The 115,343-nt window shown below is 37.1% G+C and carries 95 protein-coding genes and 6 pseudogenes (2 of these 101 running past the window's edge); 60 read left to right on the top strand and 41 right to left on the bottom strand.

Going from position 1 to position 115,343, the window contains the following annotated elements; genetic code table 11:
• The 3 genes in view from ACJ5H0_RS13645 to ACJ5H0_RS13635 are tightly spaced (at most 41 nt apart) and all read left to right on the top strand, a layout consistent with a single transcriptional unit that may run on beyond the window.
• On the top strand, positions 1-255 hold the 3' end of the coding sequence (locus ACJ5H0_RS13645) for a S9 family peptidase (RefSeq protein WP_411249930.1). It extends 1,788 nt beyond the left edge of the window; only the last 255 of its 2,043 coding nucleotides appear in the window; its start codon lies beyond the left edge, outside the window; the stop codon is at positions 253-255.
• Positions 256-272: 17 nt separating this feature from the next.
• The gene (locus ACJ5H0_RS13640; protein ID WP_345990969.1) at positions 273-632 is read left to right on the top strand and encodes a four helix bundle protein; all 360 of its coding nucleotides are present in this window, start codon (positions 273-275) and stop codon (positions 630-632) included.
• A 41-nt stretch (positions 633-673) separates the two neighbouring features.
• Complete coding sequence (locus ACJ5H0_RS13635; protein WP_172282177.1) at positions 674-1,015, top strand: hypothetical protein; 342 nt, start codon at positions 674-676, stop codon at positions 1,013-1,015.
• Between the two features lie 88 nt (positions 1,016-1,103).
• Here the strand turns inward: ACJ5H0_RS13635 and ACJ5H0_RS13630 are convergent, their stop codons facing one another.
• A complete protein-coding gene (locus tag ACJ5H0_RS13630; protein ID WP_411249929.1) occupies positions 1,104-1,595 on the bottom strand; it encodes an SRPBCC family protein in 492 nt (163 codons plus the stop codon).
• A 201-nt stretch (positions 1,596-1,796) separates the two neighbouring features.
• On the opposite strand from ACJ5H0_RS13630, the pseudogene ACJ5H0_RS13625 reads away from it, so the two are divergent.
• From ACJ5H0_RS13625 to ACJ5H0_RS13575, 11 genes and pseudogenes are all read left to right on the top strand, one after another.
• Positions 1,797-3,345, top strand: a pseudogene (locus ACJ5H0_RS13625) (sensor histidine kinase).
• A gap of 102 nt (positions 3,346-3,447) precedes the next feature.
• Positions 3,448-4,134: a response regulator transcription factor gene (locus tag ACJ5H0_RS13620; protein WP_007842513.1), complete on the top strand. Its 687-nt coding sequence runs from the start codon at positions 3,448-3,450 to the stop codon at positions 4,132-4,134.
• Between the two features lie 78 nt (positions 4,135-4,212).
• Positions 4,213-4,857, top strand: coding sequence for a hypothetical protein (locus tag ACJ5H0_RS13615; RefSeq protein ID WP_411249928.1), 645 nt, complete (start codon positions 4,213-4,215; stop codon positions 4,855-4,857).
• A gap of 450 nt (positions 4,858-5,307) precedes the next feature.
• Positions 5,308-7,997 (top strand): annotated as a pseudogene (locus tag ACJ5H0_RS13610) (TonB-dependent receptor domain-containing protein).
• 257 nt (positions 7,998-8,254) lie between these two features.
• On the top strand, positions 8,255-8,668 hold the full coding sequence (locus ACJ5H0_RS13605; protein WP_411249927.1) for a GntR family transcriptional regulator: 414 nt from the start codon (positions 8,255-8,257) through the stop codon (positions 8,666-8,668).
• Positions 8,616-9,011, top strand: a complete 396-nt coding sequence (locus tag ACJ5H0_RS13600; protein ID WP_411249926.1) for a GntR family transcriptional regulator — start codon at positions 8,616-8,618, stop codon at positions 9,009-9,011. Before ACJ5H0_RS13605 ends, ACJ5H0_RS13600 begins: the two co-directional genes overlap by 53 nt.
• 114 nt (positions 9,012-9,125) lie before the next feature.
• The gene (locus ACJ5H0_RS13595; RefSeq protein WP_411249925.1) at positions 9,126-12,404 is read left to right on the top strand and encodes a glycoside hydrolase family 38 N-terminal domain-containing protein; all 3,279 of its coding nucleotides are present in this window, start codon (positions 9,126-9,128) and stop codon (positions 12,402-12,404) included.
• Positions 12,405-12,412: 8 nt separating this feature from the next.
• Positions 12,413-13,336 (top strand): ROK family protein, encoded by a 924-nt coding sequence (locus ACJ5H0_RS13590; RefSeq protein ID WP_411249924.1) that lies wholly within the window; start codon positions 12,413-12,415, stop codon positions 13,334-13,336.
• A 29-nt stretch (positions 13,337-13,365) separates the two neighbouring features.
• A complete protein-coding gene (locus tag ACJ5H0_RS13585; RefSeq protein WP_411249923.1) occupies positions 13,366-15,120 on the top strand; it encodes a class I mannose-6-phosphate isomerase in 1,755 nt (584 codons plus the stop codon).
• Positions 15,121-15,126: 6 nt separating this feature from the next.
• Positions 15,127-16,356, top strand: coding sequence for a sugar porter family MFS transporter (locus ACJ5H0_RS13580; RefSeq protein WP_411249922.1), 1,230 nt, complete (start codon positions 15,127-15,129; stop codon positions 16,354-16,356).
• Positions 16,346-16,471, top strand: a complete 126-nt coding sequence (locus ACJ5H0_RS13575; protein WP_411250350.1) for an MFS transporter — start codon at positions 16,346-16,348, stop codon at positions 16,469-16,471. Before ACJ5H0_RS13580 ends, ACJ5H0_RS13575 begins: the two co-directional genes overlap by 11 nt.
• A gap of 51 nt (positions 16,472-16,522) precedes the next feature.
• Here the strand turns inward: ACJ5H0_RS13575 and ACJ5H0_RS13570 are convergent, their stop codons facing one another.
• The 14 genes and pseudogenes from ACJ5H0_RS13570 to ACJ5H0_RS13505 form a co-directional block, all read right to left on the bottom strand.
• Positions 16,523-18,607: a glycoside hydrolase family 97 protein gene (locus ACJ5H0_RS13570; RefSeq protein WP_411249921.1), complete on the bottom strand. Its 2,085-nt coding sequence runs from the start codon at positions 18,605-18,607 to the stop codon at positions 16,523-16,525.
• A 102-nt stretch (positions 18,608-18,709) separates the two neighbouring features.
• Positions 18,710-19,207, bottom strand: coding sequence for a cupin domain-containing protein (locus ACJ5H0_RS13565; protein ID WP_273650420.1), 498 nt, complete (start codon positions 19,205-19,207; stop codon positions 18,710-18,712).
• Between the two features lie 34 nt (positions 19,208-19,241).
• On the bottom strand, positions 19,242-21,512 hold the full coding sequence (locus ACJ5H0_RS13560; RefSeq protein ID WP_411249920.1) for a GH92 family glycosyl hydrolase: 2,271 nt from the start codon (positions 21,510-21,512) through the stop codon (positions 19,242-19,244).
• Between the two features lie 12 nt (positions 21,513-21,524).
• Entirely contained in the window at positions 21,525-22,391 is an 867-nt protein-coding gene (locus tag ACJ5H0_RS13555; RefSeq protein WP_345990979.1) for an ROK family protein, read from the bottom strand.
• A gap of 185 nt (positions 22,392-22,576) precedes the next feature.
• Positions 22,577-24,964, bottom strand: coding sequence for an endo-beta-N-acetylglucosaminidase H (locus tag ACJ5H0_RS13550; protein WP_411249919.1), 2,388 nt, complete (start codon positions 24,962-24,964; stop codon positions 22,577-22,579).
• Between the two features lie 55 nt (positions 24,965-25,019).
• Positions 25,020-27,344, bottom strand: coding sequence for a glucosamine-6-phosphate isomerase (locus ACJ5H0_RS13545; protein ID WP_411249918.1), 2,325 nt, complete (start codon positions 27,342-27,344; stop codon positions 25,020-25,022).
• 48 nt (positions 27,345-27,392) lie between these two features.
• On the bottom strand, positions 27,393-28,820 hold the full coding sequence (locus ACJ5H0_RS13540) for a glycoside hydrolase family 125 protein (RefSeq protein ID WP_411249917.1): 1,428 nt from the start codon (positions 28,818-28,820) through the stop codon (positions 27,393-27,395).
• 32 nt (positions 28,821-28,852) lie between these two features.
• On the bottom strand, positions 28,853-31,084 hold the full coding sequence (locus ACJ5H0_RS13535; protein WP_411249916.1) for a GH92 family glycosyl hydrolase: 2,232 nt from the start codon (positions 31,082-31,084) through the stop codon (positions 28,853-28,855).
• A gap of 104 nt (positions 31,085-31,188) precedes the next feature.
• Positions 31,189-32,160 carry a glycoside hydrolase family 130 protein gene (locus ACJ5H0_RS13530; protein WP_273650412.1) on the bottom strand — a complete coding sequence of 324 codons (972 nt, stop codon included), beginning with the start codon at positions 32,158-32,160 and terminating at the stop codon, positions 31,189-31,191.
• Between the two features lie 42 nt (positions 32,161-32,202).
• Positions 32,203-33,496: pseudogene (locus ACJ5H0_RS13525) on the bottom strand (MFS transporter).
• A gap of 169 nt (positions 33,497-33,665) precedes the next feature.
• Entirely contained in the window at positions 33,666-35,300 is a 1,635-nt protein-coding gene (locus tag ACJ5H0_RS13520; RefSeq protein WP_411249915.1) for a SusD/RagB family nutrient-binding outer membrane lipoprotein, read from the bottom strand.
• Between the two features lie 15 nt (positions 35,301-35,315).
• Positions 35,316-38,276 carry a SusC/RagA family TonB-linked outer membrane protein gene (locus tag ACJ5H0_RS13515; protein ID WP_306613385.1) on the bottom strand — a complete coding sequence of 987 codons (2,961 nt, stop codon included), beginning with the start codon at positions 38,274-38,276 and terminating at the stop codon, positions 35,316-35,318.
• 426 nt (positions 38,277-38,702) lie between these two features.
• Positions 38,703-39,581 (bottom strand): AraC family transcriptional regulator, encoded by an 879-nt coding sequence (locus ACJ5H0_RS13510; protein ID WP_172282133.1) that lies wholly within the window; start codon positions 39,579-39,581, stop codon positions 38,703-38,705.
• A gap of 243 nt (positions 39,582-39,824) precedes the next feature.
• The gene (locus ACJ5H0_RS13505) at positions 39,825-40,817 is read right to left on the bottom strand and encodes an EndoS/ChiA family endoglycosidase (RefSeq protein ID WP_411249914.1); all 993 of its coding nucleotides are present in this window, start codon (positions 40,815-40,817) and stop codon (positions 39,825-39,827) included.
• Between the two features lie 346 nt (positions 40,818-41,163).
• Between ACJ5H0_RS13505 and ACJ5H0_RS13500 the strand changes: the two genes are divergently transcribed.
• The 8 genes from ACJ5H0_RS13500 to fabF all read left to right on the top strand — a co-directional run bounded on the left by ACJ5H0_RS13500 (position 41,164) and on the right by fabF (position 47,235).
• Entirely contained in the window at positions 41,164-41,397 is a 234-nt protein-coding gene (locus ACJ5H0_RS13500) for a hypothetical protein (RefSeq protein WP_411249913.1), read from the top strand.
• Positions 41,372-42,037, top strand: coding sequence for a helix-turn-helix domain-containing protein (locus ACJ5H0_RS13495; RefSeq protein WP_411249912.1), 666 nt, complete (start codon positions 41,372-41,374; stop codon positions 42,035-42,037). Before ACJ5H0_RS13500 ends, ACJ5H0_RS13495 begins: the two co-directional genes overlap by 26 nt.
• Before the next feature lie 88 nt (positions 42,038-42,125).
• Entirely contained in the window at positions 42,126-42,542 is a 417-nt protein-coding gene (locus tag ACJ5H0_RS13490; protein ID WP_172282127.1) for an OsmC family protein, read from the top strand.
• A 46-nt stretch (positions 42,543-42,588) separates the two neighbouring features.
• Positions 42,589-43,569 (top strand): alpha/beta hydrolase, encoded by a 981-nt coding sequence (locus ACJ5H0_RS13485; RefSeq protein WP_411249911.1) that lies wholly within the window; start codon positions 42,589-42,591, stop codon positions 43,567-43,569.
• A gap of 100 nt (positions 43,570-43,669) precedes the next feature.
• Positions 43,670-44,275 carry a TetR/AcrR family transcriptional regulator gene (locus tag ACJ5H0_RS13480; RefSeq protein ID WP_411249910.1) on the top strand — a complete coding sequence of 202 codons (606 nt, stop codon included), beginning with the start codon at positions 43,670-43,672 and terminating at the stop codon, positions 44,273-44,275.
• Positions 44,276-44,341: 66 nt separating this feature from the next.
• Positions 44,342-45,556 carry an acetyl-CoA C-acetyltransferase gene (locus ACJ5H0_RS13475; protein WP_411250348.1) on the top strand — a complete coding sequence of 405 codons (1,215 nt, stop codon included), beginning with the start codon at positions 44,342-44,344 and terminating at the stop codon, positions 45,554-45,556.
• A 9-nt stretch (positions 45,557-45,565) separates the two neighbouring features.
• A complete protein-coding gene (locus ACJ5H0_RS13470) occupies positions 45,566-45,991 on the top strand; it encodes a PaaI family thioesterase (RefSeq protein ID WP_345990990.1) in 426 nt (141 codons plus the stop codon).
• A 2-nt stretch (positions 45,992-45,993) separates the two neighbouring features.
• Positions 45,994-47,235, top strand: a complete 1,242-nt coding sequence (gene fabF, locus ACJ5H0_RS13465; RefSeq protein WP_411249909.1) for a beta-ketoacyl-ACP synthase II — start codon at positions 45,994-45,996, stop codon at positions 47,233-47,235.
• Positions 47,236-47,287: 52 nt separating this feature from the next.
• Here the strand turns inward: fabF and ACJ5H0_RS13460 are convergent, their stop codons facing one another.
• From ACJ5H0_RS13460 to msrB, 3 genes are all read right to left on the bottom strand, one after another.
• Positions 47,288-47,668 carry a cupin domain-containing protein gene (locus tag ACJ5H0_RS13460; protein ID WP_172282115.1) on the bottom strand — a complete coding sequence of 127 codons (381 nt, stop codon included), beginning with the start codon at positions 47,666-47,668 and terminating at the stop codon, positions 47,288-47,290.
• 55 nt (positions 47,669-47,723) lie between these two features.
• The gene (locus ACJ5H0_RS13455) at positions 47,724-48,482 is read right to left on the bottom strand and encodes a murein L,D-transpeptidase catalytic domain family protein (protein ID WP_411249908.1); all 759 of its coding nucleotides are present in this window, start codon (positions 48,480-48,482) and stop codon (positions 47,724-47,726) included.
• A gap of 353 nt (positions 48,483-48,835) precedes the next feature.
• Positions 48,836-49,279 carry a peptide-methionine (R)-S-oxide reductase MsrB gene (gene msrB / locus ACJ5H0_RS13450; RefSeq protein ID WP_411249907.1) on the bottom strand — a complete coding sequence of 148 codons (444 nt, stop codon included), beginning with the start codon at positions 49,277-49,279 and terminating at the stop codon, positions 48,836-48,838.
• A 105-nt stretch (positions 49,280-49,384) separates the two neighbouring features.
• On the opposite strand from msrB, the gene ACJ5H0_RS13445 reads away from it, so the two are divergent.
• The 3 genes from ACJ5H0_RS13445 to ACJ5H0_RS13435 are packed head-to-tail and all read left to right on the top strand — an operon-like array spanning position 49,385 to position 51,544.
• The gene (locus ACJ5H0_RS13445; protein WP_411249906.1) at positions 49,385-50,629 is read left to right on the top strand and encodes a DUF445 domain-containing protein; all 1,245 of its coding nucleotides are present in this window, start codon (positions 49,385-49,387) and stop codon (positions 50,627-50,629) included.
• Positions 50,630-50,658: 29 nt separating this feature from the next.
• On the top strand, positions 50,659-50,925 hold the full coding sequence (locus ACJ5H0_RS13440) for a hypothetical protein (protein ID WP_411249905.1): 267 nt from the start codon (positions 50,659-50,661) through the stop codon (positions 50,923-50,925).
• Between the two features lie 34 nt (positions 50,926-50,959).
• The gene (locus ACJ5H0_RS13435; protein ID WP_411249904.1) at positions 50,960-51,544 is read left to right on the top strand and encodes a hypothetical protein; all 585 of its coding nucleotides are present in this window, start codon (positions 50,960-50,962) and stop codon (positions 51,542-51,544) included.
• Between the two features lie 43 nt (positions 51,545-51,587).
• On the opposite strand, the gene ACJ5H0_RS13430 is transcribed toward ACJ5H0_RS13435, so the two are convergent.
• The 3 genes from ACJ5H0_RS13430 to ACJ5H0_RS13420 all read right to left on the bottom strand — a co-directional run bounded on the left by ACJ5H0_RS13430 (position 51,588) and on the right by ACJ5H0_RS13420 (position 54,539).
• Complete coding sequence (locus ACJ5H0_RS13430) at positions 51,588-52,610, bottom strand: quinone-dependent dihydroorotate dehydrogenase (protein WP_345990994.1); 1,023 nt, start codon at positions 52,608-52,610, stop codon at positions 51,588-51,590.
• A 101-nt stretch (positions 52,611-52,711) separates the two neighbouring features.
• Entirely contained in the window at positions 52,712-53,407 is a 696-nt protein-coding gene (locus ACJ5H0_RS13425; RefSeq protein ID WP_411249903.1) for a pseudouridine synthase, read from the bottom strand.
• Positions 53,408-53,483: 76 nt separating this feature from the next.
• A complete protein-coding gene (locus ACJ5H0_RS13420) occupies positions 53,484-54,539 on the bottom strand; it encodes an alpha/beta hydrolase (protein WP_411249902.1) in 1,056 nt (351 codons plus the stop codon).
• Positions 54,540-54,754: 215 nt separating this feature from the next.
• Here ACJ5H0_RS13420 and ACJ5H0_RS13415 point away from each other — a divergent pair, with 215 nt between their 5' ends.
• The 13 genes and pseudogenes from ACJ5H0_RS13415 (at position 54,755) to ACJ5H0_RS13355 (ending at position 65,527) form a co-directional block, all read left to right on the top strand.
• Positions 54,755-56,296: a glycine--tRNA ligase gene (locus ACJ5H0_RS13415; protein WP_411249901.1), complete on the top strand. Its 1,542-nt coding sequence runs from the start codon at positions 54,755-54,757 to the stop codon at positions 56,294-56,296.
• 84 nt (positions 56,297-56,380) lie between these two features.
• The gene (locus ACJ5H0_RS13410) at positions 56,381-57,508 is read left to right on the top strand and encodes a serine hydrolase domain-containing protein (RefSeq protein WP_411249900.1); all 1,128 of its coding nucleotides are present in this window, start codon (positions 56,381-56,383) and stop codon (positions 57,506-57,508) included.
• A gap of 7 nt (positions 57,509-57,515) precedes the next feature.
• On the top strand, positions 57,516-58,130 hold the full coding sequence (locus ACJ5H0_RS13405; RefSeq protein ID WP_172282097.1) for a YdeI/OmpD-associated family protein: 615 nt from the start codon (positions 57,516-57,518) through the stop codon (positions 58,128-58,130).
• 191 nt (positions 58,131-58,321) lie between these two features.
• Positions 58,322-58,823: pseudogene (locus ACJ5H0_RS13400) on the top strand (M15 family metallopeptidase).
• Positions 58,824-59,013: 190 nt separating this feature from the next.
• The gene (locus ACJ5H0_RS13395; RefSeq protein WP_273650390.1) at positions 59,014-60,051 is read left to right on the top strand and encodes a patatin-like phospholipase family protein; all 1,038 of its coding nucleotides are present in this window, start codon (positions 59,014-59,016) and stop codon (positions 60,049-60,051) included.
• A 307-nt stretch (positions 60,052-60,358) separates the two neighbouring features.
• Complete coding sequence (locus tag ACJ5H0_RS13390) at positions 60,359-60,931, top strand: DUF2589 domain-containing protein (protein ID WP_172282092.1); 573 nt, start codon at positions 60,359-60,361, stop codon at positions 60,929-60,931.
• A 67-nt stretch (positions 60,932-60,998) separates the two neighbouring features.
• Positions 60,999-61,682 carry a hypothetical protein gene (locus ACJ5H0_RS13385; RefSeq protein WP_411249899.1) on the top strand — a complete coding sequence of 228 codons (684 nt, stop codon included), beginning with the start codon at positions 60,999-61,001 and terminating at the stop codon, positions 61,680-61,682.
• A 435-nt stretch (positions 61,683-62,117) separates the two neighbouring features.
• Entirely contained in the window at positions 62,118-62,243 is a 126-nt protein-coding gene (locus ACJ5H0_RS13380) for a hypothetical protein (protein ID WP_411249898.1), read from the top strand.
• 189 nt (positions 62,244-62,432) lie between these two features.
• On the top strand, positions 62,433-62,606 hold the full coding sequence (locus ACJ5H0_RS13375; protein ID WP_411249897.1) for a hypothetical protein: 174 nt from the start codon (positions 62,433-62,435) through the stop codon (positions 62,604-62,606).
• A gap of 272 nt (positions 62,607-62,878) precedes the next feature.
• Positions 62,879-63,799, top strand: coding sequence for a helix-turn-helix transcriptional regulator (locus tag ACJ5H0_RS13370; protein ID WP_172282084.1), 921 nt, complete (start codon positions 62,879-62,881; stop codon positions 63,797-63,799).
• A 56-nt stretch (positions 63,800-63,855) separates the two neighbouring features.
• On the top strand, positions 63,856-64,485 hold the full coding sequence (locus tag ACJ5H0_RS13365) for an energy transducer TonB (RefSeq protein WP_411249896.1): 630 nt from the start codon (positions 63,856-63,858) through the stop codon (positions 64,483-64,485).
• A gap of 1 nt (position 64,486) precedes the next feature.
• Positions 64,487-65,089 (top strand): energy transducer TonB, encoded by a 603-nt coding sequence (locus tag ACJ5H0_RS13360; RefSeq protein ID WP_411249895.1) that lies wholly within the window; start codon positions 64,487-64,489, stop codon positions 65,087-65,089.
• 6 nt (positions 65,090-65,095) lie between these two features.
• Positions 65,096-65,527, top strand: a complete 432-nt coding sequence (locus ACJ5H0_RS13355) for a nucleoside deaminase (protein ID WP_411249894.1) — start codon at positions 65,096-65,098, stop codon at positions 65,525-65,527.
• Between the two features lie 2 nt (positions 65,528-65,529).
• On the opposite strand, the gene ACJ5H0_RS13350 is transcribed toward ACJ5H0_RS13355, so the two are convergent.
• The 3 genes from ACJ5H0_RS13350 to ACJ5H0_RS13340 are packed head-to-tail and all read right to left on the bottom strand — an operon-like array spanning position 65,530 to position 67,821.
• The gene (locus ACJ5H0_RS13350; protein WP_411249893.1) at positions 65,530-66,486 is read right to left on the bottom strand and encodes a hypothetical protein; all 957 of its coding nucleotides are present in this window, start codon (positions 66,484-66,486) and stop codon (positions 65,530-65,532) included.
• A gap of 46 nt (positions 66,487-66,532) precedes the next feature.
• The gene (locus tag ACJ5H0_RS13345; protein ID WP_411249892.1) at positions 66,533-67,063 is read right to left on the bottom strand and encodes a GNAT family N-acetyltransferase; all 531 of its coding nucleotides are present in this window, start codon (positions 67,061-67,063) and stop codon (positions 66,533-66,535) included.
• Complete coding sequence (locus tag ACJ5H0_RS13340; protein WP_172282076.1) at positions 67,060-67,821, bottom strand: type III pantothenate kinase; 762 nt, start codon at positions 67,819-67,821, stop codon at positions 67,060-67,062. Before ACJ5H0_RS13340 ends, ACJ5H0_RS13345 begins: the two co-directional genes overlap by 4 nt.
• Before the next feature lie 224 nt (positions 67,822-68,045).
• On the opposite strand from ACJ5H0_RS13340, the gene ACJ5H0_RS13335 reads away from it, so the two are divergent.
• Positions 68,046-68,219: a bacteriocin-like protein gene (locus tag ACJ5H0_RS13335; protein ID WP_172282075.1), complete on the top strand. Its 174-nt coding sequence runs from the start codon at positions 68,046-68,048 to the stop codon at positions 68,217-68,219.
• A gap of 40 nt (positions 68,220-68,259) precedes the next feature.
• Here ACJ5H0_RS13335 and ACJ5H0_RS13330 read toward each other — a convergent pair whose 3' ends face one another.
• The 3 genes from ACJ5H0_RS13330 to ACJ5H0_RS13320 form a co-directional block, all read right to left on the bottom strand.
• Positions 68,260-70,104, bottom strand: a complete 1,845-nt coding sequence (locus ACJ5H0_RS13330) for a M1 family metallopeptidase (RefSeq protein WP_411249891.1) — start codon at positions 70,102-70,104, stop codon at positions 68,260-68,262.
• Positions 70,105-70,221: 117 nt separating this feature from the next.
• On the bottom strand, positions 70,222-70,692 hold the full coding sequence (locus ACJ5H0_RS13325) for a DinB family protein (RefSeq protein WP_411249890.1): 471 nt from the start codon (positions 70,690-70,692) through the stop codon (positions 70,222-70,224).
• Between the two features lie 188 nt (positions 70,693-70,880).
• Positions 70,881-72,572, bottom strand: a complete 1,692-nt coding sequence (locus ACJ5H0_RS13320; RefSeq protein ID WP_172282071.1) for a DUF6909 family protein — start codon at positions 72,570-72,572, stop codon at positions 70,881-70,883.
• Between the two features lie 291 nt (positions 72,573-72,863).
• Here ACJ5H0_RS13320 and ACJ5H0_RS13315 point away from each other — a divergent pair, with 291 nt between their 5' ends.
• The 8 genes from ACJ5H0_RS13315 (at position 72,864) to ACJ5H0_RS13280 (ending at position 84,211) form a co-directional block, all read left to right on the top strand.
• Complete coding sequence (locus ACJ5H0_RS13315; RefSeq protein WP_411249889.1) at positions 72,864-75,059, top strand: glutamine synthetase III family protein; 2,196 nt, start codon at positions 72,864-72,866, stop codon at positions 75,057-75,059.
• 165 nt (positions 75,060-75,224) lie between these two features.
• The gene (locus ACJ5H0_RS13310; protein WP_172282069.1) at positions 75,225-75,917 is read left to right on the top strand and encodes a response regulator transcription factor; all 693 of its coding nucleotides are present in this window, start codon (positions 75,225-75,227) and stop codon (positions 75,915-75,917) included.
• Positions 75,914-77,266, top strand: a complete 1,353-nt coding sequence (locus tag ACJ5H0_RS13305) for a sensor histidine kinase (RefSeq protein ID WP_411249888.1) — start codon at positions 75,914-75,916, stop codon at positions 77,264-77,266. The genes ACJ5H0_RS13310 and ACJ5H0_RS13305 overlap by 4 nt, the downstream gene beginning before the upstream one ends.
• Positions 77,267-77,365: 99 nt before the next feature.
• A complete protein-coding gene (locus ACJ5H0_RS13300; protein ID WP_411249887.1) occupies positions 77,366-78,178 on the top strand; it encodes a TolC family protein in 813 nt (270 codons plus the stop codon).
• Positions 78,141-78,758 (top strand): TolC family protein, encoded by a 618-nt coding sequence (locus ACJ5H0_RS13295; RefSeq protein ID WP_411249886.1) that lies wholly within the window; start codon positions 78,141-78,143, stop codon positions 78,756-78,758. Before ACJ5H0_RS13300 ends, ACJ5H0_RS13295 begins: the two co-directional genes overlap by 38 nt.
• A gap of 32 nt (positions 78,759-78,790) precedes the next feature.
• Positions 78,791-82,060 carry an efflux RND transporter permease subunit gene (locus tag ACJ5H0_RS13290; RefSeq protein ID WP_273650378.1) on the top strand — a complete coding sequence of 1,090 codons (3,270 nt, stop codon included), beginning with the start codon at positions 78,791-78,793 and terminating at the stop codon, positions 82,058-82,060.
• Positions 82,061-82,090: 30 nt separating this feature from the next.
• Positions 82,091-83,197, top strand: coding sequence for an efflux RND transporter periplasmic adaptor subunit (locus ACJ5H0_RS13285; RefSeq protein ID WP_411249885.1), 1,107 nt, complete (start codon positions 82,091-82,093; stop codon positions 83,195-83,197).
• Between the two features lie 303 nt (positions 83,198-83,500).
• Positions 83,501-84,211 carry a C40 family peptidase gene (locus ACJ5H0_RS13280; RefSeq protein ID WP_172282063.1) on the top strand — a complete coding sequence of 237 codons (711 nt, stop codon included), beginning with the start codon at positions 83,501-83,503 and terminating at the stop codon, positions 84,209-84,211.
• A 136-nt stretch (positions 84,212-84,347) separates the two neighbouring features.
• Here ACJ5H0_RS13280 and ACJ5H0_RS13275 read toward each other — a convergent pair whose 3' ends face one another.
• From ACJ5H0_RS13275 to ACJ5H0_RS13250, 6 genes and pseudogenes are all read right to left on the bottom strand, one after another.
• Complete coding sequence (locus tag ACJ5H0_RS13275; protein WP_411249884.1) at positions 84,348-84,899, bottom strand: pentapeptide repeat-containing protein; 552 nt, start codon at positions 84,897-84,899, stop codon at positions 84,348-84,350.
• 93 nt (positions 84,900-84,992) lie between these two features.
• Positions 84,993-86,222 carry a rod shape-determining protein RodA gene (gene rodA, locus ACJ5H0_RS13270; RefSeq protein WP_172282061.1) on the bottom strand — a complete coding sequence of 410 codons (1,230 nt, stop codon included), beginning with the start codon at positions 86,220-86,222 and terminating at the stop codon, positions 84,993-84,995.
• Positions 86,219-88,250: pseudogene (locus ACJ5H0_RS13265) on the bottom strand (peptidoglycan D,D-transpeptidase FtsI family protein). Before ACJ5H0_RS13265 ends, rodA begins: the two are co-directional and overlap by 4 nt.
• Positions 88,247-88,753: a rod shape-determining protein MreD gene (locus ACJ5H0_RS13260; RefSeq protein ID WP_172282059.1), complete on the bottom strand. Its 507-nt coding sequence runs from the start codon at positions 88,751-88,753 to the stop codon at positions 88,247-88,249. The pseudogene ACJ5H0_RS13265 and the gene ACJ5H0_RS13260 overlap by 4 nt, the downstream one beginning before the upstream one ends.
• The gene (gene mreC / locus ACJ5H0_RS13255) at positions 88,746-89,600 is read right to left on the bottom strand and encodes a rod shape-determining protein MreC (protein WP_345991011.1); all 855 of its coding nucleotides are present in this window, start codon (positions 89,598-89,600) and stop codon (positions 88,746-88,748) included. The genes ACJ5H0_RS13260 and mreC overlap by 8 nt, the downstream gene beginning before the upstream one ends.
• A 26-nt stretch (positions 89,601-89,626) precedes the next feature.
• A complete protein-coding gene (locus ACJ5H0_RS13250) occupies positions 89,627-90,652 on the bottom strand; it encodes a rod shape-determining protein (protein ID WP_034680746.1) in 1,026 nt (341 codons plus the stop codon).
• 240 nt (positions 90,653-90,892) lie between these two features.
• On the opposite strand from ACJ5H0_RS13250, the pseudogene hemA reads away from it, so the two are divergent.
• From hemA to hemE, 4 genes and pseudogenes are all read left to right on the top strand, one after another.
• Positions 90,893-92,168: pseudogene (gene hemA / locus ACJ5H0_RS13245) on the top strand (glutamyl-tRNA reductase).
• Complete coding sequence (hemC, locus tag ACJ5H0_RS13240) at positions 92,155-93,063, top strand: hydroxymethylbilane synthase (RefSeq protein WP_273650372.1); 909 nt, start codon at positions 92,155-92,157, stop codon at positions 93,061-93,063. The pseudogene hemA and the gene hemC overlap by 14 nt, the downstream one beginning before the upstream one ends.
• Before the next feature lie 35 nt (positions 93,064-93,098).
• Positions 93,099-93,782: a uroporphyrinogen-III synthase gene (locus tag ACJ5H0_RS13235; RefSeq protein WP_411249883.1), complete on the top strand. Its 684-nt coding sequence runs from the start codon at positions 93,099-93,101 to the stop codon at positions 93,780-93,782.
• Positions 93,783-93,823: 41 nt separating this feature from the next.
• The gene (hemE, locus tag ACJ5H0_RS13230) at positions 93,824-94,849 is read left to right on the top strand and encodes a uroporphyrinogen decarboxylase (protein ID WP_172282052.1); all 1,026 of its coding nucleotides are present in this window, start codon (positions 93,824-93,826) and stop codon (positions 94,847-94,849) included.
• A 98-nt stretch (positions 94,850-94,947) separates the two neighbouring features.
• Here hemE and ACJ5H0_RS13225 read toward each other — a convergent pair whose 3' ends face one another.
• Together ACJ5H0_RS13225 and ACJ5H0_RS13220 are read right to left on the bottom strand one after the other, a co-directional pair.
• Complete coding sequence (locus ACJ5H0_RS13225) at positions 94,948-95,619, bottom strand: T9SS type A sorting domain-containing protein (protein WP_411249882.1); 672 nt, start codon at positions 95,617-95,619, stop codon at positions 94,948-94,950.
• Complete coding sequence (locus ACJ5H0_RS13220) at positions 95,579-95,767, bottom strand: hypothetical protein (RefSeq protein ID WP_411249881.1); 189 nt, start codon at positions 95,765-95,767, stop codon at positions 95,579-95,581. Before ACJ5H0_RS13220 ends, ACJ5H0_RS13225 begins: the two co-directional genes overlap by 41 nt.
• A gap of 162 nt (positions 95,768-95,929) precedes the next feature.
• Here ACJ5H0_RS13220 and ACJ5H0_RS13215 point away from each other — a divergent pair, with 162 nt between their 5' ends.
• Entirely contained in the window at positions 95,930-96,055 is a 126-nt protein-coding gene (locus tag ACJ5H0_RS13215; protein ID WP_411249880.1) for a GNAT family acetyltransferase, read from the top strand.
• Positions 96,056-96,109: 54 nt separating this feature from the next.
• Here the strand turns inward: ACJ5H0_RS13215 and ACJ5H0_RS13210 are convergent, their stop codons facing one another.
• The 5 genes from ACJ5H0_RS13210 to ACJ5H0_RS13190 all read right to left on the bottom strand — a co-directional run bounded on the left by ACJ5H0_RS13210 (position 96,110) and on the right by ACJ5H0_RS13190 (position 102,013).
• Complete coding sequence (locus tag ACJ5H0_RS13210) at positions 96,110-97,330, bottom strand: aminotransferase class V-fold PLP-dependent enzyme (protein ID WP_411249879.1); 1,221 nt, start codon at positions 97,328-97,330, stop codon at positions 96,110-96,112.
• A 164-nt stretch (positions 97,331-97,494) separates the two neighbouring features.
• Positions 97,495-98,136 carry a 50S ribosomal protein L25/general stress protein Ctc gene (locus ACJ5H0_RS13205; RefSeq protein WP_172282044.1) on the bottom strand — a complete coding sequence of 214 codons (642 nt, stop codon included), beginning with the start codon at positions 98,134-98,136 and terminating at the stop codon, positions 97,495-97,497.
• Between the two features lie 56 nt (positions 98,137-98,192).
• Positions 98,193-99,131, bottom strand: a complete 939-nt coding sequence (locus ACJ5H0_RS13200; protein WP_172282042.1) for a ribose-phosphate pyrophosphokinase — start codon at positions 99,129-99,131, stop codon at positions 98,193-98,195.
• A gap of 85 nt (positions 99,132-99,216) precedes the next feature.
• Positions 99,217-100,767, bottom strand: coding sequence for an SGNH/GDSL hydrolase family protein (locus ACJ5H0_RS13195; protein WP_273650367.1), 1,551 nt, complete (start codon positions 100,765-100,767; stop codon positions 99,217-99,219).
• Positions 100,768-100,777: 10 nt separating this feature from the next.
• Complete coding sequence (locus tag ACJ5H0_RS13190) at positions 100,778-102,013, bottom strand: OmpP1/FadL family transporter (protein WP_172282038.1); 1,236 nt, start codon at positions 102,011-102,013, stop codon at positions 100,778-100,780.
• Between the two features lie 276 nt (positions 102,014-102,289).
• Here ACJ5H0_RS13190 and ACJ5H0_RS13185 point away from each other — a divergent pair, with 276 nt between their 5' ends.
• The 6 genes from ACJ5H0_RS13185 to ACJ5H0_RS13160 all read left to right on the top strand — a co-directional run bounded on the left by ACJ5H0_RS13185 (position 102,290) and on the right by ACJ5H0_RS13160 (position 110,496).
• The gene (locus ACJ5H0_RS13185) at positions 102,290-103,654 is read left to right on the top strand and encodes a PSP1 domain-containing protein (protein WP_411249878.1); all 1,365 of its coding nucleotides are present in this window, start codon (positions 102,290-102,292) and stop codon (positions 103,652-103,654) included.
• Positions 103,647-104,108 carry a gliding motility lipoprotein GldH gene (locus ACJ5H0_RS13180; protein ID WP_273650365.1) on the top strand — a complete coding sequence of 154 codons (462 nt, stop codon included), beginning with the start codon at positions 103,647-103,649 and terminating at the stop codon, positions 104,106-104,108. The genes ACJ5H0_RS13185 and ACJ5H0_RS13180 overlap by 8 nt, the downstream gene beginning before the upstream one ends.
• A gap of 6 nt (positions 104,109-104,114) precedes the next feature.
• The gene (locus ACJ5H0_RS13175; protein ID WP_345991016.1) at positions 104,115-106,496 is read left to right on the top strand and encodes a transglycosylase domain-containing protein; all 2,382 of its coding nucleotides are present in this window, start codon (positions 104,115-104,117) and stop codon (positions 106,494-106,496) included.
• A gap of 73 nt (positions 106,497-106,569) precedes the next feature.
• A complete protein-coding gene (locus ACJ5H0_RS13170) occupies positions 106,570-108,042 on the top strand; it encodes a protein adenylyltransferase SelO (RefSeq protein ID WP_411249877.1) in 1,473 nt (490 codons plus the stop codon).
• 148 nt (positions 108,043-108,190) lie between these two features.
• On the top strand, positions 108,191-109,144 hold the full coding sequence (locus ACJ5H0_RS13165) for a T9SS type A sorting domain-containing protein (RefSeq protein ID WP_411249876.1): 954 nt from the start codon (positions 108,191-108,193) through the stop codon (positions 109,142-109,144).
• A gap of 77 nt (positions 109,145-109,221) precedes the next feature.
• Positions 109,222-110,496 (top strand): DUF6080 domain-containing protein, encoded by a 1,275-nt coding sequence (locus tag ACJ5H0_RS13160; protein ID WP_411249875.1) that lies wholly within the window; start codon positions 109,222-109,224, stop codon positions 110,494-110,496.
• Positions 110,497-110,549: 53 nt separating this feature from the next.
• Here the strand turns inward: ACJ5H0_RS13160 and ACJ5H0_RS13155 are convergent, their stop codons facing one another.
• A complete protein-coding gene (locus ACJ5H0_RS13155) occupies positions 110,550-111,086 on the bottom strand; it encodes an SPOR domain-containing protein (RefSeq protein ID WP_172282024.1) in 537 nt (178 codons plus the stop codon).
• A 185-nt stretch (positions 111,087-111,271) separates the two neighbouring features.
• Here ACJ5H0_RS13155 and ACJ5H0_RS13150 point away from each other — a divergent pair, with 185 nt between their 5' ends.
• The gene (locus ACJ5H0_RS13150; protein WP_172282022.1) at positions 111,272-112,636 is read left to right on the top strand and encodes a c-type cytochrome; all 1,365 of its coding nucleotides are present in this window, start codon (positions 111,272-111,274) and stop codon (positions 112,634-112,636) included.
• A gap of 22 nt (positions 112,637-112,658) precedes the next feature.
• A protein-coding gene (locus ACJ5H0_RS13145) for a TAT-variant-translocated molybdopterin oxidoreductase (protein ID WP_411249874.1) crosses the window boundary here: on the top strand, positions 112,659-115,343 show its 5' portion. 363 nt of this gene lie beyond the right edge of the window; the window shows 2,685 of its 3,048 coding nt (coding positions 1-2,685); its start codon is at positions 112,659-112,661; the stop codon falls past the right edge of the window.

Raw genomic sequence — 115,343 nt, 5'->3', positions numbered from 1 at the left:
TATTCCCCGTATGATAACGTAGAAGCGAAAGATTACCCGAATATGCTCATCACCACAGGACTGCATGATTCCCAGGTACAGTATTGGGAACCTGCAAAATGGACTGCCAAGCTGAGAGAACTGAAAACAGACCAGAATCTTTTACTTTTCAAAACCGACATGAGTGCAGGACATGGAGGAGCAAGTGGAAGATTTGAATCATTAAAAGAAGATGCATTAGAATATGCGTTCCTGTTGATGATTGATAAAAGATAATGTATAAACGATAAATAATGGATAATCCGGATTACAATCAAATTTTCGCATTGAAAACAAAACAATTAGCCATTAGTATTATCAATGAATTATCAAATCTACCTTATCAGGAAGCTTTTGCTGTGATCAGAAAGCAAATATATCGCTCTTCTACTTCAATGGCGGCTAATTATAGAGCAATGTGCAGGGCCAGATCACAAGCCGAAAGATATTCAAAAATATCAATCGTGATCGAAGAAACAGATGAAACTCTCTTCTGGCTTGAAATGCTTGAAGAGCTAAACTATGTCAAAAGTGAGACTTTAATAGATTTAAAAATTAGAGCTGAAGAAATTTTAAAAGCAACTTCTTCATATAGAAAGATGTTAAAGACATAGTCTTTCATCATTTATAAACTATCATTTATCATTTATAAATTATGATTAACGAATCCGAATACTGGAAAAAAATAGAACAATTTTTTGAAGATAACTTTCAGACTGAAAAAAATCCTCCCATTGAAACTTTATTGTTTCTTATTGGACTTCAGGAACTTGGAAGTGGTCATCAAAAATATTCAAAAGATGACAAACTCAATATTCTTCATATTGCAGTTTGCAGATTACTGGAGCCCTTTGGCTACTATAAGTTTACGCATTATGAAGATGGATGGCCCCAATTTGATAAATTAGAGGACCTTCCTGAACTCAGAGCTAATGAGCAAACCTTATTAATGAAAAAGGCCATCATCCAATATTTTCAGGATGAGGAGCTTCTTTAAAATTGAAATGTGGCAGTTAATCATTTTAAACTGCCACATTTTCGTTTTTAATATAATTTCTTAATTGTTGAATATATGTCATTCAATATTAATGAACGGCCAAAACTTCGTGAAGTTGACTCAAGCCCATTTTAAATCCTTCTTCAAAGCCCATTTCAAGATGTTTCTTTAAAGCCTCCTGGGATTCGAAATGGATATTGATTGTTACTTTCGTTCCCTCTTCAATTCCAGTGAATCCGATCAGCCATTGGGCTTGCGGAAAATCATTATTAATATTTCCGTTTTCATCACAAAAAGCATCTATCCCATCGAAGCTTCTGTGTTCCATAATTTCCCCATATTTAAGCTGTCCATACATTTTTTCCCCTTCGGGACCTATCATTGCATAATGCCAGATTCCATTCTCTTTAAAATCCATTTTTACCGTTTCACATTTCCAGGGTTTTGGAGCCCACCATTGGTCTAATAATTCGGATTTGGTAAAATAATCCCACACTCTTGAAACATCAGCTTTGTAAATAATCATTACATAAATGCTGTTTGCGTCAAAATCTTTGTTAAAAATGATATTTGATTCCATACGTAATTATTTTTAACAAACTTACTTCTTTATTTGTAGGTGAGGCTTTTCATAAGACAAGTTATTTTTGATTTATAAAAAAATTGTTAAAAAACATGGTTTTAAGAAAAAAAATACAATTTTTTGGCTCGTTTTTTGTTTATCAAGTCTGAAAACAATTAATTTTAACATTCATCATTCCGAACAACCTAAAACAAGCTAATGAATAATAAATTCATCCCAATAATTTCAGTGTTTATGACAATATCATTGATTGTCTTTGTTACACTCCAATTTTATTGGTTGAAAGGATATTATAATGCTTTAGAACAAGATTTTTCGAATAAAGTCTATGCGGCTTTAGAAAATACAGCAAAAAATATCTCTGAAATTGAAGTGGAAAAGTACCTGAATGAAGATTTTAAAAATTTCAGAAAAAATGTCATTTCCAATAATAATCAACCTTCTTTAACTACGATCCAGCAGGTAGAGGATTCTGGGGCTCAGAGGCAGATTATTTATTCTAAAAATATCATTGAAAAAACACAGCTTCCCATTTCTCAGAAAGGAGATTCATTAAAGCTGACAACCTTATATACGGACGAAGCCGCTTACAAACTGAAAAGAGATACCACCAACCGGGAACTGCTTACGGCTGACATTAATCAAGATATAGAAAGTGGAGATTACTCTATGAAGGAGTTTGCCAAAGTATATGGAAATAACCTTCCGATTACTAAAAGAGTGGATGATGCTATTCTGGATTCTGTTCTCGCTAAAGAACTGAAAATGAAAGGCATTACCGCAAAGTTTGGTTTCGGGGTTACTGATAAAAACAATAAACTCACAAGTGTTTTTAACAAAGTATATAAGGAGAAAAAGGATAATAATACATATAGCTATCCTCTTTTTACAGACAAAAAGGACCGTACTTTATACAGCCTGGCATTGGTTTTCCCTAAAAAAGAATATTCCTTAGCCATGAATAACTGGCCGATGCTTTTGGGAACCTTCCTTTCTTTGCTTACGATATTGGGAATCTATATCATCTCCATCAACTATATGATGAGACAAAAGAAACTGGCAGAAATAAAAACGGACTTCATCAATAATATGTCGCATGAGTTCAAAACTCCTTTAGCGACTATTTCCGTTGCTACGGATTCTCTGGCGAATGACAAAATTGCCACTAACCCGGAAAAGGTAAGATATTATTCCAACCTGATCAAGCAGGAAAATCTTCGGATGAAAAAACAGGTGGAGAATGTCCTTAATATGTCGAAGCTTGAAAGAAATGAAGTTAATCTGTTCCTTAAAGAAACCAATGTAAGAGAACTGATCAAAAAAACGACAGAATCATTTAATCTTATTGTAGCACAGAGAAACGGTTCACTGACGGAAGAGTTTACTGCTGACAGATATACTTTTAAGATCGATGAGTTCCATATTTCCAATATGCTGGTGAATTTACTGGATAACGCCAACAAATATTCTCCTGATACACCGGATATCAAAATCAAAACAAAAAATGAAGGCAACTTCTATGTGATTGAAATTTCCGATAAAGGAATGGGTATGGAAACACAGAATAAAACTAAAATCTTTGAAAAATTCTTTAGAGAAGAAACGGGAAATATCCATAATGTAAAAGGTCAGGGATTAGGGCTTTCGTACGTTAAAAAAAATTGTAGAACTTCATAAGGGCCAGATTATCGTGGAATCACATAAGGGAGAAGGAAGTGTATTTACGATAAAACTTCCCATGACATAGAAAAATAGACAGGAAGCAATAAAAGATAAACCAAATAACAAATATAAAAGAAGAGAGAGTGAGGAAGTTCATTCTTATTATTAATTTTTAATTTTTAAAATTATGAGCAACAGAATATTATTAGTAGAAGACGATCAGAGTTTCGGAGCTGTTTTGAAAGATTATTTAACCATCAATAATTTTGAAGTAACTCTTGCAACAGATGGAGAGCAGGGGCTCAAAGAATTCACAGAAAATGAATTTGACATTTGTATTTTCGACGTGATGATGCCTAAGAAAGACGGGTTTTCATTGGCAGAAGATGTAAAAAAAATAGATAAAAATACTCCTATCATTTTCCTTACTGCAAGAAATATGAGGGAAGACATCCTGAAAGGATATCAGTTGGGGGCAGATGATTATATTACAAAACCATTTGATACGGAATTACTTTTATACAAGATTAAGGCAATTCTTCAGAGAAGCTCAACCCTGGAAAATGAAGAACAGGAACAGTTTAAGATCAGCAATATTTTCTTTGATTCTATGCTGAGACAATTAAGAGTAGGTGACAAAGAATACAAACTTTCTCCGAAGGAAAATGAATTGCTTAAGCTTCTTTGTATCCACAGAAATGATTTTATGCCAAGAGACCTTGCATTGAGAAAGATCTGGAAAAAGGAAAACTATTTTACTGCAAGAAGTATGGATGTTTATATCGCAAAACTTCGTAAGCTCTTAAAAGATGATGAAGGACTGGAAATCATCAATGTTCACGGAGAAGGATTCAGACTTTTAGTTAAGAATTAATTCCAAAAGAAGATTATAAATATAAAATTAGCAAAACAATTGAAAATGTTTTGCTAATTTTGTTTTATACGATAGGATATGAAAAATATATTTTTAGGTCTTGCTGCTTTTTCTCTGCTTACTGTTTCCTGTAAAAAAGATGAAAGAGCAACTTACATTAAAGAAGAGGCATCCATTCAGCAGCCTGCATTAGCTGTTAATAATACTCCAAAAGCTTCTATTTTAGATCAGGCAGGCATAAAGAGCAATGTGCAACCTGTAAATTCAGCTCCACCTGTTACCGCTCCGGGAATGAATCCACCCCACGGACAACCGGGACACCGTTGTGATATCCCTGTAGGACAGCCATTAAACAGCAAACCGTCTCAAGCCCAGACCACTCAAAATGTTGTGGTAAATAATAATGGATCTCAAACGATACAAATCGATCCCAATTCACTAAAACCAGGAAAATTTACGGTGGATAATAAAACAGGAAAGGCGGTAAAAACTGCTCCGGGCATGAATCCACCTCACGGACAACCGGGACATCGCTGTGATATTCCTGTAGGACAACCTCTCAATAGTAAACCGGCTCCGCAGCCTGTTCAAAATGCTGTACAAAACACTCCCGTTTCAGCTCCTGAACAAAGTCTGGCAACTGGTGAGAAACCGAAATTAAACCCCGCTCACGGACAGCCTTTTCACAATTGTTCTGTAAAAGTAGGTGATCCATTACCATAATTTTTGTAATTTTGCCATCGTGAAGTTATTTCAGATCATAACCCTTATCTTCTGCTTAGGAATTTTCTTGATTCCTAAAGATAACTTCTATATGATGTCAACCCAGCAGACCTGCTGTAAGGCGGACGCTAAAAAAGACGACTGCTGTAAGAACCATCAATCAAAATCATCTAAAGAACACGAAAAATCAAAATCATCTTGCAACGATGATTGCTGTTCAACATGTGTGGCTTGTTTTTCATATATAGAAACTCCTTTTTCCAAAGGTTTTCTATTGGAATTATCATACTATAAAGCCAATAAAAAATTACTTTTCCAATATTGTGATCCTCATCTTTCGGATCGTTTAAAAGAGATTTGGGAACCGCCAAAGCTAGCTTAATTAAAAATACAGCAGGTTCATTAGAGCGCTAATGGACTATTTTTTAATTAATCTAAATTTTAAACAAAATGAAATTATTTATTTCCAGGATAATTCTTGGATTATGCTTATTATCTGCACCCTTTATATTTGCCCAAAATCTTAAAAGCCAGTTTCAGGTAAAGGGAAACTGCGAAATGTGTAAAGAAAGAATAGAAACCTCAGCAAAAAAAAGCAGGGGCAAAAGCGGCAAGATATTCTATAGACTCTCAAACTTTAACATTAGAAACAGAAGGAAATGTTTCTCCGGATGACATCCTTAAAAAGGTAGCTGAAGCGGGACATGACAATGAGAAATTCAAAGCTACTGATGAAGTGTATCAAAGTCTTCCTGACTGCTGTCATTACGAGAGAACTCTTCAACCGTCCAATGCAAGTACAAGCGCGGTAGTACAAAAATCTAAAGCCGACAATGAATTTTATGTCAAAGGAAATTGTGCATCATGTAAAGCAAGAATTGAAAAAGCAGCAAAAGATGCCGGTGCTACTTCTGCAAATTGGAGCGCTGAGAAACAAACTGTTGTTTTAAACTTTGACAGCAACAAAACTTCTGCAGATAAAATTTTAAAAAAGATTGCTGATGTTGGGCATGACAACGAAAAGTATACTTCAACAGACAACGTTTATAACAATCTTCCCTCATGTTGCCTTTACGACAGAACTGTAGCGTTGGGAGAAAAAGGACCTAACGTTCATTTTGAAGAAGATGAAAAAACAATGTCCGGTAACAATAATGTATCTGCGGAAAACGAGAACCACGATCATCATGAAAAAAAAGATTGAGGAAGTAAAATTATCCGCGTCGAAAGCTTCAACTTCATTAAGCAAAAACGAAGCAGGTTTAGTTTTTAATATTGACAAAAAGGAATTGTTGAAAGCAGCCTGTTGTAATCTCTCGGAAAGTTTTGAAACAAATGCTACTGTAGATGTTTCCTTCAGTAATGCTGTAACAGGCACGAAACAGCTTAAAATGCTGGGTCTTGATCAGAAATACACCAGCCTAACCAAGGAACTTTTACCGGAGATCAGAGGTTTGGCTTCCGCTTATGGGCTGAATTTTATTCCCGGCAGATGGATCGAAAGCATCCAACTTACAAAAGGAGGAAGTACGGTAACCAATGGGTATGAAAGTATTACCGGGCAAATCAATACCGAACTTCTGAAAAATGCCAAAACTCCCGAAACATCACTCAATCTTTTTTCTGATTTCAACGGGAGAGCAGAGGCAAATATAACGAGTGTATCTCCTATTAATGAGAAATGGTCTCAGACTTTCTTGTTGCATGGAAACGGAACTTTCGGAAATACGGATATGAATAATGACGGATTTCTTGACCGTCCGAAAGGGACACAAATCAATGCAGCATATTTGCTTAATTATAATGACCTGGAAAAATCCGGTTTCGGATCTCACTTCGGAATTAATTTCGTGAAGGATAACAGAACAGCAGGACAGACCGATTTTGATAAAAGGCTGTCTCAGGATAAGCAAAACCCGTACGGGGTTGGAATTGATATTTCGAGATTTCAGGTATGGAACAAGACCGGATATGTTTTTAAAGGTAAACCTTATCAAAGTATAGGCTGGATGAATCAGTATGTATACCATCAGCAGGACAGCTTTTTCGGGTTGAGAAATTATTCAGGTAAACAGAATACTTTTTATTCCAATTTAATTTTTGAGAGTATTATCGGGAATACGAATCACAAATATAAAGCCGGAGCCAGTTTTATGTATGACGGTTATGATGAAACCTATCTTACAACTCCATACAAAAGAAATGAAATCGTACCTGGAGCTTTTGCCGAATATACCTTAACAGGATTAAAATATACTTTGGTAGCCGGAGCAAGAGTAGACTTCCACAACCTGGCTGGAACACAGTTTACACCAAGGATGAACTTTAAATATGATTTCACTCCCCAAACCATTTTAAGGTTGTCAGCAGGAAGAGGTTTTAGAACGGCTTCGGTTTTTGCGGAAAATCAACAGTACTTTGCATCGAACAGAACGATTCAAATTATACAAAATGGCGGAGATATTTACGGATTAAAACCTGAAATTGCATGGAATTACGGAGCAAGTTTACAGCAGGAGTTTAAAATTTTCGGAAGAAAATCTTCCATCGTTGCCGACTTTTTCAGAACAGATTTTCAGAATCAGGTGATGGTTGACCTTGACCGATCTCCACAGCAGCTTGTATTTTATAATTTGGAAGGAAAATCTTTTGCCAATAGTTTACAGATACAGTGGGATTTTATTCCTATTAAAAACTTTGAAGTAAAAGCTGCCTACAAATATTATGACGTTCAGGCAGATTATCTTGACGGAAGAAGGGAAATTCCTTTTATGGCTAAAAATCGCGGATTCGTAAATCTTGCTTATTCTACGAACAAAAGTGATAAGGGTGGCTTCTGGAGTTTTGATACGACTCTGAATTGGGTTGGAAAGCAAAGACTACCGAACACATCGGGCAATCCAACCGAGTTTCAATTACCCGGTTATTCCGAATCTTATGCTATTTTGAATGCACAGATTTCTAGAAATTTTAATAAAAAACTGAGAGCCTATGTTGGAGGCGAAAACTTAACCTCTTACTATCAGAAGAATGCGATCATCGATTTTAAAAATCCTTTCGGGAATTATTTTGATGGTGGAATGCTCTACGCTCCTATTATGAAAGCTAATTTTTATGTAGGTCTGGATGTGACATTCTAAAAATACCGATAAGTTTTTAAATATAATAGGCAGCATTAATCTAAATGCTGCCTTTATTTTGGAATAAAATTTTATCGGTACGGACATTTTTTCAAGATTAAAATGTGGTTCCTTCTCCGTTGACAAAGGTGAGCTAAAGGCATTAAATGACAATTTTGCAAATCTCCGATTTTGCCATTTTACAAACAAAGAACAAAAAAATACTTAAAAAATCTATTTACATTAAAAATTTTATATATTTACACTTTCTAATATGTATGAACATACCAACCAAAGATTTCACGATAGATCATCATAGTAAACTCCCTCTGCATGTACAGGTAGAAGAACTTTTCCGTAAACTTATCAAGATGGAAGTTTATAAAAAAGGAGCTCTGTTACCTAAGGAAGTTGATCTGGCTAATCTTTGGGGAGTTTCCCGGAACACCATCCGACAGGCAACCAATAAACTGGAACATGAAGGTCTTATTGTACGGAAAAAAGGGGTCGGAACACGTGTGGCTGAAAATAAAAGCCTTACAACAGGATTGGACCATTGGTATAGTTTTACAAGAGAAATGCAGGAGAAAGGTATTCATGTAATTAACCAATTGTTAAAAACAGAAACAGTACAGCCTAATGAAGAAATCTGCCATTTTTTTAACAGTTCACCAGATAAAAAAAATATTTAAGCTTTCTAAATTAAAAGGAGAAAATTCCGGTGATCCGATTGTCTATTTTGAAAGCTATTTTCATCCAAGAATAGGCCTGGATAAAAATGATGATTTTGATATGCCATTGTATAGCATGTTGCAGGAGGATCATGGAGTCATAGTACACCGGTCCCGTGAAAATATAAGCGCCTGCCAGGCTGGAGCCGTAATAGGAAAGAAACTAAAAGTACCGGCTGCTTTTCCGGTTCTGAAACGTGAGCGTTTCGTGTATGATATCAATGGAAAGCCGGTAGAATATAATGTGGGATACTACCGTTCTGATAAGTTTACCTATACGATAGATATTAATAAATCTTCTTAGCAGGTTTTATTTTTTTAGACATTAATATGTTCAAACATTCTAACATATAACCAAAAATGAAGTCCATGTACAAGTATTTTCTTTTGCTAATGTCCTTCCTGATGACAGGCAATTTTGTTTATAGTCAAAAAAAAAGTTCCTTATTTTGGTAACATACAGTCTACCAACGGTTATGAAAAGGAAATAAGTGGTGAGAATATTGATTATTTCTCTGCATTTCCGGATCATGCAACGAGAGCTTTGCTTACGCGCACAACGGATGGCGCAAAAGCAATTGAGTGGGAAACTGCTCCTGTGCCAAAAAAAGGCAATAAGCAATATGTATATTTTAACTGGCTGGTCTCCCATTCTTCGGGAAGCAGTGGGGGTATTCGCCATTTTGACTTGTACATCAACGATCAAAAAGCACTTACTCTCACTACTTATCCCGGAAATAAGTATCCGGACTGGATTTCCAAAGCAGCAGACAGTACTGCATTTGTATTCAACCAGACTAAAATGGACGGCTTAAAAGATTCTTATGGTATTGCGTATCTCCGAGTTCCTGCCAATAAAGTAACTCCGGGAAAACCTTTACGTCTGAAACTTGTAGGACAAGCTCAGGATAGCAGGGACTGGTTCATGACATACAAATTTACCTTCCAGGAGAAAATGGATGCTTCCTCCACTCCGTTCATTTTAAAAGATGGAAAACGTCTTATTACCCTTACTACATTACACTTTGGTCCTGAACAAAAAATTACGGCTAAAATAAACAATAAGAATTCCTTCACCTTTACTATGCCGGATGGTATTAAAACATTTGACCTTCCTGTAGATCTTGCACCTGAAGGAGGCAGTGTTCAGTTATCAGTTATCTCCGGTAATAAGGAACTTCTCCGTAAAACCATTGAGGCTGGAGCTATCGTTCCCCGCACCTTATATTTCATACATCATTCTCATACGGATGTAGGATATTCCCATTTACAATCTGAAGTGGAAAGGATTCATACTCAAAATATATATGATGCCCTGAAAATGATTGAGAAAACACGGAACTTACCTGAAGAAGCTCGTTTTAAATATAATGTCGAAGCACTATGGGATGTAGAAAACTTTATGCGAAAAGCCACTCCTCAGGATAAACAATTATTTGTAAAAGCAGTAAAAGAAGGAGATATAGGTCTTTCAGCAATGTATGGTAATATTTTAACGGGACTTAGTCAGCCCGAAGAATTATACCATTATACGGAATATGCGAAAAAGCTGGAAAAAGAATATGGATTAAAGATCAACAGTGCCATGATGTCTGATGTTCCCGGCTTTGCCTGGTCATTGGTTCCTGCACTTACTGCATCGGGAGTAAAATATTTTTCCAGTGGCCCCAATTATCTTGGAAAAACCAACCCATATCTTGGAGACCGGGTTGGAAATTTTGTAAAAAACTGGGGAGATAAACCAGTATGGTGGCAATCGCCTTCGGGTAAAGAAAAAATATTATTCTGGACAGCCGGAAGAGGTTATTCTTCATGGCACGGCATCCATCCGGGTGGTGTATTTGAAAACGGGCAAAGAAAGATTGCCGAATATCTTGATGACCTTACCAAAACCAATTATCCTTATGATATGGTACAGTGGCGTTATAATATTGTTTCTGATAATGGTCCTATAGATCCTTCAATATCAAAGTTTGTAGATGAGTGGAATAAAGAATATATCTCGCCTAAAATCGTTCTCAGTACGAATGAAAAGATGTTTGAAGTTTTTGAAAAGAAATATGGAGATCAGCTTCCAATAGTAAAAGGAGATATCAGTCCGCATTGGGAAGACGGAGCAATGTCTACCGCCAGGGAAGAAGGGATTAACCGAAACAGCAGCCTTAAGCTCCAACAGCTGACCACCCTGTACTCAATGCTCAATCCTACTCAATATAACAGCCAAAGTTTTTATGAAGCATGGAGAAATGTCATTTTATTTCATGAGCATACCTGGGGAGCCTTTAACAGTATTACTGCTCCTGACCTTCCGTTCGTTAAAGATCAATGGCAGGTAAAAAAGCAGTTTTCTACTGACGGAAGTTCTTTGGCTAACAAACTGGAAGCTGATTTACTAAAGCCTATAACCAATCCTGTATCCAAAACCATTGCAGTTTTCAACACCTCATCATGGTTACGAAGTGGTGCGGTAATTATTCCTGGAACATCATTGGGGAATGCCGTCCAGGATGCATCAGGTCATACAGCTCCTTTACAAAAGCTGCAGGACGGAACTATGGTATTCATCGCAAAAGATGTTCCACCACTAGGGTCAGCAAACTACATTATCATTAAAGCAAAAGTATCTTCCGCAAAGCCTTTTTCTGTTACTAACAATAGTATTTCTAATGGAAAGGTAGCTGTGACCTGGGATCATAAGACTGGAAGCATTACCCAGTTTACCGATAACAACAATATTAATTACGCAGGAATTTTTAACAACCAAGGGTTAAACAGTTATTGGTATGTTCCTGGTTCTGATCCAAAGGAAGCTCAATCCAACATGAATGTGCAGATAAAAGTATTAGAGAATGGACCTGTTATGAGCAAAATCTCTCTGATATCAGAAGCACCAGGTGCTAATAAACTGGAAAGAATTCTTACTTTGTTTGCGGATAGTGATGAAGTAGGATTGGAAAATATTGTGGATAAAAAACCTATACGTACCAAAGAATCGGTTCACTTTGGTTTTCCCTTCAATGCTGAGTTCAAGAATATAACAGTAGATGCAGGTTATGGTATCATGAGGTATCTTACTGATCAGCTTCCCGGTTCCAACATGGATTATTGGTATAGCCGCCGATGGGTAGATGCTTCTTTTGGACAAAAGGGAATGCAATGGATGGTTTTAGAAGCACCCCTTATTGAAGCTACTGAGATGATCGACGAAAGAATGGTTATTGATAACAGCCACAAAAAATGGAAAGACAAAGGAGCTCCCGGCACTACCAATTGGTTCAGCTATGCGATGAACAACTATTGGCACACCAACTATAAAGCAGATCAGGAAGGTCCTGTGCATTACCGCTATGCTCTACGTCCACATGGATCATTTGATTCAGTAGACAATGAGAAGTATGCGTCTGCTTTTACGCAACCTCTTATTGCCGTTTCTGTCGATGAGAAATTCAAAGTTGGCGGAAGTCTTTTCAAAGTTGGCAATGACAAAATTGTTGTGACAAGTGTAACACCACAAGAAGATCACAGCTTTATTATAAGACTATACAATCCAGACGAGCGGGAACAGACAACAACATTTGCCTGGGAAAAGCTAAAACCATCTCAGCTTATTGATGTAAAAACAGGTAAAACAATAACACCTGACGAAAAACTTAGTTTATCAGGAATGGATGTTATTGAAATTAAACTTATTCCTTAATTAAAGTCATGTCGAAACCGGTTATTGCCATAGATATGGGAGGTACAAGGATTAAAATCGGCATTGTGCAAGATGGCATTTTACTGGATTCCACCTCTATTGATGCCTATTCCACAAATGGTCTCAGATCCAGGCTTCCTTATATCCGGGAAGCTGTAGAAAATTTATTAAAACCCCAACAACTTTCTTTATCGGATCTGGGTGGATTAGGTATTGCTTCTCCCGGGATCGTAGACAGCCACCGGAAAAAAGTACTTTCTATCGATAAGAAATTTGGAGATGCTCCTGAAATCGATTTAGAGGAATGGAGCCAGAAGATGTTTAATCTTCCTTTTTTCATAGAGAATGATGCCAGGAGTGCGTTGGTAGGAGAATGGATATATGGTAATGCACAAAATCATGACAATGCAGTTCTCATGACACTGGGAACTGGAATAGGCAGCGCGGCTATCATAGAAGGAAAATTATTGAAGGGGAAACATTTTACAGCGGGTATTCTTGGAGGACATTCGGTGATCAACTATAAAGGAAATGTATGTAATTGTGGCAATAAAGGTTGTGTAGAAACGGAAGCTTCAACATGGAATCTCGCAAACATGCGTAAATCAGAAGATCTGCCAGCTTCTTCGGTAGTTGATTATGAAATGATCTTTACTCTGGCTGAAGAAGGAAATACAAAAGCATTAGAAATCAGGAATCAGAGCCTTCAGGCATGGTCTGCATGTGCTGTTAATCTGATTCATGCTTATGACCCGGAAATACTGGTGCTTACCGGTGGAATTATGGCCAGCAGTTCTTCTATCATACCCTATTTACGGAATTATATTGAAACTTACTCATGGACACCCTGGGGAAAAGTTCATCTTACTGAAGGAAAATTCTCCGGCACAGCTGCGCTATTGGGCATAGCCCATCTCATCAACAACCAATAAAATAATATGACTGATAAACATTGCACAAGATGAAATCAAACTTTAATAAACATCCCGTCATTGAAATCAAAGGCCACTCTTGTTTTTCAGGTTGGCAGAATATTACTGAACAAATAAAAGAAAGTAATCCTAGAGTTATCGCGATTGAGTGCTATCCAGGGGTTTATCTGGAAGAGGTCATCAGCTCATTGAATGAGATCCTAAATCCGGAATTGGTGATCAATACCGTTCAAGCCATGAAACCGGAAAAAGAAATTGCAGCACTGGTACAGCCTTATGTAACGGATGATCCTGTATTTGGTTATATATCCTCCCTAAAACTGGAAGATTATTTTGATTTTAAAAAGATTAAAGATCTCAAAAGCCTTCTATCAGAAATCGGTGATTGTGCTGTGATCATAGGCCCTGGTGCCACTATAATTGCAGACGAGGCAGACCTTTTCATGTATGCAGATATGCCTCGATGGGAAATACAAATGCGTTTCCGAAAAGATACAGCCTGCAATCTGGGCAGAACCAACTATACTGATTCTTTTGCATATCAATACAAACATGCTTATTTTGTAGACTGGCGCGTTAGTGACCATTATAAGAAACAAATATTGAATAAGTGTCAGTTTCTTCTGGATACGACCATACCCCATCAACCTAAAATGATAAGTACTGTTGCTTTATTTGATGCATTTCAGCAAACGGTAAGCGCTCCTTTCAGGGTTGTCCCGTTTTTTGATCCCGGCCCATGGGGAGGCCAATGGCTAAAAGAGGTATGTGATCTGGATAGAAGTCTTCCGAATTACGCCTGGGGATTTGATTGTGTCCCTGAAGAGAATAGTCTCTTATTGGGTTTCGGAAACCAGGTTGTAGAAATACCTTCTTCCAATCTTGTTTTTTTCCAGCCAGAAGCTTTGCTGGGAAAAGAAGTATATGAGGGATTCGGGGATGAATTTCCTATCCGTTTTGACTTTCTGGACACTATAGAAGGTGGTAATCTGAGTCTACAGGTACACCCACTTAAGGAATACATCAAAGAAAAGTTCGGGATGTCCTATACACAGGATGAAAGTTACTATATGCTGGATGCTAAAGAAGATGCTTTTGTCTATTTGGGGTTAAAAGAAAATATTGACCCTCAGCTTATAATGAAGGAGCTGGAAGCTGCGCAACGTGATCAGGTTCCTTTTGACGCAGAGAAGTATGTACAAAAATGGCCGGTCCGCAAACATGATCATGTATCTATTCCTTCGGGCACTGTACATTGTTCAGGAGCGAATTCTGTGGTATTGGAAATCAGTGCAACTCCTTATATTTTTACTTTTAAATTATGGGATTGGGGGCGTACGGGACTGGATGGCAAACCGCGTCCCATATCATTGGCACATGGTAAAAATGTTATACAATGGGATCGAACCACTTCATGGACAAAAGAAAATATACTAAACCTTACAGAACCTATTGCTGAAGGAGATGGCTGGCGGGAAGAACGTACAGGTCTCGATGCATTATCATTTATTGAAACAAGAAGACATTGGTTTACTAAAAAAGTAGTTCATCATACCGGAGGTGTGGTAAATGTACTCAATCTTGTTGATGGAAGGGAAATTATTGTGGAAAGCCCAGAACATCTTTTTGAGCCTTATGTTATTCATTATGCTGAAACATTTATCGTTCCGGCTCATGTAGGACTGTATACCATAAGTCCATATGGAGAGAGTGAAGGAAAAGAATGTGTGACTATTAAAGCGAGCATACGTACTCAGATGATTTCTCAAAAAGTTATAAAATAAACATCTATGCAGCAAACGTTTCATTCTACAATCCTTAAGGCAACTCTTGTAGCATCAGTAGGCGGATTGTTATTCGGTTATGATACCGCTGTAATCTCCGGAGCCATTGGCTTTATGCGAACTTATTATCATTTATCCGATCTGATGACAGGCTGGGTAGCTTCATGTGCTCTGCTGGGCTGCATCATAGGTGCTGTGTATTCAGGAACATTAAGTGATCGTATCGGTCGTAAAAAAGTATTAATGCTTTCGGGTTTATTGTTTACTATTTCATCCATAGGAACATCACTGGCTCCTAATCTGTGGATATTTGTAGTATTCCGGATGATAGGGGGAATGGGTATCGGAATTGCTTCCATGCTCTCGCCGATGTATATTTCAGAAATGGCTCCTGCAGCCATAAGAGGACGTCTGATATCCATATTCCAACTGGGAATCGTGAGTGGTATTCTGGTTATCTATTTTGTGAATGCCTATATTGCCGGCATTCATAACGAAAGCTGGAATATTTCTACAGGATGGCGATGGATGTTTGGTTCGGGAATTATTCCTGCCATTATCTTTATTCTGTTGCTCTTCACTGTTCCTGAGAGCCCGCGTTGGCTGGCCGGACAAAAAAGAGAAACTGAGGCATTAGCAATTCTGGAAATCATTAATGATTCTACAACTGCACGGCAGGAGCTGGATTCCATCAAGGGGGCTTTAAAAGATGAAAAATCTCTTTCTTTCAGCGCGCTTAAGGAGCCCAAACTAAAACGGGCATTGGCTATAGGTATCTTCCTTGCTATATTCTCACAAATTACCGGCATCAATACAATTATGTATTATGCTCCGGAGATTTTCAAGGCAACGGGAGTCGGCTCAGACTCTGCATTCATGCAAACCATTCTCGTGGGGATCATCAATGTTCTTTTTACTTTTGTAGCCATAAAATATGTAGACACATGGGGACGAAAAAAGTTACTGCTTCTTGGTATTTCCGGCATGGCTATTTGTTTATTTATTATTGGTTTTGCCTTTTTTAATGAACAAAAGGGGTATCTGATACTTATCGCGATCCTTGGATACATTGCTTGTTTTGCCATGTCCCTTGGTCCTCTTGCATTTGTGGTTATTGCAGAAATCTTTCCAACAAAGGCTCGAGCTACCGCTATGTCCGTGGCTACTTTCTTTCTGTGGTCAGCCGTTTTTTTTAGTTTCCCAAACTTTTCCGGTTCTTGTCGGAATTATTGGTAATGCTTTTACATTTTGGTTATACATGGCCATCGCTATCACAGCACTCTTGTTTGTATGGAAAAAAGTACCTGAGACCAAAGGAAAAACCTTAGAGGAAATACATAATTCTCTATAAATGAAAAAGAGTGATTGAAATTCTTAATTTTGGGATTTCAATCACTCTTTATTATTTTACCGGCTTTATACTCATCGCAAATCCCCCACCGGCAGCCGCTTTGATTTTCAGCTTAGTATTGGTTCTCACTATTTGTCTGGAGATCTCATAACTTTTAGGATTGTTTTTCCAGCTGGCATTTTTACCGTCTTTATAAATTATCGCTTCAAATTTTTGGTTTTTAGGTAGAAATGACAAATCTACCGTTGCTTCTCTTGGATTTTCATCAGTAATACTTCCTACAAACCATTCATCTTTATTTTTAGCTTTCCTTGCAATGGTAATATAATCACCCGGCTCGGCCTCAAGAATATATGAAGAATCCCAATCTACTGCCACGTCTTTGATAAACTGAAAAGCATCAGGGTATTTTTTGTAATTATCAATCAGATCTGCAGCCATCTGAAGCGGGCTGTACATTGTAACATAAAGTGCTAATTGCTTGGTAAGCGTTGTACTCAACTTCGCTTTATTAGTTCCATAAACCGAAAGATCTCCTTCGAATATCCCCGGTGTATAGTCCATCGGGCCTCCTATTAGCCTTGTAAATGGCAATATGGTGGTATGATCCGGACGGTTGCCATTGAAAGATTCAAATTCTGTTCCGCGTGCCGATTCCTGAGCAATCCAATTGGGGTAAGTCCTGTAAAGACCTGTTGGCCGCACTGCTTCATGTGAATCTACCATAATATGATATTTTGCAGCCATTTCAGCAACGTAGTTGTAATGGTTAACCATCCATTGGCTGTCGTGATATTCACTCCGCGGGATAATCGGCCCTACATATCCCGTTTTTACAGCATCGTATCCATTGTCTTTCATAAACTGAAATGCGTCCATCAATTGTCTTTCATAATCTACCGCAGATGATGTTGTTTCGTGATGCATGATAATCTTTAAATTTTTGCTTTTAGCATAAGCCTGCAGTTCTTTTACATCAAAATCGGGATAAGCTTTGGTAAAGCTATAAATATGTTCTTTTCTATAAGCCTGATTATCTTCCCATCCTTCATTCCATCCTTCAACTAAAACAGCATCAAAGCCGTTTTCTGAAGCAAAATCAATGTATTCTTTAACATGCTTGGTATTCGCGCCATGCCTGCCATTCGGCTTGAGGGTTTTATAATCCGTTTGCCCGATCCGGATATCCTGATCGTCTGAATAAGCCCAGGTAGATCCACCTCCTGTAAAATATTCCCACCATACTCCAATGTATTTGGTCGGCTTGATCCATGAAGTATCCTCAATTTTGCTTGGCTCATTAAGATTAACAATCAGGTTGGAAGCCAAAATATCTCTTGCGTCACTGCTGATAATCAAAGTTCGCCATGGGCTTACAGAACCTGTTTGAACAAAACCCCTGTCTCCGTTTTTATCAGGTGTCAGATTGGAAGAAAGAATAAAATTCTTCTCATCAAGATTGAGTGTCATTGCAGCAAAATTGGTAAGAGCTGCTTCATGAATATTAATATAAATTCCGTCTTTTGATTTCAGCATCAAAGGTGTTTGTACAGCAAGACTGGCACTGGGTGCTTTTGCTGCCAGAGGTTCTTTGCGTACCTCATCGATCAGATTTGAAATTTCGGACAGATTTGATGTAGTAACCGGAAACTCATTCGTATCATAATCGGCAGGGATCCAAAATGCCTTATAATCTTTTCCTAAATTAAAGCTTGTTTTCTCACTGCTTATGGTAAAATGCCTTAAATCCTTTTGGACAGGAAACTCATACCGGAAACCTAAACCATCGTCAAATAGCCTGAATCTGATATCCAGCTTCCACCCGGTTTTATCTTGTACTAAATGGACAAGCATTTCATTGTAATGATCAGCTACTTCCTTATTAGGTCCCCAAACCGGCTTCCAGGTTTTATTGGAAGATGAGTAATCAATCCCCCCTACTTTAAAATCTGAGAAATAGGAATAAGAGGGTTTTAAAACAAATCCTAACTGGCTTTCTTTTAAAACCGTTTTATCTTTATAATTTAATGAATAATATGGAGTTCCCTCCCCTTCTATTTTAAAATTCAGTTTAAACTGATTATTGGGTGACGAGAGTATTTGTCCGTTCGTAACGATCGTGAACAACATACTCATACAAAAGTATATAGTCTTTATTTTCATTATAATAATCTTAAAAAACACTGTCCGCCATTCTCTGGGAAAATGGCGGACAGAGATCAATTATACTTACCGGAATTATCTTCCGAAATCATCCTGTACTCTTACAATATCATCTTCATCCGATGGATTTGATGCGTCCGTATGCTGCCAGATCTCGGCTACAACACCCCAGCCATCCAGACCGATCAATCGGTGTCTTTCTCCTTGTTGAAGTTTTACCTGATCCTTTGGCTTGTATTCCTGCAGTTCACCTTCTTCATCGGTATTACTTCTTTTTATACCTACTGTTCCTTCAACTACCTGCCAGATTTCTGCTCTCCTGTGGTGATACTGCCAGCTCAATCTTGCCTGTGGCGCCACCAGAAGAATTTTCGGACTTAATTTTCCTCCGATCTTCAGGCTTTCCACATCTATTCCGTCAAAATATTGATTCGCAAAATCCTGTGCCTGCGCTTCATCAATCACAAAAAATCCACCCCACGGTCTTGTATCATCTTTTGCAACAAGATTAAAGCCCTGAGCTCCTAGCATCTTTTCTACTTTATCAAATATTTCTTTCTTTTCCGCACTCATAATTATCGCTATTAAAGTTTATTGTTAAAATGATTTATTCTTTTGACATCGAATAAGGAAAGTCCTTTTCCTGTGATCCTCTTTCTTTATTCGGCTGATTGCTCATCTTGAAATCCAGAACTGCACCTTGCAGAAGGTCTTTGTGACTCAACCAGTTTCTGGAGTAAGGCTGATTGTTTACATTCAGAGATTTTACGTAAAGATTCTCACTGCTATTCTCCGGAGCCTTTATTTCTATACTTTTACCGTTCTCCAGATGTACGGTCACTTCTTTAAACAACGGCGCCCCTAAAACATATTGATCCGTAGCGGGTGTTACCGGATAAAATCCTAATGCAGAAAAAACATACCATGCAGAAGTTTGCCCGTTATCCTCATCCCCACAATATCCGTCCGGTGTCGCCTGATAAAGTTTATCCATTACCTGCCTTGCCCAATATTGGGTTTTATATGGTGCTCCGGCATAATTATACAGGTAGATCATATGCTGTATAGGCTGGTTACCGTGGGCATACTGCCCCATATTCATGATCTGCATTTCCCTTATTTCATGGATCACACTTCCATAGTAGCTATCATCAAAAACTGGAGGAAGAGAAAACACCTCATCCAGTTTGGCTTCGAATTTCTTTTTACCACCCATCAGCTTTGCAAGGCCATCTATATCCTGGAAGACCGACCATGTGTAATGCCAGCTGTTTCCTTCGGTAAAGGCATCTCCCCATTTAAAAGGATTAAAAGGTGACTGAAATTTTCCGTCTTTATTTTTACCTCGCATAAGACCTGTTTCAGGATCGAACATATTCTTATAGTTGTAGGCTCTTTTTTTGTAGATATCAATTTCTGACGCTGGTTTCCCTAAAGCTTTTCCTAACTGATAAATCGAAAAGTCATCGTAAGCATATTCTAAAGTACGGGCTGCATTCTCATTAATTTTCACATCATATGGAACATATCCCAGGGTATTATAATATTCCACCCCTTTACGGCCGACAGCCTCAATAGGACCTTCATTATTCGCCCCGTGTTTTACGGCCTGCCATAAGGTTTCAATATCATATCCACGCAATCCTTTAATGTAAGCATCAGCAACAACGGAAGCAGAATTGTTCCCGATCATAATATCAGAATAGCCGGGGCTGCTCCACTCTGGCAGAAAACCTCCTTCTTTGTAAGCATTGGCAAGGCCTTCCTGCATCTCTACGTTGATACTTGGATATACGAGATTCAGAAATGGGTATAATGCACGGAATGTATCCCAAAAACCGGTTCCGGCAAACATTTTCCCATCCAATATTTTACTGTTGTATGGACTCCAGTGCTTCACTTTATTCTGAGCATCGATCTCATATAATTTTTGTGGGAAAAATAAGGTTCTGTATAAAGAGGAATAAAAGGTTCTCATTTGCTGATCTGTTCCGCCCTTTACTTCAATCTTTCCAAGTGTCTTGTTCCATATCTCTTTCGCGTTATCTTTTACCTGCTCAAAACTGCGGCCGGCAATTTCCCTTTTAAGGTTAATTTCTGCCTGTTCGAAACTGATAAATGATGAAGCTACCTTTGCATAAACCGATTCTTTATTTTTTAACTTAAATCCAACTATGGCTCCTGTGTGATCGCTGGTAATTTCCAATTGATCATTTACCAACCGATCATCTTTCCATGTTGTCGTTACATCAAAGTCTTTATCAAACTGAACAATAAAATAGTTTTTAAAATTCTCATATTTTCCTCTGGCATACTTAGTCGTGTATCCTATGATTTTCCTTTGTTTCGGAAGAATTTTGATATAAGAACCTTTATTCAGCGCGTCAATTACAACATAAGCACTATCCGTTTTAGGGAAATCAAATTTGAAAAATGCGGCTCTTTCTGTGGGTGTAAACTCCGTAGTAACATTAATATCAGCAAGATAAACACTATAAAAATATGGTTTTGCAATTTCTGCTTTATGGCTGAACCAGCTGGCACGATCTTCTTCTTTAAACCTGAGTTTTCCGACACCCGGCATAATTGCAAATGCTCCATAATCATTCATCCATGGAGAGGGCTGATGTGTTTGTTTAAATCCTCTGATCTTATCCGCATCATATGTGTAAGCCCATCCATCACCCATTTTACCTGTTTGGGGAGTCCAGATATTCATTCCCCATGGAAGCCCTATCGCAGGATAAGTATTACCGTTAGACAGTGATGGCTTAGATTGGGTTCCCATTAATGGATTAACATAATCTGCAGGAGACGGATTCTGACCAAAAACCAGCGCATTAAGCAGAAGAAAAAGAGTTGAAAATAAAAACTTCATTATATCATTTTATTAGTTGATTAAGGTCTTCTTCAAAGCATAGCTTGCAGCACCTAAGATGGCAGCGTCTTCAAAAATAGCCGAAATTTTAACAGGCAAGTTAATATTATTTTTTACTAAATTTTCATTAAATCTTTCTTCAAAATAGGGGTATGCTTTCGCAATGTTTCCTCCTATTACAAGGACCTCCGGCTTGTAATCCCATACATATCTGACAATAAATTCCGAGAAAGAATCTGCATATTCCTGAAATATTCGGGATTGGATGTCTTTAGGCTTATCAAGTAATTCTTTGGTTCCTGAGATTTCGCCTCCTGTTAATTCTGCATATCGTTTAACAAACCACCGTGTGGCAAGATAATCTTCAGCTAAGGAATCTTTAAAAGGAGAATTCCACAAATCCTCATCTGTTGAAGTCTCACCATTGTAGAATGTTGTTCCTAATCCTGTTCCCAGCGTTATCCCAAATACACGGTTATATTCAGTGACGCAACCTCCGAAAACTTCGCCTTCCAGAAATGCGGCAGCGTCATTTACAAAGTGGATCTGTTCATTTAATATAGAAAGCCTGCTGGCCAGTTCTTCTTTGATATTTATTTGGTAGATATCGATAAATTTTCCCTGCTGCATGAGAGAAATTCCGTTTTTATAATCAAAAGGTCCCGGCATTGCAATGCCTATAAGGAGTTCTTCCCTGTTCAGATTTACTACAGCTTTTCCGATTGCAGAAACCCAGGCGGAAAAAATATCTTCCCGTCCGCCAAATGAGTCAACATGCTCCCTGATATAAGTGGAACCTATAATTTCATGCTTTTCAGGATCTACCTGAGCCATTGTAATATGCGATCCGCCAATGTCTATACCTAATGCATTTTGCATAATTCTCTTATTTTTTAATTCCAGTAGATATATCTGATCATCTAAAAACAGACAAACAAGAAAGCAAAATCATTATTATTCAATAATTCCTAAATTCATTTTTTAAATGTTCCTGCCACTTGTCTGCCTATCTTAGATTCCAAATTTAAATTCTAACTGTATAATTTTATTAATTTTTTAAAGACTTACTCCACTATTATTTTTCCTGAAAATATAATGCGGTCATTTTTTGATTCCACTTTATAAATATATGTTCCGGACGATAAAGCTTGAGTATTGATCGTTATTTTATCTTTATCTACACTCTGTTTTTTGATCAACTTCCCTGAAAGATCATATAGGGATACTTCACTAGCAGAACGATCATTAATTACAAAATGAATATCATTTCCCTTTTTAACAGGGTTTGGATAGACATTATTTCCTTTTTCAAGAACATTGTCTTTTGTTGATAATGAAATATTGCAAGGTACATCTGTTGTCCAGTTGGCATTTGACATATTAATAAGAGTCGCAAAATGTGTATTCGAAGTCGCGTCTAAAGCTCCGTTACCACTTCCCTCATCCATTTTCCAATTAGCCTCAAGCCCTGCACTATTAGAAGCTATATTACATTTGTCATTCATAATTTCCTGAGCCGTCAATGCTTTTTTCCACACCCGGAATTCATCAAGGAAACCGTTCAATGTTCTTGAATTATCATAATTTCTTGCCAGATAAAGAATTCCATTGGCTGTAAAGTTTCCGCTGGCTGCAGCACTTGCATCAAGAGTTCCGTTAATATAAATTTTCATCGCCGTTCCGTCATAAGTGGCAGCGATATGATACCACGTGTTGGTATTCAATCCAGTATTGCTGTTCAGCTTAATCTGAGATGAGCCGAAACTTAATATAAATTGTAATTTATTGTTTGTAAGACCGGCATCCCCAAATCTCAGAATGGCAGAATTATTATCTCCTACTTCAATACCAATTACTGAAGAAATATTAGGGAAAGCAGTTTTAAACGCATTTACTTTCACCCATCCTTCAAAAGTGAGTGCATTCCCACTTAGATTAAACTGGCCGGCATTGAGATAATGACTACTCCCGTTAAAAGAAAGAGATCTTGGTCCAGGACTTTGAACCGGTGCAAAACCACTGTTAAATGAAGCTTCTGCAGAATATGCACTTACAGTAGATGCACTGCATACTCCCTGTACTTTCCAAACGTAATTTGTATTTTCAGTTAAATTTTGCAGATTATATGTATTGGTTGTAATATTCTGAATCGTTGTCCATGTTGTAGCGGCAGCTGTTTTATACTGTAAGGTATAAGAAGTTGCACTTCCGGCATTCCATGACAGCTTTGTTGTCGTTCCCAGGAAGTTTTCCGACTTAAGGCCTGCCGGAATTTCACATCCGCTTCCGGAATTAAATCTCGGAGCAAAAAGATATGTACTCTTCAGCGTAGAAGAACAATTGGACTGAATTCTCCAATCATAATCTGTACTTAAAGCCAGGTTGTTTACATTGATATTATTTCCGGAGTAATTGGTTGCCAAATTAATCCACGTTGTTGAATTGGCTGCCTTATAATCTATATTGTAGGTTTGAGAACCGTTTGAAGTCCAGTTTAATTTAGCTGAAGTTCCTGCAACATTGGTCACCTCAAGCCCTAATGGTGGATCACATGATGCTCCCTGTGTCCAGGTATACAGCTGGCCACTAAGTTGTGTGTTCTCATTATAGAGAATGTTAGATCCCGTACTCAGATAGCTGGCAGCATTGGTTCCTTTAAGATCATACCACATAAAAACTCCATAGCCGTCATTCTTTGTGCTCGTTGCTAAAGTAGAAAGTGTAGAAGCAGAAGTATTCTGGATCCAGGTTGCTGCCGCAGAAATTTTAGAATTGGCAAGAGGAGGTATTGAAGGAGCATTATAAGTGCCATAATAAGCGTTCCATCCGTAATTGATATAGTTTCCGGCATTATCTCCATTATAAGCTTGCCTTGTTGTTGCAGGGCCAATGTAATACCACGTAATTAATTTATCGGGCATGGCAGCTTTCAACTCCTGTAATAACATAACAAAAGAACTGTTATTCGGCTGTCCGGTAGCGTTATTTCCATAATCTGCATATTCGTCGTCAAGATCAACTCCATCCAGGCCATAGGTATATACGGTGTGGGCTATCTGCAAAGCAAAATCACGTGCCGCTTCCCGGGTCGGAAAGTTACAGATACCCGCCCCCTGATGATTCCCCAGGATATCTAATAATACTTTGATTCCTTTTTGCTGTAGAGGCCTTACATAAGTGTCGACATCGTTTAATACTTTTGTCACATTATTATTGTTGGAAATATAAGCCCGGCTTTTGGAAACATCATAATTGATGTTGGCCGCGAAGATAATAGCAACGTCAAAAAGTTGTTTGTTACTGTTTTGCAAAGTATATGACCCTGCGTTCAGAATATTGCTGTTATTAACCTCCACATAGCATATCCCCAAAGGATTAAGCTGTGCCCGTAATAAAGATGTTGCCTGCCCTATTAATAAGACCAATGCAATAAGAATAGATTTTCCTTTCATAGTATAATTATTTCGTTTTTGACCTGGTTTATAAATCCGGAGGTATAACAATGGGTCAGAAGGCTCCTTCCGTTGACTTCTCCAGCTCCCTCGCAGATTGAAGGAATTCTTCTACATTCATTTCTTTAAAGAATAATAATCCGTGGGTTGCCCTCAGCCTCGGACTCTCGTTATCATAAAAATATGGTTTCCCTAATACCAGCTGAACCGCTTTGAGCTGTTCTACCCAGGTTTGTATTGACAGATGGCTGAACTTCCCATTGTAACGGTAACTTGGAAAGGATGCATCTACCTGGCTCAGATAGCTGTTGGTAAAGCTCTCATCCATTGTGCTCATGGCATTAAGTGATACGGGGAATATATGGCTGACGTCTGCAGCATTAAACTGATACCATACATTTCTGTAACCCCAGATTTTAAGACCGGAAAGATCTTTTTCTTTGCCCCATTCTCTTACCGCTTCAGCGATAGCCTGCAAAACTTTGTAATGAGTATCAGGGCCGCTTCCTTCAGGGTCAAAAGCTAAACTTATAACTGTAGGGTTAATTTCCTTTAACTGTTGTAAAATAGGAAGAACATCCCGTTCTCTTTTTGGTTTTTCCGTAAAAATGGCTCCCGTATAAAAGCCGAGCCTCAGATGGCTTACGTTTTTTGTTCTCACCCCAAAATGTGCCCATACAAGCTCTTCCTCATATTCACGGATCATCCCTTTTAAAATCTGAATTTTCGGTTCAGGGTTTTGTCCGTCATAGCTGGAGTTAACCGTGTCTATGATCTCCCTGATCTTTTCGCGTAATCCAGACTTGCTTTTCAGATTCCAGAGTTCAACAATATTCCTCACCATTCTATGGGAAACAGCTCTCGCCCGCTCTTCTTCATTTCCGGAGGCAATATTGATCAGATAATGATATACATCTTTGTCTTTTTTATTTTTATATCCGTTTTTAAAAAAATCGGGATAATTGAGCATTTCAACTTCTTCTCTTCCGATAAAAGAAAGCGTATCGCGAAGGATTTTTATTAAAAACTTATTGGTAACAGCAGTAAATCCGGAGGTAAGAACTGAATAGTGAGAAGAATTGGTCTCATTACGGGACTGATAATGAATATATGGTAATAATCCTAAAGAAATATCATCATGATGGGGTCCGGTATGATAAAAGACTTCATTGCTGAGCGGTTTTGTTCCTGTTTTTATTTTATTTTCAATGGACGCAATAACTTGCTGTACCGTAGTATTGCTTACATCCGGAATTAGTTTTGTATAATCATCCCCTTTCAGATCATCCAACGAAAGATGTTCTGCATATTTGTTTAGCTTTTGGGTCAGAGACATTACAGCTCTATCGGTCTTTTCCTGGGACCAGCTTCCAGAATGATAATAGTTATCAATATAGTCTTTCAGCATACTTGCCGCACCTTGTGTAAGATAAAACCGTCCGTTAGAAAGTTGGGAAAGGACAGAAGCCGGATATAAATTGGAAGGAGGAAGTTCCATTGCATCTTTGATCATAGGAGCCTTCGCTTCACCTGCTGCAAAAATAATAGCAACAGCATCTTTGTTATAAATAATGGTTTCAAGACCTATGGTGATCACAAGACGCTCTTTTGAAATTTCAATTCCTCCCAGATCTCCCGCAGCAACTGCCTGCGTCTCAAAATTAGTCGAAGTCAGCCTTGTCGTAGAATAAGGATCCGAACCTTTGATATTAAAAGCAATGTGTCCGTCTGGACCAATACCCCCTAGGAAAAAACCAATCCCTCCCAATTGGCGGATTTTTTGTTCATATCCTGAACACCAGTTATCAATGAGGAAAATAGATTCTTTTTGTAATTTTTCAAGAGGGTTCAGGGCTTCACGATATCTTAGTTCAAGATTTACTTTGCTGTCCGGGAAAACTTCTTCAAAACTTTTACCTTCCGCCAAAGGGATTTCATCACAATTAATAAGTAAAGCATTTTCTTTTTTAAGCCCAAACCCTTCAATGTAATATTTGTTTACATAATGATAAAAACTATTAGCTTGTGAAGATTTTATGGGATAAAACTCATCAATTTGGACAAAATGAAGATCAGCCAGCGATGGTTTATCAGCAAATAACAACTGATGCTTTTCCCTTAGCCTTACTACATTTTCTTCCTCCCAATGATCGAGAATATACTTTGTCCAGTAAATAAAATATTCCGGAGTCTTTCCTGTTGGCAGACTGATAACTCCTTTTGGATTCTTGTGAACCCACTCCAGAAACCGAAATGCCGAAAGCATCCCAAGCTTCGGAAAGTTATCTACGACGATGTAGGGAACGTTTACCTTATTGCTTCTTGGAACATCATTCAAAAAGGTAAGTTCTACGGGGGTAAAAATTTTAGTATTTTCCATCTTTTAATTTTTTTTATTTGTGTTGAATTTGATTATTAAATTTTGAATTTATCCCAGCAGTTCCGGATTTTCATTATAGGTTTTCCATAACAATTCTCCGAATAATGTATTGGACCAGGCAAACCATTCTCTGGTAAATTTCTTATCATTATCTTTATGGAAGGACTCATGCATAAAACCTGTTCCTCCATGGGTTTTCTGTAAAGTTTCTATACACCAGCGGATCTCGCTTTTATCTTGGGTCGTAAGCGCTTTCATAATGATACTCATCGGCCAGATCATATCTAAACCAATGTGAGGCCCCCCGATTCCTTCTGCCAGCTTACCTTTGAAAAAGAAAGGATTATCTTGTGACCATACATATTTCCGGGTATTAAGATAAACAGGATCATCAGCTTTTACAGCATCCAGATAAGGCAATCCCAACAAGCTTGGACAATTGGCATCATCCATTAGGTTATAGCTACCAAAACCATTCGTTTCAAAAGCATATATTTTTCCATACTGCGGATGGTCATAGATTCCATATTTCTTTATGGCAGCATCTACCTCATCAGCAAGACTCGTTAATTGTTTAGCCAGTTCCTTTTCATTTTTGATCTGGGAAACCATTTCTGCTGCCTGGCGTAAACTTACCACAGCAAATAAATTGGAAGGTATAAGGAATGCATAAATGGTAGCATCATCACTTGGTCGGAACATGGAGCTTATAAGACCAACAGGTTTTGTAGGATATCCATACCCTCCCATTGGGATTCCATCGGTAGCCCAGGCTGTTGTCCTTTCAAACTGATAAGGTCCTAAACCTGTTTTTCTCTGCTGTTCAATAAAAGTTTTCAGAGTCAGCTTAATTCCTTGCAGCCAGTTATTATCAAAAGGTTTTGTATCTCCGGTCGTTTTCCAGAAATGATACGCAAGGCGGATTGGATAGCAGAGTGAATCTATTTCCCATTTTCTTTCGTGTATACCGGGTTTCATATCCGTATGATCGTACTCTTTCCACTTACTTATCTTTTGATCATCATTATAAAATGCATTCGCATAAGGATCCTTCAGAATAAACTGGGTCTGTTTATGGATTACTCCTGATATCAATTTGTGCAGCTTTTCATCTTTTTTTGAAAACTGCAAGTAAGGAAAAACCTGTGCAGAACTGTCACGCAGCCACATGGCATCTATATCTCCAGTGATAACATAAGTATCCGGTGTTCCGTTGTTTTCTGTATAGAAAACCGTTGTATCTAATGTATTGGGAAAGCAGTTTTCAAAAAGCCAGGTCAATTCTTTATTTTTCACTTTCTTTTTAAAGGCTGAGATAGCATTTTCTACCGCTTCACTGGTAAAATGCCTTTTATCTTTAGGAACACGGACAACAGGGAATTCTTCTACGCTTAACCCTTTTGCAAAAGCATTCTGCGCAAATAATAATCCGGCTCCTGCCAGTGCACTTGTTTTAATAAATTTTCTCCTTTCCATTGATACTTATATTTCGTTATTGTTTATTAATTCTATTTTACGGGCTTACTTCCCATCACAAATTTCAGTTCGCCCCCATTCATAATATCACTGTGATTCAATTCCCAGCTTTTAAATTCTTTACCATTCAAAAACATTTTCTGAACGTAAATATTTTTATCCGATATTTTCTCTGCAATCACAGTAAATGTTTTTCCGTTCTCCAGCTTTAAGGAAGCTTTTGGGAATTGTGGTGCTCCGATCGCATACACAGGTTTTCCCGGAGTAACGGGATAAAAACCTAAAGAAGAGAAAATATACCATGCAGACATCTGTCCGCAATCTTCATTATTTACAATCCCGTCCGGCTTTGCTGCGTACATATTGTCACGGATAAATTTGATCATTTTCTGGGTTTTGTAGGGAGCTCCTGCATAATTGTAAAGATAAGGAACATGGTGTCCCGGTTCATCTCCAAATCCAAGAGATCCGATAAATCCTGAAATATCAACATGTTGTTCCCCTTCCATTTTAAGGGTTTCTGTAAATGTTCTATCTAATTTTTCTTCAAATCCTTTTTTTCCACCATAAAGATTCATCATTTCATCGATCTGGTGAGGAGCAAAGAAATCATATGCCCAGATGTTTCCTGATACCCAGTGCGGCTGAAGCTTTTTCCAGTCGTTTAAAGGGAAATCAGCCAGAAATTGTCCATTTTTTTGCTTAGGCCAGAAGTGATTATTTTCTTTATTGAAAGTATTAAGAAAATTCATTGAGCGTTTTTTATATACTTCTGCATCTTCTTTTTTTCCTAATTTTTCAGCCAATTGTTGGATGCACCAATCATCATAGGCATATTCTAGGGTGGCGGATACAGAAGCTCCGTTTTCTGAAGGAGTATACCCTAATTTAATGTAATCGTTAAGACCTCCACCACCATCGCTGCTGCTCATTTTATCCGTTAAAGAAGCATCTTTCATCGCAGCGAACGCCTTCTCATGATCAATTCCCGGTACACCTTTAGAAATAGCATCCCAGATAACCGAAACACTATGGTAGCCCAACATACAGAAATTGTCATATCCACAAAGTTCCCAGATTGGCATGTGATCCTTGCGATCTGTATACCTGCTGATCAATGAGTTTGCAAATTCTTTGGTGTGTTTCTGATCCATAATGGTAAGCAGCGGATGTGTTGCTCTGAAGCCATCCCAATAAGAATATGTGCTATAATTGGTGAACCATTTGGTATTCATATTTTCCTGGGCAGCCACATAATCTCCATTGGTATCCATATAAAGATTCGGAGCAATAAAAGTATGGTAAACACCAGTATAAAATATTTTTCTCTGGTCATTGGTTCCTCCTGTGATCTGGAATCTGTTGATCAGGTCTCTCCATGTTTTTTGGGCAGTTTCTTTAGCTTGAGCAAAATCAACATTCTTTGCTTCTACATCAAAATTCTCCTGTGCTCCTTCCGTACTTACCGGGGATAAAGAGACTTTTACTTCAATGCTTTCATTTTCCTGTGTAGAAAATCTTACAAAAGCCTTTGCATCTTTAGCCAGCGCAAACCTTTCATTTTCTGTTATTTTACCTTCAGAATAGGTTCCGTATGATTTAAACGGTTTTGAAAACTCCATTACAAAATAAGCAAATCTTTTACCACCCCAGCCATTACTATAGCAATAACCGGAAATCTTATTGTTTCCCTGGATTCTTACCAGTGTATGATAAATATTTCCGAAGATTTTGTTGGTAGGATCTATGATTACATTAGCCTCTTCGCTTTTTGGAAATGTATATTTATGAAACCCTACCCGTGGAGAAGCCGTCAGTTCAGCTTTTATTCCATAGCTGTCAAGCATTACAGAATAATACCCCGGAGCAGCAGTTTCTCTTTCATGACTGAATTTGGATCGGTATCCGCTATCAGGATTTTCTTCTGATCCCGGAACCATTTTAACTTTTCCGGTAGTTGGCATCACTAAAATATCTCCGAGATCGGCCCAGCCTGTTCCACTAAGGTGATTATGGCTGAACCCCATAATCGTTTTACTGCTGTAATGATACCCTGAACACCAGTCCCAGTCACCACTTTTGGTATTCTGATCCGGACTCAGCTGTATCATCCCGAAAGGTGTTGTAGCTCCCGGAAACGTATGCCCGTGCCCTCCGGTTCCGATAAACGGATCTACCCATGAAAGCACATCGTCTCTACGTTGGGCGTTAACAGATTGAACAAACAGGATAACAAAAAAATAAATAAACAGTTCCTTTTTCATAACGGAGAGATCTTGAACATTTTTAAGACTACACAAAAAAATGAAAATTTTATTTTAAAAGCGAGAAAATGACGCTTTTCCTTATGGTTTTAATCTTATCTAATTTAAAGAGAATTTTTTTTCATGAAATCAATGATTTCTGAAATATATCCGAATGCAATGGAAACCACCGTATCAGCAGCTCCATAATATACCGTAACTTTGTCTCCTTCTGATAATGCCGCACAAGGAAAAATCACATTCGGAACATCTCCCGTAAGCTCATATAGCTCTGCGGGAGCCAATAGATAAGGTTTTGTTCTGTACAATACTTTTGAAGGATTTTCAAGGTCAAGCAATGCTGATCCCATGGAATAGCGAAAACCATTACATGTATTGATCACCCCGTGATAAAATAGCAACCATCCTTCTTCCGTTCTTATCGGAACCGGGCCGCCTCCGATCTTGGTACATTGCCAAGCACTCTCTTCAAATGGAGCTACTTTCATTACGCAACGATGCTCTCCCCAATATTTCATATCAGGACTATAGCTGATATAGATATCCCCGAAAGGCGTATGTCCGTTATCACTGGGACGGCTCAACATCGCATATTTTCCATCAATCTTTTCAGGGAAAAGAACTCCATTTCTGTTAAAAGGCAAAAAGGCATTTTCACACTGGAAAAATTCTTTAAAATCAAAGGTATACCCAATTCCGATCGTAGGTCCGTTATATCCGTTACACCATGTGATCCAGTAACGATCTTCTATAAAAGTGACACGCGGATCATATTTATAATCAGATTCGATCATTTCTGTATTTCCTGCTTTCATTTCAATTGGATCGTGGTTGATATCCCAATTGATGCCATCCTTACTGAAACCAGCAAAAATATTCATTTGTACAGATTTGTTATCACATCTGAAAACACCGGCAAATCCATCTTCAAAAGGGACTACCGCGCTATTGAATATACTGTTCGATGTTGGTATTGCATATCTGTTGATAATTGGATTTTCAGAGAAACGCCACATTATATCGTGACGATCTGCCGGACGATCCTGCCAAGGGATCATTGCTGATTGAGATGTCATAAAGTATTTTTTACTTTTATTTAAAATTATTTAATAATAGAATTATTGTTCTTTTTGTTTTTCCGGATAAGGAAACGGTGCAACTAAAGTGACCAAAAATGCCGGAATCGTAGCGATCAAAACCCATACGAAAAACATTTTGTATCCTATCCAGTCACTGATCATTCCACTGAACATGCCGGGAATCATAACTCCGAGATTCATGATCCCTGTTGCAAATGCATAATGGGCTGTTTTATGTTTACCCGGTGCAATCTGCTGCATCATATACAACATAAGTCCCACGAAACCGAACCCGTAACCAAAGTATTCCACAACAACTGCAATACTTACAGGAAGCAATGTATTCGGCTGATAGTGAGCCAATAAAGCATACACAACAAATGGAATATTAAATGCGCAGCATAACCATATCAGTGATCTTTTAAGGCCCCGGGCTGAAATAAAGTATCCAGCCAGCACCGACCCTAAAATAAATGCTGCAGAACCATAGGTTCCGTAAATAAGCCCTATATCAGAAGTAGATAACCCCAAGCCTCCGGAGGTTCTTGGTGCTTTGAAAAATAAGGGCGCAATTTTGATGGCAAATCCCTCTGCAAAACGATATAAAATAATAAATAATACCGACCAGAGTATATTTCGTTTTTTGAAAAAAGATGTAATGACTTCCAGAAGTTCCTGTCGGACATTGCCGGCCGTTTTTCCGTTCTTTTGCTTTTCAAGCTTGTTTTCGTTGGGTAAAACAGAATAATGATAGACGGCAAGAATAAAAAATAGCAGGGCGTATACTCCCATAATGATCATCCAGGCATGCGTAACGCCTTTGGTTTTTTCCAAAACGCCTGCAAAATAAACGAGGACTCCACTGCTGATAATTTTGGCCAGATTATAAAATGCACCTTGCCATCCTATATATTTTGCCTGTTCTTTATTGGTAAGAAAATTAATATAAGTTCCGTCCGCTGCGATATCATGTGTTGCTCCGCAAAAGGCGACTACAGCAAAGAGGGCAATGCTGTACTTAAAAAAAATCTGGCATAGGCAGACTTAACGCAATTAGCGCAAAAAGAATTCCTATGGCAAACTGGGTAAAAACTACAAAGAACTTTTTTGTCTTATAAATTTCAAGGAAAGGGCTCCACAATGGTTTTAATGTCCATGAAAATAAAATGAGAGCTGTCCAGAAAGCAATCTTTGAGTCCGAAACACCCATATCCTTATACATAATTCCGGAAACAGCATTAATGGTTACAAAAGGTACTCCCATTGCAAAATATAATGACGAGATCCAGAATATCGGTTGTATAGAACGGGTTCCGGAAGTGTTTTTTACCATATTAAATTATAGATGTAAAAAAGAGGACATCTCAAAAGTTTCACGCCGGCATAAACGAAACATTGTGAGAAATAAAAAATACTGTACATTTTTACACCGGAATGAAAAGCATGAATCCATGCTTTTCATTTGAGACGGCCTCTGTGCTATTTTAATTATTGAGTTACAATTATGGCTTCTTATCCCACCAAAGTTTTGTTCCTCCAGTGTCTGCTCCTCCTAAATATTGTAATGCCTGAGGATAGTTGAATAAAGAATTCTTGGTATCTACCGTGAAAGGAATTCTGCGAATCATCGCATCTGTACTGATTAACCCTCCACTATCATTTTGTCTTACTTTGAAAAGGATCGGATAACCGGTTCTTCTTTGTTCTGCCCAGGCCTCAGGTCCGTTCGGATAAAGGGCAAGCCATTTTTGAGTAATGATTCTTTCCAATTTCCTTTCATTAGAATCTGCATTGTTCCATGCAATGGTAATGGTACTCAGCTCAGGATGTCCTACCCCAATATTATTCGCCGCATTTTTCGGATCAACATAGGGAGCTTCTGTAGCTGTTGTATTGGCAAGATAGGTAGCAACACTTGCACTTTTTCCCCACTCTCCAAATGATTGTTGAACACCTGTCTCGTAATCTGCCTGGATTGCACCAGCTCCAGCATAGCCTCTCAATGCAGCTTCCGCTTTAAGGAACCATGTTTCAGCTGCGGTAAACAGTTTCATTTTACCATCTGTTGCAGAAAAATAATCTCCGGCTGCTGATTTTGCCTGTGGTTGAGAAAAACCACCATACGTAGATTTTCCGTTCAATAAATCGATACCTTGTCGTATTCCTATGTATTTACCATTGATCTGTGGATTGCTGTCTGTTGCCGGAATAGCATAGGCAGGAAGCCTTGGATCGTTATATCCGTTCATATAAGCCATTAATGGCGCTCCTATAAGACAGTCTCCCCACGAATAAATGATAAAACTCAATTCTGATTGACCCACACTGATCAAAGCATTATCTTCATTTTCAGTGATCAATCCTGCCGGTGACGCAAGTGCTTCTTCAGCATATTGTTTTGATTTTGCAGGATCTGCATAACTCATACGCATTGCTAACCTCAACTTCAATGAGTTGGCCAGCTTTGCCCATTTACCCATATTCCCCTGGTATACTAAGTCTGCCTTTTTTAACGCTGATTTATCCTCTACATTTTTTGTTGCCGGACTATTCTGTATGGCTTGGAGGTCATTTATTGCAGAAGTAAGATCAATAATAAATTGATTATATGCACTTTGCTGAGAATCAAAATCTGTAGTTCCATTAGCATTTGGTGTGTCGTATTTACTATACACAACCGGGCCATGGTTATCGGAAACCCTTGCAGCTGTAACAACTCTTAGTATTTTTTTCACAGCAAGTGTTCCCGTAAAATCTATTCCTGCATATATATTTTTAGCAGCATTATCCATGTTGATAGCATAGTTAAAAATGTCCTGCTGTCTGGCAATAATCCTATTGTTCCATCCATCCATCATATAATAGGTCATATTATTCTTACCTCCATTAAACTGTGATGCTGTACTGAACATACCGCTAAACATATCTGCACTTAGATTGGGATAGAGCTGATAATCTGACTGCAATCCTCTCTGCATAGATACCAATGGGTCTACCACCAGTTTAAAATCGGCATAAAAATTTTCAGGGCCTCCTAACTTTTCCTGATTATATTGATCAAGTTCACTGGTACATCCGGAAGCAGAAGCTAATACTATTGCACCTAGTACCCATGTTTTTATATTAATGATTTTCATTTTAGTATTGTAAAATTAGAAGTTAGCTTTTAATGATAATCCTATAGATCTGGTGATTGGCAAACCAAATGAATCTACTCCTACTCCACCTGGTGTATTTCCTGATACCTGTTCAGGATCAAACGGCGCTTTTTTATAGAAGAAAAACAGGTTAGTTCCTACCAGACTTAATGTTGCGCTTTTCATATATTTTGAATTCACGTCAAAGGTATATGAGATCGATGCCTGACGTAAACGCACCGTGGTAGCACTATACATATAGGCTTCGTCAATCCCTGTATTATTTTCAATTCCTCCCACAGCTTTATAATAAGCTTTTGCATCAGTTTTGCCATTATAAGCCTGTCCTGCATTAGGCGTTCCCGGTGCATACACAGAATTTGGGATAGATACCCCACCAGCATCACGAGCATCCGCAGAAGCTTTGCTTACACCATATACATCATTTGCTTTCTCAGTAAGTGATAGTACCTGTCCTCCGAATTTTCCATCAACAAGGAAGGAAATACCTAACTTACCAATATTAAAGCTGTTATTGAAACCTAAAATAAATTTAGGATTCGGATTTCCTAAGTATCCAAGGCTCCCTGTAGTCGCCAATGGAATACCATCTTTATCTACCAAAATACGTCCCTGCGCATCTCTTTGGTATTTAATTCCATAAATATCACCAAACGATCCACCTAATTTCATTTTTGTATAATTTCCACCACCTGTTAATGAAAACAGTTGATCTTGCGGAATATTCAGGCTTGAAGGAAACAATTCAACGATCTTGTTTCTGTTCACGGACCCATTCAATGTTGTGGTCCAGTCAAATTTTCCTGTATTGAAAACCTTATAAGACAATGAAGATTCAAAACCTGTATTTTGTATTTTTCCAGCATTAATGTAATATGAACCGGTAGGAATACCCCCTAAATTGGAAGAAATCAGTGTTTCTAGTAATTGATTCGTCGCATTAGAGTCGTAATACGTGAAATCAAAATTAAGTCTGTTTCTTAGTAATCTTAATTCAGTACCCGCCTCAAATGTTTTATTCAATTCAGGTTTTGGAAACAAATCCTTATAACGTGGATCTGTAACAAAAGAACTCTTAGGATATACAATTGTTCCCGCATCTACCCCAAAAGAATAACCTTTGTTATATTCTAACATTGCATTCGATATATTTGGCGGTAACCCAAGCCCAACTGTCGCATAAGAAGCTCTTATTTTCCAGAAATTAATAACCTCAGGAAGCTTAAAGACTGAGGATAATATGGCATTGGCTCCTATGGACTCGTAATCAAATCCTTTTCTGCCCGTTAAGGCCAGAGTAGAATCCCAGTCATTTCTAAATGTCATATCAACATATAACATATTTTTGTACCCAACGGAAGCGCTGGCAAAAACAGATTGCACTTGTTTTTTGAGATTGTAATAAATATAATGATATCCATCACCAGGTGCTCTGTTTCCTGGCCACAAAAGGTTATTTAATGAAAATAAGTTGGGGGTTACCAAATAGGAATTATCGATTTGAGTAACTTTATTTCTCGAGGTATTAATACTTCCTCCTACTGTAAAGTCTAAAGAAAAATCCTCACTCAACTTAGGACTACCCACCAACAAAACATCTCCATAAGTAGAAGAATTTTCATATGTATTTCTAAGAAGCCTTCCATTAGTACCATTGGCTAACAAAGCAGGATCTGAATACGCTGAAATTCCTCTTTGGCTATCTGAAATACTCCAACTATAGTTCCCTCGAACTCTTGCTGTTAACCATGGGTTGATCTGGTAAGATAAAGCAACGGCACTGTAGGTATTTTTGTTATTTACTGTAACCTTATCCCTGTTCAATATCCAATATGGATTCTGTGTAGCCGGATTTCCTTTAAAGGATCCGTCAGGTTTTACCTCCCACCAGTTTTGTGCCGGCAGTAATCTGTTTTTATCAATATAAGAATAGTTATCTGGGCCATATTGATCAAAATCTACTCCTCTTGGTAGCCAATACAAACTCGTTAAAGGAGAGAAAGATACCCCTGGAGATTGTCTGTTTATACTATTCTGTAAAGAGCCTATAAAGTTAGCATCTAATGTTAGTTTATCATCGAGAAATTTACTCGAGTTTCTGAAAGAAACATTATATTGATCAAAATAGGAAAGGGGAACGACTCCTTTATTAGTTGTATTTCCTATCGAAAAATAATTGGTTGATTTCTCATTTCCAGATTGAAAAGAAAGGCTATTCACCCATGTTGTTCCATTTTGTAGAAAATCTTTTAAATAATCCTTTGAAGACCCTTTTGCTCCCCAACTCTGCACAGAAGCCCCCGGAGCATCACCTGATACAGACGGATCATAAGACAAATAACTGTGCTGTAACTTAGGAAGACTATATGCTCTTTCTACACTGAAACTAGAGCTATAACTGATCGAGCTTCTACCTACTTTCCCTTTTTTTGTCGTAATAAGTATTGCTCCATTACCTCCCGCAGAACCATATAGAGCTGAAGCTGAAGCTCCTTTAAGGAAGTTGATGCTTTCAATATCATCCGGATTGATGGAGCTTAATACATCTCCTGCATCCGGCATGCTCGAGTACTGGCTGATTTCAGGAGCTTTCCCTGCATCATTGATAATAGGAATTCCATCAATTACATACAATGGCTGACTATTAGAAACAGATTTGTTTCCCCTCATTACTACTCTTACGGAACTCCCTACACCATTGGTTCTATTGATCTGCACATTGGAAACTTTCCCATTGATTGAGTTTAAAAGGTTGGGAGTCTTTACCGCCGTCAGTTCATCTCCTCCAATCTGTTGGCTGGAGTAAGTTAAAGAACGGGCTTGTTTTTTGATCCCCAAAGACGTCACAACAACCTCTTCGATGTCGGCTGTTTTAGTTGAATCGGCAGGCTTTTTTACTTGTGCATATCCAAACACAGAAAAAGCTAATAAAACCGGTACGGCAGTTTTTCTCATAGGTAGATTAAATAGTGTTTAATTTAGAATCAATACTTTACAGCTTGTTTTTATTTATAAAGCAAGCCCACTTTATTTTGCTTAACATTTATGTATCATAAATAGTAAACAATTAAAGTTTCGTTAAAATTTAATTCATATTGACAAATCTAATTTTTGTGCACAATCAGATATAATACTATTTTGTCATAAAACGATATTATTTTTTCTACACTTTTCTTCTTAGCCTTTTTTTGACCTGAAATACAATACATTACAACATTTTAGAGAATTTATAAAATCATGTTTTTTTCCTATTTTTTATAGCCAAAATGTGATATATGCATAATTTTTTTTCGTGATTTCTGTCATTTTATGACCATAAAAAGAAAATCCAAACCCCAAAATCCGGGCCCGGGAATATAAAATGCTCTTAAAATAAAAATATCATTCTATTTTCTTTACTCCCTTGAACTGTTCTCTGAATTCTGTAGGTGTTGTTTTTTTGAGCGATTTAAAGACCTTATTAAAATTGGCAATATTATTGAAACCTGCTTCAAATGCAATTTCAGATATGGTAAGATTCTTTTCCATCAGCCACCGTGCGGCATAACTGATCCTGATCTCATTAAGGTAATTCACAAAAGTTTTGCCCGTCCTTTTTTTAATGAACCTGTTGAACGTAACATTGCTCATATTGACCAGAGAAGCAGCGCCTTCAAGAGTAAGTTTATTTTCAAAATTCTTATGCACAAAATCATGGATGATCTTCATTTTATCACTATCCACAAATGTTTCCAGCTCAATACTGTAAGAGGATAATAATGTTTTGTTTTCAGCTGTTGCCAGTTCATTCAGGATTTTCATGATCTCAATAAAAGATTCAAAACTATTCATCTTCGAAAGATTAAGAAAAGACTCTTTCAGCTTTTCAGCCGTCTCCTTCGAAAACAGGATGCCTCTTATAGACTCTTTGATAAGATTGCTGATCGGTTTGAGAATATTCTTCTGCATCAGGGATTGGTTGAAAAAATCCTGATTAAATTGTACTACAATTTCATATGTTTTTTTGTTCTTACATCGGTAATTTGCCCAACAGTGAGGAAGATTAGGGCCAACCAGCACCAATTCAATATCTCCGATCTCTCCGGTATGGTCCCCTACCATCCGACGGTATCCCTTCCCTTTGTAGATAAAGTTGATTTCAATTTCCGGGTGGTAATGATACGGGAAATCAAATGAGGTTTTTATCCGGTCAAATACAAGAAAACTGTCCTCGGGAGATAACGGAGTTATTTCTCTCAAAATATTTTCTAATCCGCTCATGTGTTTACAATAGTTAAATTACTGAATTATGGGCATTTATAATAGAAATGTAAGATAAGGAACCTTACATCCGGTTGTTTTTATAATTTGATTGACTAAAGTACACTTATTTTAGTAAAAGATAATGACTGACACTTCTTAACTTGTTTTGATCCATCTCTAATAAGAAAAATAAAGCCGGATCCAATAATTAGAAGCGGCCATATCACTAGGTAAACTAATTATTACCTCATCTTTCCACGTTTACTGGTTTAGCTGATTGATGCTGGTAATCATTTCACTATAAATTTTATAGTCCTGTTTTTTATCAAAATTGAATCCATAAGCACCATATCCTCCCGCCTTAGCTTGGTATTTCGTAGAAGTGTAATACTTTTTTAGCCTCAAAGGTCCCTGGCTATCATTACTATAAGAATAAGAAGATTCAAAGTCAGCAGAAATCAACAGGATATTCTTCTTTGGAAAACCGGATTGTATGTAACCATCGATTTTATTATCACCGGATGCTTCACTTCCCCAATAATCCTGGATATAAATAAGATCGATCTTTGAAAGGGTTGCACTAGACACCCCTAATTCTGATAATCCTACATTCGTATCAATGATGAGTAGCTTTCCTGAGTTTGATCCCGGTCCAAAATATTTAGCAAAGGCCTTAATATAAAGTTCCCAATCTCCGGCATTAAAACCGGCATCCGTATAGCCTGGCTCCAGATCCAGATCAACCCCATCAATCCCCCATTTCGTCAAAGAATCTGAGACCTTTTTTGCGTAAGCATCATAATCTTCAGGCGTGTTTTTAAATTTTACGGTTTTCCGTTCATCCTTATAATTTTCGAAGATTTCATTTGCGAACTGGGTCTGAATAACAACAGTTCCTCTTTTCTTAAGGAATTGTACGTCACTGATGATCTCTGTTAATGTTTTTGCATCCTCTCCTGTAGCTCCGGGAATCCTATCTCCTCTCTTTAAATTACTTAAGCCCAAAAAACGATGAAAAAGGTTGACAATATCCACACCATCCGGAATATCCCTCAAGTTGTAGTAATCAGGTATCACTCCTCCTCTCGTCAATCCATTAAAATATCCTGTTACCTTAAATTTTTTACTGTTGATAATTTCAATCGGAGTTTTTTCCTTTGGAATTGTTCCTTCATCATCCTGGCAGGATATGAAACCGAAGCACATAAAAATTAAAATCATATGTACGTAAGCAAGCCCCTTTTGTTTTCTCATCTTAATATTTTTTGCGGTTTTTTCTATATAAACAGGTCAGATCTCTTTTTCTTAAATATCATTCATTATAAACAAGAGATAATTAAAATTTATTTAAGATTTAATTCATATTAACAAATCTAAATTTTGAAGAGTGATCGGGATAATACTATTTTATCATTAAGCAATACTATTTTACAACCATAAAAACCTCTATAAAACAACAGGTTACAAATCCCGATCATATCACAGTTTTTTTACTGACAAAGAGAGGCAAAAGTGATTTTTATTGTAATCAAAGATCTGTTTCAGGGATTTAATACATCTGCACCCAGCTTTTTTGTATCTTTATTCTTAAAGTATACTAATGCTGCGACAAAGTTTTATTTTTGAAGACTCCTATAAAAAATTTGGATTCGATGTTTTTTCTGAAGAAAATCTTGGCATTTTAAAGGAAAGTAAATTGACTTCCGAGATCAAAATCTTCTTTATTCCTCCGGGATATGAATTGAGTGTGGATTTTAACCATTACAAAACTACAGTTCCTACCCTGTTTTTTTTTAACCAATCAATATTTGGATATAAAGAAGGGAAATGCTGATGAATCCATATTATTACATTACAACAGAGATTTCTATTGTATTCAGATTCATGATAAGGAAGTGGCCTGTGACGGGATCCTTTTCCATAATATATTTGAAATTCCAAAGGTAGAGCTGAATCCAGAGGAGGCTGTAATTATCAGAAATTTGTTAAAAAATATAAAGGATGAACTTGAATGGAAGCAATCCTCTAACGAAGAAATGATAAGGACCTATTTGAAACAGATTATCATTCATTCTACCAGAAAGTGGAAAAAACAAAACCTGGAAACGGAAAGGGTAAGCATCCCGAATAATGATCTCGATGTATTCAGGGATTTCAGCAGAAACCTTGAAATTCATTTCAGACAAAAACACAATGTGGCCGACTATGCCGAGTTATTGCATATTGCGCCGAAAACATTGACCCACAAGTTTAAAAACCTAAACCTGGAATCTCCCAATCAACTCATTATCAACAGAATTTTGCTGGAGGCAAAAAGACTATTGTTCTATACGGATAAACCGGTAAAAGAAATAGCTTATGATCTTGGCTATGAGGACCCCGCGTACTTTAACAGATTATTCACCAATAAGGTAGGCAGCACACCGGCTCATTTTAAGAAAAATTACTCTTCGGGAAAAAAGTACAATACTTAAGCCTTTTTATCTATTGAAACCAACCTTGATGTGACATACCTTTGTCATATCAAAAAACAATTAAATATTAACTAAAAAACAAAACATTATGAAACGTAACGCAACAGCCGTTTGGAATGGCAACATCAAAGAAGGAAACGGACACCTAACAACGCAAAGCACCACATTAAATGAAACTCAGTATTCTTTCAACAGCAGATTTGCCGATGGTGTAGGAACAAATCCTGAGGAATTATTGGCGGCTGCTCATGCAGGATGCTTTACCATGAAATTAAGCGCTGAATTATCACAGGCCGGATTTACCCCTGAGGAACTTAAAACAACCTCTGTTATTACTCTTGATCCAAGTATTGGAAAAATTACTAAATCTGAATTGACTTTAACCGCAAAAGTTCCAGGACTTTCAGAAGAAGACTTTCAAAAATATGCTAAAATTGCTGAAGAAGGATGCCCGGTAAGTGCCGCTTTCAATTTTGAAATTACACTCAACGCAACTTTAGCATAATCAACCTACTATTATAACCAATTACCAACCTTAAAAACCCAAAATTATGTCACACAATGTTCAACCCGCAGAAAATGATCCCCATATTTTAAAAGATATCCGCGTTTTTCTTAAGGATCTTAACAGTGGAGGCGGAAAACCAATTGAAGAAATGTCTCCTGAAGATGCAAGACAGGTTCTTGTAGGAGCACAAGCCTCTGTAAACTTTGATTATTCAGATATTGAAGAATTTGAAAAAAAGATTACCCAGGACGGAATTTCATTAAATATTCATATTGTAAAACCCAAAGGAGCAAACGATAACCTTCCTGTATTTATGTTTTTCCATGGAGGGGGATGGGTATTAGGAGATTTCCCTACTCATAAAAGATTAGTACGAGATTTGGTTGTAAAAAGTGGAGCCGTCGCTGTATTCCCTGATTACACTCCATCTCCGGAAGCTCAGTATCCAACTGCTATTAATCAGGCCTATGCAGCTACAAAATGGGTTTCCGAAAATGGCAAAGAAATCGGAGTGGATGGCTCTAAGCTGGCTGTTGCAGGAAACAGCGTAGGTGGAAATATGGCTGCTGTAGTTGCTCTGATGGCAAAGGATAAAAATGGTCCGGAACTTCACTACCAGGTTTTATTGTGGCCGGTTACTGACTCAGATTTTACAAGAGAATCTTATGAAAAGTATGCGCAGGAAAGATTCTTAACAACTCCGTTAATGAAATGGATGTGGGACAATTATACTACAGATCTTGAAAAAAGAAAAGAAAAATATGCTTCTCCAAATAAGGCATCTCTTGAAGAGTTAAAAGGATTACCTCCTGCATTGATCCAGATAGCTGAGAATGATATTCTTCATGACGAAGGGGTAGCGTATGGAAGAAAGCTTGATGAAGCCGGTGTTCCTACTACACTTGCAGTGTATAAAGGTTTTATCCATGATTATGGATTATTAAATCCTATAGCTCATATTCCGGCAATTCAGGAATCTCTTGCCCAGGCAGCTTCCACAATAAAAGAAGCTCTCTTTAAATAAAATATCTTAAGTCTGGACTAATATTCAAGTTCAGACTTAGTTTTTATTCTAAATATACCATTTGGTATATTTTCGTATATTTGCATATAATTTCATGATTATGTCAAAAGCAGAAAAGACCAAACAGTTCATTATTGAGACTACTGCTCCCTTATTTAATAAGAAAGGCTATCTCTCAACGACGCTTTCGGACATTACGGAAGCAACAGGACTAACAAAGGGCAGTATTTACGGAAATTTTGAAAACAAAGATGAAGTAGCTCTTGAAGCTTACAAGTATAACTCAACTTTTCTGAGTAGAAGCATGTCCAGATCACTAGGAGAAGACTTTCCTCTGGCTGTGGATAAATTAAAAGCTATTGTCAATTTTTACCGTAAAAGCTGGAAGGATGTTTTCGTTAATGGAGGATGCCCGCTGATGAATGCCGCTACAGAGTCTGATGACGCTTTTCCTATCCTGAAAAATCAGGTTACTCTATCTTTTCAGGCCTGGATCAAAAAAATTTCAGCAGCTATTCAGGAAGGTCAGCAAAGCGGAGAATTAAATGAAAAAGTAAATGCAGATGAAATGGCCTCATTATTCATTATGCTTATTGAAGGCGGTATACTTCTTTCCAAAACAACAGGTCATGAAACCTATCTGAACCTTGCTTTAGACAGGATCCTTTTAATCATAGACCAGGAACTTAATATTATTCCATCATAAATTTTTATCATATGGAAACAAAAAAAAGTGGCCATCGTAGGATACAACAGAATTCCTTTTGCCAGAATGAACACTGCTTATGCAGATAAAGGGAATCAGGATTTGCTGCTTTCTGCTTTAAATGGACTGATTGACCGTTATCAGCTCACAGGAAAACTACTTGGTGAAGTTGCAGGCGGAGCAGTTATTAAGCACATATCGGAAAGTAACCTCATCAGAGAAACAGTAATGAATACATCTCTGGATCCGGCAACTCCGGCATGTGATCTTCAGCAAGCATGTGATACAGGAATCGAAGCAGCTATATATATTGGGAATAAAATCGCCCTTGGACAAATAGAAAGCGGTATCGCCTGCGGAGTAGAAGCTATGAGCAATATCCCCTTCGAATCGTCCCCCAAATTGAGAAAGGCTCTTTTAAAAGCAAATAAAGAAAAATCAGCTTTTGGAAAGCTGAAACATCTCTTAAGCCCGTCATTGAAAGACTGGATGCCTATTCCATACAAGGGACAGGAACCTAAAACAGGATTGGTAATGGGTGAACATACTGAAATTACCGCAAAATATTATCAGATATCACGTGAAGATCAGGATCAGCTGGCTTTCAAAAGTCACCAAAATATGGCTAAGGCTTACGAGGAAGGATTTTTCAATGATATGATCACACCCGCATTTGGTTTAGAGAAGGATAATAATTTACGCCTTGATACCAGCCTTGAAAAACTGGCTCAGTTAAAACCCGCATTTGATAAACAAAACGGAACACTCACTGCAGGAAATTCTACTCCATTTACAGATGGGGCCTCTGCTGTCTTATTGGCCAGTGAGGAATGGGCTAAGGCCAACAATCTTCCCATCCTGGCCTATATTACCTTTTCCGAAATAGCAGGAATAGAATATGTGGAAAACAGACAAAATTTACTTCTTGCACCGGTTTTTGCCGCAGACAGAATGTTGAAAAAAGCAGGAATGAACCTTGAAGATTTTGATTATTACGAAATCCACGAAGCTTTTGCAGCACAAGTTTTGGCAACAATTAAGATCTGGGAGAATGATGACCTCGCCAAAAAGTTCAGATTAGAAAAAGCTTTGGGAAAAATAGACAGAAATAAGCTGAATGTAAAAGGCGGAAGCCTGGCAGCTGCCCACCCGTTTGCCGCAACCGGAGGCAGAATTATCGCTACACTGGCTAAGCTTTTAAACCAAAAAGGAAGCGGGAAAGGTTTTATTTCTATTTGTGCAGCAAGAGGGCAAGGTGTCACCATGATTATAGAAAAGTAAAAGTATTATATGGATCGATTAGAACAATTAAGACAATTTATTGGAAAAGAATTTGATCAGTCCCCTTCTCCATTTATGAAATGGCTGAATCCTATTGTAATTTCTGTAGAGGAAGGAAATCTGGAGTTTCAATATACCATTCGCCCGGAATGGCTGAATCCAATCGGTAATCTTCATGGCGGAGTAACCGCGGCTATTGTGGATGACATCATCGGTGCTACGATGTTTTCCTTAAATGAAAATTCTTTCATTACAACCATAAATAATGTCATCGATTATTTTTCAACTGCGAAAGAAAATGATAATATTGTAGCCGAAACTAAAATCATTAAAAGGGGGAAGCAATTTGTAAATGCCCAATGCGAGATATGGAACGCAGATAAAACAAGACTCATTGCTAGAGGAACCTCCAATTTATTTAAAATCAGTAACTAAGTATGAAAAGAGTTGTCATTACAGGACTGGGTGCAGTTACACCCTTGGGAAACAATGTCGCAGATTTCTGGCAAAACAGTATTAATGGAGTAAGCGGAACGGCTTTAATCAAGCATTTTAATGCTGAAAAATTTAAAGTTCATTTTGCATGTGAGGTAAAAGATTTCGACCCTAAAAAATATTTGAACCATAATGAAATAAAAAGAAGTGATCTCTTCACTCAGTATGCAATGTACGCCTCTGCTGAAGCAATTGAAGATTCAGGATTGGATTTCGAAGCGATGGATCCATTCGATACAGGTGTTATCTGGGGAACAGGACAGGGAGGCATGCTAACCTTCGAAAATGAAGTCGCAGAATATTATGGTGGTGAGGGCATACCGCGTTTCAATCCGTTCTTCGTTCCAAAATTCATTGCCAACATGGCTTCAGGAATGATTTCTATGAAATACGGACTGCAGGGAATCAACTATACGACAGTTTCCGCGTGTGCCACCGGAAATACAGCTTTAATGGATGCTTTTAATTATATCCGTTTGGGTAAAGCAAAAGTAATCATCAGCGGAGGTTCAGAGGCTGGTATTACTCCAGCTTCCGTGGGCGGATTCTCCGGCATGAAAGCAATGTCTACGCGAAACGACGATTTTGCTACAGCAAGCCGTCCTTATGATGTAGACAGAGATGGTTTTGTAATCGGTGAAGGAGCAGGATCATTGGTCCTTGAAGAATATGAACATGCCAAAAGCAGAGGAGCAAAAATCTATGCCGAACTGGTAGGTGCTGCCATGACAGCAGATGCTTATCACATGACCGCTCCGCATCCTGAAGGAGCAGGTGCTATAAAAGCTATGCAGCTGTCTCTTAACGAAGCCGGAATTAATGCAGAAGATATCGATTATATCAATCCCCACGCCACCTCAACGCCTTTAGGAGATCTTATTGAATTAAAAGCGATCAACAGCCTTTTCAAAGGAAGTAAAAAACTTGATATAAGTGGTACAAAATCAATGACAGGACACTTATTAGGGGCAGCGGGTGCTGCGGAAGCCATACTTTCAATTAAAGCAATTGAGAACGGAATCATTCCTCCAACCATTAATCTTCACGAGATAGATCCTGCCATCCCTAAAGATGTCAATATCGTATTTAATGAGGCTAAAGAAAAAGATATTACGTATGCTTTAAGCAATGCTTTCGGATTCGGTGGACACAATGCGACCTTGATTTTCAAGAAATTTAGCTAAGGAATTAGTTTAATAAAAATAAAAAAGCAGTCAAAATTGACTGCTTTCTATTTTATTCTGATTCAGGAATAAAAAAATCATCTCCCCCCTCTTCAATTGGAATATAAAGTCTTTCCCATTTTTCTCCTTCCACTATTTCCCAACTATGTCCAACTCCATCAGTATCCTCTGCTATAAGAATTATTCCCGGTTCAATTAGAAATGTAGAACCATCGCTAACTTTAAATAAAATATTTCCTTTTAATGTGATCACATACTGTCTCCGTGGAGCCGGATGCGTATGTTTTTCCCATTCTTCTGTTATCGTACTAATCCAAAAAGTCCTGGTATTCATGGGCTTCAAAGTGGGTATTTTACCTTTCTCAAACCTGCTTGTCTGATCCGGATTACTCGATAACCTGAAAGCAGGAATATACTCACCTGTAGATTTCATACGACCTTTTAGTTTATGTTCAAATCGTCTTTATGCTTATTGATAACAATTCTTATTAGGACTTTAACCATTCTGAAGAAGAAAGATAATTTTGATCCGGATAATAAATAAACAGACAATTTCTTCCTTTTATGGTATTAATAATTGGAGCCGTAAGGTCTTTCGGAATGGCAGGACATCCCCAGCTTCTCCCGATTCTTTTATGCATTGCTGCAAATTCCTCACTTACATAATTTGCTCCGTGCATTACAATCGCTCTTCTGTAAGCCGCATCATTAAATCCTTTATCCATCCCAAGCAACCTTAGAGAATATCCGTTATCTCCGTTATAGGTAGCATCGGTAATATAGAATCCCATACTGCTTTGAAGCGAGCTTTCATTATTTGAAAAATTGGTTGCAAACTCCTCTCCTGTATTTTTACCATGGGCAACCAAAGAATTAAACAAAACTTTCTTTTCCTGTGTATCAATTACCCATAGCCTGTTGGTATTGGAGGACATCGAAAAATCGCAGACTGTCAGTAAGTGTGAATCCTGGCTCAGTAATCCTGCTTTTTTTAAATTTTCAAATCCTGTTAAGGCTTTAAAGAACACCTCTTCATTAAGTTCATGTCCTGGTGCGAATGCAATTGATTTATATAATTCTTCTGACGAAGATACCGCATTGGTTATCTTCTCAGATTTCGTGTCAGCTACTCTTTCAATTTTTTCTGTGCCAATGGTTTCACTTCTTAAATTCGTTTTCTCCGGAGAAATGTAAAATGAAGTTGTAACCATGTACGCAAAGCCCAAGAGGCTATATAATCCTTTCATTCAATAACTATGTAAAATATAAATTAGTGGGGCAAAATTATAAAAACATAATTACGCGACAGGAAAAACAAACCGAAGTTTAACGCTATTTAAGAAACTTTAACTTCCTGATTCTGTGAATTAAAGCCGTTATTTCAACGCATTTCGGGTCAATTCCTGTCGCATTGATTTTATGCGATACTGCGATTTTACGGGTTTTGCTATAACATGAAAAAATACTTCGCAAGGAATTCCTTCATATAAATCTTCAATAATTTAATATTCTGCAATAGGCATCTTTATATTAAGAAAATTCTTACTTATTGTAGATTCATTGAAAATAGTAAGATCAGATAGAACTATTCATCGAAAATCTAGTTTTTAGAATCCGGGACAAATTCCAGACTTACAGAATTCATACAATAACGTAGTCCTGTTGGTTTGGGACCATCATCAAAAACATGCCCCAAATGCGAATCACAACGTTTACAAAGCACCTCTACTCTTTCCATTCCATAAGTTGTATCTCTTTTATAATAAACTCCTTCTTTATCTGCTTCAAAAAAGCTGGGCCATCCGCAACTGCTTGCAAACTTTGAGGTAGAGCGAAATAAACGGTTTCCGCAAACGGCACAATAATATTCACCTGTTTCATCGAACTCATTATATTTTCCCGTGAAAGCTCTTTCAGTAGCAGCTTCTCTTGATACGGCGTACAAATCGGGAGCCAGGATTTTCTTCCATTCTTCATTGGGAACTTCCAGTTTTGTGGTATCTGTTCTTGAATAGTATGGATTGTTTTTTGCTTCGTTTTCCATAGATGTAATTTTGATGGGTTATGATTCTGCGAATATGATTGCAGAAAAACAATTAGTATTAATGAAATTAAAAATTTCATAACCAAATTTACTAAATTTGATCATATGAATGATGAAGCCAAAAGAAAACAACTAAGAAAATACAAAGCATTTGCGACAGGATTATTTGTACTGATGGCAATTATTTTTGTCATTACAACAGTCCTTCAAAAGACAAATCCTTCACATTGGATAGGATACGTCCGCGCATTCTCCGAGGCTGCAATGGTGGGAGCCCTAGCCGATTGGTTTGCCGTAACCGCTTTATTCCGACATCCACTGGGGCTTCCTATCCCACATACCAACCTGATTGAAAACAGCAAAGAAAGACTAGGAGATAATCTCGGAAGTTTTGTAGTGACCAATTTTCTTTCACCACAGAACATACGCCCTTACATTCAGAAACTTAAAATATCCAATTTCGTAGGCGAATGGCTTACCAAAGAAAAAAACCAGGAAATTTTAATTAAAAATCTATCAGATATTGTTCTGGATATCCTCAATAAGCTTGACGATTCAGTGGTCAGTGATTTTATTACCAAAAAAGTCTCCGAAATGTCCAATGGGATAAAACTTAATGTGATTATTGGAAACGGAATTAACTATTTGCTGGATAAAAATGACCATCAGCGGATTATAACCAATCTATCAAAGCAAATCAAAGAATACATCATAGAAAATGATGAGATGATCGAGGAGCGTGTAAAAAAAGGAAGTTATTCTTTTATCCCGTCATTTGTTGACAATAAAATTGCAGAAAAAATTGCCAATGGATTATCCGATTTCTTTAAAGAAGTGGAGGAAGATCCTCAACATGAAATCAGATCATTAATCTCAAAGAAGATCTATGAATTTTCATCGGATCTGAAAGAAGACCCTAAATGGGAAGGTGAGTTTAAGAACATTAAAAATGAGATCCTTAAAAACGATAAACTCAGCCAGTATTCGAATGACATCTGGTCTTCCATTAAAAACACTTTAACAAAAGAACTTCAGGAAGATCACTCCTCTTTAAAAAATTATATCTCTAAAAATTTAAATGAGTTTTCAGAGAACTTAAAAACTGACGAAAAACTTCAAAATAAAATAGATCACTGGCTACGCGTTACTGCCTATAAATATATTCTGAGAAACACTCACCAATTTGGAAACCTCATCAGCTCCACTGTCGGAAACTGGAAAGGCAAAGAACTAAGTGAGAAAATGGAGCTTGAGGTGGGTAAAGACCTACAGTTTATCCGTGTAAATGGTACATTAGTCGGTGGATTGGTTGGATTGATCATTTATACAATTGCTCATTTCTTTATTTAATACAACTAAAAACTAACCATAAAACTCGCATGAAAAAACTATTTTTATTACTCCTGTGTTCCATAGGCTTCTACTCCCTCGCTCAAAAAATAGAACTCAAAGTAGTTACTGATTCTTCCCAGATCTTCAAAGGGGAAGTTGCAGGAATTCCTGTTACCATGCAATTGCATTATAGGGGTATCGTGGATTGCAGCCAATATCAGCACTTTGTAGACGGCTGGTATTTCTACGATAAATATCAGAAAAAAAATTCAGCTCACCGGCATCTACGATTATGGAAACCTCTACCTCTATAATTTTGGAAATAAACAAAAACAGAGTTCAAAAATATTGGGAGAAAAGATTACATCACCTCAATGGATTGAAAAAACTGACAGTATTGCTAAGACGCTGAATCCCAAAGAAAGCTTCATTTTTAAAAATGATGGGTCCAATAAAGAAGTCCAAGGTAAATTCATTTTAGGAAATAAAGCACAATCTGCAAGTTTGTTTACCAAAAACAACATGATCTACAGATTTAATAATTATCTGATCCTGCCCAATAATAAAAAAATAAACACCTATGATTTTATAGATTCTTACGGAGGTAATGAACTGGTATCATACGTTTCAGATCAATCGGGAAACAGGATTCTCTTATATTTTGAGCACACGTCCAATTTCAATGCCTGCGGAATGTGTGGTGCCAGTGAAGGAGAAAAGGGCTATAGGGTATTATACTTTACCAGCGACTGGAACTATAAAAAACACGAAGATTTTCTTACAGAAAGTTGTATCAATAATATTTACGATACTGTAGTAACCAAAACTAAAGATTCTAAAGTTTTAAAGTTCGCTATTAAAAAGACAACAACAAGCCCTGCTTATACCTTGGTTGTAGATCGTAACAATGCTTCAGTTACAAAATCAAAATAGATGCAAGGCCTGCCATTACTGATCAGATTTGGAATATGCTTCCTTATCTAGGTAATCTTGAAGCCCTTTTTAAAAGTTCTTTGTTGATCTCATTGATCAATTCCGGACCCTCATAAATAAATCCTGTATAAAGCTGGATAAGGCTTGCTCCTGCATCAAGCTTTTCAATTGCATCTTTTGCAGAATGGATTCCTCCCACTCCGATAATCGGAAATGCTCTACCGCTCTTTTCAGAAAGAAAACGGATCACTTCTGTAGATCTTTTAGTTAGTGGTTTTCCTGATAATCCTCCGGTTTCAGATTTATTCTCGGAACTAAGATTCTCGCGGGAAAGTGTAGTATTGGTTGCTATAACTCCCGCTATTTTAGTATCTTTTACAATATCGATAATGTCCAACAACTGATCATCGGATAGGTCAGGTGCTATTTTTAGAAGGATAGGTTTTGGATTGGCTTTTCCGTTATTCATTTGTTGCAAAGTTCCCAAAAGCTGAGTTAAAGGTTCTTTATCCTGAAGTTCGCGGAGGTTGGGTGTATTAGGCGAGCTTACATTAACAACAAAATAGTCTACATACGGAAAAAGTTTCTCAAAACAAATTTTGTAATCATTTACCGCTTCTTCATTAGGAGTTACTTTATTTTTGCCGATGTTTCCACCGATCAGTACATTTTTATTTTTCTTAAGCCTTTCAACAGCAGCATCTACTCCTTCATTGTTGAAGCCCATCCTATTGATAATGGCTGAATCTTCTTTTAAGCGAAAAAGTCTTTTCTTGTCATTTCCCGGTTGGCCTTTGGGTGTAAGTGTTCCGATTTCCACAAAACCAAAACCAAGATCAGCGAGTTCTTCAAAAAGCACTGCATTCTTATCAAAACCGGCTGCCAAGCCTACCGGATTTTTAAATTTCAAGCCAAAAACTTCTCTTTCAAGACGTTTATCTTCGATTGGTTTAGGAAAAAATAGTTTGGTGAGAAATCCAAAATTCTTAAGCATTGAAAATGTTAAATGATGAACTTCCTCGGGATCAAATTTGAACAGAATGGGTCTGATGATACTTTTGTACATTGAAAAAAAAGTTTGACAAAAATACTCAAATTAAAATTAATGGTCGTATTAACTTTTGATATTTTATCAAAAATGAAATTGAAACGGCAAAATATGAGAGGTTAAGAATACGGGCTCAAATCGAAATTAAGAATGCCTCCTACTCTTTTAAACTCATCGTCTATTGTTGCATTTACCGTAATTCTTTCATTAGAAACTGGGTGATTAAAAACCAATTGATGGGCATGAAGCGTCATTTTGTTGATGCCAAATGTCTGAAGCCACAACTTGTTTTGTTTATTGCATCCATGCTTACGACAGCCTAAAATAGGATGCAGAATATGCTTAAAATGTTTTCTCAGCTGATGAAACCGCCCCGTTTCTGGAATGGCTTCAACTAAACAATATCTTGACGTCTGATGTTTTAAAAAAGGCAATTCTATTTCTGAAGTCTGTAAACGATGATAATACGTAACCGCTTTTTGCTTTACCTCATCCTCATTAACTAAATCATAATCAATGGTTTCTTCTTCCTTTGCCCAACCACGAAGAATTGCGATGTATTTCTTTTCCACCTCCCGTGATGCAAACCGGTCACTCATTGTTCGCAAAGTTTCTTTATCTAAAGTAAACAGCAAAACTCCTGAAGTTTTTCTATCGAGACGATGCACCGGATAAACTTTTTGACCAATCTGCTTTCTCAGTTCCTGAATAGCATAAGTATCCGCTTCCCCGGAGTAAAAGGACTTATGCACCAGTAAACCGCTCGGTTTGTTGATGGCAATAAGATGTTCGTCGCGATAAAGAATTTCTAACATGGAGCAAAAATAGAGGATTCTTATCTATTTACTCTTAACTACTACGGAAATACTATGGAAAATTTTATAGTATACATTATTCCTCAAATTTCAAATGCGTATTGAAAAAGGGTAACATTTGATTTTCAATTCGTCCATTTTCTTTACTAACCTCACTTCCATGTGTTCCGATATATTCTTCGGCTTCATGCTTTATTTTTAATATTTCAAGATTTTTGCTTAAACTCAGACAGCTTGGTGGAATATGCTTCAGCTCATCATTTCGGCCCCAATCAAATTTTATCGCCTTCAGTTTTTTGATGTTTTCATATTGCGTGAAAACCAGCTCTGAAGTAGAATTCATCTTAAGTTCGTCCAGGACAGGAGCGTCTATTTTCAGATCATCTCCCTGAAAAGAAAATGGGAGATCAGCAAAAAAAGGAGGCTTATTCACGTTTCCGTTATAAGCTCTGGCAATGGCAAAAATAATATTGGTTCTTGAGTTTTCAGGTTTTGAAAGATCCTTGACTTCTTTAATATTCTGTACGTTTTTATAAGATTCAATTTCTGTCAAAGCAAAATACCTGGCATCAAGAATTCCCGGAGATAAAGCGTATACAGATGAAAAAACATCCGGATGAAGAAATGCATTTCGAAGCGCTCCGTTTCCGCCCATAGAATGTCCTGAAATTCCGCGACTGTCTTTACTGGAAATCGTTCTATAATTTTTATCAATAAACTCCACCAGTTCAAGAGAAGTGAAATCGGACCAGTTTCCGGACGATTTCGAATTGGCATAGAAGCTTCCCTTAAAAACTGTACTTTCATCAGGCATAACAATAATTACAGGTTTTATCTTTTTTGCTTCGATTGCGCGGTCGATAATATGATTGATTCTATCACTGCCTACCAACAGACTGTCATTCCAAAAAAAACCGTGTAAATAATATATAACAGGATACCTTTTTAAAGATTTTTCATAATCCGGAGGAAGATAAACTGAAATTCTCCGCTTAGGGTTTTCACCGGCTTTGTTATGAAGTGTTTTTGCAGTAATGAAAGTTGTTACCACTTTTCCTTCAGGTATTTTCTGGGCAGAAAACAGATGAACAGACAAAATAAAAGCCAAAAATATAAAACTGATTTTTCTCATTGTAAAATCTTTAATCAAAACAAATTTCGACAAATTGTCTCAAGATAAGACAATAAAAACAATCATATTCATTATTTCTTTCCAAAAAGATAGATTTTTAGTTCGCTAAAAATCAAAAGAGAAAGAAAATTTCTTTTTTACCCGCTTTTTTTGTTGAATTTCATGATTTTGGAATCCAAATTCATATTTTTGCAAATCAGACGTAAAAAAAAATTATGGCAAAGCAAGAAGATGTTTTCAAGAAAGTGATTTCTCACGCTAAAGAATATGGTTTTATTTTCCCTTCCAGTGAGATCTATGACGGTTTATCCGCTGTTTATGATTATGGGCAGAACGGAGCTGAATTGAAAAATAATATCAAACAATATTGGTGGAAAGCGATGGTACAGCTTAACGAAAATATTGTAGGTATTGATTCAGCTATCCTGATGCACCCTACTACTTGGAAAGCTTCGGGCCACGTGGATGCATTTAATGATCCGTTGATTGACAACAAGGATTCTAAGAAACGTTTCAGAGCAGACGTTTTGGTTGAAGATTATTGTGCTAAAATTGAAGATAAAGAGAACAAAGAAATAGAAAAGGCAGCGAAAAGATTCGGTGATGCTTTTGATAAAGATCAATTTGTTGCTACAAATCCAAAAATTCTGGAGTACAAGGCAAAAAGAGAGGCGATTCTTTCCAGGTTGGCAAAGTCCCTTGAAAATGAAGATCTTGCTGATGTAAAAGCTTTAATTGAAGAGCTTGAAATTGCAGATCCTGATACAGGTTCCAAAAACTGGACGGAAGTAAGACAATTCAACCTGATGTTCGGAACAAAACTTGGAGCTTCTGCAGATTCTGCAATGGATCTTTATCTTAGACCAGAAACAGCTCAGGGTATTTTCGTTAACTTCTTAAACGTACAAAAAACATCACGTCATAAACTTCCTTTTGGTATTGCCCAGATCGGAAAAGCCTTCAGAAATGAAATTGTGGCAAGACAGTTTATTTTCAGAATGCGTGAATTCGAACAAATGGAGATGCAATTTTTTGTGGCACCCGGAACTGAACTCGAATTCTATGAACAATGGAAGCAAAAACGTCTGAATTGGCACCGTGCCCTAGGTTTAGGTGATGAAAATTACAGATTCCATGATCATGAAAAATTAGCGCATTACGCGAACGCTGCAGCAGATATCGAATTTAATTTCCCTTTTGGTTTCAAAGAACTGGAAGGTATTCACTCAAGAACCGATTTCGACCTCAAAGCCCACGAAGAGTATTCAGGAAGAAAGCTTCAGTTCTTCGATCCTGAAAGAAATGAAAACTATGTTCCTTATGTTGTGGAAACTTCAGTTGGTTTAGACAGATTGTTCCTTTCAATCTTCTCTCACTGCCTGAGAGACGAAGTACTGGAAGACGGTTCGGAAAGAACGGTATTATCTTTACCTCCTGCGTTGGCGCCTATCAAAGCTGCTATCTTGCCATTAATGAAGAAAGATGGATTGGCTGAATATGCAGAAAATATATTCAATGATCTGAAATACGATTTCAATCTATTCTACGAAGAGAAAGATGCGATCGGAAAACGATACAGAAGACAGGACGCTATTGGTACTCCTTATTGTATAACAATAGATCACGATTCTCTTACGGATCATACGGTAACCATCAGAGACAGGGATACAATGAAACAGGAAAGAGTTCCTGTAGCAGACCTGAGAAGGATCATTGATGAAAAAACCAACTTCAGAAATTTACTTTCTAAAATATAAATACAGAGCCCTGATTTTTCAGGGCTTTTTTTTATTGCTATCCCCTAATTTATTTTAAATTTGTTTAAGACAGATCTTAAACAAATGCTAAAATATATTATCGGCGGAGCTGCTGCAGGTGTAGCTTTTGCTTACCTTTTCGGATATGATTATTTATTCAGTGGAATTGCCAAAACTTATCTGAAAGGTAAATCAAGTGCTAACATTGACGACGGAAAACTGTTTCCCAGCAATATTATTTCCACAGAGTCTCCAAAGCTTTGGGAAGAAGATCCTGCTTATAACAAAAGTACTTTACCTAAAACAATCGTTGAAAACCTCATCCAATCCAATACAGCCTCTTTTTTAGTGATTAAAAATGGAAAATTGCTTCATGAGCAGTACTGGAATGGCTATAACCAGCTTTCTAAAACGAATTCTTTTTCTATGGCAAAAGCAGTGACTGTAATGCTCCTGGGAAAGGCTCTTGAAGAAGGTAAAATAAAAAGTATTGACGAAAAATTCTCCAACTTTTTCGAAGATTTTAAAAACAAAGAATTAGGTAATCAGCTAACTCTTAAAAACCTGGCCCAAATGGAATCTGGCCTGGATTGGGACGAAGATTATAAAAATCCTTTTCGCCCTAATGCAAAAGCCTATTACGGAAGGAGTCTCTTAAAAGCTACTTTTTCAAAAAGATTTAAAGCAGAACCCGGGATGCGGTTTGAGTATCAAAGTGGTTCTACTCAGCTATTGGGATTTGCCATAAAGAAATCAATAAACCAAACACTCGCAAGCTACTTATCTGAAAAATTCTGGACTCCTTTAGGCATGGAGCAAAATGCCGAATGGAGTGTAGATAATAGCCGAATGGAAAAGACATATTGCTGTATTCATTCCAATTCCAGGGATTTCGCAAAGCTCGGACAGCTATTCCTGGATGATGGCAAGGTAGATGGTATCCAGGTTCTTAATTCTGATTTTATTGAGCTGATGAGAACCCCTACAAAAAAATCCGAATACATCTATGGGATGGGGCTCTGGATTAATCATGACAATCCTATTAAACACTATTATTTTCTTGGACTTCAAGGTCAGTATATCATTATGGTACCAGATCACAACATGGTTATTGTAAGAACAGGAAGCTATGAGAATTCCCCTAAAAATGACAGAGGAAGACCAGACCAGGTAAGATTTCTTGTGAATGAAACAGTAAAATTATTTAATTAAAAGGATCATGAAAAAATATAGCGCACAGGTTGATGAATATATCGAAAAATCCCCCGATTTTGCAAAACCCATCTTACGCTACCTTCGGGAAACGGTTCATGAGTTTTGCCCTGATGCAGAAGAGGCGATCAAATGGAAATTTCCTACTTTTATGTACAAAGGCAAAATACTTTGTTCCATTACTTCATTCAAACAATATTGCAGCCTTGGATTTTGGCTTCACGGGGAAATGAAAACCATTGCAGAATTGGAAACGACAGCTGAGAAAACTTCGATGTTTAGCTTAGGTAAGATTACTAAAATAGAAGAACTCCCTTCAAAAGCTCTCTTGAAAAAAGCCATTCTTGAGGCTATGGAACTAACAGATATGGGAGTAACCATGAAAAAAACACCTCCAATAAAAACAGAAACTGAAATTCCCGATTATTTCAATAAAGCTTTACAGCAAAATAAAAATGCTTTAAAAGTATTTGAATCAAAATCTCCATCTTTTAGAAAAGAGTATATCAATTGGATTACCGAAGCAAAAACTGAAGCTACAAGAAATAAAAGGATAGAACAAGCTCTTGAATGGATAGAAGAAGGTAAAGGAAGAAATTGGAAATATGAGAAAAAATCCTAAATCATTATCTTTTATCTTATTTACGCATCTAAAATGTCATCTCTCAGTCACTGGCAGAGATGGAAACAGGCTATAAACTCCCTGTATTGCAAAACTTAATTCCACACCCGTTGAATTCATTCTAATATACGTCAAGTTTTGGCGCTATCCATATCTACTTTTGTTTTCTAAAAAGACTAAATTTTGTAATTATGGATAAAGTGACCTTAGAAAAAATAGAAAAACTTCACCCTCTGGTAAGAGCGGAAGTAAAGCAAATCATTAAAGAATGTGACGAAGCCCTCACCGGAAGAGCAAAAGTAAGAATTACGCAAGGTTTACGGTCCTTTGAAGAACAGGAAAAACTCTATGCAATAGGACGAATTACCTCCGGAAAAAAAAGTGACCAATGCCAAAGCCGGACAAAGCATCCACAATTATGGTTTGGCGGTGGATATTTGTTTGATGATAGATGGGAAAACAGCAAGCTGGGACACTGCAAAAGACTGGGATAATGACGGAGTAGCAGACTGGTATGAATGTGTCAAAATTTTCGCGAAGCACGGCTGGGATTGGGGAGGAAACTGGAAAACGTTTAAAGACCTTCCTCACTTCGAAAAAAAGAATTTTCCAACCCAAAAAGGGCTTGTAAAAACCACCTGGAAGACCCTTTCTAAAATGGCAAGGGATAAAGCCGGATATATTATTTTTTAATCTTTTTTATTTAAAAATAATTATAATACGACAAGTTCTGTCGCTTTCTCCGCCTATCTTTACTTTACAAGAAAACAACAAAAGCAAACAAAGTCTGCATGATAAAAAAAAATTGTTTTATCCCGAAGAATGACCCATGGTTTTGAATATTAAAGATTGTAAGTGTTCTATTAACAATTAATATCAACAAATGAAAAAGACAACCATTCTTTCTTTAGACGGCGGCGGAATAAGAGGCATTATCACCTGTATTATTTTACGCTATATAGAAGAGCAGCTCCAATATTATGATAAGCCCAATGCAAAACTTGGTGATTATTTTGATTTGGTAGCAGGAAGCAGCACGGGAGGACTAATCGCTTCAATTATTTTATGTCCCGATGAACATCGAAAAGCCAAATACTCTATTCAAAAAGGGTTAGAGCTGTATGCCGAAAAGGGGGGTAATATATTCCAGGTTTCTTTTTGGGAGAAACTTGTAAACCCTTTTGGATTGATTAATGAGAAGATTTCTCAGGAAGCACTTGAGAAAAATCTGAATGATTTTTTTGGACATCTTGAGTTAAAGGAATTGATAAAACCATGTTTAATTACGAGCTATGATATAGAAAACAGAAGAGCTAAACTTTTTAATTCATGGGAAGCCAGCCTAAGTACTGATAATTTTTATGTAAAAGATGTTTGCAGGGCAACTTCGGCGGCACCCACCTATTTTAGTCCGGTCCAGATAAAATCGATGTACGGACAGCTTTTCAGCCTTATTGACGGAGGGATGTTCGCCAACAATCCTGCACTTTGTGCGTATGCCGAAGCAAGAAAAATTCCTTTTGCCGAAGTATTGAAAAATCATCAGAAAGCAAACCACCCCACTGTTAATGATATGATCATCGTATCAATAGGGACCGGGATTGAATCCCGAAGTTATTCTTTCAAAAAACTGGAAAAAGCAGGAAAAATCGGCTGGGTAACTCCTATAATTGACATTCTGATGTCTGCGAATGCAGAAACCGTAGATTATCAGTTATGTCAGATGTTTCAGACATTAGGGTTAAGAAATCAAAAAAATTATTATCGTATCAATCCTTCATTAAAGAATGCATCTCCGGCTATGGATAACGTAAGACGTTCGAATATTGAAAATCTGATCCAGGCAGGATTGAGCTATATTGATGATAACAGAGAAACATTAAATCAAATTGTACAGAAGCTCATTAAAAATAAAATATAAGCTTTTAAGCTTATATAATGTAATAATAAGCTTTAAAGCTTATATAGACAAATATTTATTCTCAACAGAAATATTTTATAACACGACGAGTTTTGACGCCACAACTAATTATCTTTGAAATAACAAAATAACCAGGGAAACCAAAGCAAACAACCTGCTTCAACCCTAAAATATCCCTATTAATTTTAATCCGTTTTTAGTTTCAGTTTATGAAAACTGAGCCAGGATATGTATTACCTATAGAATATTAGTCTGCTAGCACTACTATATATTATTAACCAATTAATAACCTTAACAATTTTAAATTATGGCAAATTTAGTACAAGAATTAAACAGTTTGGATTTCAGTGTTTATATCGGAGGACCGATGCAAGCAGCCATTAAAGCTCAACATGATGCCTCTATTTCACAAGTGGATTTCATCAAAGAAGTCGGATTCTATCCGGAAGGACACCCTAAAGCAAAAGAGCTAAGATATGTAGATTTCAAATACAAGAAATCCGTACCTGGTGCAAATGATACGGTGACACAGTCTGAAGTTACCTTACAGGTGCCTTTTCTTTCCATGCTTACGATTCCGGCTTTGAGAATCGATGAAATGACCATTGATTTTAACGCAAAATTAAATTCAGTAGAAACACAGTCTGCTTCAAGTGAGTTTTCCGGAAGTGCATCCATAAGTGCAAAAATCTGGAAAGTAAAATTCAACGCTTCAGCTGCTTATAAGAAGACCACTTCAAGTACTTCTACCACAGAAAAAACATATACGTTGGGAGTACATGTAAAAGCTGTAAATGATGAACTACCTGCCGGTCTTGCAAAGATTATGGACATGCTGGAAGATGCTATTGTAGCTAATGCTGCTGCACCAACTGCTTAATCTCATTTATTCAGATGGCTGCCCGGGCAGCCATCTCTTTTAAACTTTTAAATATAAAAAACTTATCATGCCAAAATTGAATGAATATTTGGGAGGAATTGTTTCTGAAATTGCTTCTGCCAGAAAAATGGCAGACCTCCAAACAGTACAGATTGCAAAAGAATACGCACAAGACGACCTACTGAAACATTTTTCCATTCCAAGAATGAAAGTCGGAACTGTAGATCTTACAATACCTTTCGCTACGGCAGGCAATTCACCCATCATGGCCTTTAGAGATTTTGCTTACGACGAGATTATTAAAATAGCTAAGACCAATTATAATCCTTCCGATATTAAAAGCGATCAAAGCCTGAGGGCTTTTCTGGTGGATCTTGAAGTTTATTATAATGATGCTATCAAAAAAATACAAGACGATAATACTTCTATCATTACCGATTCACAAATACAATATTTTGATACAATTCCCAAATATACACTGGAATTCTGTCAGTCGTTGCCCAATTTCAGCTGGAGGCAAACAGATCCTCAGTTTTTCCAGCAGAGTATCCTGAACAGAGTTGTTCGGGAAGCAAGGAAAATCATAGAAAAGATCGACGATTACGAAATTATTGTGGAAGCAAGTAGACTGATGGAACTGGATGCCAAATGCCTGATCTATGCTAAAATGAGTGTAAGTGAAGCAGGAATGGAATGGTCCAGATATGAAGACATTAACGGAAATATTATAGAAACCTTAATTCCTGAATAATATGGTAAAGAAATCACAATTCATTCTGGTTTCCCAGTTAAAGGATAATCTTCAGGAGTTTCCTGTGATCGTTACTGCATTAGAAAAAAAAGGAACCTTTCTTTATTGAAAAAACATTATCATGGCTAAAGTCTGTAGAAGAGATTTTTTCCCATAATAATATCAGTGAGGTTTCTGAAATTGCAGGATTCAGAAGTAAAATTCTGGCAGCTAAATACAGTGATGAAAGAGGTTTTAACACAAAGAAAAACCAGATAAAAATTGCAGCCAACCTTCTGTATGATGTACAAAACTGTGTAATTCAGGTTTTAGCACCTCACGAAGGGAAAATGAATGAGTGCAGGGACATCACAAAACAGATACTTACCATAACAGCACAAAAAAAAAGGACTGCAGTATACCAAGGAAATAGACTTCAATGATTTTGTTCAAAAAGTGTGGTGGTATATCCTTTCCGATGCGGACCTAAAACCCGGAGGAATCAAACTTAAATCAATGCTTTCAGAAATGGACATTAGTATGCTGATTGCCGATGAAATAGATCTTGAAGATTTCTCCTAATCTAAAAAATAGCTCAATTTTTTTGAGTTATTTTTTTAATACGTCAAGTTTTGTCGTCCCCTCTTTCTACTTTTGAATCATAGACCAAGGCACAAAAAAACAATCTTTAAAAACTTTCAAAAGCCATTGAATTCAACATTAATTAATGCTGAACAGCCTAAAATATGTTCAATCTTTAAAACACACGACATGGAAACACCAAATCACAATCCAGATATAATTTTTGATACCGATCTCTACACTATAGAGTGGAGTGACATCGAAAATGTGGAGATAGATTATGAAAACTATCTCAATGATATTGAGCTCTTTTTCAAAGAAGATTTTGATAATGAGATCCTCGAAGACGATATTTATTTATAAACCTTGTTAGTTATGAAGTTCCGTTGCTATCTGATAATCTCACAGCTCCATAATACCTTTTAAACACCAATCATCATTATTGGATAGCCGGAACTTTTTACCTTTTTAGCGTTCAGAAAGAAATGATTCCAGAAACTCAATTAAAAAAAACAAAAATACGACATTTTTTGTCGCATTAAGAGCATATATTTGTATTATAAAAACTTAACCGTGAAACGCTTGCGTTCCATTTGAAATAACTGACTGGAAAGCTTTAAATAAAATTAACCCGAATGAAAAAAGATTTTTACTTAACAAGATATGCTCTGATTATTAAAAAATTAGAAAGTGCTCCTGCGACCTATTCTCAGCTGGAAGACTATCTTTTAAATTCTTTTGAATTTCAGGACGCTGATATTAAGAGTTACTCCATCCGTACTCTTCAGAGGGATATCCGTGAGATATCTGATCTTTTTAACCTTTCTATCCATAATAAGAAGAAAGGTGATAACCGTTATTATATAGAAAGCCGTCCAACGATGGAAGTGGATGAGTATAACCAGAAACTCCTGGAATCCTTTCAGGTAAGTAATGCTTTAAATGTTCATCCGGATTTTTCAGGGTACATCTTTTTTGAATCCCGAAAACCAACGGGTGTAGAGCATTTCTATGATCTTTTCTTTGCCATTCGTAATAAACGTGTCGTTTCTTTTGAACATTACAATTATAAAAATAAAGTTATGACATCAAGAAAAGTACACCCTTTAGCATTAAAAGAATCTAAAGGCAGATGGTATCTCATTGCTATAGATACCAATGATAAAGCACTTAAATCGTTTGGACTGGACCGGATCAATTATCTGGATGTAAGTAAGACCAAATTCCGGGAAAAATATCGTTATAACTTCCGCGAATATTTTAAAAATGCATTCGGGGTTATGAATTTAACAGAACAAAAACCTCAGAAAATTACATTGAAATGCTCACGTCATCAGGGAGAATATATCAAAAGTTTTCCGCTTCACCAATCTCAAAATGAGATTAAAGAAACTCCTGAAGATATATACTTTGAGTTCTTTTTGCATCCTACTTATGATTTTATGCAGGAAATCCTTTCTTACGGAAAAGAGGTAAAAGTCCTTGAACCTAAATCTTTAGTTGATGAAATCCGCAATCATCTGAAAGAATCATTAAACAGCTATCTGGAAGACTAATAAGGACCCATTTTGAATTAAGTTTTTTTGACTATTTTTACATAAATATCCACAATTTGAAATCTTTATTACTGTTATTATGCTGTTTTTGCTCTGCAACATTCTTCTCTCAGCAACGGGAAGAGTTTAAGCAGGTAAAAAACTATTATAATCAGCATCGCAGTATGCTGAACACTGAGTTCAGAAAAAAGTTTGATGCTGAAACCGGTAATTTTCAAAAAGCAGCCATTAAGCAGGATTTTATTTTTTTCATGAAAAAAATGGATAGTATAGAAAATGTTGCGTTAATCGGAGCTCTATTAAGAGTAAAAAATACTGAAGACCTCAGCAGAATCAGGTTGGAAAACAGAATGGCAAACCCCGAAAAGGCCCCGGAAATCTTTCCCATTACAGACAAATCAGCAGATTATCCCGGCGGTATTAATGCTCTGAGGCAAGAGGTCGCCCATTTGTTCTATATTGATGGAGTCTTCTCAGAAGAGAAAACAGTAAAAGCCAATGTTGCTTTTATCGTGGAGAAGGATGGGAGCATCAGCAATGTAGAAGCACAGGGAGATAATTTCACTTTTAATCGCCAGGCTCAGATTGCATTGTATTCTCTTTCAGAAAAATTTTCTCCAGCAATCATCAACGGTGATCCCGTTAGATATCGTTTTAAACTTCCACTAACTATGACTATTGAATAACGTGAAGAAGTACTGTACTTTTTATCTAATTTTATTATTCTCTTTTTATTATTCTCAGCAGACAGAAGGACTTCGAATAATTAAAAATAAATACGCTTCTGAATTTGAAAAAATAGAAAATGCATCCGAAAGTTCTATTATCCAAAAACTATCTAAGAAACAGTTGAATGAATTTATAGTAAAAAAGAATGCTGCTATTTCAGTCTTAGAACTTAAAAGAAATAATGAGTATTTAGAGGAGCTTACGAGGATGAAACTTTATGAATCTACTCATAAATCTGATATCCCTTCTGTTAAAAAGTTAGACGAAAAGGGAGAGATTGTGGCTGAATATTCTAAAGGAATCAATCAGTTTAAACAGGAAATTTTAGATAATTTTTATGCTGGCACTATTAATGCGGATGGAAAAATCAGTTGTATAGTAAATTTTATTATTGACAAAGATGGGTCCATTGTTGAAGTAAAAGGAGTCGGTGATAACGAGGATTTTAATAAACAAGCTGAACTTGCGGTATATTTGTCTGATGGCACATGGGAACCAGCAAGGATTGATGGTTACACTGTAAGATACAGGATGCGTCTTCCCCTAACAATTCAATTTTAATTATATATGTTTACTGACGAATACTTTATGAAGATGGCTTTCCAGGAAGCAGAGCTGGCTTTCGAAAAAGATGAGGTTCCGATCGGCTGTGTAGTCGTTTCCAATAACCGTGTTATTGCACGGGCACATAATTTAACCGAAACCCTTAATGATGTAACGGCTCATGCAGAAATGCAGGCGATTACTTCTGCAGCAAATTTTTTAGGAGGAAAATACCTGATCAATTGCACACTGTATGTTACTTTAGAGCCTTGTGTCATGTGTTCAGGGGCACTGGCCTGGTCACAAATATCCAAGGTAGTTATTGGCGCAAGAGACGAGCAAAGAGGCTTTATCAATAAACACCTCAACCTCCACCCTAAAACTGAAGTGGTTACAGGAATTATGGAACACGAATGTTCGGCAATCGTTAAAGAGTTTTTCAGATCAAAGAGATAAGATTAATCCTTACAGGTAATATTAAAAATACTCTTTTCAATTTTCTTATATGATTTTTGTTGTGGTTTAAGTTCCATTCTATGATACTTATACATTGTATCAAGATTATGGTATTCATCATCTTCTGACGCTCCCTGGGGGTGTTTTGCCGTATAGACCTCTTTGGAAGCATCGTAGTTATAGTTGTAATTAAGATAAGACTCCTCATCAAAGTTCTCCTGCATTGATCTTTCTCCAGGCCCATATGCCTCAATATTATAAGCCAGATTGCTGATGATAGATTCTTTTGAAAAGCCGGACACCCCTCCATTAATAAACGTCTCCATTTCTTTCAGTTCTGCCGGCTGAAGATCTTTTCTGAGAGAAGAAGGGCGATCATCACTTCTAAAATATAATCTTCCTTCTTTAAATTTTGCCGTAACCGGTTTTTGCCTTATAGCAGATGAATAATACATAACAATAAAATTATTATACCTTTTATTTTCTGCTACATAGTGCAAGTCTTTAGCCTGATCAAACAAAGCCACAGAAAGGATAATATCTTTAAAATTACTACCAAACTCTTTTACCATTGGATAAGAGAAACAGTTAGCGTTATCATTTAATACAGGCTGAATACCCTGTTCGGAATTTCCCATATAAGTTTTGGTATCCCTCTCAAAGTTATCAAACATAACTTTAGTTCCTTTTTGGCCGGCATCATATCTGCCGTACACATCAAAAGGATATTTAGGTGTAGAAGGGATAAAAGAAATGAGATTATCATTATCCATACTCCATGTTCCAAGAATAACCTGCCCAAATGTAGCCATCACAAAGCGGTGGTTTTCCAATAGTATCCAATTATAGCCTCCGTCATCAGGATTTCCAGAATCTACGTGATAAGATCCGGAAACTTTGGTCTGTGCAGTAGAAAAAATAGCATTGGTGAGCAGAAATAAGATAATCAGCTTTTTCATGGTATAAGTTGGTGAAGTTAAAACCTACACCTAAGATACTGAAAAACTATTTGTTCCTAAAAATGGAATACATGGGAATGTCAAAGTACTTCCCGTCTTTTTTAAGATGCTGTTTTAGTATGGCCTCCTGCTCCATTCCTATTTTTTGCATAATCCTTCCGGATGACGGATTGTGGAAAAAATGAGTAGCAAATATCTTGTTAAATCCAAGCTCTTTAAATCCAAACTCAACCACTGCAGAAGCCGCTTCTGTTACGTATCCTTTATTCCAGAACGGGACAGCCAGCCAATAGCCCAATTCAGCTTTATCATCTCCTCTGTCATGAAGCCCTATAGCTCCAATAATCCTATGTTCTTTATTTCGGATCGCAAAAGTGAATCCTGCTTTATTTTCAAAAGCTTCGTTTGAAATTTTCAACCAGAATTCAGCATCCTTTTCAGTGTAGGGATAAGGAATATTAGAGGTGAGCTCTGAAAAAACTTTATCCTGAAGATATTCGACAATTAAAGGAATATCCCCTTCTTCCAGCTGTGAAAGAATCAGTCTTTTTGTTTCTATTACAGGAAATTTTTTCATGATTGATCTTTACCTAAAAAATAAAGTCCCTTTAAAGTATGAAGTCTGTCCGTAATATGTATTTTATTGGTTAAAGGCTTATACACATGAGAAACACCACCGGTCGCAATGACGAAACAATCATCATTCACCTCTTCATTAATACGATCTATAAATCCTTCCACCATTCCCAGGAAACCATAAACCATTCCGCTCTGCATACAGGTTACAGTATCAAGCCCTAAAACAGATTTTGGTTTTTTAAGTTCTATTTCCGGTAATTGGGCAGTCTGGCTGATGAGAGAGTTTAGCGAGGTAACAATTCCCGGCGCAATAATCACACCCAGCGTTTCACCGGTCTCAGTAACACAACTTGCTGTAAGTGCGGTCCCGAAATCTATAATAATCTTCTTACGGCCAGGGTACATATTATGTGCTGCTACCAAATTGGCATAGATATCTGTTCCCATTTGTTTGGATTTTGCCTGAACCCCGGAAGGAGTATTTCTATCAACAATAACAGGGGAAATTCCGTGTATTTTTTTAATGGCAGAGCTCATTACTTTAGTAAGCTGAGGAACTACTGAACCAATAATCACATTTTGTATTGCGCCCGGTTCAATCTTATAGGTCTGATACAACATCAGCATCTGGACATACAATTCATCAGCGGTTCTGTAAGGCTTTGTATTAATCACCCATGAAATATCACAGTTGTCATCATCAAAAAGACCAAATCTTATATTGCTGTTTCCAATATTTATAACAATAGAGTTCATTTATTTTAACTAAATGGGTTTGAAAATGAGTGTAAAAATAAGGCTTTATGGTGAAAAGTTCTATGAAACTACCTATTAATTTAAAATCACTGTTTGCAAATCATTTCATTTATTAAGTCTGCCGCTACACTTATAAAAATAAATAAGACACTTATCAATTCATTCTATCGGGCATGTAGGTTTTAAGGTACATTTGAAATATCAACTCATTTAAAACCAATACTATGAAAAACTTCAAAAGAATTTCAAGGCATGCACTTAAAACAATCCACGGGGGAAATGTAAACTGTCCAGTTCCCGGAAGCAGTGTTCCGGCAATATGTCCGGGAACGAGATGTCCTGCTAACCCATGTGCTACTCCCAACTGCATTATACCCGCTGCATGCTCACCTGATTAAGACAAATAAAAAAGGAGTATTTTCATACTCCTTTTTTATTTTATTTTACTTCAACAAAGTTATCTGCCATATTTACGTCAGCTAATCTCTGACTGAAATCGATCCCCAAAACCTGCAACTGAGATTGAGAATAAGGTATTGTTAATGTATATTCCTTTTGTGTCCATGGCCAGTAATTCATGGTCTTAAAATCTCCGTATGCATCTTTCTGTTTCCATGTACGAGTAAGATTTGTCGGAATCTGATAAGTAACAATTTTCTTATCTTTTGTCATTACACTAAAATCAACAGGCATTGGAACCTGTCCGTTATTCACCAATATGATCGTTGTGGATTTCGCATCATATTTTACATCTTTAATCCCATAATCAATGGTTTTGGTTGTATTGATCCAGTAATGATGGAACCACTTTAAATCCATCCCGGATACTTTCTGTGCAATATGAAGAAAGTCCCGGTCTGAAGGATGCTTTAAACTCCAGTTGTCAAAATATTCCTTCAAAATTTTGGCAAGATTTTCCTCTCCAACAATATACCCTAACTCAACAAGATATAATTCTCCTTTTACATAGGAAGCATAAGTATAGGAAGTACCATTGTCATGGTGATCTCCTAACCATACTGCTGGTTCTTCAATTCCTTTTTTCACAAAATTCCGGTAAGCTGTCAACCTATCAACAAAAGGATTAGGCAGCTTATCTTTAGGTGGAAACAACTGATACATTACGTATCCCTCAGCATAACTGGTAAATCCTTCATCCATCCATGGTTTCATAGATTCGTTGGTAGCCAGCATTTGTTGATACCATGAATGGGAACCTTCATGTGTCATAAGCCCCATCAGGTCTTCAATATCTTTTGATTCGCCTAAGATCATGGTACACATCCCATACTCCATTCCACCATCTCCACCCTGGATAAAGGCATAGGTAGGATAAGCATACTTTCCAAAATGAGAATTCATGATCTCAAAATATTTGGTAACATAAGGTTGCGCCTGTTCCCAGACTTTGGTTTTATCATTTTTTTGATAAACCAGATATACTTTAGGTCCATTAGGAACATCAAAGCTATTAACTACATAGTCTCTGTCCGCACTCCAGGCAAAGTCCAGGATATTTTTAGCTGTCCACCTCCAGGTTGCCTTTTTATTTTTCTCTGTCTTGATCTTCGCATTCGCATCATAACCCTTCACTTCACCTGGGTTTTGAAGAATGCCTCCGGCTCCTACTACATAATCTTTATCAATTTTAATAGTAACGTCAAAATCAGAGAACGGGGCATGAAATTCTCTCCCTATATAGTCGAAAGTTGCCCATCCGTCATAGTCATATTCAGAAATTTTCGGGTACCATTGGGTCATGGTCATATCAATTCCCTCTTCATTGTTTCTTCCGCTTCTTCTGATCTGTTGAGGTATCACAGCGTCCCACTCCATCGTAAATGATGTTTTGGAATTGGGTTTAATAGGCTCATTCAGATAAACCTTCATAATGGTTTCCTGAATTTCAAACTTAAGATCTTTGCCATTTTGCTTGATCCAGTGTATATTTTGCGCCCCTTCCTGATCCTTAGGAATCGAGGCCAGTCTTGAAATTCCTCCTCTCTGCAATCTTGAATCACCATTTTTACCTTGACTAGCTACTCTTTGATCCATCATTGAATTGGGTTTAAAAGCATTCCAGTATAAGTGGAAATACACTACATTCAGCTCGTCCGGCGAGTTATTTGTGTATTCTAATGTTTGATTTCCCTGGTAAGTAAATTTTTCTGCATTAACATCAATATCCATCTTGTACTTCGCAGCCTGCTGATAATAAGGATTCTGCTGGGCATGAAATTGTGAAATGACAAACGCAAAAATGATTGCAATCGACTTTTTCATTTAAAAATTATTTTTTTTTAAAGGTAGGTATTTTATCCAAAACCTTCAAAAAAGTGGAGTTATTTGGAATTTGAGATGCTGTCTAAGGATCTCATAACAAAATCAGAGTTCTTTAGTTTATGGATGGGTAATCATTTTTTTGATCAAAGTGATTTGCCCTAAATGATAATAACAATGCTCAATCATTCCATCTATATTTCTTTGATAAGTTCCGTATTTTTCGTCTACAAAAACTTCACTAAGCTTATTGTCCGACATTTGTTCAAGTAGCTCGGCAAACCTTTCCGAATCTGCCCAAAGTTTATTAAGGATTTTCTCCCATTGCTCCTGAGATTCTACCGGAGGTAAGTCAAAACTAAATTTATCTTTTATTTCAAGCACTCCTCCTTCAAAAACCTGTAAAACACCAGCAATATAATAATCGATATGGAATGCCAGCATTGCGATCGTATTCAAAGAACCAATTTTTGTTATCGCCTGTTCCCAGGTTACATCAGAAAGCTGATCTTTAAAATTGGTATTGGCGATCCAGAGACCGTCAAGCATAACTTCTCTGAATCTTTTTGATAATTGTATGGCTGAGCTCATGCTTTTCATTTTTATTTTTTTAAAGTTAATTAATTTCATTCTCAGTTCTTGCAGATTTGGAGATAATCCAATTTTTTGAACCATAAATAATGCATTTGCTGTTAGTGAAAAACATCAATGGCATTGGTATTTAAAAATAGAAAACCTCGAGTGTAAAACTCGAGGCTTATATATAATTTAAAGAAGTATTATTTTTTAGAAGTAACTTCTTTTTTTCCACTTAGTAAAATCTTTTCAAGGATTTTCAGGGTAATGAGATATGTTGGTTTTACACCTGTAAGTCCTAAACCTCCTGAAGAAAGAGTACTTCCCGTTTCTAAAGGATTATCAGAAGCATAGTATGCATAACAAACAAAAAGGTCCGGTGCAATATGATGTCTGATCTTAGAAGCCACCTGGATGGCTTTTTGATAATGAGCCCCTTCCATTTCAAGACCGATAGCTTTCCAGGAGGTATTCATGAAATAAGATAAAATATCCCTGTTCTGAAGCGAAGTCCCTAAAACCGTAATCATAGCTCCCTCAAATGCTTTCAATTCATCATCCTTAAAATCATCCAGTTTTAAAGCATTTTCAAAAGGATAATTATCGGCTGTTCCTTCAAAAATATGAGAAGTAGGAATCATAATATCTCCCTTACCTCCGTTTAGAATTCCGGCTTTACCCATAATGGATACGGATTTTACTTTCATCATATAGACTTCCCCTTTGTGTTCGAAAGGTCTTAAAAGCTCATCCATTACTTCAAAAGCCTGTTCTCCGAAGGCATAATCAAAAACCATGATTACATCATCTCCTGAATATTTTATATGTCCGAATGGAGTATTTTTAAGATCAGTTTTACTTAGATCAATGATTTGAACATCTATATTACTACCGCTCTTGTCATCGATATATATAAGTCCCTGGTCGGCCGCATATTTTGAAACTTTATCACGAAGATCCTTCTTATCGGAAATTTCACCATACAGTTTATAATCAACTTCCTTATGGTCTTTTTTCTTAAGTGCATCATTAGCATACAGCATATTTTTCACAGAATGCATGTTTGCTGAGATTATATGTAAGGGACGCATGTGAAGCCCGTTATCATACAAAACTTCTTTTACTTTATTTGCCCATTTTTCTCCAAAATAATGATGGCCTACTCTTTCTTTCAATATAGCACTGAAGTGGATTTCTCTTTCTCTGCTCTGCTTAGCATCTTCTAAACTTACCTTTCCTAAGTTATAGATGATTTTGAATAAACGGTCAGGATTTTCATCATCTCCAAAAGTATTATACGCTTTTAATGTTTCTTCAAAAGTTCTTCCGATCAGAGAAGAAAGATGAATAAGTGCAACTTCCTTTTCTTTTCTACTGAATTTCTTTTCTCCTTTTACTACCTCTTCAATAATTTTAAAGGCACGTGTCGGCTTCCAGTTTTCATCCTGAATAAATGCCAGATTACGAATTTTATCCGCTTCTATAAATAAGAATGTTAAGTGAGTAAGAATATCATAGATCTCTGAACGTCCCAAAAGAACTTCAATATTCATTTGGTGTTCATCAATTCTATAACAGTTTCTTCTTCTCTTTTTGGGAACAATAGGCTCGAAACTACCTTTATCAAAACCCTCATCTGATGTAAGATGAATAAAAGCACACTCCTCAATTCCTTCAGGAAGCCTGTCTAAAACATACATCAAACCATCAAGCTCCAGTTTATTCGGAACATTCATGGTACCATAAATTTCAGGATTGATTGTTTTTAACAAACTTCTTATACTTTCTCCCGAAACACCTCCTGGCTTGAAAAATCCTCTATAGAATAAATGTCTCATAGAGATGTATAGTCTTTCAATAGCCTCTGTTGTTTCTCTTGCTCTAGAATTTGTCATAAAATAAATTTCACACAAATATACAAAATTACACTGCAAATCATTTTAAGTATCTTTTAACAAGGAGGTTAAATTGTATACATTTTTGTATCCTATATAATAGTAAAGTATTCTTATCTTTGAGTTATAAAATATTTGATTTCATTTTCCCGCCCTATTTGAAATCCTTCCACTCAAGACCTATTTTTCTGATAATTTTCATAAATTTTACAAACACCCCTAAAAAAATAAGGGTTAAAACATTTTCAATTCATTTTTTTGTAAATTTGCCCTGTAAAAATTAACCCTATTATGTCAACTTTAAGATTCAAAGCGTTAGAAACATTACCATTCAAGGACTTCAGAAAGGATAACTCCATTGAAGTTCCTGCAAAATTGTCTGAATTATTCTGTCAAAATGTTTTCTCAGAAGAAACCATGAGAGAGTATTTGACGAAAGAAGCATTCACATCTATTATGGATGCTATTAAAAAAGGAACTAAAATTCAACGACACATTGCAGATCAGGTAGCGGTAGCTATGAAAGACTGGGCAATGAGCAAAGGGGCAACACACTACACACACTGGTTTCAACCTTTAACAGGATCAACTGCTGAAAAGCACGATTCATTCTTCACACCAATCGAAGGAGGAAGAGCTATTGAAAGATTCAGCGGAAACCTGCTTATCCAACAAGAGCCGGATGCTTCTTCTTTCCCGAACGGAGGAATCAGAAATACTTTCGAGGCAAGAGGTTACACGGCCTGGGATCCTACATCACCGGCTTTCATCATGGGAACTACACTTTGTATTCCTTCGATCTTTATTTCTTATACGGGAGAAACGCTGGATTATAAAGCTCCTCTTCTAAGAGCTCTGAATGCTGTAGACGAGGCTGCAACTAACGTAATGCAGTATTTTGACAAAAATGTAACAAAAGTAACTCCTACTTTAGGATGGGAACAGGAATATTTCTTAGTGGATTCGGCATTGTATCAATCGCGTCCGGATCTTGTATTAACAGGTAAAACTTTACTTGGACACTCACCGGCAAAAGGACAACAGCTGGATGACCACTATTTCGGGTCTATTCCGACAAGAGTAATGAACTTCATGAAAGAGTTGGAAATAGAGTGTATGAAATTGGGAATTCCTGTAACAACTAGACACAACGAAGTAGCTCCTAATCAATTCGAGCTGGCTCCGATGTTTGAAGAAGTAAACGTTGCTGTAGACCACAATTCTTTATTGATGGATATTATGGCAAGAGTGGCCCATAAACACCATTTTCATATTTTATTCCACGAGAAACCATTTGCCGGAGTAAACGGAAGTGGAAAACACAATAACTGGTCATTGGCTACAGATACAGGTGAAAACCTACTAAGCCCAGGGAAAAACCCTAAGAAAAACCTGCAATTCTTAACATTCTTTGTTAATACCATTAAAGCTGTTCATGAATATGCAGATCTTTTAAGAGCAAGTATCGCTTCTGCAAGTAATGACCACAGATTAGGGGCTAATGAAGCTCCACCTGCAATTATTTCTGTATTTATCGGAAGTCAGTTATTCAGAGTATTGGAGGAATTGGAAAAAGTAACCAGCGGTAAATTATCCCCTGAAGAAAAAACAGAATTAAAATTAAATGTTGTTGGTAAAATTCCTGAAATCCTATTGGACAATACCGATAGAAACAGAACTTCACCATTTGCATTTACAGGAAATAAATTTGAGATCAGAGCTGTAGGTTCTTCTGCAAACTGTGCAGAATCTATGACCGTAATGAATACGATCGCAGCAAAGCAGTTAAATGATTTCAAAAAAGAAGTTGACGCTTTAATTGAAGGAGGATTAAAGAAAGACGAAGCGATATTCAACGTATTAAGAGAATACATCAAACAATGTAAAAATATCATGTTTGAAGGTGACGGATATTCTGATGACTGGGCAAAAGAAGCTAAGAAAAGAGGGTTAAACAACTTAAAAACCACTCCGGAAGCTTTAAAGCAGGAAATGGATAAGAAGTTCTTAGCTCTTTATGAAGAAATAGGAGTGTTTACTCATAGAGAAGTAGAAGCAAGAAATGAGATCAAACTTGAAAAATACTCTACCGTTATTGATATTGAAGCAAGAGTTCTAAGTGATATCGCAAGAAACCACATTATTCCTTCTGCTTTAAATTACCAGAACAGATTAATTGAAAACGTAAAAGGTCTTAAAGAAATTTTCGGAGATAAAGAATTCAAAACGTTGGCAAAAGAACAAATGAGCCTGATCACTAATATTTCTGAAAATGTTTCTGTAATCAAATTAGGAGTTGAAGATCTTATCAAAGCAAGAGAAGCAGCAAAAGCAGTATCTAACAGCCAAAAGCAGGCAGAAGATTATTGCAACAAAGTGAAACCTCTTTTCGATGTAATCAGAGATGCATCTGATAATCTTGAAATGATGGTGGACGACGAGCTTTGGCCGATGACAAAATACAGAGAAATGTTATTTACAAAATAACATTTTGTAAAGTCCATATTAGTTAAACTCCCCTTTTTGGGGAGTTTTTTTTATTCCATTTCCTCTATTTTTATTCCTGAAAATAAAACAAACTAAACACTTAACAAACAATATTTTACACAACTTCAAAATTGATATAAAATTTAGATTTAACTTTGCTGTTCTATGAAAATTCTGATCATTGAAGATAATAAAGAACTAGCCCACAGCATGACGTATTATCTGGAAGAAGAGCACTACATCTGCGAATGTGCCTATAATTATAATGAAGCTTTGGAACGCCTGAGCTTCAATACTTATGATTGTTTGTTACTCGATATTATGCTCCCGGATGGAAATGGGCTGAACCTCCTCAATCATATTAAAAGTGAAAAAATCAACAGCGGCATATTAATTATTTCAGCTAAAGATGCGCTGGACGATAAAATCAAAGGCCTTGAAAAGGGTGCCGACGATTATATTACAAAACCGTTTCATTTACCCGAATTACACGCAAGACTTAGAGCAGTATATCGCAGGAAAAAAATGGATGGTTACAATGATGTCCGTTTTAATGAAATATTATTGAATACCGATACCTTTGAGGTTTTCATCCATGAAAATAGATTAGATGTCACGCAGAAAGAATTTGAGCTATTGCTTTATTTTTTGGTTAATAAAAACAGGGTCCTGTCCAAACAATCCATCGCTAACCATCTTTGGGGAGATCATACCGATAATTTAGCTAACTTTGACTTCGTTTATCAGCACGTTAAAAACCTCAGAAAGAAAATAGCAATTGCACAGGGTAATGATTATGTAGAAACAATCTATGGTCTGGGCTATAAGTTTAATGCGTCAAAATATAACGGCTCATGAATTTACTAAATAAAATATCGATCTGGTTCATTGCCATTGTACTATTGGTTACTCCTCTTAGCATGTACATCTCTTATTCCAATATTAAAAAACGTTTGGACAATGTTGAAATAGAGCGACTGAGATCAGTAAATAATTATGTAGCCGCCCAACTAAAAAGAGGAGAAACACCTGAAAAAACATCTCAGGGATTACCCATTTCTATTAAACCCTATACAGGAAGTGGTATTATTCCTACCAACCCTGAAATTATTCACACCTGCCTGGATAATAATGGTCCCTCTCGTAACGAATGTAAAATACAAATCAATACGTTTGTCACAGCCGCAAATAAAACATACAAGATCTCTTCTTATAGCTATATCACCTCTACAGAACAGATCATGAAAGGTATGCTCACTGCATTACTGTTAAAAGTACTACTCATCACAGCTATAGTATTCATTACCGCAAGAATATTATCCCGGTATATACTTAAGCCTTTCCATCACGCTATAGATAATATTCATCATTTTAATATTCAGAAGCGGGAACCTCTTCAGTTACTCTCAACAAGCACAAATGAGTTTAAAAAACTTAATGAGTTTCTCAGGCTCATGACCGATAAAGCCATTGAAGATTACACCTCCGTTAAAGAATTCAGTGAAAATGCGTCTCATGAAGTACAAACCCCTCTGGCAATCATACAGAGCAAAGTTGAGCTTTTAGCTGAAACAGAAATCAATGCAAAACAGGCGGCATTATTGACCGACATCCAAAACTCCATAGATAAACTTACCAGAATCAACCGCTCGTTGATCCTGCTTACAAAACTTAACAATCAGGAATTCCTCACATATGAGAAATTAAAATTCTGCCGGGTGGAAAAAGAAACCATCCATGCTTATTCAGATCATATTGCATTAAAAAACATCACCCTGAACAGGCACTGTGAAAAAGATGTATACATAAAAATCCATCCCGCACTAGCAGAAATTCTTTTGAACAATCTTTTATCCAATGCAATCCGGCACAATGTGAAAAACGGAAATATAGAAATTTCACTGACCCATAAATTCTTCAGGATCAGCAATACAGGATTGCCTCCTGATATTCCCACCCAGGAACTTTTTAAAAGATTCAAGAAAAGCAATCAATCCACAGAGAGTATTGGTTTGGGCCTTTCAATCGTAAAACAAATTTGCGAAGTCAATACATTCCCTGTTCATTACGACTTTAGTGATGGCTGGCATTGTATTACGGTTTATTTTGATTCAACAGAAAACCACTCTTTATTTACTCCAACTTCCTCTTCCACCCCTTCCCAAGAGATTGAAAACATAAAGCCATCACTTAATTTTGCTGAATAAAATCAATCCACAAAAACGGTTGTTTGATTAATTTATACAGAACTTCAAATTTGCTTCAAAATGTGTTTTTTACTTTGAATAAAGAAAAAAATATACTCGATGCTTTTAAGAGCTTTTATTCTATCCGTCTCTACGATTTTTTTAATCAACAAAGTAAGCGCACAGGAAGTCATCACACTTCAATCCGCACTTGAAACAGCTGTCCACAATTACGGAACCATTAAAGCCAAAGAATCCTACCGTTTATCATCGCAGGAATCCGTAGAATTAGCCAAAAGGCAGTATTTGCCCAACCTCAACTTAAGTGTACAGCAGGATTTTGGAACTGTAAATGGACAGAACGGTCCTTTATATGGATTTGGTGGTTACGGAGTAGCCTCTTCCGGACTTCCTCTTCCTGAACAAAACTGGAATGCTTCATTCGGAGCCCTGTATCTTGCTAATGTCAATTGGGAGTTCTTTTCATTTGGAAAAGCAAAACAAAGAGTAAAGGTGGCTCAATTTAAAAACCAAAGAGATACCAGAGACCTTTCCGATGAAATATTTCAGCATAAAATAAAAGTCGCGGCAGCTTATCTGAATGTTCTGGCAGCGAAAAAGCTGAAATTATCCTATGAAAAGAATTTAGGAAGAACCGACACCATAAGGAGAATTGTTGAGGTTAAAGAAAAAAACGGGCTCGTTCCCGGGGTTGACCTTTCTCTTGCCAAAGCAGACTATGCCAACGCCATGATCACTTACACAAAGGCAAAAGACAATGAGCAGGAGCAGGAAAATAAACTGGCGCAGTTAATGGGTATTCCGTCCCAGGAATTCAGACTTGACAGTACCATTCTCAAAAGAATTCCAACAGATCTGCCATCAGAAAAAAAACTTGGTCCTAAAAGACCACCCTCTTCTTGCATTTTATAAGAGCCGGATCGATGTAAGTGAAGAAGAAAAACAATTGCTCAGAACACAATACTATCCATCATTTTCCATGGTTGGAATTATACAAACACGCGCCTCAGGATTCGGTAACGGATATGCTCAAAACCAAAATGACTATTCTATGTCTTATTGGGACGGAATCCACCCAACCAGAAGCAATTATCTGATCGGACTGGGAGTATCCTGGAATTTCACACAGACCTTCAGATTATCAAAAGAAATCAGCGCGCAGGACTATGTAAGCCAGGGGCTAAAGCATGAATATGATCTTGCAGAACAGCAGCTCAAGGCACAGCTTGATTTGTCTGAAAATAAATGGAACAATGCTCTTACCGTGTACGATCAGGTTCCGGCTCAATTAAAATCTGCAAATGATGCTTATATCCAGCGATCTGCATTATACAGAAACGGCCTCACAGATATTGTTGACCTATCCCAGGCCATATATGCACTGATAAGAGCAGAGACAGATAGGGACATCGCTATTAGCAACGTTTGGAACGCATTACTATTAAAAGCAGCCGCAACAGGTGATTTTACAGTTTTCGAAAGTGAACTGTAAGGTTAAATATAAATTACATCAATAATAGATCAATGAACTTAATAAGATTTGCATTAAGAAAACCCATTACGATTCTGGTGATTGTAGCCGGACTGTTTTTCTTTGGAATACGGTCCGCCAATTCGATCAAAGTCGACATCTTTCCTAAACTGGATTTACCGGTTATTTACGTTTCCCACCCTTTCAGCGGATATACTCCACAACAAATGGAAGCTTTTTTCGCTAAACAGTACATCAATATTTTCCTTTTCGTAAACGGGATCAAAAGTATTGAAACTAAAAACATTCAGGGATTGACACTGATGAAAATCAATTTTTATCCGGGAACCAATATGGCCCAGGCCGCTGCTGAGCTCAACTCTTTTTCCACAAGGATCCAGGCAGCATTTCCTCCGGGATCCAACCCTCCGTTCATTATCCGTTTTGATGCGTCTACCCTTCCCGTGGGGCAGCTTGTTTTGAGCAGTGATAAAAGAAATAACAATGAGCTTCTTGATTTAGCCAACGTATATGTTCGCTCCACATTTACTTCCATTCCCGGAATTGTTTCTTCTCCTCCTTTTGGAGGAAATATACGGACTGTGGTAATCAATGCCAACCCGGATTTACTCCGCCAGCATAATTTAACTCCTGATCAACTTGTAGAAGCATTACGTCTTAATAACCAGACTGCACCTTCAGGGAATGTACGCATCGGGGATAAATATTATATTACTCCAACCAATACGATGATCAAAAACGTAAAAGATTTTGGAAACATTCCTTTATATAAAGGAGGAGTACAAAACCTTTATTTAAAAGATGTAGCAACGGTAACCGACGGAGCAGACATGACCTCCGGGTACGCATTGGTTAATGGACGCCGTTCAGTTTACCTGAGTATTGCCAAAAGTGCTGATGCCTCAACCTGGGATGTTGTCCAAAATCTTAAGAAACAACTTCCCCAGATCCAGTCTAATCTTCCCGACGATGTTAAGGTAAGCTTTGAATTTGACCAATCGACATATGTTATCAATTCCGTTAAAAGCTTGATGAGTGAAGGAACAATAGGTGCCCTGCTGACAGGACTCATGGTTATTTTATTCCTTGGAGATATACGGGGTGCTATCATTGTAATTCTTACTATTCCTATTTCCATTATTTCAGCGGTACTGTTTCTTAATCTCTTCGGGCAGACCATCAATATTATGACCCTAAGTGGGCTTGCGCTGGCTATCGGAATCCTCGTTGATGAAAGTACCGTTACCATAGAGAATATACATCAGCATCTCGATATGGGAAAACCAAAAGCCTTAGCCATCTGGGATGCCTGTAAGGAAATTGCTTTTCCAAAACTCTTGATCTTGTTCTGTATTCTTGCTGTTTTTGCCCCGGCTTTTACAATGGAAGGAATTCCAGGCTCCCTATTTCTGCCTTTGGCTTTGGCAATAGGATTCAGTATGATCATTTCTTATTTCCTTGCACAAACTTTTGTTCCTGTAATGGCCAACTGGATTATGAAAGTAAAGCACCACAAAGCGAAAGACGGCCATACCATGACCGAAGCAGAAGAACTTGATGCTGCGGGACTAAGTGATGAAGCAGACACCTGGAGCCAGAAAGAAATACTCCTGCAAAACATCGATAGCAACAGGGATGGTAAAGTAAGCCTATTTGAAAAAGTGAGATTCCGGTACCTTAAATTTCTTGACCGGATTATGCCCTTTAGGAAAATTATTGTCTCGGCTTATATTCTGGTAACAATGGGACTGGTCGCTCTCTTTCTCAACAGCATAGGAAGAGACGTGCTACCTCAGGTAAATGGTTCCCAGTTTCAGGTAAGGATGCGTATCCCGGATGGAACGAGGATTGAAACTACAGAACTTCAAACACTGAAGCTGCTCGACGGCATTAAGGATATTGTCGGAAAAGATAACATTTCTATTACCTCAGCTTATGTTGGAACCCATCCGAATCTTTTTTCTGTAAGCCCGATATATCTTTGGATGGCAGGATCACATGAAACAGTATTACAAGTGGGATTACATGAAGGCTTCCATGCAAACCTGGATGATCTTAAAGATAAAATCAGAGAAAAGGCTAAAAGCATCAATCCGGATATGAAGCTTTCCTTTGAGCCCATAGAATTAACAGAAAAAATATTAAGCCAGGGATCTCCAACTCCGATTGAAGTAAGATTATCAGGCAGAAGCAAAGAGCTTAACGAAACTTATGCTAAAAAAATAGCAGAGGAACTTAAAAAAATACCCTACTTAAGAGATGTCCAAATCGGGCAATCGATTAAATACCCTTCGATTGACATCAACGTAGACAGGATCAGGGCAGCCCAACTGGGAGTAGACATGACCGACATTTCACGTTCATTGGTTGCTTCTACCTCTTCATCCCGATACACCGAAAAAAACATCTGGACTGACGAAAAAGCAGGATATAGCTATAACGTACAGGTACAGATCCCTGAAAATAAAATGAATAGCAAAGCTCAGATTGCAGGAATCCCTTTGCTGAAAAACTCTAACAGACCTAATTTAGGGGATGTGGCAACTATAAAAGACAGCTACACGTACGGGGAAACAGATAACCTCGGTGCAATGCCAATGCTTACAGTAACGGCCAATTTAAATCACACCGATTTAGGAAAAGCATCAAAAGATGTCCAGAAGGTAATTAACAACCTTGGAGAATTACCGAGAGGGCTGAATGTCGGATTAATTGGTCTAAGCCAGACTCTCAACGATACCCTGAGCAGTTTACAAAGCAGTCTGATCATTGCCATTCTCGTAATCTTTCTGATGCTGGCTGCCAATTTCCAGTCTTTTAAAGTATCCGGAGTCGTATTGGTAACTGTCCCTGCGGTATTATTAGGCTCTCTTGCATTGCTTATTATTGCGGGTTCAACGCTTAATCTTCAATCCTATATGGGTATTATCATGTCCGTAGGGGTATCTATTTCCAATGCCGTGCTATTGATAACGAATGCAGAGCAACTGAGAAAACATAATGGAGATGCTTTACTATCAGCAAGAGAAGCTGCGGCACTAAGGATCAGACCTATTGTAATGACCGCCTTAGCAATGGTCGTAGGAATGGTTCCTATGGCACTTGGATTAGGAGAAGCCGGAGATCAGGTCTCTCCGTTAGGACGTGCAGTAATCGGAGGATTAATTGCTTCTACATTTGCAGCATTGTTTATTCTTCCGTTGGCTTTTGCATGGGGACAGGGAAAAACTTCTACCCAAAGCGTATCACTTGACCCTGAGGATGAAGAAAGTATCCACTTTATACCAGAACTTTTAAAATAAAATAACCAAATGGCTATTAAAAATTTAAATATGAACCGTTTATATCAATATTTCATTCCGGCAGTTGTTCTATTATTCAGCTTGCAAAGCTGTGAACAAAACAAAGCGGAAGTAAAAAAGACCGCAACACCATCAGCACCTGAAATAGAAGCTATCAATCCTAAGCAGGGAGATTTCGCTTCATCCACCACTATTCCCGGGGAACTTCAGCCTTTCCAGAAAGTAGACGTATATGCTAAAATAAGCAGTTTTGTTAAAAAACTGTATGTAGATGTAGGAAATGAGGTTGTAGCAGGACAGTTGCTGGCCACACTGGAAGCTCCGGAATTGAATGCGCAGCAAAATGCTGCAGCATCAGCATTAAAATCTAAAGAAGCAATATATATAGCCAGTAAAGCGAAATATGATCGTTTGAAAGAAACCAGTAAAACACCGGGAACCATATCTGCACTTGATCTGGAACAGGCACTTGCTGCCCAAAGATCTGACATAGCACAGCTTGAGGCCGCAAAATCCTCTTATCGAGAAGTGATGGATGTTAAAAACTACCTTCAGATCAGGGCTCCATTCAGTGGGAATATAGCAACCAGAAATGTAAGTGCAGGAGCCTATGTGGGACCTTCCGGGAAAGGATCCGAGTTTCCCCTTTTCAGTCTTGTTCAGCAAAACAAACTTCGTTTGGTAGTAAATGTTCCGGAAGCTTACACAGGAAGCTTAAATAAGAATGGAGAGATAAAATTCTCTGTACAATCTATCCCGGGAGAAACCTTTACCGCTAAAGTATCCAGATTTGCAGGAGCATTGGATAACAGGCTGCGCTCTCAATCTGTGGAAATGGATGTTTACAATAATGATAAAAAATTATTGCCGGGAATGGTTGCCAATGTAATTCTTCCGTTAAGTGATAACAATAAAGCCCTATCTGTTCCTACATCAGCAGTATTAAACTCCACATTAGGTGTTTTCGTTATCAGAGTTGAAAAAGACATTGCCCATTGGGTTCCTGTTACTGCCGGAATTTCAAATAGTGATACGACAACCATTATTGGTGAAGTAAGCCCTAACGATGTGATTATCAAATCAGCAACGGAAGAAATCCGCGACGGACAGAATATAAAAGTAAAGCTCACAAAATAATTAATCTTAATTAGTTGTTAAAAGATATTTTTTATTCGTTTTTCTACAAAAAGTAAAAATTAACCCATTATTAAAGGAATGAGATTTTACTTTGTTAAAGAATCTTAATAAAAAAAACCGCAGTATCACCAAAAATGGGATGTTGCGGTTTGTTTTTCTTTAACATACGTAAATAATATGTTAAAATGTGTTAAAGTAAGAACCTGACATTAATCATATCGAAGCTCTTTTGGTTGGAATCTCTACTTTTGTAATGCTTTTAGAAATAAATATTCCTTATTTAACACGGATAATCAAATATATATGAAGAAAAGAGTTTTGTTTTATTTAGCTGCTTTCGTTTCTACGATGTCATTACAATCTTGTGTTACAAACTACGTAGTTTCAAAACCAGCAACTTACACTAAAGAATACAAAACAGATGCCAAACTAGCTTCTATAGATACCAGAAAAATGGAACAGGATAAGAAGCAATTAATCAATTCTTTTATCTCTGAGAAGGCAGCCGTTTTATCTAATGCAAAAAATACTTTAAGAAATTCTGAGATTGCCAAAGCAATCAAACACAATAAAACGATCGACAATATCCTAACCGAAGCTGAAACGTACCTAGGAACTCCTTACAGATATGGAGGAACAACAAGAAATGGTATAGATTGTTCAGCTTTTGTTCTTTCTGTATTCGGAGCAGCAGCAGGTCTTAGTTTACCAAGAGTTGCAGCTTCTCAATCTCAGGAAGGAGAGAGAGTTGAAAAAGAAAACCTACAGAAAGGAGATTTGATTTTCTTTTCTCACGGTAGAAGAATCTCTCACGTTGGTATTGTAGAAAGTGTTTCTGAGGATGGGGAGATTAAATTTATTCATGCAGCTACTTCTAAAGGAGTTATGATTTCGTCACTTAATGATTCATATTGGGGACCGAAATTCAGATTTGCAAAGAGAGTGATTAATGAAGAGGGAGATGCTTATAATAACTTAGCTGCAACTACAGCATCAACAGCAACAAGTTTTTAATTTTAAATAATTGATTTAAATAATGAAAGCCATCAAATATTTGATGGCTTTCTGTTTTATCTGTTTTCAATTGGTTTCTATTTGATGACATCTTTCTTTCAACGCCAAAAGCTAACTATTTCGATCAATATCTAAGTCAAGGCGATAAAGTAGCCCATGCACTTCCGAAAAGTGAAAATTTAGCCTTTTTCAGCCTGTTGGAAGCAGGATCTATAGTATAATTGAAAGATGTTCTGAAATCAGCCTTTTCAAGGTTGGAATTTTCGAAGATTGCCCCGGAAAGATCACAATTATTAAATACGGAATTCGATAAGTCTGCCTCTGCAAAATCAACTTCCGTCAATTTTGAGTTTTTAAACAAAGTTTTCTTGATCGATGTTTTATAAAAAACAGAATTGTTTAAAGAACACCCTTCAAATCTGAACGACATTCCAAACTCATTGCATTCATCAAAGTGAAGCCCGAACATCTTACATTCTTTAAACACCACCTCCCGAAATGCTGTTGAAACAAGCTTTGCCATACTCAGATTACATCCGATAAATTCACAATCATTAAAACTGAAAAAAGAAAGGTCCATATACTCAAGATGGCAGTTCCGGAATATACAATTTTCATATTCGCCTTTTTGAAATTGGGAAAAGTCCCCATTTTCAAAAACCTGATTAATAACGTATGCTTCTTTCATACCAGGATGTTTAAAAGAAATTTTTGTAATAAGTTTTAATAATAACGATGAGTTTTTAGAAAGCCTTTTGTAGCTAACCTATAACGACCGCTTCTATACCAGACTGTTTTTATCCGAATAGTTGAGCTTAAAAAAGATGAAGGTCATAGTAGAGAAGGCCAGCAAAGAACTTCCTCCATAACTAAAATAAGGTAACGGGATCCCAACGGTTGGAAAAAGTCCCATAACCATCCCTAAATTGATCGAAAAGTGCATTAACAGGATGGAAGCAAAACAGTAGCCAAAAACCCTGTTAAAAATAGACTTTTGCTTCTCTGCAAGATAATAGATTCTTCCAATATACAATAAGTAGCACAAAACAAGTCCCGCACTTCCTACAAATCCCCATTCTTCACCAACGGTACAGAAAATATAATCAGTACTCTGTTCAGGTACAAATTTGCCCTGGGTTACTGATCCCTCACGATATCCTTTTCCTAAAAGTCCGCCAGAGCCAATTGCTGTTTTTGAATAAAGAAGGTTATATCCTGAAGTATCCCTGAATGCCTTTTCTCCTTTATAAAGAACCTCTATCCTCTCCCTTTGGTGTTTAGGTAATTTCTCTAAAATATAAGGTGTTGCAAATGCCAATCCGCACAACAGAATAATAGAGCCTGCAATACTTGAAATGGATATAACATTCCAGGACATTTTATAATAGTTCATTGCAATTAAAATTCCTGCAATGACCAGGATAGCAATCACTACATAAATAGGATTCACCGCAAGAGAAACAAGAAAAACAGCAGCAAAAAGAAATCCTATCCCGAATAATAATCCACTTAATCCTTCTCTATACAATGCAATGAAAAATGCTACAAAAACAAGCAGTGAGCCAACATCCGGAATTGCCAGTACAACAACTGCAGGAATTCCCACGATCGCCAGAGAGGTCAATAAAGATTTTCTATTACTTAAATTAAAATCGGGACCCGAGACATAATTAGCCAGCATCAATGCTGTTCCCAGTTTTGCAAACTCTACCGGCTGCAAACTTAAAGGTCCGAATTTGTACCAGTTCTTTTGCCCAAGAACTTCTTTTCCAAAGGGAAACAATCCGATCAGTAATAAGACTCCAATAATATAGATAATCCCTGCCATATTCTCAAAGAACTTGGTACGGGTGAAAAAGATAATGAGTCCTACAAAAACAGATATCCCAAACCAAACTGCTTGTCTGGTCCCACTTGCCGGTTCCACACTGTAGATGTTTGCTATCGCAAAAATGCAAAGCAGGAAATATAGACCAAGGCCTAATTTATCTAATCCTTCTGTCCATTTCATTGCTTTTTATCTTTTTTAGTTTGAGTTTCTGCGTCTATCTGTTTCTGTAATTTTTCTTTCTGTTTCTTTATAAAATCCAGGCTGTCCTGTATTTTTTTTTAGTTTTACAGAATCCTGTTTCGGATCTTTGTATAAACCTTTACGTTTTAAATCGACGATCCACTGTCTTTTATATTCAGGCATAAAGCTGGCAGATGTCATCTTTTTGTAAAGATTTTCTCTTTTCAGATCTCCTGTAATATATTTCTCAGCGATCACCGTACTTGCTGGTCCTGCCCATGTAGCACCGAATCCTGCATGCTCCATTACAGCAACCACTACAATTTTTGGCTTATCCGCCGGTGCAATCAAAACAAATATGGAATTATCTTTACCCTGAGGAACCTGAGCAGTCCCTGTCTTGGCCAGCTGAGTAAAATCATTTGATTTCAATCCTCTTGCCGTACCTCTTAATACCACTGCTTCCATTCCTTTAAGGACAGGTTCAAAGTGTTTAGGGTCCACTAGAGTTTTATGCTTTTTCTTAAATCTCGGATCCGGATTAGGCTTTCCGTCAATTGATTTTACAATATGCGGAGTATAATACCATCCCCTATTGGCAATAGCTGCCACGTAATTGGCAAGCTGCAAAGGAGTAACCATTACGTCCCCCTGTCCCATTCCGTTGAAAACAGCACCTGTAGCCAAAGGATCCCAGTTTTTACTGTCTTTTTTAGAACCACTTGCTTTAAGGATGGATGCCATTCTTTTTTCATAAAATGCTCCGGAAGGAATTCTTCCTCTTGCACCAACGGCAAAATCATTGTTTAAAAATTCTCCAACCCCAAAGCTGCTCATAATAGCTTTCCACTCGTCAACACCTTTAGATGGATTTCCCGGATATTTATTAACAATCGCTAAAAATGCATAAGAAAAATAACAGTTACTTGAAACCTGTATGGAAGGAATTAAAGGTTCCGCTCCACCGTGCCCCTTGATTCGTAATCCTCTGTAATTGAATCCGCCCCCACAAGGGAAAATCGTGTTTTCATCCATTACTCCCATTTGCATAGCAGATAATGCCGTAAGTAGTTTAAAAGTGGAACCAGGAGGATACCCTGCCTGCAGAGACCTGTCAAATGTTGGCTTATTTTCGTAGATCGTATCTTTAGATAAAGCGTATAAATTTTTGGATTTCATAGGCCCTGTGAAAAGATTAGGATCAATATCCGGACCTGTCGCCGACACTAAAACCTCCCCGTTATTAGGATCTAAGGCAACGATGGCACCATGTTTATTCACCATCATTTCCTCCGCCATTCTCTGAAGATCATAATCAATGGTCAGAGTAATATCTTTTCCTGTAATTACATCCTTATCTAATGCTCCGTTTTTGTATGAACCAATGTTTCGAAGTCTGATATCCTTCTGGATGTATTTCATCCCTTTTACCCCACGAAGTTCTTTTTCGTATGATTTTTCAACTCCTGTTTTTCCAATGAAATCTCCCGGCAGGTAATAAAGCGAATCCTTTTTTATATCTCTTTCATTAACCTCACTTGTATACCCTAATAGATTTCCGGAAGTGGAGACCTCATATTGACGCTGAGGTCTGGAAACGATACTGAATGCAGGATATTTAAAGATGATTTCCTGAACCCTCGCAATATCTTCTCTGCTCAGATCTTTGATAAAAGTCATCGGAGTGAGCTTAGAATAATATTTTTCTTTCTTGATTGTATTGATTTTATTAATGAAGTCGGATTTGCTTATCTTCATTAAATTACAAAATCCCAAAGTATCAAAATCAGGTTTCATTAAAGCCTGAGTGAAAGATATCTCATAAGCCGGTTGGTTACCTACCATGATTTTTCCATTCCGGTCAAAAATAACACCCCTTTGCGGGATCACATATTCTATTTTGATAGATGTATTAGCCGCGTTTAGCGCATACCTGTCCGTAAATAACTGCAAATATGCAAGCCTTGCCACAAAAATAAGGGCAATAACAGCAACAACGGCAAAGATTTTTAAATAACGTGTGTTCAAACTTTTTGTTTGATTTTAAAGATTAATGCGTAAACAACTATAAATATAAAGGAAATTACACTTGTTACCAACACATTAAACAATATTTCAAAAAATCTGCTGAACTTAAAGAACTCAATATACTGTACTAAAAGCTGGTGCAGGAAAATACTTGAAAATAGAAAAAGTAAGAACTGCCCCCATTGCAGAGATTGAAAAGAAAAGAAGTCGGTGGACGTATCAGTGGACGTCCTGAAGATCAATGTTCTGAAATACGCAATAAGTGTTGTAGCCAGTGCATTAATTCCCCATGAATATAAGAAGGCATCAATAGAAAGTCCTATTAAAAAACTCAATGCCAAAAATTGAAATTTATTTCTGAAAAAAGGATAAAACATGACAAATACAGGATATAGCACGGGAGTATACTTCCCGAACAAAGTGATCCTGTTCAATACAAAAATCTGTAATGCAACAAGAAAGATCATGATTAATATATCCGTAAAAAGTGTTCTGCTAATCATTTTCCTTTTTTATTACTGCCTGTAATGTATCCTGGATTTTTTGAACCTCAGCTTTCTTCAGGCTTTTTACCACATACACTTTATTCAGGGAACCCATTTTCTCACTGAGTTCTACTGAAATATCCCAGAAACCGGTTTTGTTATCTACTGAGTATCCTGCCACAGTTCCAATCATTACCCCTTTGGGAAAAATCGCTGATTTTCCATCGGTAACAATCGTATCTCCAATCTTCAGGGCTACATATTTCGGGATATCTGCCAAATGCATTACCCTAGAGTTATCTCCGTTCCATGTTAAGGTTCCAAAATACCCAGATTTTTTTAACGAAGCATTGATCCTGATACGGTTAACACTTAAAACCGACTGAACCAAAGCATAACTATCTGTTGAATTTATAACGATCCCTGCAATTCCCTTCGGAGCCATAACTCCCATCTGAGGAAATACCCCATCTCTGCGGCCACGGTTAATCGTAAAATAATTATTTCTCCTGTTAATACTGTTGAAAACAATTTCGCCATCCACAAATGTATAGATCTGGCCACCTCCTAAAGTATCGTGAACTTTTCTGAAGATCGGCTTTTTAGCACCATCCTTTCCATACAGTTCAATCATTAAAGCTTTATTCTGAGCAACAAGATCTTCATTGATTTGCTTAAGCTTCAAATAAGAAACCCCTTCATCAATATAACCGGAAACCCAGGAATTTAACGCTGCGGACTGACCAGCAATCCAGGATTTTTGCATGGCATTTTTAGAAAATATAAGGACCAGAGCAATAATTTGCAAGAAAATAAAGAAGACAAAAAGAGCGTTCTTCGAAAATAATCTCAGCAAAAATCCCATTCAGATAGTGTTCGTAAAAGTTAAAATTATTTAATTAAGAAATTGAATTTATCCATATTCTTAAGTGCAATCCCGGTTCCGCGAACAACCGCTCTTAACGGATCTTCAGCTACAAAAACAGGAAGACCTGTTTTCTTATGTAATCTGTCTGCAAGACCTCTCAACAATGCACCTCCTCCTGCAAGATAAATACCTGTTTTATAAATATCAGCTGCCAGTTCAGGTGGTGTTAAAGAAAGAGTTTCCATTACGGCATCTTCAATTCTGATGATCGATTTATCCAATGCGCGGGCAATCTCTTTATACCCAACCATGATTTCTTTTGGTTTACCTGTGATAAGGTCTCTACCTTGTACCGGAATATCTTCAATATCCACATCCAGATCTTCAACAGCAGATCCTACTTCAATTTTCACTCTCTCGGCTGTTCTTTCACCAATATAAAGGTTGTGATGTGTTCTCAGAAAATAAGCGATATCATTCGTGAATACATCCCCTGCAATTTTCACAGACTTGTCACAAACAATACCTCCTAAAGCAACTACTGCAATTTCAGTTGTCCCTCCACCTATATCAATGATCATATTACCTTCCGGTTTTTGAACATCAATTCCTACTCCTATTGCAGCCGCCATTGGTTCATAAATCAGTCTTACCTCCTTAGCATTTACTTTTTGTGCAGAGTCTCTTACCGCTCTTTTTTCCACTTCCGTAATTCCGGAAGGGATACAGATTACAATTCTTAAAGCAGGCTGAATGAATTTACCTTTTATACCAGGAATTTTTTTAATAAACTCCTTGATCATATGTTCAGAAGCATGAAAATCTGCAATAACCCCATCTTTCAAAGGACGAATTGTTTTGATGTCTTCATGGGTTTTCCCCTGCATATGTTTAGCCTGTTCACCAACAGCTATCGGCCTTCCAGTAGATCGCTCAATTGCAACAATTGAGGGCTGGTCTATAACAATTTTATTATTATGGATGATAAGTGTGTTAGCGGTTCCCAAGTCTATCGCAATTTCTTGCGTAAACATATCGAATAAACTCATATTTTTCTTCTGATTTAAGTTTACAAAGATATAAATTAAACACTACCAATAAAATTTGGCAAGCATATAATTTGGTTAAAATTTTATTAAAATTTGAAATAATTCTTTAACGGTCAATTTAATTTCTTATAATATCAATCCAAACTCAGAACAGTAACGGATTTATAGTTTTTCACGATAATTATCATACACAATTTCAGAAAGTGTTTAATTAAAAAAAGCGTAAATTTGCCCCCGGATATGTTACAAAACACTCATACAAATCAAACTTCAAATTTCGCCGTTCTTTCCATAAGCTACGAAAAGGCAGATGGAGAAACACGAGGGAAATTTGCGTTTTTTGATGAAAACATAAAAAATTTCGTTACCCGTATTCACGATGAAAATTTAGGGGATGCCTTTGTGGTTTCTACCTGCAACAGGACCGAAATATATACCACTACTTCCAACTATCTTTTGGTTGCTGAAGAATACTGTAAAACGATCGGGGTTAACATTACTGATTTCTTGCAGTTTGCCAATATCCTTACCAAGGAGGAGGCTTTAACTCATTTGTTCAGGGTTGCCGCGGGTCTTGAAAGCCAGATCATCGGGGATTTTGAGATTATCGGGCAGATCAAAAAAGCATACAGCCGTTTTAAAAAAGAAAGAAAGAACTCTAATCCTTATTTGGAAAGAGCGATCAACTCGGCGATCCAGATTTCAAAAAGAATTAAAAATGAAACCGGGATATCCAATGGGGCCGCTTCAGTTTCTTATGCTGCTGTTCATTACATTCTGAATAATCAAAAAAGGATTACCGAGAAAAATATTCTGCTTTTAGGAGTGGGTGAAATCGGACAAAATACGGTTGAGAATCTTGTAAAGCACGTTTATCAGCCTAAAATAAAAATCACCAACAGAACCCAGGAGAAAGCTGAAAAGATTTCTCAGAAATATACCATTCCCCACGTTGATTATGCAGACTTCGATAAAGAACTGAAAGATACAGACATTCTGATTGTGGCAACAGGGGCAAAACATCCTATTGTAAACGCTTCACATTTTCCAAACGGAAAGGAAACTTTGGTCATTGATCTTTCCATTCCCCACAATGTTGAAAAAAATGTTACGGATAATAAAAATGTAACCTTGATCGATGTGGATGAATTATCAAAACAAATTCAGGAAACAATCCAGCAGAGAGAAAAAGAAATTCCAAAAGCAGAACAGATCATCAAGGAAATGTCTAAAGACTTCATAGAGTGGGAGAAAAAAAAGAAAACTCGCTCCCAACATTCATCATTTCAAAGCGGTCCTGAAAAATATGGAGCGTAATGAAATGCATCAGTTCTACAGAAAAAATAAATACATCAATGTAGACGATATGGCACTTTCTGAAAAGATGATTCAGAAAATTACCAGCCGTTTTGCAAAATACATCATAGATAACCCTTTAAAAGCCGAAGAAATTAGTAAATTAATGCACGAAATATTAGTTGAACAACCAAACAACGAATTCAATGAAAAGCATTAGAATAGGAACAAGAAATTCAGCACTTGCTCTTTGGCAGGCGAGAGAGGTCGCAAGGTATCTGCAAAATAATAATTACACGACTGAGATCATGCCCATCCTTTCTTCGGGTGATAAAAATCTTAATCAACCTCTTTACGCTTTAGGGATTACAGGCGTTTTTACCAGAGATCTGGATACCGCATTATTAAATGATGAAATAGATATTGCTGTACACTCTCTGAAAGATGTCCCTACAAAACTTCCCCAACATACAGAACTTATCGCATATCTGGAAAGAGATTATCCGCAGGATGTTTTAATAAGAAAAGAATCAGCAAAAAATAAAGAGTTTCATGAACTTAAGTTAGCAACAAGCAGCTTGAGAAGAAGAGCCTTTTGGCTGAAATATTATCCGGAAGCAACTTTCTCCGATATTCGTGGAAATATACAGACACGCCTTCAAAAATTGGAAGAACAGGATTTTGATGCCACTATATTATCTTTAGCAGGAATCAAAAGAATGAAAATGGACATTGATTACGAGATGCTTCCTTTAATGATCCCAGCGCCTTCTCAGGGAGTTATCGCAGTTGCCGGACATTCGGATAAAAAAGAAATCAATGAAATAGTACGTCAGATTAATCATAAACCCACACAAATCTGCGTTGAGATTGAAAGAAATTTCCTTAGTACCCTTGAAGGAGGATGTACTGCACCCATCGGAGCCTTTGCTGAAATATTTGATGACCAGATCCGCTTTAAAGCAGCACTTTGCTCACTGGACGGAAAAAACTGCATCGCAACGGACGAAAATTTCACATATAATGAGAGTGAAAATTTCGGAGAAAAATATGCAAAAATAGTACTCGAAAATGGTGGCAAGGAATTAATGGCCGAAATAAAGAGCCAGATATAAATTCAGGCTTTTGCCGGCAATCAATTTTATCTCAAATGAAAATCTTATTTACCAAAAATATAGACCCCTCTGTTTTATCCAAAGAATTAGGAGATGACATTGGGGTTGATTGTATTGAGGTAATTAAAACAACTCCGGTTCGTGTTAAACCATTCGATTTAAAAAATTACTCACTTATTTTCACAAGTGCCAACGGAGTGACTTCTTTTTTCGAAAATCAGTTCAGACCTAATGAGGATTTTACGACAAAAAATTACAACAAGATTTATTGCGTCGGGGAAAAAACAAAAAGAATCCTCCGAAAATATGGGTTTGGCACCTTTAAGGTTCTGAAAAATGCAGAAGCACTTTCGGAATTTATCATTGGGCATTGTCCACATGAACAATTCCTGCATTTTTGTGGAAACCTGGCCATTGATGTTCTGGACAATGAACTGCCATTACAAAATATCAAGTACAGAAAGATAACAGTTTATAATACCGAAGAGATCAATCCGTTAATATCTGAAAAATATTATGGCATAGTCTTTTTCAGTCCAAGTGGAGTTCGTAGTTTTGCAAAGCGAAATTCATTAGATCATACGAAGCTGTTTTCTATTGGAGAAACAACCTCCAATGAAATAAAAAAGTATACCCGGGAAAAAATTTTCACTTCAGAAGGTAATACTCTGGTTTCCATTTTAGAAATGATCAGAAGAGAAAGTAAGAACAACCTGTAGCAAATTTGCGCTATCAATTTTACTGCAGATTTAAATAAATTATGATTAAGAACGACCTATATTTAAAAGCCCTTCGCGGAGAGACCGTAGAAAGACCTCCTGTGTGGATGATGAGACAGGCCGGAAGATACCTGCCGGAATTCATTGCATTAAGAGATAAATATGATTTCTTTACAAGATGTCAAACTCCTGAACTCGCTTCTGAAATTACCGTACAGCCGATCCGTAGATATCCGTTGGATGCTGCTATTTTGTTTTCTGACATTTTAGTAGTACCACAAGCAATGGGAATCGACTTTAAAATGAAGGAATCAGTAGGCCCATGGCTAGACACTCCCATCAGAACAATGGAGCAGGTTCAGAATGTTGTGGTTCCAGATGTGAATGATACTTTAGGATACGTTTTTGATGCCATAGAATTAACCTTGTTAAAATTAGATAACGAAATCCCGTTGATCGGTTTTGCAGGATCTCCATGGACTATCCTTTGCTATTGCGTGGAAGGAAAAGGAAGTAAAGCTTTTGATATTGCCAAATCATTCTGTTTTCAACAACCGGAAGCAGCCCATTTGCTTCTTCAAAAAATTACAGATACTACCATTGCCTATTTAAAGAGAAAAGTAGAAAAAGGAGTATCTGCAGTGCAGATTTTCGATTCCTGGGGAGGAATGCTCTCTCCAGATGATTATCAAGAATTTTCATGGCAATACATCAATCAGATCGTGGAAGCCTTAAGCCCGTTGACCCACGTGGTTGTATTTGGAAAAGGATGCTGGTTTGCCCTGGAAGAAATGACAATGTCCAAGGCCTCAGCTCTTGGAGTAGATTGGACAATAAAACCTGAGTTTGCAAGAACTTTAACCAATCATACAATGACCCTTCAAGGGAACTTTGATCCGGCCCGATTGCATTCAACCCCTGAAACCATAAAAAAGATGGTAAACGAGATGATTCATCGATTTGGAAAGGATCGCTATATTGCTAATTTAGGTCACGGAATTCTGCCAAACATTCCACTGGAGAACGCAGAAGCCTTTATCAGAGCTGTTGTAGACTGGAAACCTTAATAGTTTCACGACTCAGATATAAAACAAATCCCTTTCAATAATTATTGAAAGGGATTTGTTATTACAAAAAGCCCTTGTTTAAGAGACTATTTCAGAGATTATTCTTTTATAATTTTCTTACTGATAATTTCCTTTTTATTATCTATCAGAATCAGATAGCTGCCTTTCGGCAAGTCAGAAAGATTATATCCGTCCGCCAATCCTGTAAAGCTCTTAATTTGACGGCCTGCTAAATCCAGCACGGTGATTTTAGAGTCAAATCTTAAGTTTCCAGACTGAATATGTACAAAATCTTTCACAGGATTAGGGTATACCTGCATCTTATCTGCAAATGAAACCTCAGAAGTACCTAATGCTCCGGAAGTAATAGCAACATCATCTACGACAACACCGTAAGAATAATCCCCTGCATCGTCATATACAAATCTCATTTGAAAATTAGCATTGGCATAAGGCGTAAGATCAATATTCGTAGCTTGCTCATAGGTTGTAACAACATATAAAAATGTATTAAAATCAAGATCCCACTGACCAGCATCCCCCGAAAAAGTAAATACCTGTACCCATGATGTTCCGTTAAAAACCTCGACTTTTAACGTTGAATCATCATCATAAATCATGTTAGCATACTTAAATGAGAGTTTAGGGTTCTGAACCGCCGATAGGTTAATAACAGGAGATACAAGCCTGGCATTGGAGTTTATGCTTGAGGGCCCTGCATTATCATCATCAAAAAAAAGCTGCACCTGAGGGAAATGTAGCGAAGCCATTTTCAGATCCTACGTCCCAATTAAAAGAAGTATCGGGATTATTTGTCGTCCATCCTGATGGTAAAGCATTTCCATCAAAATTTTCAGAGAACACCTGGGCATTGTATATTCCACACGCCAAAATAAAAGAAAGTAAATATTTTTTCATAACTCATCTTATTTATTATATTAAATTTAATAATTAATATCATTATAATTGTAAAATTTAACACAATAATTATTTTTTATGAAAATTAAACACAAAAAACATAAGAGTTTTACTTGAATTTATGATTATATTTAACTTCTAACACTTTAAAAATCAAATAACATGAAAAAATTAAACAAAGAAACAATGAAGGCTTTATATGCCGGCGGCGAAATATGCCTGGAATGCGCCTACGGATATTACCAGGTTATTATACAAGGAAGATGTTATTGCGTTCCTTGGGAATAATAAACCTATAAAAAAAAGCAGTTTACAACTGCTTTTTTATTTCTTTTATTTCGATTAACTTAACATTCTTTTGGCCTTTTTTACTCCTTCTACAAGAAGATCAATTTCCTGAAAAGTATTGTATACTGCAAAACTTGCTCTTACAGTTCCTGCAATATTAAAGAAATCCATTATTGGTTGCGTACAGTGATGCCCTGTCCTTACAGCTACACCCATCTTATCCAGAATCATTCCTACATCGGAAGATATTCCTACTCCTTCTAAATTAAAGGAAACAACACCCGTTCTTCTGGCCTTTTCTCCATAGACTTTAAGACCTTCAATCTCTAAAAGCTGTCTTTGAGCATATTCCAACAAAGCATTCTCATGCCTCTGAAGATTTTCGTGTCCTACTTTTTCAATAAAATCTACTGCCGCTCCTAATGCTATATTACCTCCGACATTTGGCGTTCCTGCTTCATACTTAAATGGCAACCCGGCATAGGTCGTTCCATCGAATGAGCATGTGGCAATCATTTCCCCTCCTCCATGAAACGGTGGCAAAGAATCTAAAATATGTTCTTTCCCATACAGTATTCCGGTTCCCATTGGAGCGTACATTTTATGCCCTGAAAATACAAAGAAATCACAATCTATTGCCTGCACATCAATTCTGAAATGAGGAGCAGACTGCGCACCATCAATAACGATATAAGCATCGGAATTCCTCCTGGTCCTTGAGATAATCTCTTCAATAGGATTTACAACCCCCAATGCATTTGAAACCTGGTTTACGGCAACAACTTTAGTTTTCTCGCTTAGATACTGATCCAAATAATCAAGCTGTAAAATACCATTGTCATCAATCGGAATCACACGAAGCTTTGCACCTGTTCTTTCACATAGCAACTGCCATGGAACAATATTAGAATGATGTTCTAAATATGAAATAATGATCTCATCATCTTTTTTCAGCTTTCCGGTAAGAATATAAGCGATGAGGTTTAACCCTTCCGTTGTTCCCTTTGTAAAGATCACCTCAAAATCATGCTTTGCATTAATAAATTTCTGGATCTTTCTTCGCGAAAGCTCCATTTCTTCAGTAGCAAGCTGACTTAAAGTGTGAATCCCTCTGTGAACATTTGCATTAATTTCTGTATAGTATTGGTTCCAAACCTCTAAAACGGAGTTTGGTTTTTGTGATGTCGCTGCATTATCCAGATAAACCAGAGGCTTACCGTTGACCTCCTGATCTAATATAGGAAACTGACTTCTTATTTCTTGAATGTCAAACATTTATTATAAATTTTACAATTATTTATGTTCTTATTTAGAACACTTCAAATTTACATCTTTTTTTTTTGAAAGGCTAAAGAAAGAATAGCATTATAGATGCAATCTAAAATAAAAAACCTGCCAAAAAATTGACAGGTTTTTATATCATTGTTATTAAGCAATTCTTATTCAGCTGCAGTTTCCTCAGCTGCTGGAGCAGCTCCTTCAGCTACAACCTCTTCTTCATCCTCATCATCTTGTGCTGCTGCACCTCCCTTCATTGCATTTCTAGACATCTTAACAGCTACAACAACTGCATTGTCAGGGTGCATGAAAGAATATCCTTCAGTTTTGATAGCACCAACATATAGTTTGTTACCAATCTTAAGTGAAGTAATATCAATAACGATCTCATCCGGCAAGTTTGCAGGGATCGCTTTTACTTTTAGCTTTCTGAATGACTGACGTAGAACACCCCCAGCAACAACACCTTTAGAACGACCAGTAACTCTTACCGGAACTTCCATAATAACCGGCTTATCAGCAGATAATTGATAGAAGTCAGCATGAAGAATTTTGTCTGTAATTGGGTGGAACTGAATATCCTGAAGAACTGCTGGAATTGTTTGTCCGTCAACTTCAATAGATACCGTGTGTGCTTCAGGAGTATATACTAAACCTTTGAAAGATTTCTCTTCTGCAGAGAAGTTCAATGGTTCTGTCCCTCCATAAACAACACAAGGAACTAATTCAGCATCACGTAAAGCTTTTGTAGACTTTTTGCCCACGCTTTCTCTTTTTGTACCTTGAATTGTAATAGATTTCATTTATAAAAATTTAAAATTTTGTTTTAAAATACAATTTGCAAACTTCAGTAAATCAATTAGATAACAAATTTACTACTGATTGACTGATGCTCATGAACCATCTTCATAACATCTGCAAATAATGGGGCGCAAGATAGCACTTTTATTTTAGATGACAAATTATTTTTAACAGGAATTGAGTCAGTTACAATAACTTCCAACAATTTAGAGTTCTCAATATTCTCGTAAGCCTTTCCTGAAAGCACTCCGTGAGTAGCCATTGCTCTAACTGTTTTTGCTCCTTTCTCTATTAAGATATCAGCAGCCTTGCAAAGCGTTCCTGCTGTATCAATCATGTCATCAATAAGAATAACGTTTTTACCATCTACATCCCCGATAAGGAACATTTCCTCTACAACATTAGCTTTCTTTCTCTCTTTGTAAGCAATTACAACTTCAGCACCCAGGTGTCCGGCATAGTTTTTAGCTCTTTTTGCCCCACCCATATCCGGTGAAGCGATGGTAAGATTATCCAGATTCAGGTCTCTGATATAATCTACGAAAATAGTTGACGCATACAAGTGATCCACAGGAATTTCAAAGAATCCCTGAATCTGATCCGCATGCAGATCCATTGTCATAATTCTGGTCGCTCCCGCAGCAGTTAAAAGATTAGCAGCCAACTTAGCACCTATAGGAGCTCTTGGCTTATCTTTTCTATCCTGTCTTGCAAGTCCGAAATAAGGAAGTACAACAGTAATACTTTTCGCAGAAGCCCTTTTTGCAGCGTCAATCATTAGAAGAAGCTCTAATAGATTATCCGCGGGAGGAAATGTAGATCCAATCAGGAAAACCCTACCTCCTCTTACTGATTCGTCTAAAACAGGTTCGAATTCCCCGTCACTAAACTCCTGGAAGTTTATTTTTCCTAATCCCTGCCCATAATGCTGAGCAATTTTTTCTGCCAAGTCCTTACTTGTCCTTGTACTAAATAGATAACTTAACTGATCGGCCATTTTTACTTTTTAAGATTTTGCAAATTTAAAAAAAAAACCACAAGAATTAGTCTTGTGGTTTCTAAGTTTTTGTTTCCTTTATATTTTAAGGGAATCTTACTCCTGAATAATTATTCGCATTTACCTGTGGTAAAGAAGAATTATACTTTGCATTAATTGATTTAATAAATTCATTCGCAACAATAGCATAACCTCTTCCTGTCAGGTGAACTCCATCAAGAGAAAAAGCCCCACCCGTTACAAACTTCGCAGTATATCTTACCCCGTCAAATGAAATTCCGGATTGGCTATTAAGTTCAACCATCTTTTTGTTGGCATCTACAAAAGCGTATCCTTTAGCATCTGCTGCTGCTTTAATCGTTACGTTATAAGCATCAATGGTTGTGTTTACATCAGTAACTTCTGTTGCCGTCAATACATATTTGTCAGCAAACGGATAAGCAATTCCTTTTGCACCAAGGCTAGCGGGAACCCCTGGAGGCAATGTTTGAAGTGTTCCAATCTCAGCTTTAGAAGTTAAAGGAACCAAATCTCCTGCTTTCGCCTGTCTTGCTTGTCCATAAGTAGCTCCTAAATATGTTGCTAAAGCAATCAGGGTTGGATTTCCGGATGCTAAAGCAGCACCTGTAATCTGAGCACCTAGATTTGGAAGGCTTTCGTCTACTATAAGCAATGGATTAGCTTCGGTTTTAGACAAAGGCTTTATTCTTCCGGCACCTCCTACTGCAGCCAAAATCTGACTCAATGGCCCGTATAAGTTTGTATTTAAATTATCTATTGTTGCATTTCCTACAGTAACATTACCACCACCTAGAACAGAAGCTGTTAAAGGGTTATAAGGAACAGTTGTTAAGGAAGGAATAGAAGTAACGCTAGGAATATTTGCGATAACACCTTTAGCATTTGTAGAGGCAATCTCATTAATTAATGCATTATAATATTGTGTAAACTGTGCCGGTGGTGTAAGGGTTTCAACCGTAGCATCTCCACCTGCAAGAGCATATAACAACGCATCATTATTTCCTATCCATAATGAAAAGAAAGTAGGCTTCTGTGCTTTAAAATCAGCAATTACAGATGTTGTAGGACTTGATGCAAATCTTACAAAATACGGATTAGCTGTTTTAGTAGCAATTCCTTGAATGTTACCATATCCAGGAGCCAGCAAATGAGCCACTTTTGCTCCCGGAACTCCCATGTTATTGAAAGGACCTGTCAAAATGGTATTCACAAGTGCTGTTGCTGTATTATTATTCGCATTTTTAATATCAGGAGAACCATTTACAAAACCACTAATGAATAATTTTGTATTGGCAATCTGAACAGGACCGGCTAAGGTATTTAACAGCAATCCACCATTATTATCCGGCATTAACGGTTGCTTGAAATCTCCTCCTCCAACAAGTTTCATTTGCTGAGCTATCATAGAAGGATAAGATTCATTTTGTCCATCTGAATAAAGAGCTCCATCTCTATAGCCTGATGTTAATGAATTACCCAATGCTACATATTTAGAAAAGTCTGCATTCCCTTTCGATACCTGGATATCTTTAACATCCGTATCAAAATCATTTTCGCAGCTCGTTGTAAATAAAAGCGCAGAGACAGCGATTGTAGAAATTATAATTTTTTTCATAGTCTTTCAATTAAAAAGGATTATAAGATAAACCTAGACCAAAATAAAACGCTCTGGCTTTTGCCTGCCCGTAGAATCCAAGATTCGCATTATTAACGTCTCTTGCCTGAGGCATTGCATATCCTCCAGCAATATCAACTCCAAATTGTTTCAACTTAAAGCCTACCCCTCCTGTTACTACATAAGTATTAAACGAAGGTGTTTCAGCTATAAAATTATTGTCAGAATAAGGAGATTCATCATAATAAGCTCCCAAACGTCCAAAAATCATATCGCTAAATGCATATTGCGTTCCTAACCTGAAGGTTTTTGAGTTTCTGAAGTTTTTTGGGGCAACAAGCACTGTAGGATCTGCTTGATTTCCAATAGGAGCATTAGCAAAATCCAATGTCAGTTTACTGTATCTTTCCCATCCATGATAGTTAAAATCAGCAGAAACCAACCATTTTGGTGTAATCTTATAGGTTAAACCTATTGTATATTCTTCCACTAAAGGAAGCGTTGCAGAGAAACCATCTTGTCCGTTGGCTCCTAATCCTAATAATGAGTAGATAGACTGTGATGGAAATTTAAATGTTGCTGTTCCATTCTTCGCTTTCATGTCCACCGGAGAACGGTATGCAATACTAACATCCAGTTTTTCTTCAGGTCTGAAATAGAAACCAAACCCGTATCCGTGTCCACTTGCTTTCTCGTCATTAATATTTACCTCACCTCCAAATTGAGTAATTGCTTTATCCCAGTCTACTTTTCCTCTTGCATATATATAACTCGCTCCAAAAGCTAACCACGGAGCCAGTTTTACTGAAACCATTGGCTGGAAGTAGAAACTTTTTAATTCTAATTTCTGAACCATTTCTCTCCCTTCCCAATCATTTGGCCATTGGATCGTACTACCAAAAGGTGTTGAAAAGCTGAAACCTACTGATAAATTCTCCAGCGGTTTATAAGCAATAGCCGCATAAATAGGTGTTCCAAGAGGATTATCAGTTTCTGTACTTTGTAAAGTATTTAAATTCTGAAAAGTAACTTTATTACTTGCTCCAAATCCTCCGGCAACTATACTCAGTTTAGAAGGAATGAATGACATACCCGCAGGATTAAAGAATGCCACACTTGCATCTTCAGCATGAGCACTAGTATGTGCCATTGCCAATTGCTTTACCCCTTGCAAAGAAACCCTGAAGCCTCCAGCGTAAGATAAAACACCCGCCAATAAAGCAGTTGATACTAATATTTTTTTCATAGACTATTATTATATAACCCAAATATAAAATTATTTTGCATAGGTCTGTTAATATTTCTTAATATTTTAAACATTATACGAAAAGAAAATTATGTTTAAAATAACACTTTAGGAAAAATTCACCGTAAAAGCATATATACTAGTACATTGGTAAAATCCAATGACAAAAAAGTGTTTTTTGTTTAATATCAAACAATGATGTTGACGAATATTTGAATTTTTTAGAATTACATAAAGATAAAAATATATAAATTTGCAAGATTAAATAATAGTTATATGAGTTGTGGATGTAAAACATCCGGCGATTCTGCGCATTCTTGCGGACCCAAGAAATCCGCGAATGGTTGTGAAAATGTAAATACCTGTGGTAATAGTTATAAATTAAGTGTTTTCGACTGGCTATCTAACATCAATAATCCCGCATCTAACAGGTGTGATTTTGTAGAAGTTAGATTTAAAAATGACAGAAAATCGTTTTATAAAAATGTAAATAATGTTCCATTACATATAGGTAGTGTAGTCACCGTAGAATCTAGTCCCGGACACGATGTTGGTGTGGTAAGTCTCACCGGCGAATTAGTGAAAATTCAGATGAAAAAGAAAAAATTTTCTGAAGAAAACTCACTAAAAATATACAGATTAGCCAATCAAAAAGATATTGAAGTTTGGCAGGAAGCTAGAAAAAAAGAAGACAGCGTAAAGATACAGGCAAGAAAGATTGCCCATAATCTGGGGCTTGAAATGAAAGTTACTGATGTAGAGTATCAGGGAGATGCCTCTAAGGTAACATTCTATTACACTGCAGATAATCGTATCGATTTCAGACAGTTAATAAAAGAATACGCCTCTACATTCCGGACAAAAATCGACATGAAACAGATCGGTTTCAGACAGGAAGCCGCAAAAATCGGAGGAATCGGGTCTTGTGGAAGAGAACTTTGCTGTTCGACATGGCTTACCGACTTCAGATCTGTAAATACCAACGTTGCGAGATATCAGCAATTAAGTATCAACCCGCAAAAACTTGCCGGGCAATGTGGTAAACTAAAGTGTTGTCTAAATTATGAATTAGACAGTTATCTTGATGCATTGAGTAATTTCCCTTCTTCGTCAACAACATTGGATACAGAAAAAGGAAGAGCTTTCTGTATTAAAATTGACGTTTTCAAGAAGAAAATGTGGTTTGCCTATGTGGATAGCTCTGTAGCATGGTATGATTTTGATATTGACCTTGTAAAACAGTTCATTTCTAAAAATAAAAGAGGAGAAAAAATACTCCCTCTTGAGGAACTTAAACAACCGGATATCCCGTTGCATAGCATTGATCTGATTCAGGAGAATAACGTGGATCGATTCGAAAAGAAAAATAAAGGATTCAACAAAAACAGAAACCAGAATCACAATAACCAGAACAGGCAAAATAACAATCAGGGACAAAGGAAAAACAAACCGGAGAGATCTGAGAAACCAGACCATACCAATTCTAATCATAACCCTAAACAGCCAAGGCCTCAGCAGCCAAAAGCTCAATTGGAGAAAGTAGAAGTGAGTAATTCCGGTCAGGAGAAAAAGCCTCAACAAAATCCAAACAAGAAAAAATTTAAAAAGAAATTTCCTCCAAAAAAAGATAACAATGCATAAAGTTTTAGGATTTTTATCCCTTATTCTTTTCTTGAGCTGTAATTCTCCGGGAGAACATGTCACGATGAATTCCATTGATAGTAAATGGAATAAGAAAAGTGAGCAGAAATTTAATCTTGAGATTTCGGATCCACAGAATCCTAAAAATATTATATTTGTTGTAAGAAACAATAACGATTATCCTTATAGCAATATAAGGTTTATCGTTAATTTCACCAATCTTCAAAACAAGAAAAAGGAGACGGATACGTTGAATTATATTCTTACAAAGCCAAATGGAGAATGGCTTGGAACAGGTTTTGGAGACACGAAGGAAACGCTTTTCCAGTATAAATTAAATTACAGGTTTCCACAAAAAGGAAAATATGAAATTGGATTGATACAAGCGATGAGAAATGATTTCCTTCCGGGGATTGAAGATATTGGAGTAAAAATAGAAACGGCTAAACCGTAATCATAAATGGAAGAAAACAAAAAAAACACAGGAAGTAAGGGAAAGACGTTTCCGCTTCCTCCCAAAAAGAATAATAAAAATACCTCCTGGAAAAAGTGGGTTAGATTTATTTGGCTTGGACTTATTGTAGTTGTTTTGGGAATTTCAGGAACTTTCTTTGCTGTTTCACAAGGTTTTCTTGGTGAAATGCCGGATGTTGAAGAACTGGAAAACCCTGACATTTATGTTGCTTCTCAGATTTTTTCTGCAGATGGTGTTCTTTTAGGCAAATTTGAAAAAGAAAAAACCCAACCTATTACCTATAAGGATCTTCCTCCTTTTCTTGTGTATGCATTACAAGCTAAAGAGGATGAGCGTTTTAAAGAACACTCCGGAATTGATCTACAATCAATTGCCAGAGCAGTTGTTTATGGAGGAGGCAGAGGAGGTGGCTCCACCATTACCCAGCAGCTTGCAAAGTTACTCTTCACAGGGGGAGCTTCACAAAACAAGTTTGCAAGAGCTTTCCAAAAGCTAAAAGAATGGGTTGTGGCAGTAAGCCTTGAAAGAAGATATACCAAAGAAGAAATTGTAACGCTTTATTTCAACAAGTTTGACTTTTTATACAATGCAAACGGAATTGAAATGGCTTCAAAAATCTATTTTAACAAAAGCACCAATCAGCTTACATTACCTGAAGCAGCTATGTTTGTTGCCATGCTAGAAAATCCGGTAAAAAACAATCCTATGCGTAATGAGACAAGAGCGAAGGCAAGAAGAGATGTTGTTTTGGAGCAGATGCAGAAAACAGGTTATATTGATGAGGATACTTACAACAAAGCGGTAGCAACGCCTATTACTTTAGACTATCATCCGATCAAAAACATCAATGATGACTACTCTGCTTACTATAAGTTTTATCTGAAAAAAGAGATCGATAGTTATCTTAAAGATCACGAAAAAGAAACCGGTAAAAAATTAAACCTTTATAAAGACGGACTTAAAATATATGTTACGCTTGACTCTAAAATGCAAAAATATGCGGAAGAGGCAATTAAAGAACATTTGACAGACCTTCAAAAAAGATTTGATGCAGAACAAAGAGGCAGAAAAAACAGACCTTTTTATTACTTAACGGATAAGCAGATCAACAGTGTAATGGTTCAGGCTATGAAAAGAACGGGACGTTACAAATTGCTTAAAGCAGCCGGAGTATCTGAAGATTCAATCCTTATGGAATTCCATAAACCGATAAAAACATCACGCTTTACATGGAATGGAGAGGAAGAAGTTGAAATGTCTCCTTGGGACTCTATCAGATATCATAAGCAGATTGCCCAGGCAGGTTTGATGTCTATGGTTCCTGGAACCGGTGAGATTAAAGCATGGGTTGGAGGAATCGACTGGCAGCATTTCCAGTACGACCATATCAAACAAGGTAAAAGACAGGTAGGCTCCACATTCAAACCTTTCGTATATGCAACTGCTATCATGAAGCTTGGAATGACACCTTGTTCAGCTGTTTCAAACGGAACCTACGACCATAATGGATGGCATGTTCCTGGCAGAGGCGGAATGCTGACGTTAAAAGATGCTTTAGCGCACTCTCAAAACCCAGTTGCAGCACGTCTCATAGAAATGACCGGAGTAGATGCTGTAATACAGACTGCAAGAGATCTAGGAGTAACTGAGGAAATTCCAAGAAACAATACAATTGCATTAGGTTCATCTGACATCACGATTTACGAAATGCTTGGTGCTTACAGTACTTTCGCCAACTATGGTAACTATAATAAACCTGAAATGATCTGGAGGATAGAAGATGCCAACAGCAGGGTTATCAAAGAAGTAAATGTAGATCCAAAAGAGGTAATGAATCCTCGTTATGCCTACACCATGATTGAATTGATGAAAGGGGTAGCCCAATTTGGTACCGCTTCCGGAGAACTTTCAAGAAGGGGTATCTCAAAAGCGGTGGAAATTGCCGCCAAAACCGGTACTACACAGAACAACTCCGATGGTTGGTTTATGGGAATAACTCCTAAGCTAGCAACAGGTGCCTGGGTAGGATGGGAAGACAGAGCAACTCACTTCTTTGGAACAGGTGAAGGACAAGGAGCAAGAATGGCATTGCCGATCTGGGCGATATTTATGAAAAAAGTCTGGGCAGATAAAAGTTTAGGCATTACTCCAGATGACAAGTTTGTGAAACCATCAGATTGGAAAGACGGATGTTCTGATCTCAAAGGATTGAGTGGAGGTTATGGTGATGAGGGAGGACTTCAGACAATCGATCAAATTAAAAATCCTAGGCCTGTAGATCCTACACCAAAAAGCAATACAACGAAGAAAGAAGAGAACGTCAATGAAAACCTCAATAAGAGTGAAGAAATTGATTTTAATAAATAAATTCTCTTTTACAAATACACGAGACCTTTCAATCTGTTTGAAAGGTCTTTTTTTATTGTTGTATCTTTGATTCATGAATATTAAAGAGATCAAACAGCCTTTTATAAAGAAGTTTCCCGGAGACTTTTCAGGAAATCCAATGCAGAGAGCAACGCCTAAAGTTTTGTTCTCAACGGTTAGTCCTGCCGGGTTTGATAATCCGGAATTAATTATTTTCAATGAAAAACTTTCTGAAGAAATCGGTCTAGGAAAATTTGAAGAGAACGATCTGGATTTTCTTGTTGGAAACAATTTACCTCCTAATATTCAACCTTACGCTACGGCATATGCCGGGCATCAATTTGGAAACTGGGCCGGACAGCTTGGAGACGGGAGAGCTATACTCGCTGGGGAAATAATCAGTGACTCCGGGAAAAAAAATGAAATTCAATGGAAGGGTCCTGGAGCCACTCCGTATTCAAGACATGCAGATGGAAGAGCTGTATTAAGGTCCTCAGTCAGGGAATACCTGATGAGTGAGGCTATGTATCACCTTGGTGTTCCGACTACAAGGGCATTAAGCCTATGTTTTACAGGAGAAGATGTCATAAGAGATATGATGTACAACGGGAATCCTCAAAAAGAAAAAGGAGCGATAATTATTAGGACTGCGGAAAGTTTTCTACGGTTTGGACATTACGAGCTCATTTCTGCTCAGGCAGAATACAAAACCTTACAGGATCTCGTTGACTTTACTATTCTCAATTATTTTCCTGAAATCACTTCATCGGATTCTGAAAAATATAAAGATTTCTTTAAAAGCATCTGCACAAGAACGGCTGATCTGATGACAGAATGGTTCAGAGTGGGGTTTGTACATGGAGTTATGAATACAGATAATATGTCTGTGCTTGGGCTTACCATTGACTATGGTCCCTACTCTATGATGGATGAGTATGATCTGAATTTCACTCCCAATACCACTGATTTGCCAGGAAGAAGATATGCATTCGGAAAGCAGGGGCAAATCTCACAATGGAATTTATGGCAGTTGGCAAATGCGCTTCATCCATTAATTAAGGATGAAAAATTTTTAGAAAATACCCTCAATAATTATGGTAATTATTTCTGGGAAGCTCACGACAAAATGCTTTGCAGAAAATTTGGATTCGATCAGCTATTAGATGGTGACGAAGAGTTTTTCAGCAACTGGCAGGGATTGATGCAGGAATTAGAATTTGATCACACCTTGTTTTTTAATCAGTTGGAAAAACTCAAAGAGGGAGATGACCTGAAAGAGTTGTTTGAAAATGTATCTTATACCTTCCTAAATGATGATCTTTTGAATAAGCTTAAACACTTTATTCAAAAATACAAAGAAAGAATTTCAAAAAATAAAATTACAAAGGAAGCCTCTCTCAACCTGATGCAAAAAGCTAATCCAAAATTCATCCTTAGAAATTATCTCTTGTACCAATGCATTGAAGAAATTAATGAAGGGAAGAAAGATTTATTAAAAAAAATTAACACATGCCCTCGAAAATCCTTATCAGGAAATTTATCCTGAATTTTCCGTAAAAAGGCCTGTTGATTATGATGATATTTCCGGATGTTCCACGCTGTCTTGCAGTTCGTAAGTTCATAATAATAAGCAAGATAAGTGATATCTATTAAAAAAAAATGTTTAATTTTGAGTATAACTATAAAATTACATTATGAAAAAGACTTTACTATCTTTAATATTATTAACAAGCGTGATGGGTACTGCTCAAACCGTCTTGTTAGATGAAGGCTTCGAATCTTACACGAATTTTGCCATTACAAATATCGGAAGTTGGCTGACTTTAGATTTAGATGGTAGAAATACTTACACAGGAGGTGGGCCTGTAGTAGGAGGCAGTACCGTACCAACCTGGACTGCTAATTGGACAAATGCCGGTGGTGCTATGGCATTTCAGATTTTTAACCTTTCAGCAAGTAATGCCACAAACAATCTGACTTCAGTACCAGGAGTGGATGAAGAAATAAGAAATTTCACTCCACATGGTGGACAAAAAACAGCTGTATCCTGGGCCGCAGTGCCGGCTGCTGGTGTAAATGCAAATAACGACTGGCTTATTTCTCCAGCTGTAACATTAGGAGCAGGTGGCAATCAATTAAGCCTTTGGGTAAAAGCTCTATCTCCTGCCTTTACAGAAAACTATAAAATAGGAGTATATGTCGGTAACGGCACACCTACGTCAGCTGCGAACTTTACAATAATATCTGGTGCAACTCCATTAACAGCCCCTTATGCGGCATGGCAGCAAGTTACGCAAAGTTTGGATGCTTATAGTGGTCAAACAATCAGGATTGGTATCCAATATATGTCCTCAGATCAATATATGTTTATGTTAGATGACGTTAAAATTACCACAGGCACTCTTTCAACATCCGAAAATTCTGCTAAAGTTAGAACAGGCATTTATCCCAACCCTACAAAAGGAGAAGTTGAAATCAGAACAGACAAAAAAATAAAGTCAATATCTGTTTTTGATGTTTCAGGAAAATCAGTTTTAAAAATGGCTTCGGTAAAAGCAGATCTTTCTTCACTCCCTAAAGGAAATTATTTGATGCAGATCGAATTTAACGATGGGACATCATCCTCAGAAAAAGTCATCAAAGAATAATTGATTTTTACACATACAAACAAAACTCACCGGAATTGGTGAGTTTTTTATTTTACTTTTGCAAAAACTTTAAACAGGTGAATTTCAAAACGAAACTAATCCATTTTTTTAAACTCATATTTCCTTCTTCGCTCACTGAGCTGTGGGTCTTTCTTTTCTTTCTTTCTCTGTATGGAATACTGGGATCTTACATTGCTATTAATTACACCATCATTTTTGATAACAGAATACCCTGGGATGCTTATTTCAGTTTTGACAATCGTTCAATTGTGATGACCGGTGGTAGTTTTGAAAGACATCCTCTATCCTACTACTTTTTTAACTGGATAAGAGAGTTTGCTTTTCTAATCTCGAACGGAAAAACGGATGTTACCTTTAGGTTAGTTCTGGCATGGTTTAGCATAACCACGGTAAGTCTAGCTATATTACAAGTATTTAAATATTTAAAAAACATCATCAGAATACCATTGATGATCAACCTTATTATTATTCTTTTTTTCGGGCTTTTCTCAACAAGCATCCTGCTTTCTTTCACTCCGGAAAACTTTACTTATACATTTTTTCTTCTTTGTCTTTATAACCATTATGCAGCCATTAAACTTAAAAAAGTAGAGAAAATATCTGGTCTGGCTCTTGTTTTCGCTGGAGTTTCCGTGGGTGGACTTACTGTTACCAACATTTTTAAGGTTTTCATTCCTGTCTTATTCGAAAAAGACCTGTTTACAAAATGGAAGAAATTTGGAAATGCTGCACTAAGAGTTGCAATTACTTGTATTTGCTTTATACTGCTATACCTAAACCGGATAGACTTTAAATATAAAAATATCTTCAATAAGACGAACGAACAATATGAAAAGTTCTCTAATGTAAAGTCTACACCAACCTGGGACATGATTCTTTCGTATTTTTTTGGTGGCAATATTCTTTTTTCCAATTTTATCATTCGTGATAAACATAATATGAAAGGCTTTCATTTCAAAGGCCTTATTATGGATGTTTATTCTTCGTGGGTTCCTTACGTATTTATTGCCCTTTTATTGAGTCTTATATTTTGGAGTTATTTCAGAAATTTCAAAAATAAACTGGTACAAGTTGTAATGATCTCTTTTGTTGTAGATATTGTTATACACTGCATTATGAGATTCGGATTACATACGTCTTACATCTATGGCGGTCACTTTGTTTTTGTCTATCCGATACTTCTAGGCTGGTTGTTCTACTCTTATCGGTCTTCTCCGAAAGCACTCTCATTCCTGACACTTACATTGGGAATATTATTGGTTTATCTGGGAGTTAATAACTACCTTAGGATGACAGAATTTTTCTGGTTCTTAGATTCTTATTATCAATAAAAAAGCTGAGAAGAAAATCTTCTCAGCTTTTATTTTTTATCATATAGCTTATATTATTTAGCCTCTGCACAAAATATTCTGTACTGTACTGCAACAGCAGATTTAAAGTATTCTCTGATCTTAGAAAGGTCTGAAGAAGCACTTTGTTTCGTGAAATAACTTCCTGCTAAAATCTTATAATTAGGTCTCAAAGACGCATCGGTTTCCACCTTTAGATTAGGAAATCTTTTTCTGAAATACGACTTGATCTCATTCGCTTCATCGTTACTTTTCACAGTTGTAATCTGAATTTTGTACCCTAAAATTCTTGGGTTTTTTCTACAGATTTCCGCATTGGTCAATTCCCTATTCGGAACATATATTTTTGTAGGTCTGGTGTAAGTTTCGTCACTACTATCCCGGGGTGTTGTAGTGGTTACAACTCTTGAACATTTGTCTTCGAGACTCTCTAAAGCATCTTTTACCTTAGGATCCATTGACATTACTAGTTCGGTTCCGGACAATGTATCCTTCTTTACAACCTGCTGGGCTTCAATCTCATAAAATCCAAAAAAGGATAGTACCGACAATATTTTGATTAAATTTTTCATTTAAACTTGTTTGCGCAAATTTATACAAATTAAAAAATTATACCAAACTGAGTTATTTAGAATCAATACAAATTAAACGTAAATGATATTTTCCCCTTTCTATATGCCGTTAAATTCCTGTTAAAAATATTATTTTTGCGGGATTGATTGAATGTTCAATATTTTACTAACATAAGATAATTTAAATGATTAGTTGGAGAAAGCATTATAAACAAACGTTGATCGCAATAGGCTTATTGCTATCAACCAGTGCTTCATTTTACGGGCAAGACGGCGATCCTAAAAACGGTGAGAAACTTTTCAAAGCGAATTGTACTGCATGTCACGCTCTGGATAAACAAGTGATAGGACCTCCTTTGAAAGGAGTTGTAGAACGAGTAAAGACAGAGGGTGGTGTAGACAGAGATTGGCTTCACAAGTGGATCAAGGATAACAAAGCTCTGAGAGCTTCTGGAGACAAATACGCCAATGAGATTTTTGAAAAATATAATAAAACTGAGATGCTTCAGTTTCCTAATCTTACAGAGAAGGATATCGATGACATCTTAGCTTTTACAACTAATCCTCCGGCTCCGGAAGAGAAAAAACCGGAAGCGGGAGCAGCCACTGCAACAGATGCTACCGCAACTGCAGCAACCGACAAAACAACAACAAACGTTGTTATCATTTCACTTTTAGCAATTGCAGCCTTACTGGTATGGATCTTACTTAAACTAAGACAATTAGTTAAATTAGGACAGTCAGAAGACTTAGCAGGGCTTAATGAAACGAGAGTTCGTTCATTCAGTGAAATCTATAAAAAATACCATTATATAGGTAAAGGAGCTTTGGTTATTTTAGCGATCCTTGCAACCTATGGAATCTGGAACTGGTTAATGTGGATCGGTGTTTACAAAGGATACAAGCCTGAACAACCTATCTACTTCTCTCACAAAATTCACGCTGGAGAACAAAAAATTGACTGTCAGCTATGTCACTCAAGTGCTAAATATGGTAAAGTTTCTGAAATTCCTTCTATGAACGTTTGTATGAACTGTCACAGAACAATTTCCGAATACAATGCAGATCACTATATGGAGCCAGGAAAAGACAAAGCGTTCTATGACGGTGAAATCCAAAAGATTTATCAGCATACAGGTTGGGATCCTGCAAAACAACAGTATACAGGAAAAACTGAACCAGTAGAATGGACAAGAATCCACAACATGCCGGATTTCGTGTACTTCAATCACTCTCAGCACGTTGTAGCGGGTGAGCAGGCAATCATCAATTCTTTCAACAAAAAGAATCCGAATAACAAAATCGATGTTGTTTGTAAAGCTTGTCACGGAAAAATAGACACAATGAATGTTGTTCAGATGGCTAATGACTTCACTATGGGATGGTGTATCGAGTGTCACAGAACTACTGAGGTTGATATGAACAACGGTTATAATAAAGAATACTTCAAGAATCTACATGACAAGTTGAAAAAACAATACCCTAAAGATGGTGGTAAGATTACTGTAGATGCAATTGGAGGTCTTGAGTGTGGTAAATGTCATTATTAATAACTAAAAATTAGAAGTATAAATGGCTTCAAACAAAATACAATTTAGAAGTATTCATGAACTTAAAGACCCGGCTTTAAATAATAAGCTGGCTCAAAAAGAGTTTCAGGAAGAAATTCCGGTAGAAGATTTCCTTGGAGATGCTGAACAGAACGGATCAAGTACTTCAAGAAGAGATTTCTTAAAATTATTAGGATTTTCTACTGCAGCAGTAACACTTGCTGCTTGTGAAGCTCCGGTAATTAAAACGATTCCTTACGTGGTAAAACCTCATGATATCATTCCTGGGGTTCCTAACTACTACGCTTCAACATATTTTGATGGTTTCGATTTCGCTAGTGTTTTAGTAAAGACACGTGAAGGAAGACCTATTAAAATTGATCCAAACCCGGCTGCAGGAGAATTAGGTAAAACGAATGCAAGAGCTCAGGCAAGTGTACTTTCTCTTTATGATAATGATAAAGTAAAACAACCTAAGCTTGACGGTAAAGACGAAACTTTCGATAAAGTAGATGATTTTGTTCTTAAAGGTTTGGCGGAAGCACAGTCAGCAGGCAAAAAGATTGTTCTTTTATCTCAGTCTTTTGCTTCACCAACTTTCAAAAAGTTGTTCGCTGAATTCAAAGCTAAATATCCTACAGCAGAACTTGTAACTTATGATGCTTTCCCTTACTCCGCAGCATTAGATGCAGCACAGGAAGTATTCGGACAAAGAGCATTACCGGTTTACGATCTTAAAGGTTCTGAATTAGTAGTTTCTTTCCAGGCTGATTTCTTAGGAGATTACAATGCCTCAAGTTTAGAAACTTCTTATGCAGAAGCAAGAAAACCGGGAGCAAACATGTTGAGACACATTCAGGTGGAATCCAACATGTCTCTTACAGGTGCAAATGCTGACTCAAGATACAGACTAAAGCCTAGTGCAGTAAATAAAACATTAGTTGAAGTTTACAATGCAATCGTAGGTGGAGGTGCTGCTTCTGATAAAATTGCTGCTGAGATCGTAAAAGAGCTTCAGGCAAAAGGAAGCAAAGCTGTCGTATTTGCGGACGGATCTAAAGGTGCACAGGTTTTAGCACACTTAATTAACCAAAAATTAGGTTCGGTTGCCTTCACCGGTAAAGCGAACTTCTTAAAAGAATTTGATAAAGCAAGATACCAGGAATTCTTAGGATGGGTAAATGCAGGACAGGTTGGAGTATTGATTACAAACAATGTAGATCCTATCTATTCTCATCCAAAAGGAGAAGATTTCAAAAAATCTTTAACAAAAGTTCCTTACGTAATTGCTGTTGCAGATAAGAAAAATGAAATGTATAAAGCAGCGAAAGCTGTTATTCCGGTAGCCAACTGGTTAGAGTCTTGGGGAGATATGGAGCCTCAGACAGGAGTTTATACATTAATGCAGCCTACTATCCAGAAAATTTACAAATCAAGACAGATTGAAGAATCATTATTGGTTTGGAAAAATGGTAAGAACAATGCTGCCAATAACTACTATGATTACTTAAAAGCTAGTGCTTCTTCTATATTAGGAGGTACCTCTTTCAACAAAGCTTTGTATAACGGTATCGTTCCTTCCAGTAATGCAACGACATTATCTTATGCAGGAGGAAATGCTGCTCAGGCACTTGCTGAATTAGGTAACTTTAAAGCTTCCGATCTTGAATTAGTACTTTATACTAAGACTTCTATCGGAGATGGTACTCAGGCTAACAACCCTTGGCTGCAAGAATTACCGGATCCGTTAACAAGAATGTCTTGGGATAACTACTTAACTATTTCTCCTAAAGATGCAGACAGATTAGGTATAAAAAATGATCTGAATGCCAGAATGCAGTTGGATGGTTCTATTGTAAACCTTACGGTAAACGGAGTTGTAATAAAAGATGTTCCTGTATTCATTCAACCAGGTCAGGCAGACGGATCAGTAGGTTTAGCACTTGGATATGGTAAAAAGAATTCCGGAGCAACGGCTGATACAGGAGTAAATGCTTATCCTTTATTTGACGGTTCTAATTTAGTTGTTTCTAATGCTAAAATAGAAAAAACAGGTGAAGAGCATGAGTTTGCGGGTATCCAGCTTCAGAACACCCTAATGGGTCGTTATGAAATCGCTAAAGAAGTTCCTTTAACAGAATATCTGAATGTCGCTTTTGATGACGAGCACAAAGGATGGAACAAGCCTTTGGAATACCACACGATCAGTGGAGCTCTTCCAGCAAGAAAAATAGACCTTTGGGACGCTTTCGATGACACTGATGGTCCTCACTTCAACTTATCTATTGACTTAAACTCTTGTACTGGTTGTGGAGCATGTATCATTGCCTGCCAGGCAGAAAACAACGTTCCTGTTGTAGGTAAAGAAGAGATCAGAATGTCCAGAGATATGTACTGGTTAAGAATCGATCGTTACTATTCTGCTAAAGAAAAGATCGAAACTAAAGAAGGTATTGAAAGAGGATTAAATGTTCCTAATCTATATGACATCTTAATCGAACCGAATGAAAGTCCGGATGTGATTTTCCAACCGGTAATGTGTCAGCACTGTAACCACGCTCCATGTGAAACAGTATGTCCGGTAGCGGCTACTTCTCATGGTAAGCAAGGTCAAAACCACATGGCTTACAACAGATGTATTGGTACAAGATATTGTGCAAACAACTGTCCATATAAAGTAAGACGTTTCAACTGGTTTACATATAAC

The organism is Chryseobacterium proteolyticum, assembly GCF_046591535.1.
Lineage (GTDB): Bacteria > Bacteroidota > Bacteroidia > Flavobacteriales > Weeksellaceae > Chryseobacterium > Chryseobacterium proteolyticum.
This window is presented reverse-complemented; position numbering and strand designations above follow the sequence as displayed.

Coding starts and splice junctions, on each gene's coding strand:
- ACJ5H0_RS13640 (WP_345990969.1), top strand. CDS start 273: ATGGATAATCCGGATTACAATCAAATTTTCGCATTGAAAACAAAACAA.
- ACJ5H0_RS13635 (WP_172282177.1), top strand. CDS start 674: ATGATTAACGAATCCGAATACTGGAAAAAAATAGAACAATTTTTTGAA.
- ACJ5H0_RS13630 (WP_411249929.1), bottom strand. CDS start 1,595: ATGGAATCAAATATCATTTTTAACAAAGATTTTGACGCAAACAGCATT.
- ACJ5H0_RS13620 (WP_007842513.1), top strand. CDS start 3,448: ATGAGCAACAGAATATTATTAGTAGAAGACGATCAGAGTTTCGGAGCT.
- ACJ5H0_RS13615 (WP_411249928.1), top strand. CDS start 4,213: ATGAAAAATATATTTTTAGGTCTTGCTGCTTTTTCTCTGCTTACTGTT.
- ACJ5H0_RS13605 (WP_411249927.1), top strand. CDS start 8,255: ATGAACATACCAACCAAAGATTTCACGATAGATCATCATAGTAAACTC.
- ACJ5H0_RS13600 (WP_411249926.1), top strand. CDS start 8,616: ATGAAGAAATCTGCCATTTTTTTAACAGTTCACCAGATAAAAAAAATA.
- ACJ5H0_RS13590 (WP_411249924.1), top strand. CDS start 12,413: ATGTCGAAACCGGTTATTGCCATAGATATGGGAGGTACAAGGATTAAA.
- ACJ5H0_RS13585 (WP_411249923.1), top strand. CDS start 13,366: ATGAAATCAAACTTTAATAAACATCCCGTCATTGAAATCAAAGGCCAC.
- ACJ5H0_RS13580 (WP_411249922.1), top strand. CDS start 15,127: ATGCAGCAAACGTTTCATTCTACAATCCTTAAGGCAACTCTTGTAGCA.
- ACJ5H0_RS13570 (WP_411249921.1), bottom strand. CDS start 18,607: ATGAGTATGTTGTTCACGATCGTTACGAACGGACAAATACTCTCGTCA.
- ACJ5H0_RS13565 (WP_273650420.1), bottom strand. CDS start 19,207: ATGAGTGCGGAAAAGAAAGAAATATTTGATAAAGTAGAAAAGATGCTA.
- ACJ5H0_RS13560 (WP_411249920.1), bottom strand. CDS start 21,512: ATGAAGTTTTTATTTTCAACTCTTTTTCTTCTGCTTAATGCGCTGGTT.
- ACJ5H0_RS13555 (WP_345990979.1), bottom strand. CDS start 22,391: ATGCAAAATGCATTAGGTATAGACATTGGCGGATCGCATATTACAATG.
- ACJ5H0_RS13550 (WP_411249919.1), bottom strand. CDS start 24,964: ATGAAAGGAAAATCTATTCTTATTGCATTGGTCTTATTAATAGGGCAG.
- ACJ5H0_RS13545 (WP_411249918.1), bottom strand. CDS start 27,344: ATGGAAAATACTAAAATTTTTACCCCCGTAGAACTTACCTTTTTGAAT.
- ACJ5H0_RS13540 (WP_411249917.1), bottom strand. CDS start 28,820: ATGGAAAGGAGAAAATTTATTAAAACAAGTGCACTGGCAGGAGCCGGA.
- ACJ5H0_RS13535 (WP_411249916.1), bottom strand. CDS start 31,084: ATGAAAAAGGAACTGTTTATTTATTTTTTTGTTATCCTGTTTGTTCAA.
- ACJ5H0_RS13530 (WP_273650412.1), bottom strand. CDS start 32,160: ATGACATCTCAATCAGCAATGATCCCTTGGCAGGATCGTCCGGCAGAT.
- ACJ5H0_RS13520 (WP_411249915.1), bottom strand. CDS start 35,300: ATGAAAATCATTAATATAAAAACATGGGTACTAGGTGCAATAGTATTA.
- ACJ5H0_RS13515 (WP_306613385.1), bottom strand. CDS start 38,276: ATGAGAAAAACTGCCGTACCGGTTTTATTAGCTTTTTCTGTGTTTGGA.
- ACJ5H0_RS13510 (WP_172282133.1), bottom strand. CDS start 39,581: ATGAGCGGATTAGAAAATATTTTGAGAGAAATAACTCCGTTATCTCCC.
- ACJ5H0_RS13505 (WP_411249914.1), bottom strand. CDS start 40,817: ATGAGAAAACAAAAGGGGCTTGCTTACGTACATATGATTTTAATTTTT.
- ACJ5H0_RS13500 (WP_411249913.1), top strand. CDS start 41,164: ATGCTGCGACAAAGTTTTATTTTTGAAGACTCCTATAAAAAATTTGGA.
- ACJ5H0_RS13490 (WP_172282127.1), top strand. CDS start 42,126: ATGAAACGTAACGCAACAGCCGTTTGGAATGGCAACATCAAAGAAGGA.
- ACJ5H0_RS13485 (WP_411249911.1), top strand. CDS start 42,589: ATGTCACACAATGTTCAACCCGCAGAAAATGATCCCCATATTTTAAAA.
- ACJ5H0_RS13480 (WP_411249910.1), top strand. CDS start 43,670: ATGTCAAAAGCAGAAAAGACCAAACAGTTCATTATTGAGACTACTGCT.
- ACJ5H0_RS13475 (WP_411250348.1), top strand. CDS start 44,342: ATGAACACTGCTTATGCAGATAAAGGGAATCAGGATTTGCTGCTTTCT.
- ACJ5H0_RS13470 (WP_345990990.1), top strand. CDS start 45,566: ATGGATCGATTAGAACAATTAAGACAATTTATTGGAAAAGAATTTGAT.
- fabF (WP_411249909.1), top strand. CDS start 45,994: ATGAAAAGAGTTGTCATTACAGGACTGGGTGCAGTTACACCCTTGGGA.
- ACJ5H0_RS13460 (WP_172282115.1), bottom strand. CDS start 47,668: ATGAAATCTACAGGTGAGTATATTCCTGCTTTCAGGTTATCGAGTAAT.
- ACJ5H0_RS13455 (WP_411249908.1), bottom strand. CDS start 48,482: ATGAAAGGATTATATAGCCTCTTGGGCTTTGCGTACATGGTTACAACT.
- msrB (WP_411249907.1), bottom strand. CDS start 49,279: ATGGAAAACGAAGCAAAAAACAATCCATACTATTCAAGAACAGATACC.
- ACJ5H0_RS13445 (WP_411249906.1), top strand. CDS start 49,385: ATGAATGATGAAGCCAAAAGAAAACAACTAAGAAAATACAAAGCATTT.
- ACJ5H0_RS13440 (WP_411249905.1), top strand. CDS start 50,659: ATGAAAAAACTATTTTTATTACTCCTGTGTTCCATAGGCTTCTACTCC.
- ACJ5H0_RS13430 (WP_345990994.1), bottom strand. CDS start 52,610: ATGTACAAAAGTATCATCAGACCCATTCTGTTCAAATTTGATCCCGAG.
- ACJ5H0_RS13425 (WP_411249903.1), bottom strand. CDS start 53,407: ATGTTAGAAATTCTTTATCGCGACGAACATCTTATTGCCATCAACAAA.
- ACJ5H0_RS13420 (WP_411249902.1), bottom strand. CDS start 54,539: ATGAGAAAAATCAGTTTTATATTTTTGGCTTTTATTTTGTCTGTTCAT.
- ACJ5H0_RS13415 (WP_411249901.1), top strand. CDS start 54,755: ATGGCAAAGCAAGAAGATGTTTTCAAGAAAGTGATTTCTCACGCTAAA.
- ACJ5H0_RS13410 (WP_411249900.1), top strand. CDS start 56,381: ATGCTAAAATATATTATCGGCGGAGCTGCTGCAGGTGTAGCTTTTGCT.
- ACJ5H0_RS13405 (WP_172282097.1), top strand. CDS start 57,516: ATGAAAAAATATAGCGCACAGGTTGATGAATATATCGAAAAATCCCCC.
- ACJ5H0_RS13395 (WP_273650390.1), top strand. CDS start 59,014: ATGAAAAAGACAACCATTCTTTCTTTAGACGGCGGCGGAATAAGAGGC.
- ACJ5H0_RS13390 (WP_172282092.1), top strand. CDS start 60,359: ATGGCAAATTTAGTACAAGAATTAAACAGTTTGGATTTCAGTGTTTAT.
- ACJ5H0_RS13385 (WP_411249899.1), top strand. CDS start 60,999: ATGCCAAAATTGAATGAATATTTGGGAGGAATTGTTTCTGAAATTGCT.
- ACJ5H0_RS13375 (WP_411249897.1), top strand. CDS start 62,433: ATGGAAACACCAAATCACAATCCAGATATAATTTTTGATACCGATCTC.
- ACJ5H0_RS13370 (WP_172282084.1), top strand. CDS start 62,879: ATGAAAAAAGATTTTTACTTAACAAGATATGCTCTGATTATTAAAAAA.
- ACJ5H0_RS13355 (WP_411249894.1), top strand. CDS start 65,096: ATGTTTACTGACGAATACTTTATGAAGATGGCTTTCCAGGAAGCAGAG.
- ACJ5H0_RS13350 (WP_411249893.1), bottom strand. CDS start 66,486: ATGAAAAAGCTGATTATCTTATTTCTGCTCACCAATGCTATTTTTTCT.
- ACJ5H0_RS13345 (WP_411249892.1), bottom strand. CDS start 67,063: ATGAAAAAATTTCCTGTAATAGAAACAAAAAGACTGATTCTTTCACAG.
- ACJ5H0_RS13340 (WP_172282076.1), bottom strand. CDS start 67,821: ATGAACTCTATTGTTATAAATATTGGAAACAGCAATATAAGATTTGGT.
- ACJ5H0_RS13335 (WP_172282075.1), top strand. CDS start 68,046: ATGAAAAACTTCAAAAGAATTTCAAGGCATGCACTTAAAACAATCCAC.
- ACJ5H0_RS13330 (WP_411249891.1), bottom strand. CDS start 70,104: ATGAAAAAGTCGATTGCAATCATTTTTGCGTTTGTCATTTCACAATTT.
- ACJ5H0_RS13325 (WP_411249890.1), bottom strand. CDS start 70,692: ATGAGCTCAGCCATACAATTATCAAAAAGATTCAGAGAAGTTATGCTT.
- ACJ5H0_RS13320 (WP_172282071.1), bottom strand. CDS start 72,572: ATGACAAATTCTAGAGCAAGAGAAACAACAGAGGCTATTGAAAGACTA.
- ACJ5H0_RS13315 (WP_411249889.1), top strand. CDS start 72,864: ATGTCAACTTTAAGATTCAAAGCGTTAGAAACATTACCATTCAAGGAC.
- ACJ5H0_RS13310 (WP_172282069.1), top strand. CDS start 75,225: ATGAAAATTCTGATCATTGAAGATAATAAAGAACTAGCCCACAGCATG.
- ACJ5H0_RS13305 (WP_411249888.1), top strand. CDS start 75,914: ATGAATTTACTAAATAAAATATCGATCTGGTTCATTGCCATTGTACTA.
- ACJ5H0_RS13300 (WP_411249887.1), top strand. CDS start 77,366: ATGCTTTTAAGAGCTTTTATTCTATCCGTCTCTACGATTTTTTTAATC.
- ACJ5H0_RS13290 (WP_273650378.1), top strand. CDS start 78,791: ATGAACTTAATAAGATTTGCATTAAGAAAACCCATTACGATTCTGGTG.
- ACJ5H0_RS13285 (WP_411249885.1), top strand. CDS start 82,091: ATGAACCGTTTATATCAATATTTCATTCCGGCAGTTGTTCTATTATTC.
- ACJ5H0_RS13280 (WP_172282063.1), top strand. CDS start 83,501: ATGAAGAAAAGAGTTTTGTTTTATTTAGCTGCTTTCGTTTCTACGATG.
- ACJ5H0_RS13275 (WP_411249884.1), bottom strand. CDS start 84,899: ATGAAAGAAGCATACGTTATTAATCAGGTTTTTGAAAATGGGGACTTT.
- rodA (WP_172282061.1), bottom strand. CDS start 86,222: ATGAAATGGACAGAAGGATTAGATAAATTAGGCCTTGGTCTATATTTC.
- ACJ5H0_RS13260 (WP_172282059.1), bottom strand. CDS start 88,753: ATGATTAGCAGAACACTTTTTACGGATATATTAATCATGATCTTTCTT.
- mreC (WP_345991011.1), bottom strand. CDS start 89,600: ATGGGATTTTTGCTGAGATTATTTTCGAAGAACGCTCTTTTTGTCTTC.
- ACJ5H0_RS13250 (WP_034680746.1), bottom strand. CDS start 90,652: ATGAGTTTATTCGATATGTTTACGCAAGAAATTGCGATAGACTTGGGA.
- hemC (WP_273650372.1), top strand. CDS start 92,155: ATGAAAAGCATTAGAATAGGAACAAGAAATTCAGCACTTGCTCTTTGG.
- ACJ5H0_RS13235 (WP_411249883.1), top strand. CDS start 93,099: ATGAAAATCTTATTTACCAAAAATATAGACCCCTCTGTTTTATCCAAA.
- hemE (WP_172282052.1), top strand. CDS start 93,824: ATGATTAAGAACGACCTATATTTAAAAGCCCTTCGCGGAGAGACCGTA.
- ACJ5H0_RS13225 (WP_411249882.1), bottom strand. CDS start 95,619: ATGGCTTCGCTACATTTCCCTCAGGTGCAGCTTTTTTTTGATGATGAT.
- ACJ5H0_RS13220 (WP_411249881.1), bottom strand. CDS start 95,767: ATGAAAAAATATTTACTTTCTTTTATTTTGGCGTGTGGAATATACAAT.
- ACJ5H0_RS13215 (WP_411249880.1), top strand. CDS start 95,930: ATGAAAAAATTAAACAAAGAAACAATGAAGGCTTTATATGCCGGCGGC.
- ACJ5H0_RS13210 (WP_411249879.1), bottom strand. CDS start 97,330: ATGTTTGACATTCAAGAAATAAGAAGTCAGTTTCCTATATTAGATCAG.
- ACJ5H0_RS13205 (WP_172282044.1), bottom strand. CDS start 98,136: ATGAAATCTATTACAATTCAAGGTACAAAAAGAGAAAGCGTGGGCAAA.
- ACJ5H0_RS13200 (WP_172282042.1), bottom strand. CDS start 99,131: ATGGCCGATCAGTTAAGTTATCTATTTAGTACAAGGACAAGTAAGGAC.
- ACJ5H0_RS13195 (WP_273650367.1), bottom strand. CDS start 100,767: ATGAAAAAAATTATAATTTCTACAATCGCTGTCTCTGCGCTTTTATTT.
- ACJ5H0_RS13190 (WP_172282038.1), bottom strand. CDS start 102,013: ATGAAAAAAATATTAGTATCAACTGCTTTATTGGCGGGTGTTTTATCT.
- ACJ5H0_RS13185 (WP_411249878.1), top strand. CDS start 102,290: ATGAGTTGTGGATGTAAAACATCCGGCGATTCTGCGCATTCTTGCGGA.
- ACJ5H0_RS13180 (WP_273650365.1), top strand. CDS start 103,647: ATGCATAAAGTTTTAGGATTTTTATCCCTTATTCTTTTCTTGAGCTGT.
- ACJ5H0_RS13175 (WP_345991016.1), top strand. CDS start 104,115: ATGGAAGAAAACAAAAAAAACACAGGAAGTAAGGGAAAGACGTTTCCG.
- ACJ5H0_RS13170 (WP_411249877.1), top strand. CDS start 106,570: ATGAATATTAAAGAGATCAAACAGCCTTTTATAAAGAAGTTTCCCGGA.
- ACJ5H0_RS13165 (WP_411249876.1), top strand. CDS start 108,191: ATGAAAAAGACTTTACTATCTTTAATATTATTAACAAGCGTGATGGGT.
- ACJ5H0_RS13155 (WP_172282024.1), bottom strand. CDS start 111,086: ATGAAAAATTTAATCAAAATATTGTCGGTACTATCCTTTTTTGGATTT.
- ACJ5H0_RS13150 (WP_172282022.1), top strand. CDS start 111,272: ATGATTAGTTGGAGAAAGCATTATAAACAAACGTTGATCGCAATAGGC.